Annotated in this window: 102 protein-coding genes, 3 tRNA genes and 1 pseudogene (1 of these 106 running past the window's edge); 40 read left to right on the forward strand and 66 right to left on the reverse strand. The window is 67.9% G+C overall.

The genetic code is table 11. The features are described 5' to 3' along the window. The 14 genes and pseudogenes from AC1DKQ_RS10095 to AC1DKQ_RS10160 form a co-directional block, all read right to left on the reverse strand. A pseudogene (locus AC1DKQ_RS10095) lies at positions 1 to 305 on the reverse strand (bifunctional D-altronate/D-mannonate dehydratase); the annotation flags it as partial. Between the two features lie 32 nt (positions 306 to 337). Further along, on the reverse strand, positions 338 to 1,759 hold the full coding sequence (gene uidB / locus AC1DKQ_RS10100) for a glucuronide transporter (protein ID WP_476918906.1): 1,422 nt from the start codon (positions 1,757 to 1,759) through the stop codon (positions 338 to 340). Positions 1,760 to 1,818: 59 nt separating this feature from the next. Further along, complete coding sequence (uidA, locus tag AC1DKQ_RS10105; protein ID WP_476918907.1) at positions 1,819 to 3,630, reverse strand: beta-glucuronidase; 1,812 nt, start codon at positions 3,628 to 3,630, stop codon at positions 1,819 to 1,821. A gap of 207 nt (positions 3,631 to 3,837) precedes the next feature. Beyond that, the gene (locus AC1DKQ_RS10110) at positions 3,838 to 5,283 is read right to left on the reverse strand and encodes a mannitol dehydrogenase family protein (protein WP_476886243.1); all 1,446 of its coding nucleotides are present in this window, start codon (positions 5,281 to 5,283) and stop codon (positions 3,838 to 3,840) included. Continuing rightward, positions 5,280 to 6,686 carry a glucuronate isomerase gene (gene uxaC, locus AC1DKQ_RS10115; protein ID WP_476918908.1) on the reverse strand — a complete coding sequence of 469 codons (1,407 nt, stop codon included), beginning with the start codon at positions 6,684 to 6,686 and terminating at the stop codon, positions 5,280 to 5,282. Before uxaC ends, AC1DKQ_RS10110 begins: the two co-directional genes overlap by 4 nt. Positions 6,687 to 6,771: 85 nt before the next feature. Beyond that, a complete protein-coding gene (locus AC1DKQ_RS10120) occupies positions 6,772 to 7,863 on the reverse strand; it encodes a LacI family DNA-binding transcriptional regulator (RefSeq protein ID WP_476918909.1) in 1,092 nt (363 codons plus the stop codon). A 108-nt stretch (positions 7,864 to 7,971) separates the two neighbouring features. Continuing rightward, on the reverse strand, positions 7,972 to 9,138 hold the full coding sequence (locus tag AC1DKQ_RS10125) for a Gfo/Idh/MocA family protein (RefSeq protein ID WP_476918910.1): 1,167 nt from the start codon (positions 9,136 to 9,138) through the stop codon (positions 7,972 to 7,974). Between the two features lie 29 nt (positions 9,139 to 9,167). After that, the gene (locus AC1DKQ_RS10130; RefSeq protein ID WP_476918911.1) at positions 9,168 to 10,028 is read right to left on the reverse strand and encodes a sugar phosphate isomerase/epimerase family protein; all 861 of its coding nucleotides are present in this window, start codon (positions 10,026 to 10,028) and stop codon (positions 9,168 to 9,170) included. A gap of 85 nt (positions 10,029 to 10,113) precedes the next feature. After that, a complete protein-coding gene (locus AC1DKQ_RS10135; protein WP_476918912.1) occupies positions 10,114 to 10,989 on the reverse strand; it encodes an ATP-binding cassette domain-containing protein in 876 nt (291 codons plus the stop codon). Beyond that, a complete protein-coding gene (locus AC1DKQ_RS10140) occupies positions 10,986 to 12,860 on the reverse strand; it encodes a dipeptide/oligopeptide/nickel ABC transporter permease/ATP-binding protein (RefSeq protein WP_476918913.1) in 1,875 nt (624 codons plus the stop codon). Before AC1DKQ_RS10140 ends, AC1DKQ_RS10135 begins: the two co-directional genes overlap by 4 nt. Further along, positions 12,857 to 13,798, reverse strand: a complete 942-nt coding sequence (locus AC1DKQ_RS10145) for an ABC transporter permease (protein ID WP_476918914.1) — start codon at positions 13,796 to 13,798, stop codon at positions 12,857 to 12,859. The genes AC1DKQ_RS10140 and AC1DKQ_RS10145 overlap by 4 nt, the downstream gene beginning before the upstream one ends. Positions 13,799 to 13,804: 6 nt before the next feature. Next, complete coding sequence (locus AC1DKQ_RS10150) at positions 13,805 to 15,331, reverse strand: ABC transporter substrate-binding protein (protein WP_476918915.1); 1,527 nt, start codon at positions 15,329 to 15,331, stop codon at positions 13,805 to 13,807. A gap of 250 nt (positions 15,332 to 15,581) precedes the next feature. Then, positions 15,582 to 16,589 (reverse strand): Gfo/Idh/MocA family protein, encoded by a 1,008-nt coding sequence (locus tag AC1DKQ_RS10155; protein WP_476886234.1) that lies wholly within the window; start codon positions 16,587 to 16,589, stop codon positions 15,582 to 15,584. 51 nt (positions 16,590 to 16,640) lie between these two features. After that, on the reverse strand, positions 16,641 to 17,495 hold the full coding sequence (locus tag AC1DKQ_RS10160) for a sugar phosphate isomerase/epimerase family protein (protein ID WP_476919009.1): 855 nt from the start codon (positions 17,493 to 17,495) through the stop codon (positions 16,641 to 16,643). A 227-nt stretch (positions 17,496 to 17,722) separates the two neighbouring features. Between AC1DKQ_RS10160 and AC1DKQ_RS10165 the strand changes: the two genes are divergently transcribed. Together AC1DKQ_RS10165 and nadE are read left to right on the forward strand one after the other, a co-directional pair. Further along, on the forward strand, positions 17,723 to 18,748 hold the full coding sequence (locus AC1DKQ_RS10165; protein ID WP_476886233.1) for a LacI family DNA-binding transcriptional regulator: 1,026 nt from the start codon (positions 17,723 to 17,725) through the stop codon (positions 18,746 to 18,748). Between the two features lie 275 nt (positions 18,749 to 19,023). Then, positions 19,024 to 19,845, forward strand: coding sequence for an ammonia-dependent NAD(+) synthetase (gene nadE / locus AC1DKQ_RS10170; RefSeq protein WP_476918916.1), 822 nt, complete (start codon positions 19,024 to 19,026; stop codon positions 19,843 to 19,845). A gap of 151 nt (positions 19,846 to 19,996) precedes the next feature. On the opposite strand, the gene AC1DKQ_RS10175 is transcribed toward nadE, so the two are convergent. Next, positions 19,997 to 20,767: an IclR family transcriptional regulator gene (locus tag AC1DKQ_RS10175; RefSeq protein WP_476918917.1), complete on the reverse strand. Its 771-nt coding sequence runs from the start codon at positions 20,765 to 20,767 to the stop codon at positions 19,997 to 19,999. A 235-nt stretch (positions 20,768 to 21,002) separates the two neighbouring features. Between AC1DKQ_RS10175 and AC1DKQ_RS10180 the strand changes: the two genes are divergently transcribed. The 8 genes from AC1DKQ_RS10180 to AC1DKQ_RS10215 all read left to right on the forward strand — a co-directional run bounded on the left by AC1DKQ_RS10180 (position 21,003) and on the right by AC1DKQ_RS10215 (position 29,636). After that, positions 21,003 to 21,749 carry a CoA transferase subunit A gene (locus tag AC1DKQ_RS10180; RefSeq protein ID WP_476886230.1) on the forward strand — a complete coding sequence of 249 codons (747 nt, stop codon included), beginning with the start codon at positions 21,003 to 21,005 and terminating at the stop codon, positions 21,747 to 21,749. Positions 21,750 to 21,794: 45 nt separating this feature from the next. Further along, positions 21,795 to 22,502, forward strand: coding sequence for a CoA transferase subunit B (locus tag AC1DKQ_RS10185; RefSeq protein WP_476918918.1), 708 nt, complete (start codon positions 21,795 to 21,797; stop codon positions 22,500 to 22,502). Next, the gene (locus AC1DKQ_RS10190; protein WP_476918919.1) at positions 22,499 to 23,695 is read left to right on the forward strand and encodes an acetyl-CoA acetyltransferase; all 1,197 of its coding nucleotides are present in this window, start codon (positions 22,499 to 22,501) and stop codon (positions 23,693 to 23,695) included. Before AC1DKQ_RS10185 ends, AC1DKQ_RS10190 begins: the two co-directional genes overlap by 4 nt. A 149-nt stretch (positions 23,696 to 23,844) precedes the next feature. Then, positions 23,845 to 24,900 carry a zinc-dependent alcohol dehydrogenase family protein gene (locus AC1DKQ_RS10195; RefSeq protein WP_476918920.1) on the forward strand — a complete coding sequence of 352 codons (1,056 nt, stop codon included), beginning with the start codon at positions 23,845 to 23,847 and terminating at the stop codon, positions 24,898 to 24,900. 81 nt (positions 24,901 to 24,981) lie between these two features. Beyond that, the gene (locus tag AC1DKQ_RS10200; RefSeq protein ID WP_476884095.1) at positions 24,982 to 25,338 is read left to right on the forward strand and encodes a hypothetical protein; all 357 of its coding nucleotides are present in this window, start codon (positions 24,982 to 24,984) and stop codon (positions 25,336 to 25,338) included. 132 nt (positions 25,339 to 25,470) lie between these two features. Beyond that, positions 25,471 to 28,305, forward strand: a complete 2,835-nt coding sequence (locus AC1DKQ_RS10205; protein ID WP_476884096.1) for a PEP/pyruvate-binding domain-containing protein — start codon at positions 25,471 to 25,473, stop codon at positions 28,303 to 28,305. A gap of 26 nt (positions 28,306 to 28,331) precedes the next feature. Beyond that, positions 28,332 to 29,285, forward strand: a complete 954-nt coding sequence (locus tag AC1DKQ_RS10210; protein ID WP_476884097.1) for an alpha/beta fold hydrolase — start codon at positions 28,332 to 28,334, stop codon at positions 29,283 to 29,285. A gap of 147 nt (positions 29,286 to 29,432) precedes the next feature. Beyond that, entirely contained in the window at positions 29,433 to 29,636 is a 204-nt protein-coding gene (locus tag AC1DKQ_RS10215; RefSeq protein ID WP_013599688.1) for a cold-shock protein, read from the forward strand. Positions 29,637 to 29,786: 150 nt separating this feature from the next. Here the strand turns inward: AC1DKQ_RS10215 and AC1DKQ_RS10220 are convergent, their stop codons facing one another. After that, complete coding sequence (locus AC1DKQ_RS10220; RefSeq protein ID WP_476884098.1) at positions 29,787 to 31,763, reverse strand: APC family permease; 1,977 nt, start codon at positions 31,761 to 31,763, stop codon at positions 29,787 to 29,789. A gap of 404 nt (positions 31,764 to 32,167) precedes the next feature. On the opposite strand from AC1DKQ_RS10220, the gene kdpF reads away from it, so the two are divergent. The 7 genes from kdpF to AC1DKQ_RS10255 are packed head-to-tail and all read left to right on the forward strand — an operon-like array spanning position 32,168 to position 41,995. Continuing rightward, positions 32,168 to 32,266, forward strand: a complete 99-nt coding sequence (gene kdpF / locus AC1DKQ_RS10225; RefSeq protein WP_476884099.1) for a K(+)-transporting ATPase subunit F — start codon at positions 32,168 to 32,170, stop codon at positions 32,264 to 32,266. Positions 32,267 to 32,273: 7 nt separating this feature from the next. Beyond that, a complete protein-coding gene (gene kdpA / locus AC1DKQ_RS10230) occupies positions 32,274 to 33,941 on the forward strand; it encodes a potassium-transporting ATPase subunit KdpA (RefSeq protein ID WP_476884100.1) in 1,668 nt (555 codons plus the stop codon). Continuing rightward, positions 33,938 to 36,079, forward strand: a complete 2,142-nt coding sequence (kdpB, locus tag AC1DKQ_RS10235) for a potassium-transporting ATPase subunit KdpB (RefSeq protein ID WP_476884101.1) — start codon at positions 33,938 to 33,940, stop codon at positions 36,077 to 36,079. The genes kdpA and kdpB overlap by 4 nt, the downstream gene beginning before the upstream one ends. Positions 36,080 to 36,088: 9 nt before the next feature. Next, positions 36,089 to 36,709 carry a K(+)-transporting ATPase subunit C gene (gene kdpC / locus AC1DKQ_RS10240; RefSeq protein WP_476884102.1) on the forward strand — a complete coding sequence of 207 codons (621 nt, stop codon included), beginning with the start codon at positions 36,089 to 36,091 and terminating at the stop codon, positions 36,707 to 36,709. Between the two features lie 12 nt (positions 36,710 to 36,721). Continuing rightward, positions 36,722 to 39,454, forward strand: a complete 2,733-nt coding sequence (locus tag AC1DKQ_RS10245; protein WP_476884103.1) for a DUF4118 domain-containing protein — start codon at positions 36,722 to 36,724, stop codon at positions 39,452 to 39,454. Further along, positions 39,451 to 40,125: a response regulator gene (locus AC1DKQ_RS10250; RefSeq protein ID WP_476884104.1), complete on the forward strand. Its 675-nt coding sequence runs from the start codon at positions 39,451 to 39,453 to the stop codon at positions 40,123 to 40,125. The genes AC1DKQ_RS10245 and AC1DKQ_RS10250 overlap by 4 nt, the downstream gene beginning before the upstream one ends. Before the next feature lie 52 nt (positions 40,126 to 40,177). Further along, the gene (locus AC1DKQ_RS10255) at positions 40,178 to 41,995 is read left to right on the forward strand and encodes a sensor domain-containing diguanylate cyclase (protein ID WP_476884105.1); all 1,818 of its coding nucleotides are present in this window, start codon (positions 40,178 to 40,180) and stop codon (positions 41,993 to 41,995) included. Positions 41,996 to 42,009: 14 nt separating this feature from the next. Here AC1DKQ_RS10255 and AC1DKQ_RS10260 read toward each other — a convergent pair whose 3' ends face one another. Beyond that, positions 42,010 to 43,143, reverse strand: coding sequence for an acyl-CoA dehydrogenase family protein (locus AC1DKQ_RS10260; protein WP_476884241.1), 1,134 nt, complete (start codon positions 43,141 to 43,143; stop codon positions 42,010 to 42,012). Between the two features lie 349 nt (positions 43,144 to 43,492). On the opposite strand from AC1DKQ_RS10260, the gene AC1DKQ_RS10265 reads away from it, so the two are divergent. Further along, a complete protein-coding gene (locus tag AC1DKQ_RS10265) occupies positions 43,493 to 45,232 on the forward strand; it encodes an AMP-binding protein (protein ID WP_476884106.1) in 1,740 nt (579 codons plus the stop codon). 2 nt (positions 45,233 to 45,234) lie between these two features. Beyond that, a complete protein-coding gene (locus AC1DKQ_RS10270; RefSeq protein ID WP_377984616.1) occupies positions 45,235 to 45,738 on the forward strand; it encodes a MarR family winged helix-turn-helix transcriptional regulator in 504 nt (167 codons plus the stop codon). Here the strand turns inward: AC1DKQ_RS10270 and AC1DKQ_RS10275 are convergent. After that, entirely contained in the window at positions 45,731 to 46,201 is a 471-nt protein-coding gene (locus tag AC1DKQ_RS10275; protein ID WP_476918921.1) for a hypothetical protein, read from the reverse strand. The genes AC1DKQ_RS10270 and AC1DKQ_RS10275 overlap by 8 nt on opposite strands. Positions 46,202 to 46,715: 514 nt before the next feature. On the opposite strand from AC1DKQ_RS10275, the gene AC1DKQ_RS10280 reads away from it, so the two are divergent. Then, on the forward strand, positions 46,716 to 49,895 hold the full coding sequence (locus AC1DKQ_RS10280; RefSeq protein ID WP_476884107.1) for a bifunctional cytochrome P450/NADPH--P450 reductase: 3,180 nt from the start codon (positions 46,716 to 46,718) through the stop codon (positions 49,893 to 49,895). 65 nt (positions 49,896 to 49,960) lie between these two features. Here the strand turns inward: AC1DKQ_RS10280 and AC1DKQ_RS10285 are convergent, their stop codons facing one another. The 4 genes from AC1DKQ_RS10285 to AC1DKQ_RS10300 all read right to left on the reverse strand — a co-directional run bounded on the left by AC1DKQ_RS10285 (position 49,961) and on the right by AC1DKQ_RS10300 (position 54,380). Then, on the reverse strand, positions 49,961 to 50,740 hold the full coding sequence (locus tag AC1DKQ_RS10285; RefSeq protein WP_476884108.1) for an enoyl-CoA hydratase: 780 nt from the start codon (positions 50,738 to 50,740) through the stop codon (positions 49,961 to 49,963). Between the two features lie 64 nt (positions 50,741 to 50,804). Continuing rightward, complete coding sequence (gene mmsB / locus AC1DKQ_RS10290) at positions 50,805 to 51,764, reverse strand: 3-hydroxyisobutyrate dehydrogenase (RefSeq protein ID WP_476884109.1); 960 nt, start codon at positions 51,762 to 51,764, stop codon at positions 50,805 to 50,807. Continuing rightward, a complete protein-coding gene (locus AC1DKQ_RS10295) occupies positions 51,757 to 52,881 on the reverse strand; it encodes an enoyl-CoA hydratase/isomerase family protein (RefSeq protein WP_476918922.1) in 1,125 nt (374 codons plus the stop codon). Before AC1DKQ_RS10295 ends, mmsB begins: the two co-directional genes overlap by 8 nt. Next, positions 52,881 to 54,380 carry a CoA-acylating methylmalonate-semialdehyde dehydrogenase gene (locus tag AC1DKQ_RS10300; protein ID WP_476918923.1) on the reverse strand — a complete coding sequence of 500 codons (1,500 nt, stop codon included), beginning with the start codon at positions 54,378 to 54,380 and terminating at the stop codon, positions 52,881 to 52,883. The genes AC1DKQ_RS10295 and AC1DKQ_RS10300 overlap by 1 nt, the downstream gene beginning before the upstream one ends. Before the next feature lie 132 nt (positions 54,381 to 54,512). Between AC1DKQ_RS10300 and AC1DKQ_RS10305 the strand changes: the two genes are divergently transcribed. Together AC1DKQ_RS10305 and AC1DKQ_RS10310 are read left to right on the forward strand one after the other, a co-directional pair. Beyond that, positions 54,513 to 55,319 carry an exodeoxyribonuclease III gene (locus AC1DKQ_RS10305; protein WP_476918924.1) on the forward strand — a complete coding sequence of 269 codons (807 nt, stop codon included), beginning with the start codon at positions 54,513 to 54,515 and terminating at the stop codon, positions 55,317 to 55,319. A 30-nt stretch (positions 55,320 to 55,349) separates the two neighbouring features. Beyond that, a complete protein-coding gene (locus AC1DKQ_RS10310) occupies positions 55,350 to 56,261 on the forward strand; it encodes a DUF8083 family protein (protein ID WP_476884113.1) in 912 nt (303 codons plus the stop codon). Between the two features lie 57 nt (positions 56,262 to 56,318). On the opposite strand, the gene AC1DKQ_RS10315 is transcribed toward AC1DKQ_RS10310, so the two are convergent. The 14 genes from AC1DKQ_RS10315 to AC1DKQ_RS10380 all read right to left on the reverse strand — a co-directional run bounded on the left by AC1DKQ_RS10315 (position 56,319) and on the right by AC1DKQ_RS10380 (position 64,854). Beyond that, positions 56,319 to 57,386: a LacI family DNA-binding transcriptional regulator gene (locus AC1DKQ_RS10315; RefSeq protein ID WP_476884114.1), complete on the reverse strand. Its 1,068-nt coding sequence runs from the start codon at positions 57,384 to 57,386 to the stop codon at positions 56,319 to 56,321. Positions 57,387 to 57,488: 102 nt separating this feature from the next. Continuing rightward, positions 57,489 to 57,743: a hypothetical protein gene (locus tag AC1DKQ_RS10320; protein WP_476884115.1), complete on the reverse strand. Its 255-nt coding sequence runs from the start codon at positions 57,741 to 57,743 to the stop codon at positions 57,489 to 57,491. 26 nt (positions 57,744 to 57,769) lie between these two features. Continuing rightward, complete coding sequence (locus AC1DKQ_RS10325) at positions 57,770 to 58,669, reverse strand: carbohydrate ABC transporter permease (protein WP_476884116.1); 900 nt, start codon at positions 58,667 to 58,669, stop codon at positions 57,770 to 57,772. Continuing rightward, positions 58,666 to 59,703, reverse strand: a complete 1,038-nt coding sequence (locus AC1DKQ_RS10330) for a carbohydrate ABC transporter permease (protein WP_476884117.1) — start codon at positions 59,701 to 59,703, stop codon at positions 58,666 to 58,668. The genes AC1DKQ_RS10325 and AC1DKQ_RS10330 overlap by 4 nt, the downstream gene beginning before the upstream one ends. A gap of 7 nt (positions 59,704 to 59,710) precedes the next feature. Next, entirely contained in the window at positions 59,711 to 60,994 is a 1,284-nt protein-coding gene (locus AC1DKQ_RS10335) for an ABC transporter substrate-binding protein (protein WP_476884118.1), read from the reverse strand. Positions 60,995 to 61,141: 147 nt separating this feature from the next. After that, positions 61,142 to 61,753, reverse strand: coding sequence for a hypothetical protein (locus tag AC1DKQ_RS10340; RefSeq protein WP_476918925.1), 612 nt, complete (start codon positions 61,751 to 61,753; stop codon positions 61,142 to 61,144). Next, positions 61,750 to 62,409, reverse strand: a complete 660-nt coding sequence (locus AC1DKQ_RS10345) for a hypothetical protein (RefSeq protein ID WP_476884120.1) — start codon at positions 62,407 to 62,409, stop codon at positions 61,750 to 61,752. Before AC1DKQ_RS10345 ends, AC1DKQ_RS10340 begins: the two co-directional genes overlap by 4 nt. Further along, positions 62,406 to 62,789 carry a hypothetical protein gene (locus AC1DKQ_RS10350; RefSeq protein ID WP_476884121.1) on the reverse strand — a complete coding sequence of 128 codons (384 nt, stop codon included), beginning with the start codon at positions 62,787 to 62,789 and terminating at the stop codon, positions 62,406 to 62,408. The genes AC1DKQ_RS10345 and AC1DKQ_RS10350 overlap by 4 nt, the downstream gene beginning before the upstream one ends. Continuing rightward, positions 62,786 to 62,977 carry a hypothetical protein gene (locus AC1DKQ_RS10355; RefSeq protein WP_056427875.1) on the reverse strand — a complete coding sequence of 64 codons (192 nt, stop codon included), beginning with the start codon at positions 62,975 to 62,977 and terminating at the stop codon, positions 62,786 to 62,788. The genes AC1DKQ_RS10350 and AC1DKQ_RS10355 overlap by 4 nt, the downstream gene beginning before the upstream one ends. After that, positions 62,974 to 63,522 carry an Asp23/Gls24 family envelope stress response protein gene (locus AC1DKQ_RS10360; protein WP_476918926.1) on the reverse strand — a complete coding sequence of 183 codons (549 nt, stop codon included), beginning with the start codon at positions 63,520 to 63,522 and terminating at the stop codon, positions 62,974 to 62,976. The genes AC1DKQ_RS10355 and AC1DKQ_RS10360 overlap by 4 nt, the downstream gene beginning before the upstream one ends. Before the next feature lie 217 nt (positions 63,523 to 63,739). After that, positions 63,740 to 64,198 carry a hypothetical protein gene (locus AC1DKQ_RS10365; protein ID WP_476918927.1) on the reverse strand — a complete coding sequence of 153 codons (459 nt, stop codon included), beginning with the start codon at positions 64,196 to 64,198 and terminating at the stop codon, positions 63,740 to 63,742. 271 nt (positions 64,199 to 64,469) lie between these two features. Next, a tRNA-Phe gene (locus AC1DKQ_RS10370) sits at positions 64,470 to 64,545 on the reverse strand. 48 nt (positions 64,546 to 64,593) lie between these two features. Further along, positions 64,594 to 64,667 (reverse strand) — tRNA-Asp (locus AC1DKQ_RS10375). 114 nt (positions 64,668 to 64,781) lie between these two features. Further along, a tRNA-Glu gene (locus AC1DKQ_RS10380) sits at positions 64,782 to 64,854 on the reverse strand. A 177-nt stretch (positions 64,855 to 65,031) separates the two neighbouring features. Between AC1DKQ_RS10380 and AC1DKQ_RS10385 the strand changes: the two genes are divergently transcribed. Further along, on the forward strand, positions 65,032 to 66,051 hold the full coding sequence (locus tag AC1DKQ_RS10385) for a PHP domain-containing protein (protein ID WP_476918928.1): 1,020 nt from the start codon (positions 65,032 to 65,034) through the stop codon (positions 66,049 to 66,051). Positions 66,052 to 66,073: 22 nt separating this feature from the next. On the opposite strand, the gene AC1DKQ_RS10390 is transcribed toward AC1DKQ_RS10385, so the two are convergent. Continuing rightward, the gene (locus AC1DKQ_RS10390; protein ID WP_476884125.1) at positions 66,074 to 66,625 is read right to left on the reverse strand and encodes a methyltransferase family protein; all 552 of its coding nucleotides are present in this window, start codon (positions 66,623 to 66,625) and stop codon (positions 66,074 to 66,076) included. 121 nt (positions 66,626 to 66,746) lie between these two features. Continuing rightward, complete coding sequence (locus AC1DKQ_RS10395; RefSeq protein WP_476918929.1) at positions 66,747 to 67,349, reverse strand: LysE/ArgO family amino acid transporter; 603 nt, start codon at positions 67,347 to 67,349, stop codon at positions 66,747 to 66,749. A gap of 68 nt (positions 67,350 to 67,417) precedes the next feature. On the opposite strand from AC1DKQ_RS10395, the gene AC1DKQ_RS10400 reads away from it, so the two are divergent. The 5 genes from AC1DKQ_RS10400 to AC1DKQ_RS10420 all read left to right on the forward strand — a co-directional run bounded on the left by AC1DKQ_RS10400 (position 67,418) and on the right by AC1DKQ_RS10420 (position 72,516). Next, positions 67,418 to 68,299, forward strand: coding sequence for an ArgP/LysG family DNA-binding transcriptional regulator (locus AC1DKQ_RS10400; RefSeq protein ID WP_476918930.1), 882 nt, complete (start codon positions 67,418 to 67,420; stop codon positions 68,297 to 68,299). Positions 68,300 to 68,385: 86 nt separating this feature from the next. Further along, positions 68,386 to 69,366: a DMT family transporter gene (locus AC1DKQ_RS10405; protein WP_476918931.1), complete on the forward strand. Its 981-nt coding sequence runs from the start codon at positions 68,386 to 68,388 to the stop codon at positions 69,364 to 69,366. Between the two features lie 9 nt (positions 69,367 to 69,375). Then, positions 69,376 to 69,828, forward strand: coding sequence for a metallopeptidase family protein (locus AC1DKQ_RS10410; RefSeq protein ID WP_476918932.1), 453 nt, complete (start codon positions 69,376 to 69,378; stop codon positions 69,826 to 69,828). A gap of 10 nt (positions 69,829 to 69,838) precedes the next feature. Next, a complete protein-coding gene (locus AC1DKQ_RS10415; RefSeq protein ID WP_476918933.1) occupies positions 69,839 to 70,759 on the forward strand; it encodes a cation diffusion facilitator family transporter in 921 nt (306 codons plus the stop codon). A 269-nt stretch (positions 70,760 to 71,028) separates the two neighbouring features. Further along, positions 71,029 to 72,516: a C40 family peptidase gene (locus AC1DKQ_RS10420; protein ID WP_476918934.1), complete on the forward strand. Its 1,488-nt coding sequence runs from the start codon at positions 71,029 to 71,031 to the stop codon at positions 72,514 to 72,516. Between the two features lie 77 nt (positions 72,517 to 72,593). On the opposite strand, the gene AC1DKQ_RS10425 is transcribed toward AC1DKQ_RS10420, so the two are convergent. The 6 genes from AC1DKQ_RS10425 to AC1DKQ_RS10450 all read right to left on the reverse strand — a co-directional run bounded on the left by AC1DKQ_RS10425 (position 72,594) and on the right by AC1DKQ_RS10450 (position 80,697). Continuing rightward, a complete protein-coding gene (locus AC1DKQ_RS10425; protein ID WP_476884242.1) occupies positions 72,594 to 73,406 on the reverse strand; it encodes an ABC transporter permease in 813 nt (270 codons plus the stop codon). Positions 73,407 to 73,575: 169 nt separating this feature from the next. Beyond that, positions 73,576 to 74,658, reverse strand: coding sequence for an ABC transporter ATP-binding protein (locus AC1DKQ_RS10430; protein WP_476918935.1), 1,083 nt, complete (start codon positions 74,656 to 74,658; stop codon positions 73,576 to 73,578). A gap of 51 nt (positions 74,659 to 74,709) precedes the next feature. Further along, complete coding sequence (locus AC1DKQ_RS10435; RefSeq protein ID WP_476918936.1) at positions 74,710 to 75,807, reverse strand: LolA family protein; 1,098 nt, start codon at positions 75,805 to 75,807, stop codon at positions 74,710 to 74,712. A gap of 123 nt (positions 75,808 to 75,930) precedes the next feature. Beyond that, complete coding sequence (locus AC1DKQ_RS10440; RefSeq protein ID WP_476918937.1) at positions 75,931 to 76,857, reverse strand: hypothetical protein; 927 nt, start codon at positions 76,855 to 76,857, stop codon at positions 75,931 to 75,933. Positions 76,858 to 76,865: 8 nt separating this feature from the next. Continuing rightward, positions 76,866 to 79,616 carry a PEP/pyruvate-binding domain-containing protein gene (locus tag AC1DKQ_RS10445; RefSeq protein WP_476918938.1) on the reverse strand — a complete coding sequence of 917 codons (2,751 nt, stop codon included), beginning with the start codon at positions 79,614 to 79,616 and terminating at the stop codon, positions 76,866 to 76,868. A gap of 43 nt (positions 79,617 to 79,659) precedes the next feature. Next, positions 79,660 to 80,697: a universal stress protein gene (locus AC1DKQ_RS10450; protein WP_377984586.1), complete on the reverse strand. Its 1,038-nt coding sequence runs from the start codon at positions 80,695 to 80,697 to the stop codon at positions 79,660 to 79,662. A gap of 472 nt (positions 80,698 to 81,169) precedes the next feature. Between AC1DKQ_RS10450 and AC1DKQ_RS10455 the strand changes: the two genes are divergently transcribed. Further along, a complete protein-coding gene (locus AC1DKQ_RS10455; RefSeq protein ID WP_476884243.1) occupies positions 81,170 to 81,799 on the forward strand; it encodes an FAD-binding protein in 630 nt (209 codons plus the stop codon). 110 nt (positions 81,800 to 81,909) lie between these two features. On the opposite strand, the gene AC1DKQ_RS10460 is transcribed toward AC1DKQ_RS10455, so the two are convergent. After that, positions 81,910 to 82,503, reverse strand: a complete 594-nt coding sequence (locus AC1DKQ_RS10460) for a copper resistance CopC family protein (protein WP_476884137.1) — start codon at positions 82,501 to 82,503, stop codon at positions 81,910 to 81,912. 121 nt (positions 82,504 to 82,624) lie between these two features. Here AC1DKQ_RS10460 and AC1DKQ_RS10465 point away from each other — a divergent pair, with 121 nt between their 5' ends. Beyond that, positions 82,625 to 84,067: an NCS2 family permease gene (locus AC1DKQ_RS10465; protein ID WP_476919010.1), complete on the forward strand. Its 1,443-nt coding sequence runs from the start codon at positions 82,625 to 82,627 to the stop codon at positions 84,065 to 84,067. Between the two features lie 169 nt (positions 84,068 to 84,236). Continuing rightward, on the forward strand, positions 84,237 to 85,196 hold the full coding sequence (gene hutG / locus AC1DKQ_RS10470; RefSeq protein ID WP_476918939.1) for a formimidoylglutamase: 960 nt from the start codon (positions 84,237 to 84,239) through the stop codon (positions 85,194 to 85,196). 151 nt (positions 85,197 to 85,347) lie between these two features. On the opposite strand, the gene AC1DKQ_RS10475 is transcribed toward hutG, so the two are convergent. From AC1DKQ_RS10475 to AC1DKQ_RS10490, 4 genes are all read right to left on the reverse strand, one after another. Then, complete coding sequence (locus tag AC1DKQ_RS10475) at positions 85,348 to 85,584, reverse strand: hypothetical protein (RefSeq protein ID WP_091562768.1); 237 nt, start codon at positions 85,582 to 85,584, stop codon at positions 85,348 to 85,350. A gap of 151 nt (positions 85,585 to 85,735) precedes the next feature. Continuing rightward, on the reverse strand, positions 85,736 to 87,328 hold the full coding sequence (gene hutH / locus AC1DKQ_RS10480; RefSeq protein WP_476918940.1) for a histidine ammonia-lyase: 1,593 nt from the start codon (positions 87,326 to 87,328) through the stop codon (positions 85,736 to 85,738). Positions 87,329 to 87,337: 9 nt separating this feature from the next. After that, entirely contained in the window at positions 87,338 to 89,053 is a 1,716-nt protein-coding gene (locus tag AC1DKQ_RS10485) for a urocanate hydratase (RefSeq protein WP_476918941.1), read from the reverse strand. A 260-nt stretch (positions 89,054 to 89,313) separates the two neighbouring features. Further along, positions 89,314 to 90,285: an IclR family transcriptional regulator gene (locus tag AC1DKQ_RS10490; protein WP_476884141.1), complete on the reverse strand. Its 972-nt coding sequence runs from the start codon at positions 90,283 to 90,285 to the stop codon at positions 89,314 to 89,316. A 294-nt stretch (positions 90,286 to 90,579) separates the two neighbouring features. Between AC1DKQ_RS10490 and AC1DKQ_RS10495 the strand changes: the two genes are divergently transcribed. Both AC1DKQ_RS10495 and AC1DKQ_RS10500 read left to right on the forward strand, forming a co-directional pair. Then, positions 90,580 to 91,497: an SDR family oxidoreductase gene (locus AC1DKQ_RS10495; protein WP_476918942.1), complete on the forward strand. Its 918-nt coding sequence runs from the start codon at positions 90,580 to 90,582 to the stop codon at positions 91,495 to 91,497. A 49-nt stretch (positions 91,498 to 91,546) separates the two neighbouring features. Then, positions 91,547 to 91,978, forward strand: a complete 432-nt coding sequence (locus AC1DKQ_RS10500) for a protein-tyrosine phosphatase family protein (protein WP_476918943.1) — start codon at positions 91,547 to 91,549, stop codon at positions 91,976 to 91,978. A 58-nt stretch (positions 91,979 to 92,036) separates the two neighbouring features. Here the strand turns inward: AC1DKQ_RS10500 and AC1DKQ_RS10505 are convergent, their stop codons facing one another. Genes AC1DKQ_RS10505 through AC1DKQ_RS10515 form a run of 3 tightly spaced genes read right to left on the reverse strand, consistent with a single transcriptional unit; the run spans position 92,037 to position 93,660 of the window. After that, entirely contained in the window at positions 92,037 to 93,008 is a 972-nt protein-coding gene (locus AC1DKQ_RS10505; protein ID WP_476918944.1) for an NAD(P)-dependent alcohol dehydrogenase, read from the reverse strand. After that, positions 93,005 to 93,238 (reverse strand): helix-turn-helix transcriptional regulator, encoded by a 234-nt coding sequence (locus tag AC1DKQ_RS10510; RefSeq protein WP_476884145.1) that lies wholly within the window; start codon positions 93,236 to 93,238, stop codon positions 93,005 to 93,007. Before AC1DKQ_RS10510 ends, AC1DKQ_RS10505 begins: the two co-directional genes overlap by 4 nt. Next, positions 93,232 to 93,660, reverse strand: a complete 429-nt coding sequence (locus tag AC1DKQ_RS10515) for a hypothetical protein (protein WP_476884146.1) — start codon at positions 93,658 to 93,660, stop codon at positions 93,232 to 93,234. Before AC1DKQ_RS10515 ends, AC1DKQ_RS10510 begins: the two co-directional genes overlap by 7 nt. Before the next feature lie 256 nt (positions 93,661 to 93,916). On the opposite strand from AC1DKQ_RS10515, the gene AC1DKQ_RS10520 reads away from it, so the two are divergent. Both AC1DKQ_RS10520 and AC1DKQ_RS10525 read left to right on the forward strand, forming a co-directional pair. Continuing rightward, positions 93,917 to 95,413 (forward strand): amino acid permease, encoded by a 1,497-nt coding sequence (locus tag AC1DKQ_RS10520; RefSeq protein ID WP_476918945.1) that lies wholly within the window; start codon positions 93,917 to 93,919, stop codon positions 95,411 to 95,413. 57 nt (positions 95,414 to 95,470) lie between these two features. Then, positions 95,471 to 96,106 (forward strand): LysE family translocator, encoded by a 636-nt coding sequence (locus AC1DKQ_RS10525; protein WP_476918946.1) that lies wholly within the window; start codon positions 95,471 to 95,473, stop codon positions 96,104 to 96,106. Between the two features lie 90 nt (positions 96,107 to 96,196). Here AC1DKQ_RS10525 and AC1DKQ_RS10530 read toward each other — a convergent pair whose 3' ends face one another. Further along, positions 96,197 to 96,946, reverse strand: a complete 750-nt coding sequence (locus tag AC1DKQ_RS10530) for a 3-hydroxybutyrate dehydrogenase (protein ID WP_476918947.1) — start codon at positions 96,944 to 96,946, stop codon at positions 96,197 to 96,199. Positions 96,947 to 97,074: 128 nt separating this feature from the next. Continuing rightward, positions 97,075 to 98,457 (reverse strand): MFS transporter, encoded by a 1,383-nt coding sequence (locus AC1DKQ_RS10535; protein ID WP_476918948.1) that lies wholly within the window; start codon positions 98,455 to 98,457, stop codon positions 97,075 to 97,077. A gap of 132 nt (positions 98,458 to 98,589) precedes the next feature. Here AC1DKQ_RS10535 and AC1DKQ_RS10540 point away from each other — a divergent pair, with 132 nt between their 5' ends. Then, positions 98,590 to 99,507 carry a LysR family transcriptional regulator gene (locus AC1DKQ_RS10540; protein ID WP_476918949.1) on the forward strand — a complete coding sequence of 306 codons (918 nt, stop codon included), beginning with the start codon at positions 98,590 to 98,592 and terminating at the stop codon, positions 99,505 to 99,507. A gap of 28 nt (positions 99,508 to 99,535) precedes the next feature. Here AC1DKQ_RS10540 and AC1DKQ_RS10545 read toward each other — a convergent pair whose 3' ends face one another. Next, on the reverse strand, positions 99,536 to 100,489 hold the full coding sequence (locus tag AC1DKQ_RS10545; RefSeq protein ID WP_476918950.1) for a spermidine synthase: 954 nt from the start codon (positions 100,487 to 100,489) through the stop codon (positions 99,536 to 99,538). 229 nt (positions 100,490 to 100,718) lie between these two features. Here AC1DKQ_RS10545 and AC1DKQ_RS10550 point away from each other — a divergent pair, with 229 nt between their 5' ends. Continuing rightward, on the forward strand, positions 100,719 to 101,642 hold the full coding sequence (locus AC1DKQ_RS10550; protein WP_476884153.1) for a universal stress protein: 924 nt from the start codon (positions 100,719 to 100,721) through the stop codon (positions 101,640 to 101,642). Between the two features lie 54 nt (positions 101,643 to 101,696). After that, the gene (locus AC1DKQ_RS10555) at positions 101,697 to 102,698 is read left to right on the forward strand and encodes a zinc-dependent alcohol dehydrogenase family protein (protein ID WP_476918951.1); all 1,002 of its coding nucleotides are present in this window, start codon (positions 101,697 to 101,699) and stop codon (positions 102,696 to 102,698) included. Between the two features lie 194 nt (positions 102,699 to 102,892). Here the strand turns inward: AC1DKQ_RS10555 and AC1DKQ_RS10560 are convergent, their stop codons facing one another. From AC1DKQ_RS10560 to AC1DKQ_RS10585, 6 genes are all read right to left on the reverse strand, one after another. Further along, positions 102,893 to 103,111: a three-helix bundle dimerization domain-containing protein gene (locus AC1DKQ_RS10560; protein WP_476884155.1), complete on the reverse strand. Its 219-nt coding sequence runs from the start codon at positions 103,109 to 103,111 to the stop codon at positions 102,893 to 102,895. Between the two features lie 45 nt (positions 103,112 to 103,156). Next, positions 103,157 to 103,942 (reverse strand): glycosyltransferase family 2 protein, encoded by a 786-nt coding sequence (locus tag AC1DKQ_RS10565; protein WP_476884156.1) that lies wholly within the window; start codon positions 103,940 to 103,942, stop codon positions 103,157 to 103,159. 5 nt (positions 103,943 to 103,947) lie between these two features. After that, positions 103,948 to 105,528 (reverse strand): PIG-L family deacetylase, encoded by a 1,581-nt coding sequence (locus AC1DKQ_RS10570; protein ID WP_476918952.1) that lies wholly within the window; start codon positions 105,526 to 105,528, stop codon positions 103,948 to 103,950. Then, positions 105,522 to 106,628, reverse strand: a complete 1,107-nt coding sequence (locus AC1DKQ_RS10575) for an acyl-CoA dehydrogenase family protein (RefSeq protein WP_476919011.1) — start codon at positions 106,626 to 106,628, stop codon at positions 105,522 to 105,524. Before AC1DKQ_RS10575 ends, AC1DKQ_RS10570 begins: the two co-directional genes overlap by 7 nt. Positions 106,629 to 106,873: 245 nt before the next feature. After that, positions 106,874 to 107,551 carry an O-methyltransferase gene (locus AC1DKQ_RS10580; RefSeq protein ID WP_476918953.1) on the reverse strand — a complete coding sequence of 226 codons (678 nt, stop codon included), beginning with the start codon at positions 107,549 to 107,551 and terminating at the stop codon, positions 106,874 to 106,876. Positions 107,552 to 107,631: 80 nt separating this feature from the next. Then, positions 107,632 to 107,997, reverse strand: coding sequence for a thiamine-binding protein (locus tag AC1DKQ_RS10585; protein ID WP_476884159.1), 366 nt, complete (start codon positions 107,995 to 107,997; stop codon positions 107,632 to 107,634). A gap of 172 nt (positions 107,998 to 108,169) precedes the next feature. On the opposite strand from AC1DKQ_RS10585, the gene AC1DKQ_RS10590 reads away from it, so the two are divergent. Continuing rightward, positions 108,170 to 108,802: a TetR/AcrR family transcriptional regulator gene (locus tag AC1DKQ_RS10590; protein WP_476918954.1), complete on the forward strand. Its 633-nt coding sequence runs from the start codon at positions 108,170 to 108,172 to the stop codon at positions 108,800 to 108,802. Positions 108,803 to 108,855: 53 nt separating this feature from the next. Here the strand turns inward: AC1DKQ_RS10590 and AC1DKQ_RS10595 are convergent, their stop codons facing one another. The 5 genes from AC1DKQ_RS10595 to AC1DKQ_RS10615 form a co-directional block, all read right to left on the reverse strand. Next, on the reverse strand, positions 108,856 to 109,143 hold the full coding sequence (locus AC1DKQ_RS10595) for a hypothetical protein (protein WP_476918955.1): 288 nt from the start codon (positions 109,141 to 109,143) through the stop codon (positions 108,856 to 108,858). A 105-nt stretch (positions 109,144 to 109,248) separates the two neighbouring features. Then, positions 109,249 to 109,560: an AzlD domain-containing protein gene (locus AC1DKQ_RS10600; RefSeq protein ID WP_476884162.1), complete on the reverse strand. Its 312-nt coding sequence runs from the start codon at positions 109,558 to 109,560 to the stop codon at positions 109,249 to 109,251. Beyond that, positions 109,557 to 110,330: an AzlC family ABC transporter permease gene (locus AC1DKQ_RS10605; RefSeq protein ID WP_476918956.1), complete on the reverse strand. Its 774-nt coding sequence runs from the start codon at positions 110,328 to 110,330 to the stop codon at positions 109,557 to 109,559. The genes AC1DKQ_RS10600 and AC1DKQ_RS10605 overlap by 4 nt, the downstream gene beginning before the upstream one ends. Continuing rightward, positions 110,327 to 110,773: a DoxX family protein gene (locus AC1DKQ_RS10610; RefSeq protein ID WP_476918957.1), complete on the reverse strand. Its 447-nt coding sequence runs from the start codon at positions 110,771 to 110,773 to the stop codon at positions 110,327 to 110,329. Before AC1DKQ_RS10610 ends, AC1DKQ_RS10605 begins: the two co-directional genes overlap by 4 nt. Before the next feature lie 107 nt (positions 110,774 to 110,880). After that, entirely contained in the window at positions 110,881 to 111,780 is a 900-nt protein-coding gene (locus AC1DKQ_RS10615; RefSeq protein WP_476918958.1) for a glycerophosphodiester phosphodiesterase, read from the reverse strand. 51 nt (positions 111,781 to 111,831) lie between these two features. Here AC1DKQ_RS10615 and AC1DKQ_RS10620 point away from each other — a divergent pair, with 51 nt between their 5' ends. Continuing rightward, positions 111,832 to 111,950 carry the 5' portion of a DUF445 domain-containing protein gene (locus AC1DKQ_RS10620; RefSeq protein WP_476884166.1) on the forward strand. 1,213 nt of this gene lie beyond the right edge of the window, so the window shows 119 of its 1,332 coding nt (coding positions 1-119); its start codon is at positions 111,832 to 111,834; its stop codon lies beyond the right edge, outside the window.

The following is a 111,950-nucleotide window of genomic DNA, read 5'->3' on the forward strand; positions in this document are numbered from 1 at the left end:
CCGGCCAGCTTGCCCTTGATGTCCCACAGCGCCATGTCCACCGCGGCGATCGCGGCCATCGTCACCGGGCCCCGGCGCCAGTACGAGGACCGGTACAGGAACTGCCAGGTGTCCTCGATCCGGTGCGGGTCCTTCCCGATCAGCAGCTGCGCGACGTGCTCCTTCAAATACGCGGCCACCGCGAGCTCACGCCCGTTCAGCGTCGCGTCCCCGATCCCGGTCACCCCGTCCTCGGTGGTGATCCGCAGGGTCACGAAGTTCCGGGAGGGGCTGGTCACGAAGACTTCAGCGGCAATGATTTTCACAACAGGTCCTTATCTGCTCTTACGGGAGTGTCTTAGTTACGGGGCGCCAGCGGCGCGACCTCGGCGGAAACAGCTGCGCCGGGGGTTCCGGCGCCCTCGCCGTCGGGAGTTCCGGCGCCGTCGCCGTCAGTGCGCCGGGCACGGATTTCGGTGAGGATCCGGGCATGCATGGCATCGGTGAGGGTGTATTTGGCCATCACGAGCACGGCCAGGATGGTCATGACCGCCGGCAGCGCGCCGGCGGCGAGCTGGATGCCGAAGACGGCGTCGGGCGTCTGGATGGCGCCGGACTTGTAGCCGCCCAGGGCCAGGGCGTAGGCCGCGAGCGCACCGCCCACTGCCTGGCCGGTCTTGCGGGTGAAGGAGAACAGGGCGTACGTGATGCCCTCGGTGCGGACGCCGGTTTTCCATTCGCCGTATTCGACGGTGTCGGCTTCCAGTGCCCACACCACGATGTTGACCGCGAGGACGCCCACCAGGCTGATGACCAGGCCGGTGAAACCGAGCCAGACCTGGCCGGCCGGGGTGAAGAAGACGATGGCGCCGCCAATGACCGTGACCAGCGACGAGGAGATGTAGACGCGCTTCTTGCCGAGGTTCCGGACCAGCTTGGGCATGAAGCCGGCCAGCACGAAGGTCAGGACGAGCTGGGTGATGGACAGCACGGGGTACAGGTCCAGCCGTCCCAGGACGTCGCGGAGGTAGTACAGCTGGACCGAGGTGAGGGCCAGGTACCCGGTCAGGAAGAAGAAGGAGCTCAGGCACAGCATCAGCAGCGGCCGGTTCCCCTTGAGCGTGTCCATGCTCTGCTTGAAGGTGACGTTCGGGACGGCCCGGTGGACCCGCTCCTTGGCGGTCAGGAAGGTGAAGAGGTACAGGGCCGCACCGATGACGACGAACGCCAGGGTGATGGTGGTGAAGGTGGCCTGCAGGTTGGCGCCCGGCTTGATCAGCGGGGCCACGAAGATGCCCAGGGCGGAGCCGACCAGCAGCGCGCCGATCATCCGGGCCGAGCCGAGCTTGGCGCGTTCGGCCGGGTCCTGGGTCATGGCGCCGGCGAGGGAGCCGTAGGGGATGTTGACCAGGCTGTAGGCCAGGCCCAGGGCGGCGTACGTGACGTAGGCGTACAGCAAGGTGCCGGATTCGCCGAGTTCAGGAATTGAGAAGGTTGCCACGCTGAGCAGCAGCAGCGGGATGGATCCGAACATGATGAACGGCCGGAACTTGCCGAACCGCTTGCTGTAGGTCCGGTCCACCACTCGGCCGGCGAAGACGTCGGCGAAGGCATCGAAGATCCGCACCACCAGCAGCAGGGTGCCGGCGGCAGCGGCGGAGATCCCGGCCACATCCGTGTAGTACACCAGCAGGAACATGGTGGCAGTGGTGAAGGCGAGATTGTTGGCGGCATCGCCGGCGCCATAGCCGATGATGCTGAGCCTGTCCAGCTTTTTCATGAATGGGCTCCTTTACCCGTTGCCGGACCTGGGCCCGGCGAAAAAATGTGCGCTAAGGCCTACGCCTCGGAAACGATGTTCTTGGTGCCGGCCAGTGCCGCCCACCGTTGGCGCAGGGCGTAGGCGGCGGGTTTGGGCCGCCTGTCGCGGGTGAAAACGCCCTTCTTGTTGCCGTCCACGCGCATGATGCCGTTGGAGGTCTGGAAGTCCGCGAAGTTCCAAACCTGTTCACCCACCATGGCGTCCACGCGGTCGAAGACCCGGTGGTACATGGCCAGGAACGCGGCCTGGTATTCCTCGCTCCAGGGCTGTTCATAGATGGAGTGGAAGCCGGGCATGGTGTCCGGCCCGTACTCGGTCATGATCATGGGCTTGCCGTACTCGGCTTCCCACTCGCGCAGTTCCTTTTCGAGGCTCTGCTCGGCCGTTTCGAGGTCACCGTTATTGAGGTACCAGCCGTAGTAGCGGTTGAGCATGATGACGTCGAACAGGTCCCCGAGCAGTTCCTTGTCCGGGGTGTCGAACATGACGTTGACGTAGCCGACGGGCCGGGTGGGGTCCAGGCGGCGGGCCAGCTCCACGAGGGGTGCGAAGTACTCGCGGGCACCCTCCTCCGAACCGTTGGGCTCGTTGGCGATCGACCAGATCACGACTGAGGGGTGGTTCTTGTCGCGGGCGACGAGCTCGGAAATCGCCTGCCGGTGGTTGGCGGCGGTGTTGGCATCCACCCCGCCGTCGACATAGGTCTTTTTCGCGATGCCGCCGAAGACGGCTCCGAAGCCCAGGTGCAGCCCGACGGCGGCGGTTTCGTCGATCACCACGATTCCGTGGCGGTCCGCGAACTCCATGACTTCCTCGGCGTAGGGGTAGTGCGAGGTGCGGAAGGAGTTCGCGCCCACCCAGTCCAGGAGCTGAAAGTCGTTGACCATCTGGGCGTTGCTGTGGCCTTTGCCGATGGCCACGTGGTCCTCGTGCATGCCGAAGCCGGTGAAGTAGAACGGTTCCCCGTTGATCAGGAATTCCTTGCCGCGGACTTCCACGGTGCGGACGCCCACTGGCAGGGTGTAGCTGTCCAGCAGCCGGCCGGCGTCGCGGATTTCCGCGGTGAGGCTGTACAGGTAGGCGGCGCCGGGCTTCCAGAGGGCGACGTCGGCGACCGTCAGGGTGCCGGAGGCGCCGTCGGCGCGGGCGACCACGACGCCATCGGCGTCGCGGAGGGAAACGGTGACGGTTTCGCTGCCGGTCCCGCCGTCGGTGGCAATTGTGTAGTCGACGCTGCCGGTTGCTCCGTCGAAGCCGGTGACCACGGTGATGTCATCGACAGTGACCGCGGGGGTGCTGAACAGCCAGAGGCTGCGGTGCAGCCCTGCGTAGTTGTAGAAATCGTGGAGGTAGGTCTGCTGCCGGCGGCCGTCCTCGGTGACCGTGATGGTTCCCGGCGGGATGGTGGCCTGTGTGAGCTCGTTGTTGACGGAGACCGTCAGGCGGAAAACCTGCCCGGCCGTCACGTGGTCCGTGATGTCCGCGCTGAAGGGCATGTAGCCGCCGGCGTGCTGGGCCACGAGAGTGTCGTCGACCCACACCATGCCCTCGTGCGTGGCGGAGTCGAGGCGGACGTGGATGCGCTCCCCTGCCCAGCCGCGCGGGACTCGGACGTCGCGCTGGTACCAGACGTAGCCCACGTGGTCCCTGATCGCCTTGTCCGGGAAGACGTCGTTGTAGCTGGCCGGGACGCCCATTTCCAGTCCGGTTTCCAGGGGCGCCTTGAACCATTCCTCCCGGTGGCCGGAGCGGTCAAAGTCCACCTTGAAGCGGTACAGGCCGTCGAGGTTGACCATCTCGCGGGTTTTGCTGGCCTGGGGCTTGAGCATTTTTGGAGGTCCTATCGCGTCTTTGCGGGCAGCGCCGGGGGAGGAATTTGGGGGCCGGCGGTGCGGCCGGTTTGTGCTCTTGTTGTAATCCTAATCACGTGGCAATCAAATGGCAAGCGGTTGCCATAAATTTGTTGAAAGTTCATCGAAACACTGCTGCCCGGCTCCCCGTGACCGGGAGTCGGGCAGCAGTGTTTGCACGGAGCGTTACGCGGAGACAGCCCGCTCCCCGAATGTTCCGCTCAAGCTTTCAATCAGGTCCACGACGGAACCGTCGGCGGCCAGGGCCGGATCCACCAGGGCCAGCAAGGCGCGGATCCGCTCGGCGCCGGTGAGCCTGTTGGCTGCGGACACGTCCTCAGCCAGGGGGTCCTGGAACGCGGCGGAGGCGGCACCGTAGTCCATCCAGGACGCAATCATGAGCGCGGCGGCCGCGCCGGACCTGCCCGCGGCACGCTCGGCCCGCAGCACGGGAACGGCGCGCATCCGCAGCTTGGTGCTGCCGTCCATCGCGATTTGTGCGAGGTGGTGGGCAATCCGTGCGTTGCCGAAGCGCTGCAGCAGGGCGGCGCGGTAGGCCGGGATCTGCAGATCCGCGGTGTCTCCCTCGGGCCCGGACAGGTTCGCTTCCGCCTCGTCCCAGAACTTTTCAACGGCCCGCAGGCACAGCCGGTCCGCCAGGGCCTCTGCCACAGTGGTGTGGCCCCGAAGCTGGCCGGCATAGGCCAACAGGGAGTGTGCGCCGTTCAGCAGCCACAGCTTGCGGTTCTCGTACGGCTCGATCTCGGTCACGAATGCGGCGCCAGCGTCTTCCCAGCGCGGCCGTCCGGCGGGGAAGTCCCCGCTGAGCACCCAGTTGGAGAACGGCTCGGCCACCACGGGCGAAGTGTCGCGGTAGCCGCAGGCGGCTTGGACGGCGGCAATGTCCGCAGCGGTGGTGCGCGGAGTGATGCGGTCAACCGAGGTGCTGACGAAGCTGACGTTGGCGTGGATCCATCCGGCCAGCCCGGCGTCCCACGCCGCGGCCATGCCCACCACGGCGTTGTGCGCCACGGTGCCGTTGTTGGAGAGGTTGTCGCAGCAGACGACGGCGAGCGGCCCCGCCCCTGCAGCCCGGCGGGCGGCGAGGGCCAGCACCAGCCGGCCCAGCGGCGTCGTCGGGCTGGCGCTGCCGGACGCCAGCAGCGCAAGGTCGGCGGCGACGTCGGGCGCATTGCGGTCAAGTTGCCCGTCGGCACGGAGCCGGTAGGCCGCTTCGGTGACGGTCAGCGTGATCACCGCGGTGGCCGGAGCGGCAACCAGCTCCGCCAGCCGCTGCACATCTGCCCCGTCCACGGCTTCGACGATGCTGCTGACCACGGCGAAGGAGTCGCCGTCGTCGGCCCGGTTCACGATTGTGTAAAGCCCATCCTGTTCGGCCAGTGCCAGTGCGGCGTCGGGGCGGCGGCCGGTAAAGGCCGCGATGCCCCAGTCCGCGGCGTCGGATGCCTGGTGGGTGTACCACGCCTGATGCGAGCGGTGGAAGGCGCCCAGGCCCAGGTGGATGATGCGCACGGGCGCCTTGGCGCCGGGGCGCAGACGGCGGTTCAGTTGGGGAAGTTCCACGGCGGGCGCCACCTCGGATTCCGGTGCGGAAGTCAGTTCCGTGCTCACAGTTTGAAGACCCTTCGGGGCGAACCGTCCACGATGTCGACGATCAGTTCATGGGCGCGGTCCTCGCTGACGCGATGCTCCGCCACCAGCCTGGCCAGGAAGGAGGCCTCGATCCGGCGGGAGGCATCGTGACGCGCGGGGATGGAACAGAAGGCCCGGGTGTCGTCGATGAAGCCGGAGGATCGGGAGAATCCGGCGGTTTCGGTCACGGCGGAACGGAAGCGCAGCATGGCGTCCGGTGCGTCCAGGAACCACCACGGGGCACCGAGGTAGACGGAGGGGTAAAAGCCTGCCAGCGGCGCAAGTTCGCGGGAGAATACGGTCTCGTCAAGGGTGAAGAGCACCAGGTGGAAGTCCTTGGCGGTGCCGAAGTCCTGCAGCAGCGGGCGGATTGCCTCGGTGTAGTTCACCGCGAACGGGATGTCGTGGCCCGTGTCGGCGCCGAACGCATTGAAGGTTGGTTCGTGGTGGTTGCGGTAGGCGCCCGGGTGGATGGTCATGACCAGGCCGTCCTCTACGGACATCCTGGCCATCTGGTACATCATGTGGGCTTCAAAGTCGTCGCGGTCCTGCGCCGTGGCCTGGCCGGACCGGGCGCGGTCGAACAGCCTGGCCGCGTCGCCGGCGTCGAGCTTGAGCGTTGCCGGTGTGCGGACGCCGTGGTCGGCCGAGACTGCGCCGTGGTCCACGAAGTAACGACGCCGGTTTTCCAGGGCGGTGATGTAGCCGTCATAGCCGGTGGCGCCGTCGCCCGCTACCGCGATGAGCCGGTCCACGTTCGCGGACCACGTGGGGTGCGCGAAGTTGAGGTAGGCGTCAGGGCGGAAGGTGGGCAGGACGCGGCCGTGGAACGTGGGGTCCTCGGCGATGGCCTTGTGGCTGGCGAGGCTGTCCAGGGGGTCGTCCGTGGTGGCCAGGACCTCAATGTTGAAGTCCTTGAAGAGCTGGCGGGGCCGGAAGCCGGGCTCCAGCAGCCTGGCGGAAATCGCATCGAAGCTGGCATCGGCGCTCTCGGCGCTGATCTCCTGCCGGAGGCCGAAGACGCTTTCGAACTGGGTGCGGAGCCAGTAGCCGGAGGCCGTGCCTTCGAACAGCGGCCAGGCCTTGCAGAACTCGTGCCAGACCGTGCGGGAGTCCGGTGCCGCGGCGGCGGAGCCGCGCAGCCGGTCCAGCGGGACGCCGCTGGCGTGGATCAGCCGGGTGACGTAGTGGTCCGGGCTGACCAGCAGCGCCGCCGGGTCCGGGAAGGGGGTGTTGTGCTCGATGACTGCAGCGTCAACGTGCCCGTGCGGGGAAATGATGGGGAGGTCCTGGACGTGCTGCAGGAGTCCGCGCGCAATGCTGCGCGTTCCGGGATCCGCGGGCAGGAGCCGGTCTGGGTTGGCGGCAATCGACTGTGACATAGATCAATGGTCCGGCTTGCCTCGCGCACTTGTCAATCGGTTGCCAGTAATTGCCATCAAGTTGCGGGTGGCGTGACCGGCCAGGCTAGTCAGCGGGCAGGAGCCGTCCGCTCGAGCCCCGCAGCACCAGCTCCGTCTCGACGCGCAGGGTGGCGGCAGGCGCCCCCGCCCCTTGCAGGAGATCACTGTGCAGAAGATCCCCGTGCAGGAGATCAAGCAGCAGCGTGGCAGCGCCCGAGCCGCACTCCCCCAGCGGCGAGCGCACAGTGGTGAGCGGCGGCGTGGTGAAGTCCGCCCCGAAGATGTCGTCGAAGCCCACGATGCTGATCTGGTCCGGGATGAGAATGCCGGCGGCCTGAAGTTCCTGCATGAGCCCGATGGCCAGGAGGTCGTTGTAAGTCAGCACGGCCGTGGCACCGCTGGCCCGGACATCGCGCGCCACCTGGCGGCCGCCGTCGACGGTGGGCTTGGTGGATTCCAGCCGCACGGCCTCGAGCCGGGACCATTCGCAGGCAGCCTGCACCCCTTCCCAGCGGCGCGCGGACATCCAGGACTGCGGCGGACCGGCAACAAAAGCAATCTTGCGGTGCCCGTTGGCGGCCAGGCTGCGGACTGCCTCGCTGATGCCCTTGTTCACGTCGGGAACCACGCAGGGCACGCCGTCGACCTCGCGGTTGATGACCACCACTGGCTTGTCGCGGGCGATCTGGCGGATGTCGTCGTCGTCCATGCGGGGGCTGGCCAGGATGAGGCCGTCCACCGTGGCCATCATCCGGCGGGCTGCCGTCAGCTCTGTGACACCGGACTCGGCGGATTCGGCCAGAACCAGGGTGTAGTCCCGTTGCGTGGCGGTCGTTTCCGCGCCGCGGATGATGTCGAAAAATGTGGGGTTGGTGATGTCCGCGACGATCAGGCCGAAGGTGTTGGTGCGGCCAGTGGGCAGCGCACGGGCGAACGGGTTGACCTGGTAGTTCAGCTCGGCGGCGGCGTCCTCGATCAGTTTCTGCGTCTTGGCGCTGACGCGGCCCGGCTTGCTGAGCGCCCTTGAGACGGTGGATGGGTTGACGCCGGCAACCTTGGCAATGTCGTAGATGGTGGCGCTGGACTTTCCGGACCGGGGGTGCTTCTTGGCCGGGCCCGTTGTTGCGGCAGCGTCCGGCGTCTTGGGTTCAGTCACCGCCCCATCCTAACGAGCATCCGCCCGACCGGATCACAGCTCCGGCCGTTTTGAGCGCTCAAAACGGCCGCAGCTGCGAGCTCGTTGGGCTGGGGTTGCGGCGCGGGCCTAGGAGCGCTCGGGGAACTTGCCTTCGTCCGCGATGCGCTTGTTCAGCTCGGCGAGGAACTCGTCCTCGTCGAAGTCCAGCCCCACCTCCGTGCCCCTCCAGCTGGAGAGATGGATGGCGTTGGCCAGCCGGACTCCCTTGATGCCGTCCGATCCCGGGGCCAGCAGCGGTGTGCCGTCCAGGATGTTGGCGGCGAAGTTCGCCAGGACGCCGGAGTGCTGCGCGCCCCAGGCGGACTCGAACTCGATCACTTCGGTGGTGTAGTACTCCTCGGGGTTCAGCTCCCCCATGAAGAGTTTGCGGACATCGTCCATATCCATGCCGTCGCTGAGTTCACGCTCGGGCTTCTTCAGGCGGGTCACGGTGGCGGTCTTGGAGTTTTCGACGACGATCTTGCCCTGGTCGCCCAGGATCTCGAAGCGGTCTGTTCCCACGAGGTCGTGCGTGGCGGTGACGAAGACGCCGGTGGCGCCGTTGCCGTAGTCCACGACGGCGGTGACCTCGTCCTCCACGGCGATGTCGCGGCGGAAGCCGTAGGCAACCTTGGAGTAAACGGACTTCGGCACGCCGCAGATCCACTGCCACAGGTCCAGCTGGTGCGGGGCCTGGTTGACCAGCACACCGCCGCCCTCACCGCCCCACGTGGCGCGCCATTCGCTGGAGTTGTAGTAACCCTGCGGGCGCCACCAGTTGGTGATGATCCAGTTGGTGCGGCGGATGGCACCGATCTCGCCGTTATCGACGATTTCCTTGAGCTTCTGGTACAGCGGGTTGTTGCGCTGGTTGAACATGATGGCGAAGGAGAGTTCGGGCTTGGAGGCCGCGAAGTCGTTAAGTTCCTTGACCTGCTTGGTGTACACGCCGGCCGGCTTCTCCACGAGGGCGTGGATGTTGCGTTTGAGAGTCTCGATGCCCATCTCTGGGTGCAGGAAGTGCGGCACGCACGTGACGACGGCGTCGACGTCGCCGCTTTCGAGCATCGCGATGTAGTCCTCGTAGAAGGGCGCCTCCGGGTACTGGGAGGAGGCAAGTTCCTTCTTGGCGGGGTCGGTGTCGCAGATGGCGCCGATCACCATGTTGGGGACTGCGCCCTCAGCGATGAACTTCGCGTACATGCCGCCCTGCTGGCCCAGGCCGATGATGCCGAGGCGTACTTTCTTGCTCATGTAGTGATTCTCCGTAGTCATTGGGTGGTCTAGAAAAGGTTCGAGTGGCCCATGGCCACAAGGTTGTCGTAGGAGGTCTGCAGGGCGTCCCACACGGTGCGCCCGTAGAGTTCGTCCTGCTCTACGAGCAGGTAGCGGGCGCCGGCGGCCTGGGCGGCGGGGATGATGGCGGGGAAGTCCAGGTTGCCTTCGCCCACTTCGGCGAACTGGACCACGTTCTTGAACTCGGCCATGAACCCCATGATGTCCCCGGAATCCAGCAGCCCGAAGGAGGACTCCGGCAAGACGCCGATCCGGTAGTCCTTCAGGTGGACCATGGCCGTGCGGCCGGCATACTTTTCCAGCGTCCGGACCGGGCCCAGGCCCCCGCGCTGGACCCAGTGGACGTCGATTTCCATGCCCATGGCCGGGGAGTTCTCGGCGATGATGTCCAGCATGAATTTGCCGTCGAACTTCGCGAACTCGATGTGGTGGTTGTGGTAGTACAGGCCCAGGCCCTGCTCCTGCAGGCGTTCGGCATATTCGTTGGCCTGCTTGGCGAAGTCAATGACGGCGTCGATCGATTTCATGGCGGGGAACGGCAGCATGCCGATCCTCAGCAGCTTCGCGTCCAGGCGCTTGGCGTCCTCCACGATCTTTTCGAAGTGTTCGGCCAGTGAATCTCCGGGGCGGCCTTTGGGGCTTTCCATGGCTACGGACAAGGCGGCGATATCCATGCCCAGTTCGCTGCGGGAACGGTCCAGCTCAGCGACGTTGTCCGGCGTCATCGGGATCTGGGAGATCTCGACCGCGTTGTAGCCGATTGCGCTGACCTTGCGGAGCGTTTCAAACGCTCCGAGTTCGGTGAAGCTGTCTTTAAGCATCATCGCTTGTACGCCAATTGTGGACACTGTATTCCTCCGTGGTTCCGTGGTCTTCCGGGCCCTCAGGACCGCTATGTCGGTAGATGCCTCCGCCTAGTGCATGCGCACAGCGCTAGGTGAGCGCACTTGCCTGTTCTCTCTGCTGCCGCTGAATTTCCAGCAGCCGGTGGCGATCCGCCCGGCGCTCTTCCTGCCGGTCCGGATCGGGTACTGGGGACGCCAGCAGAAGCCGCTGGGTGTAGGGGTGGTCCGGGTCGGTGGTGACGACGCCGGCCGGTCCTTGTTCGACAATCTCGCCGTGGTACATCACGGCGACGCCGTGGCTGATGTGCCGGACGACGTCGAGGTCGTGCGAGACGAACAGGTAGGACACCCCGGTGTCCTTCTGGATCTGCAGAAACAGGTCCAGCACGCGGGCCTGGGTGGACAGGTCCAGTGCGCTGACCGGCTCATCGCAGACGATCAGCTTGGGCGAGAGTGCCAGGGCGCGGGCGATCGCCACGCGTTGGCGCTGCCCGCCGCTGAATTCGCGCGGCAGCCGGTTAATCGCGTCCGACGGCAGGCCCACCTGGTCCAGCAGTTCCTTCACGCGCTTTTTGGCCGGCGCGGCCTCCATGCCCTGCACGCCCAGCGGTTCGGCGAGGATGTCGCCGATCTCCAGGGCGGGGTTCAGCGAGGTGTACGGGTCCTGGAACACCACCTGCAGATCCCGGCTGAGGACCCTCCGGTCCTTGCGGGTGGCGTGGCTGATGTCCTTGCCGTCGAAGCTGATCTTCCCGCCGGTCACCGGTGCCAGCCCCAGGATGGCGCGGCCCAGGGTGGTCTTGCCGGAACCGGACTCCCCCACCAGGCCCAGGGTTTCGCCCCGGCCGATGGTGATGTTGATGTCCGTCAGGGCGCGGAAGGGCTTGGCCCGGAAGTGCTTGCTGGGGTACTCAACCACCAACTGGTCCACCGCGAGCAGCGGAGCGCTTTCCGTGGTGCTCATGCGACTGGCTCCTTTTGACGGGGGGAAACGAGCATGGACATGGGTTCCTTGCCTTCAAGCATCGATGCCAGAAGCGTTTGTGTGTAGGGTTCCTTCGGATTGCGGAGGATGTCCCGCACGGATCCTTCCTCAACGAGGCGCCCGTTCTGCATGACCGCCACACGGTCGCAGAGATCCGCCACCACGCCGAAGTTGTGAGTTACCAGGATCACGCCGATGTTCAGGCGCTGCTGGAGTTCGCGCAGGAGGTCCAGCACGTCGGCCTGCACGGTGACGTCCAGGGCCGTGGTGGGCTCATCGGCGATCACCAGGTCCGGCTCGCAGCTGATCGCTCCGGCGATCAGCACCCGCTGGGCCATGCCGCCGGAGACCTCGTGCGGGTAGGCGGCGAAGGTCCGTTCCGGGTTGGCGATGCCGACGTCCGTGAGCAGTTTCAGCGCCCGCTTCCTCGCCTCGGCCTTGGAGATCCCGAGGACGCGCACCATGGGCGTCACTAGCTGGTAGCCGATGGTGAAGGCAGGGTCCAGGTTGCTCATAGGCTCCTGCGGAATGTAGGAAATCCGTTTGCCGCGCAGTTTGGACAGGCGCTCCTGGCTGACGCGTTCGTCGCCAGGGACCACGGTGTAGTTGCCGTCGAACTGGATGGAGCCGGCCACAATGCGGGCATTGTCCGGGAGCAGCCCAAGGATGGAGAAGGCCGTCTGGGACTTGCCCGATCCGGACTCGCCCACGATGCCCAGGATCTCGCCGCGGTCCACGTAGAACGAGACGTCGTCCACCACCTTCTTGATGGAACCGTCCGCCTGCGGATAGCCGACGCCGAGATTGGTCACCTTGACCAGGTGGTGTTCGGTTCCGGCTTCGACGGCGGCCACGGACTTCCGCTGCGGGCGCGCGGCGGCGGGCGCCGCCGTCGAACCTTCCAGCGTTGCCCTTTTCTTGCGGCGGTGCTTGATCTTTTCGCCGTCCTCGAGAGCGTCGCGGATGGCGTTGCCCAGCAGCACCAGGGCGCCGATGGTCAGCGCCATGGCCAGCGCCGGCCAGAATAGCAGGGTCGGGGTCAGGTAGACGTTCTTAAAGCCCTCGGAGAGCATGACGCCCCACGTTGCCTTGGTGGGATCGCCCAGGCCGAGGAACTCCAGGCCGGACTGGATGGCGATGGCCACGCCGGCGATGGCCGCGGTCTGGATGATGATGGGGGCACGGACCACCGAGAAGATGTGACGGGCGATGATGCTCAGGTCCGAAAGGCCGGAGACCCGCGCGGCATCAACGTAAAGCTCATTGCGGACCGACTGGACGGCCGTGCGGGTCAGCCGGAAGTAGGACGGGCTGATGAGGATGCCGAAGGCGATCATGGAGATCCACACCGAGGGGCCGAACGCCGCCCGGATGGTCAGCAGCACGATCAGCCCGGGAAGGCTCATGAGGATGCTGACCACCCAGTTCGAGACTGCCTCGAACTTGCCGGCGTAATAGCCGGCGATCAGGCCGGCCGGCAGGCCGATGCCAATGGCCACGCCGGCGCAGAGCAGGGCGGACAGCAGCGTCAGCTGCGCACCGAACAGCAGCCGGCTCCAGACATCGCGCCCGGCGCTGTCCGTTCCCAGGACGTTGGCCGAATCCGGGGCGGCGAGGGTCTTGGCAATGTTGGCGTAGTTCTGGTCGAAGGGTGCCAGGACCGGGGCCAGTATGGCCAGGAGCGCGATCGCCAGCAGGATCGTGATTGCAACGATGCCCAGGGGGTTCTTGAACAACCGGCGGATGACGGTGGAACGGACCACCGTCCCGCTCTGCCCCGTTAGAACGGAGGGCGGAGGAGCGGAAGGTATGGAAGCGGCGGCTGCCGCGGTTTCTGCAGAATCGCTCATGACACACGTACCTTCGGGTTGAGCCAGCCATTGAAAATGTCGACCAACAGGTTCACGACAATGACGACCACCACCGTGTACATCACGACGCCCATCACCACCGGAAGATCCGACTGGCCTGTAGCGGCGACCGCCAGCGGTCCCATGCCGGGAAGGGCAAAGATCTGCTCGATGATCACCACGCCGCCAAGCATGCTGATCAGCTGCAGGCTCAGGACGGTCAGTCCGGCCGGAGCGGCGCTGCGCAGGACGTGCTTGAACAGGATTTCGCGCTCGCCGATTCCGCGGCTGCGCAGGGTGCGGACGTAGTCCCGCTCGAGTTGTTTGATGACGGCGCTGCGGATCTGCTGCGCTCCGCCGGTGACGCCGTTGATCAGCAGTGCGATCACCGGAAGCGACATGGAATAGACCCACGCATCGGCCCCGGCGTCCGGGGAGATGGTGCTCGTGGCCGGGAAGAGCCCCAGCTGGATGGCCAGGATGGTGACCAGGATGACGCCGATGACGAACCCCGGAATGGAGTCGCCGATGATGGCGCCAACCTGGACCACCCTGTCTACCCAGCCGCGCTTGACCGCAGCGGCAACACCGATCAGTGCTGCACACAGGGCGATCAGGATCATTGCGGCGAAGACCATGGTCATGGTCACCGGGATCCGGCTGGCCAGCGAGTTGGCCACCGGTTCCGAGGTGAACCAGGAAGCGCCAAGGTTTCCGCTCAGTGCGTCGAGAACCCATGCGAGGTAGCGGACCAGCAGGGGCTGGTCCAGCCCCAACTCGTGTTCTTTCAGCGCCACCTGTTCGGCGGTGGCCTGGTCGCCCAGGATGTTCCTGGCGATGCTCCCGCTGGAGGTATACAGCAGGAAGAAAGTAAGTGCCGAGACAACAAACAGCACCACCAGCCCGCTGCCCAGCCTTTTCGCAATGAACCTGATCATGGGGTCCTACTTGGCCGGTGAGTAGTTGTAGATGGACGGGACCGCCTGCTGGATCTGCGGCGTTACGTTCACCTTGGCATTGTGGTAGTACATCTGGTTCACCCGGAAGAGCGGTGCGAACCATGCCTGCTCCACCACGTACTTGTTGACTTCCTGGGCCAGCTTGCCCGCGTCGGCACCGCCGGCGCGCACGGCCTCAATCTTGGCATCCAGTTCCGGCGTCGCGTTCTTGAACGGGTTGTAGAGCGCCTTGGTGGAAATGATCTGGTTGACCGCAACCGTCGGCTCGCCCTGGAAGAGGGAGAAGTACATGGTGGTGTACTTCTGCGCGGCAACATCGGAGGTGAAGGTGTTGGTCAGCGCGGCGCCCACCTTCAGGGTGATGCCGACGTCTGCCAGCTGCTGCTGGACCACGGAAATCTGGGTTTCGAAACCGGGAACGCTCGGAATTTCCAGGGTGACGCCGTTTTCGTAGCCGGCCTCCTTGAGCAGCTGCTTGGCCTTGGCCGGGTCGTAGCTGTAATAGTTCTCCAGTTCTTCGGTCCAGGCCCCGCTGGCCTTGCCGAACGGCTGGGACGTCGGAGTGCCTTGGCCCAGCATGACCTGGTCCAGGATGGTCTTGCGGTCAAAGGCGTAGTTGATCGCCTGGCGGACCTTGACGTTCTTCAGCGCCGGGTTCTTGGCACCGTCCCGGTCCAGGAGGAGCAGGCCCTGCCAGTCGACCTCGTTGGCCGCCAGTTGCATCTTGGCGCCCTCGGCCTGCTTGCCGTTCCTGGGGTCCAGGATCGTCGCATCCACCTGGCCGGAGACCAGGGCGTTGGTGCGGGCCGTCAGGTCGGTCAGGATCTTGAACGTGAGCTTCTGGTACTTCTGAAGGTCCTTGTTCCAGTAGTCCTTGCGGGCCGTGAACACCGTCTGGGAATCCTTCACCGACGCTGCTTTGTCCATCACATACGGGCCGGAGCCCACCGGTTCGGTCTTGATGGCGTCGGTTCCGAGCGCCTTGGGGCTGCCCATCAGGCCTGCGGCCTGGCTCAGGAAGTACTCCAGGGCCGGGTCCGGGGCCGTGAGGTTGATGTCGATGGTATCGGCGTCCACAACGGCCACGTCTTTGACCGCGTTGAGCTGGGCCATCTGCGGGCCGTTGGCCTTCTTGAAGTGGTCCATGTTGGCCTTCGCGGCCTCGGCGTCGAACTTGGCGCCGTCGCTGAACGTGACGTCCGTGCGCAGGTCCACCGTCAGCTTGGTGCTGGCTGCGTTGTACTTCCACGCCGTGGCCAGCATCGGGCTGAGCTTTCCGTCCGGCTGGCGCAGGATCAGGGTGTCATAGACGGCCTGGTAAGGCTGGAGGACGTGACCGACGTGCGCCTGGGCGGGGTCCCAGGACCGGACGTCCTGGATGGTGCCGATCGTCAGGGCCGTGGCCGCGGTGCCCGTGGCCGCGGTGCCTGTGGCGCCGCCGCCACAGGCTGTGAGCGCGAGGGACGCGCTGAGGATGAGGGCAGCAGCTGCTGCCCGGGGACCGAACTTCATTGTTGGCTCCTTTGGATCGCTTGACGGGTCCGTTGCTTCGGACCATGGCGGCGGCAATGTGGCTTGGGCCACATTGCCGCTTGTGGGTTCAGCGTACGTTGGGTTGCCATTTCTGGCAACCGGTTGTCATAACCTTTTTGATTTATTGCGGGACGAGTGCTCTGGCTGGGCCGCGCGAGGGGCGCGCCGGCAGCCCGCACGCAGTGATGCAGGCGCCCCGGGGTTGCGAACGCCGCGCAAACGCGTCCGGCTAGGACACTTTTTCCTCAGAGCCGGGGTAGGACTGCCGGTAGAGGTCCTTCACGATCCGCAGCGACTTCGCCCCTTCGGCGGCGTCAATCCAAAACGGGCCCGGCTGCGCCAGACCGGCATAGAAATCTGCGATCAGCAGAGCATGCGAGACACCCCAGTAGGAACGGCCGCCGGAGCCGACGGCGCGTTCCCGCACCACCTCGCTGCGCCCGTCCTCGTAGGCGACGGTCAAGTCTCCGCGCAGGCTCAGTGTTGCCGCCTCGGTACTGATATCCAGGGTGACCGGCGCGTTGACCGTGTTCGCGAGCGTGGCGTAGAAGACGCTGCGGGCGCCGTTGCTGTGGAGCGCGGCGAACTCCGCCGTGTCCTCCACCTCGATAGCTTCTGCCAGCGCATGGGTCGAGGCGCTGCCGGCGAGCTCGACGACGTCGCCTACCAGCCACTGCAGCAGGTCAACAGTGTGGATGGCCTGGTTCATCATCAGGCCGCCGCCGCCCTCGCCCCAGCTTCCGCGCCAGGGCCGGCTCAGGTAGTAGTCGGGCTGCCGGTGCCACATGACCGTGGCAGAGGCCCCGAGCACCTTGCCGAGTTCGCCGGAGTCCAGCAGTCGGCGCATTTCCTGCACCGGGGCGTTGTAGCGGTTCTGGAAGCACAGGCCAATTTTCGCCGTGCTGTCAGCAGCAGCGGCCAGCAGCCTTTCGCCCTCGGCCAGGGTGTGCGCCAGGGGCTTTTCCAGCACCACATGGACACCGCGACGCAGGCATTCCATGGCGATTGCTGCATGCTCGTGATGCGGGGTGGTGACGTGCACAACGTCCGGGGCGGCCGCCTCGAGCATGTCGCGATAGTCCTCGAAGCCGGGAACCCCGCGAGCCTCCTGCGCCGCGGCTCGGCGCCCCGGATCCGTGTCACAGACAGCCACCAATTCGGCGTCGTCCATCCCTGCAAGTGCCTCAAAGTGCACGATCGACACGTCGCCGCAGCCGATGATTGCCGCCTTTGGCATCCGGAGCTCCCTACTTCTTGGTGGTGTTACGGTCCTGCTAAATGAGGTCGGCTAGACGAGTTCGATCTGGTTCATCGCGGCCAGCGCGGCGAAGGCGCGGGCCGCCGTGCCGAAGGCCACCGGGCCCGAGAAGCCGCCGAGTTCGTGGGCGCTGGCCAGGTGTGGTTCCAGCGAGGCGAAGCCGGCGTACCCGTCCGCCTTGAGGGCGGCGATCGTGGCGTCGAGCTCGCCATCGCCCTCGCCGGAGGGGACCACTTCCCCGCTGGTGGCGAGCGCGTCCTTGACCTGGAAGTACTCCAGGTAGGGCCGCAGCATGGCGTAGCCCTCGGTGTAGGGCTTGACGCCCACCTGGACGAAGTTGGCGTTGTCCCACGCGACGCGGAGCGCGGGCGAGTTCACGGACTCCATGATGTCCAGCACGCGCTGCGGCGTATCGCCGTAGATGCCCTTTTCATTCTCATGCAGGAGCACGACGCCGGATTCCTCGGCGAGCGCTGCAAGGGCGCCCATGCGGACCAGGACGTCCCCGCGGATGTCGTCAGCAGTGCGGCCTTCTTCCCGGTAGAAGGAGAAGATCCGGACGTATTTTGTCTCCAGCCCCTTGGCCACCGCAATGATCTGGCGGAGCCTTGCCAGTTCATGCTCCACGGGCAGGCTCACGTCCACTTTGCCGATGGGACTGGCCACGGCCGAGACCTTGAGGCCCTTCTCATTGAGGATTTCCTTGAGCCGGGCGACCCGTTCGGGCTCCAGCTCGGAGACATTGGTGCCCCAGGCGCTGCGCACCTCGATGTGGCTTGCACCCAGTGCCAGCAGCACGGCGGCTTGAACTGCCGGGTCAGGATCTATTTCATCGCCGAAGCCTGAAAGCGACCAGACTGCTGTTGGTATTTTGCTCACGCGGATCTCCTGGGTTTCGCGGCCGCCGCGGGCAGCTTCCGGCTCCAGCGCGGTGACGCAGTTCACAAACGGTGTTCAACCCAGTCTAGCTAGTGCCACAGTCAAATGACAACCGATTGCCAAACTTTGACAATCTGTGGCATTCTTTGCTGACCGGGTCTGTGGCGGCAATCACAGGGCCGCCATCCGACCCGGCCGACACGGCCCGGCCACCACGTTCAGAGAGGAGCGCCGTGGCGACGACGCGACCAGCAGCAGTGGACCGCCCGGCCACCATCCATGACATCGCCGCTCTCTGCGGGGTGGCGGCGTCCACTGTTTCCCGGGCGCTCTCCACGCCGGACCGAGTCAATGTCAGGACGCGGCAGCGGATCGAGGCAGCCGCAGCCCAGCTGCACTACACCCCCAACAGCCAGGCGAAGGCCCTGAGTTCCGGCCGCACGGGCGCAGTGGGAGTCCTGGTCCCGGATATCACCAACCCGTTCTACTTCGACCTCATCAGGGGCACCCAGCTCCAGCTCAAGGCGGCCGGATACACCCAGCTGCTGGTGGACACGGAAGAATCCGACGAGGTGGAGGCCAGCACCGTGGAGCAGTTGCGCAAGAGCGCCGACGGCATCATCGTTGCCGCATCCCGCCTCAGCGACGATGCACTGCTGGACGCGGCGGCGAAGATGCCCATGGTCACCATCAACCGTGACGTGCCCGGTGTTCCCGCGGTCCTGATCGACACGCCGTCCGCCACCAGCCAGGCGCTGGACCACCTGATCTCGCTGGGACACGCCCGCGTCGCCTACGTGGCCGGCCCGCCGACGTCGCAGTCCAGCGAACGGCGGTGGACTGCCTTGTCCGGGGCAGCCGAGGAGCGCGGCGTGGAAGTGCGCCGGCTGGGCCCCTTCGCCCCCAAGACGCAGTCCGGCGCGGCCGCCGCGGACGCCGCCGTACATAGTGGGGTCACCGCGTGCATCGCGTTCAACGACCTCATCGCCATCGGCATGCTCCAGCGCCTTCGCGAACGCGGCATCCGCGTCCCGGACGACATGAGCATTGTGGGCTGCGATGACATCTTCGGCGCCGACTTCTGCAACCCGCCCTTGACCACCATGGCCTCCCCGATCGAACAGGCCGGACGCGTGGCGGTCTCCATGCTGCTGGCCCAGCTGAACCCGCTCGGCTGGGGCGGCACCCGGAGCCGGTCCGTGATGCCCACCCACCTCACGGTCCGCGGCTCCACAGGACCGGCCCGGCACGAGCGCTAAGCCTGGCGTTCATGGGCCGCGCGGGTGTGCCGGGATGGCGCGCGACCGGTTTTCGCGGCGCATCCCGGTTTTCGCGACGGTTCCTGGCGCGCGCTGCGCACCCTGCCCTGCGCGACGGGTATCCGCGTAGCGACGGCCCAAATGCGCAGCGCCGGTCCAAAAGCGCAGCGCCGATCCGCCGTCGTAGCGCCATTCCCACGCCTATGCCTTCGTCGACCGGCAGGCCCGGCCGCAACAGTTGAGCGTTGTTGACAGCGCTGGCTAGGCTGTGAGGCATGCGTGAACTCCAGGCGAAGATCATCGAGGAAATGGGCGTTCAGCCCCGGATCGACCCCGCCGGGGAGGTGCGCAAGCGCGTGATGTTCCTGAAGGAATACCTCAAGGCGACCCATACCAGGGGCTTCGTCCTGGGCATCTCGGGCGGCCTGGACTCCTCCCTGGCCGGGCGGCTGGCCCAGCTGGCGGTCGAGGAGCTCGAGGCCGAGGGCGTCGAGGCGAATTTCGTCGCCGTGCGGCTGCCCTACGGAGTTCAGCACGACGAGGACGACGCCCAGGCGGCCCTGGACTTCATCCGCGCCAAGACCGAGTGGACGTTCAACATCTCGGCCGCCGTGGACGGCTTCGAGGACGAGTTCCAGAAGACGGTGGGCACGGACATCTCCGATTTCCACAAGGGCAACACCAAGGCGCGGACCCGGATGATTGCCCAGTACGCCCTGGCCGGCGAGCACAACTACCTGGTGATCGGCACGGACCACGGTGCTGAATCCGTCACCGGGTTCTTCACCAAGTTCGGCGACGGCGGCGCGGACATCCTGCCGCTGTTCGGCCTCAACAAGCGCCAGAACCGTGCGCTGCTCGCCGAGCTCGGCGCCCCCGCGCGGATCTGGGAAAAGATCCCGACGGCGGACCTCCTGGACGGCAAGCCCGGCCGCACCGACGAGGACGAACTCGGCCTGGGCTACGACACGATCGATGACTACCTCGAGGGCCGCGACGTGCCCGAGGCCGCGGCGGAACGGATCGAGGCGATGTACCTGCGGACCCGCCACAAACGCACAGTCCCGGTGACGATTTTCGATACGTGGTGGAAATAGCCAGCACTCCGCAGGCACTTTGAGCCCCCGAACAACCCGCATAGCCGCCAAGGTCCGGCGTGTCCGCGCCAATGTGCCCCGGACGGCAGCAGCTCGTGACCCACGACGCGTCGGGACGTCCGCTAAGCCCTAACGCCCGGAACCCCTAGCCTTAGCCCTGCAGCAGCAGCGAGATGCGGTGGGCCTCATCCATGAGCAGCCGGCCCAGCTGCGGGCGGCGCTCCTCCCTGAAGCGCGGCTCGATGCCGGTCAGGGACAGTGCCCAGGCGGGGCGGCCCCGCTGGTCGAAGACCGCCGCGCCCATCCCCCAGCTGCCTTCCAGGACCAGCCCCGGGTTGACCGAATAGCCGGCCTGCCGGGTGGCTTCGAGGTTTTCCCGGACACGCGCTTGGGTGTGACCGGCCGCAAAGGCGCCGGCGTGCGCTGCCCAGTTTGCGAGCATCTCTTCCTGCTCCTCTGCCGGCAGGAATGCCATGATGGCGGTGCCGGCGGAGGCCACGCCGAGCGGAAACCGCACGCCCTCATGCAGCACGAAGGAACGGACCGGGAAGCTGCCTTCCTCCCGGAGAAGGCACACCGTTTCGTTGCCGCGGCGGATGGAAAAGAACGCGCTCTCGCCAGTCTCTTCGGCGAGGCGCCGGAGGCTCGGCCTCGCGATGTCCTCCAAGGGGAAACGCGCCGAGGCCACGGACCCCAGCAGCAGGATCTCAGGGCCCAGGACCCAGTTGCCGCTGCCCGGATCCTGGTCCAGCAACCCCTCGGCCGCCAGGGAGCTGAGCAGCCGGTGCACTGTGGGGCGCGTCAGGCCCGACTCGCGCACCAGCTCCACCAGCGGGGAGCCGTCCGGCTTCTGGCCCACAATCCTGAGGAGGGCCGCGACCCGGCTCACCACCTGGGCGCCCTGCACGGGGACGGAATTCATCTTTGTTCCTCGCGATTCCTCGGGTATTTCCACGTAAATTTCCACATTGTGGACACCCACCAGCTTACCGTCCACACTGTAAAATTGCACCCGTCTCAGCGTAAATCCGGCGTTGACAGTGCTCCACGCCACACCATAGGCTCCTTCTTCAGATGAACAGTCCACAAAGTGGATCGCTGCGTCGGGCTTCGAAGCCCGGCCCGCCGGTGACTCTAAGGCTCAATGAGGAGATGCAATGTCAAAGGTGAAATCCGGGGCAGCGGCTGCCCTGCAGGACGTATTGCGGGACGGCATGACGCTCGCCGTGGGCGGTTTTGGCCTCAGCGGGATCCCCGCCGACCTGATCGAGGCGGTGCGGGACTCCGGGGTGAAGGACCTGACGGTCGTCTCCAACAACATGGGCGTGGACGGCAAGGGCCTCGGCATACTGATCGAAGGCGGCCAGGTCCGCAAGGTCATTGCCTCCTACGTCGGGGAGAACAGGCTCTTCGCCGAGCAGTACCTCGCTGGCCAGCTCGAGGTGGAATTCACCCCGCAAGGCACCCTTGCCGAGCGGCTGCGCGCCGGCGGCGCCGGCATCCCGGCCTTCTACACGAAGACCGGTGTGGGCACCCTCGTCGCCGAAGGCAAGCCGCTGGCGGAGTTCGACGGCGAGACGTTCGTTCAGGAACGCGCCATCAAGGCCGACGTCGCGCTGGTCCACGCGCACACTGCCGACACCGACGGGAACCTGATCTACCGGTACACCGCCCAGAACTTCAATCCGGTGGTGGCTACGGCCGGCGCCGTGACGGTCGCCGAAGCCGAAGTGATCGTCGAGCCGGGCCAGCTGGACCCGAACCACATCATCACCCCCGGCGTGTTCGTCCAGCGCCTGGTCCAGGCCAGCGGCCGGGTCAAGGACATCGAACAGCGCACCGTCCGCCCCCGGGCCGAAGCGGAAGCAGATGCGGCGCACGCCGCATCCGCCGTCACCGTCTAATCCGGCCTGAGCGCCGCCCACCCACACGTTTTCAGGAGAATCACCATGGCTTGGACCCGAGATGAAATGGCCGCCATCGCGGCCGAAGAACTGAACGACGGCGACTACGTCAACCTCGGCATCGGCATCCCAACGCTGGTGGCCAACAACCTGCGCGACGGCGTCCGCGTTGTCCTGCAGAGCGAGAACGGCCTGCTTGGCATGGGCCCGTTCCCCTACGAGGGCGAGGAAGACGCCGACCTCATCAACGCCGGCAAGCAGACCGTCACAGTCCTGCCCGGCGGCAGCATCTTCGACTCCGCGGCCTCCTTCGGCATGATCCGCGGCGGCCACGTGAAGGTTGCCATCCTCGGCGCCATGCAGGTCTCCGGCGCCGGCGACCTCGCCAACTGGACCATCCCCGGCAAGATGGTCAAGGGCATGGGCGGCGCCATGGACCTCGTGGCCGGCACCCCGCGCGTCGTGGTCCTGACGGAGCACAACGCCAAGGACGGCACCGCCAAAATCGTCAGGGAATGCACGCTGCCGCTCACCGGGCTCAGCTGCGTGAACCGCATCATCAGCGATCTCGCGGTCTTCGACCTGATCAAGCCTGACCACGGAACAGGCCGGCAGCTGACGCTGACCCGGCTGGCCCCCGGCGTCACCGTGGAGGAGATTCGCGAAAAGACCGAGGCAGAGTTCGACGTCGCCCTGGAACCCAAGGGAACCGCACAGATCGAAGAAACCGTAGCGGAGGTGGCGGGAGCATGAGCCTCAAAGACCAGTTCGGCAAGGACGTCCTGCTCACCGGCTGGGGTCACAGCCGCTTCGGCAAGCTGGAGGACCAGACCCTGGAATCCCTGATTGTCCAGGTCGCCACCGAGGCGATCGGCAACGCCGGGATCGAGGCCGGCCAGATCGATGAAATCTACCTCGGTCAGTTCAACTCCGGGATGATGCCGCTGGCCTTCCCGTCGTCCCTGGCGCTGCAGGTCTCCGACCAGCTGGCCAACGTGCCGTCCACCCGGGTCGAAAACGCGTGCGCCTCCGGATCGGCCGCTTTCCAGCAGGGCACCAAATCCCTGCTGGCCGGCACCGCGAAGACCGTCCTGGTGATCGGCGCCGAGAAGATGACGCACGCCGGGGCCGACGTCGTGGGCGCGGCCCTGCTCGGCGCGGACTACGACATGGCCGGCAAGGCCTCCACCACAGGGTTCACCGGGCTCTTCGCGGAGGTCGCGAAGCACTACGGGAAGCGCTACGGGGACGGCAACGGAAGACTCGGCGACGTCCTGGGCACCATCGCGGCGAAGAACCACCGCAACGGCGTCGACAACCCCTACGCCCAGCTCCGCAAAGACCTCGGCGAGGAGTTCTGCCGCACCGTCTCGGACAAGAACCCGATGGTGGCGGATCCGCTGCGCCGCACGGACTGCTCCCCCGTGTCCGACGGCGCCGCCGCCGTCGTCCTCAGCGTCGCTCCTACGGGTGGGGCCACCGCCCCGGTACGGCTCGCCGGCTTCGGCCAGGCGAATGATTTCTTCCCGGCCGAGCGCCGGGACCCGACCGAATTCGCCGCCACGCGGGCTTCCTGGCAGCGGGCCCTGGGGATGGCCGGCGTCGGGCTGGAGGACCTGGACTTCGCCGAGGTCCACGACTGCTTCACCATCGCCGAACTGCTCATGTACGAGGCGATGGGACTGACCGAACGCGGCCAGGGCGCCCGTGCGCTCGAGGAAGGCTGGGTCTTCAAGGACGGCAAGCTGCCGGTAAACGTTTCCGGCGGGCTCAAGGCCAAGGGCCACCCCGTCGGCGCCACCGGCGTCTCCCAGCACGTCATCGCCGCCATGCAGCTCACCGGCACGGCCGGAGCCATGCAGCTGGCCAACCCGCGCCGGGCCGCGGTGCAGAACATGGGCGGCGTGGGCATCGCGAACTATGTCAGCGTGCTCGAAGCCGTCTAAAAAGCAACGCGGGGTCAGATACGGCCGGTGGCGGGTGCCTCCATGGGCCGTATCTGACCCCGCGTTGCTTCTCACGGCTCGAAACGGCCAATGGCGCCGGGGAGACTAAACTCAATCCAAGCCCACCCATCACCATGCGAGGAGCCCCCATGCGCGCCACCATCATCCACGGCCCCGGCGACATCCGAGTCGAAGACCGCGACTACCCGACAATCCAGCTGCCCACCGACGTCGTCGTGAAGGTCACCGCCTCCTGCGTCTGCGGCTCGGATCTGTGGCCCTACCGCGGGGTCAAGCCCACCCACAAGCCGTCCGCGATCGGCCACGAGTTCATCGGGACGGTGGAAAGCATCGGCGAGGACATCAGGGACCTGGCCGTGGGCGACCTCGTGATCGCCCCCTTCGTGGTCAGCTGCGGCAAGTGCCCCCAGTGCCTCAACGGCGTCACCGTCGCGTGCGACCACCTCGCCGGCTGGGGCGGCAAGGATGACACCGGCCACGGGATCGACGGCGGCCAGGGCCAGGCTGTCCGCGTGCCGCTCGCCGAGTCCACGCTGGTCAAGGTCCCGGGCGTCACCGATCCCGACGACGCCCTCCGCGCCAGCCTGCTCACGCTCTCCGACGTCATGGCCACCGGCCACCACGCGGCCCTCGCCGCCAAGGCCGGCCCCGGCCGGACTGTCGTCGTCGTCGGCGACGGCGCCGTCGGCCTCTGCGGCGTGCTGGCCGCCAAGCGCCTCGGCGCGGAGCGGATCATCGCCATGTCACGGCACGCCGACCGGCAGGCGATCGCCCGCGAATTCGGGGCCACCGATATCGTGGCCGAGCGCGGGGACGACGGCGTCGCCAAGGTCCGCGAACTGCTCGGCGGCGTCCTGGCCGACTCCGTGCTGGAGTGCGTGGGGACCAAGGAATCCATGGAGCAGGCGCTGCACAGCGTCCGCCCGGGCGGCGCCCTCGGCTTTGTGGGCGTCCCCACCGGCGGGGCCGAAGCCCCGCTGCGCTTCCTGTTCGACACCAACATCTCGATCGGCGGCGGCATGGCCCCGGCCCGGACGTACATCCCGGAACTGCTGGCCGACGTGCTGGACGGCACCATCAATCCGGGCCGCGTGTTCGACTCGGTCATGCCCCTTGAGGAGGCGCCCGAGGCCTACCGCGCCATGGACGAAAGGCGCGCCATCAAGGTCCTGCTGACCCCGTAGCCGGACTCCCGACGGCAGCGGCGCCGGATGCCGCGCAACTGCTTGCCGCCGCCCTTGCACGGGCAAGGGCGAAGGTCTAGCGTGAAGCGCATCAGCATCCGCCGCCGTCGAGGAGCCGTCATGGCCAGGTTTGTGCAGATCATCGAATTCCAGACCTCCCGCATCGAGGAGATCGAACAACTCGGCCGCCCGTCAAGGACCGAGGGGTCCACGGCCCCGACCTTCCGCCGCATCATGGCCGCCGCCGACCGCGACCGCCCCGGCACCTACCTCACGATCGTTGAATTCGACTCCTACGAGTCGGGCATGGAGAACTCCAACCGGCCCGAGACCTCCGAATTCGCCGCGAAGATGGCCGCCCTCTGCGACGGTCCTCCGGTCTTCCGCAACCTGGATCTCATGTGGGAGGACACCGGCGAGGCCGACGCCGGCCAGTAGGCCGGCAGCCGCTCTCGTCAGAGGGACTACCGAAGGGACCGCACCGGGCCCAGGACCGGCAACCGGCCATGGCGTGAAGCCATGGCGTGAATACGCGACTTGGATACGCGGACAGGACGTGGGAGCAGGGAAATGGGTTCTGCAGAGGGCAGGGCGCCGGAAAGCTTCGTTGCGGATCAAGGGCTCGTCATAGATCTCAGCGCGCTGGGCTCCGCTCCCCTGCAACTCGTGGGCGGCAAAGCCGTAAACCTCGGCAAGCTCACCGCGGCCGGGTTCCCGGTGCCGCGCGGCTTCTGCCTCACCACCGCCGCCTATCGGAAGGCCGCCCCGGCCGAACTGGACGCACTGGCGGCCAGCCTGGACGCCGCGCAGCCCGCATCCTTGAACGGCGGAGAACCGGGCGGCGGCCCGCCAGGCCACGACGAGCCAGTCCACGGCTTGAACCACCCCGAACCTGACTTGGGCGAACTGGCGAGGCAGGCGCGGGAAATGATCGTAACCGCGCCGATTCCCACCGACGTTGATGCCGCCCTCCGCGCCGCCTATGCCACGCTCGGCAGCGCCGCCGCCGTGGCGGTCAGGTCCTCCGCCACCGCCGAGGACCTGCCCTTCGCCAGCTTCGCCGGACAGCAGGATTCCTTCCTCAACATTTCCGGAGCCGATGCCGTGGTGGAGTCGGCCCGGCGCTGCTGGGCCTCACTCTGGACCGAACGGGCCGTGGCCTACCGCTGCGCCAACGCAATCAGCCACCGCGACGCCGGACTCGCCGTCGTCGTCCAGGACCTTGTCTCCGCCACAACCGCCGGCGTGCTGTTCACCGCCAATCCCGTGACGGGCACCCGGAGCGAAACGGTCATCGATGCGAGCGCCGGGCCCGGCCAGGCGGTGGTCTCCGGCAGCGTGAACCCTGATCATTTCGTGGTTGAAACGGCCACGGGACGCATCCTGCTCCGCTCGCCGGTAGGGACCGCGGCCAGGCGACGGCCGAGCCTGAACGACGCGCGGATCCGCGAACTCACGGCGCTGGGCGATACCGTCCAGCGGCTGTTCGGTGCACCTCAGGATGTGGAATGGGTGATCGACGCCGCGGGCAAAATCTGGGTCACCCAGTCCAGGCCCATCACCACGCTGTATCCCCTGCCGGACCCGGCCGCCGCCGAACCCCTTGGCGCGGAGTCGGGGCCCGCCGCTGAGCCCCGCGTGTACCTGTGCGGCACCTTGCTTCAGGGCCTGACCAGGCCATTGACTCCCATGGGGCTCTCCGTGCTGGGCTCAATGCGGAACCGCAACGGGCCCTGGGCGTACGTCAACCCCGGCCTGCGCATGTACGTGGATGTGACGGCCATGGTGCGCAACAGGTACGGCCGCCGCTACTTGCTGCGGATGCTCCCGCTGGCAGACGGGAGGTCCGGCGCGGTTTTCCCGGCGCTCCTGGCTGATCCGCGGTTCAGCGTGCGCCTACGGCCGCCCCGGCGGAAACGACCCGGCGCAGCCATCCGGCGGGTCCGGCAGAAACCGGAGCCCGGCAGCCCCGCAGCGCACAGCACCGCAGGGCGCAGTCCCAACACTCTGGCCGGCCTGGGCCTGACGGTCCGGCTGGTTCCGTCCCTGCTGCGGGCCGCGGTGCGGCCGGCCGCCGAACTGCGCCGCGCCTTCGATTACGGAAGGCGCCTCGAAGCCGAGCTTGTCCTGTCGGAGCCGGTCACCGCCTTCGGCCGGCTCGATCACGCCCAGCGGATCCTGGACCGCACGGTGGACGGTCTGATCCTGGCGACGCTGCCCGGACCGTCCGTCGGTTACCTCATGCTGGCCTGGGCCCGCAGGCTGTTGCGCGGCATCGCGGAACCGAGGGAACTCGAGGCAGTGTTGCGGGGGCTGCCCAACAACGTCACCACCGAGATGGACCTTGAGCTCTGGCATCTGGCCGTCACGATCCGCGCGAATGACGCGTCCCGTGAAGCGTTCCTGGCCCACGGCCCGAAGGAACTGGCCGCCCTGTACGCGGCCGGATCCCTGCCCGCAGTGGCGCAGACCGGCCTGCGTGTGTTCCTGGACCGGTACGGCCACCGCGCCGTGGCGGAGATAGACCTTGGCATGCCGCGGTGGGCGGAGAAACCGGACCATATCCTCGGCATGATCTCGAACTACCTTCACGTGGAGGACCCCGAGCAGGCCCCCGACCGGCAGTTCGCCCGCGCCGAGGAACACGCAGAGGCGAGGATCCGCAGCCTGGTGGAACGGACCAGGACCCGGAGCCAGCTCCGCGCCCGGCTGGTGGAGTTTTGCCTGCGCCGGACCCGGCAGCTATCGGGACTGCGCGAACTGCCCAAGTTCTATATCGTCCTCGCCCTCGCGGAGATGCGCCGGCAGTTGAACGCGATCAGCACCGAACTGGTCCGGACCGGTGCGATCGCCGCGGCGGCCGATGTGTACTTCCTGGAATTCGATGAGGTCCGCGTGGGTTTGCGCGGTGCCGACCTCAAGGGCATCGTCGCGGCCCGGCGCCGGCTCTACGACGTCGAAATGCGCAGGCGCCGGATTCCCCGGCTGCTGCTCTCCGACGGTACGGACGTGGAGGCTGCCGTGATGGCCAAGTCCCCCGCCTCCGGCGCCCTCGCCGGGACTCCGGCGTCGGCCGGTACCGCCACCGGAACGGTCCGGGTCATCCTGGATCCGGTCGGCGCCCACCTCGAACCCGGGGAAATCCTCGTGGCGCCTTCCACCGACCCCGGCTGGACACCGCTGTTCATGACCGCAGGCGCCCTCGTGATGGAGATGGGCGGCGTGATCTCGCACGGCGCGGTGGTGGCCCGCGAATACGGCATCCCGGCCGTGGTGGGCGTGCCGGATGCCACCACCCGGCTGCGGACGGGCCAGAGGGTGACCGTGGACGGGTCCGCCGGAACGGTCCGGCAGGTGGATGCCCCGCTCTCCCCCGCGAAGGCCGCCGGCAGCCTGGCCAGCTGAGCACACGAAAGGGCTATGTTAGGGCTATGGTGTCTGTTGGCCGCAAGGCACATGGCACCCCGTTTCCCGAGCCCGAGGGCTTCGGTTCGGGGCTGGTGGACGACGCCGCCCGCCGGGACTCCACGCTGCCCGACTTCGACTGGGCCGTTCTTCCCGAAGGCGTGGTGCGCGGTGACTTCGCGGCGCCCAGCGGCACCCTGGCGACCATCTCCACCGGAGATCCCGGGAAGCCTCGAGTCCTGCTCATCCCGGGCGCCACCGGCTCCAAGGAAGACTTCATCCTCATGCTGCCGGAGCTTGCCGCGGCCGGCTATTTCGTCCTCAGCTGCGACATCGCCGGGCAGTATGAATCCGCCCAGGCCGGGCCCGAAAACCTCGTTCCGCCCCGGCGCCGCTACGACTACGAGCTCTTCCGCGACGACCTCCTCGCCATGCTGGACGCCGAAGACGGCGCGGTGCACGTTGTGGGGTACTCCTTCGCGGCGATCGTTGCCCAACTGGCCTTCGCGCAACGGCCAGAGAAGTTCCGCAGCCTGACCTTGATCAGTTGCCCGCCCGAGCCGGGGCAGAGTTTCCGCGGCCTGCGCCTCGCCGGCTGGTTCAGTGGCTGGGTCAACAACAGGGTGGGCACCGCAGTGATGATTTGGGGTATCCGCAGGAATGTTGCCCGTGTGGCGCCCAAACGGCTGCGGTTCGTGAGGAGCCGGTTCGCGTTCACGCGCCGCTCCTCGGTCATTGACATCATCGGCCTCATGAAGCACACACCGGATCTGCGGCGGGTCCTGGCCGCCGCGACGCTGCCAAAGCTTGTCGCCGTCGGCGAAAAAGACCTCTGGCCGCTGGCGCTGCACCGCCATTTCGCGCAGTCGATCAATGCACGGATTGCCGTCTACCGCGGCGGCCACAGCCCGTCCGAGACCTCGCCGTACCAGATAAGCCGGGACCTGATTGCGCTCTTCGACGCCTCCGTCTCGGCGTGACTGAAGCCACCTGCCGAGACGAAGACCCGCACTAGACCCTTGCACCGCGGCCCGTGGCACCGTACGTTGGGGACAGCGGACGAATGTCTCCGCAGCCGTTGGCCCCAGGGCCGCCGGAGATCAGCAGCATTTCAGAAGGATAAAGGCATGGCTACAGGCACAGTTAAATGGTTCAACGCCGAAAAGGGTTTTGGCTTCATTGCCCCGGATGACGGGTCGGCCGACGTTTTCGCCCACTACTCGGCAATCGCCAGCAGCGGCTACCGCTCGCTGGACGAGAACCAGAAGGTCGAATTCGACGTCACGCAGGGCCCGAAGGGCCCGCAGGCTGAGAACATCCGCCCGCTCTAAGTACTCAGGAAAAAGCCCCGGCCGCCCGGCCGGGACACTTTCCCCGAAGACCACAACGCCCCTCCGGAGGATTCCTCCGGAGGGGCGTTTGTGTTTGCCGGGCGGCTCACGGGCACCGCTGCCGGGCGCCCTGCTGCAGAGTCCCCGGCGTCAGCCGACGTGGACCCACGGGCGCCGCGTGACGTCCGGTTCGGCCTCGCGCAGCACTTCCCGCGTCACCGGGGCGATCTCGCCTTCGCCGAAGGCCAGGAACCGCAGGAGGTTGGTGAACGGGTTTCCCTCCGTCCAGCGGAAGTAGATGTGCGGCATCAGCCCGGTGACATCGCGGATGTGCAGCAGCACGGAGGCGATGGTGTTCGGCACGACAGGCCCGTGGACCTCCAGGATCTGGTACCCGTGCCGGGTCACCCCACGGACCTCAAGCGCGGTCTCGAAGTCCGACGAGTCGTCCACCACGACTTCGAGGAACAGGGCCTGGTAGTCCACCGGGAGGTGGCTGACCTCGATGGCGGACGTGAGCTTGTCCTGGTACGCCTCGGCGCTCAGCCGCCGTGGCTCGTGGGCAATGATCGCGATGGGACCGGTTTCGTTGGCGGCCAGGAACTCCAGGGCCGGGGTGTCCATCCGCACGTGCGTCGCGTGGAGCTCGAAGGAGCGCCGCAGGCGCGAGAGCAGCGAGATCAGGATGATCCCGAGGATGAAGAGCGCCGCGATCCGGATGCCTTCGGGCCGCTCGAAGATGTTGGCCACCGTGGTGTAGATGAACACGACGGCGATGACGCCGAACCCGACTGTGCGCTTGCGTTGCCGCCGTCTGCGCGCGGAGAAGGTTACGGCAACCGCCGCCGATGTCATCAGGACCAGGACGCCGGTGGCGTAGGCGCCGCCCTGGGCGTCGACGTCGGCGTCGAAGAGCCAGGTGATCAGGAACCCCACGAGCGTGAACACCAGGACCAGCGGCCGCACGGCGCGGGCCCACGACGGGGCCATGCCGTACCGGGGCAGATAGCGCGGTACGAGGTTCAGCAGCCCGGCCATGGCGGAGGCGCCGGCAAACCACAGAATCGCAATGGTGCTCAAGTCATAGACGGTGCCGAAGCCGTTCCCCAGGTATTCGTGGGCCAAGAACGCCAGGGCGCGGCCGTTGGCCGGGCCGCCGGGCTCGAAATCCTGCGCCGGGATCAGCACCACCGTGGTGAAGCTGGTGGTGATGAGGAAGGCGCTCATGATGACGGCGGCCGTGGTCAGCAGGCGGCGTGCGCCCTTGATCCGGCCCTCGGGGTTGTCCTCGGTGTCTGTGGCGTGACCGCGGATCTGCGGCATGACGGCGACGCCGGTCTCGAAGCCCGAAAGGCCGAGGGCCAGCTTCGGGAAGACCAGCAGCGCGATTCCCACCACCATCAGCGGGCTGCCGTGGGCCGTGGTCAGCGCCAGCCACCAGTTGCTCACGGCAACGGGGTGGGCGAAGACCTCGAAGATCGTTGTGACGACGACGATGACGTTCAGCCCAAGGTAGAGCCCCACGAGGACGACCGCGACGCCGATCGCCTCCTTGAAGCCGCGCAGGAACACGGCGGCGAGCAAGGCCAGCAGGAACAGGGTGACCGCGACGTTCTGGCCCTGCATCCAGGCGGGGGCGAAGGGGTTCTCGATGGCGTGGGCTGTTGCGTCGGCTGCGGAGAGCGTCATGGTGATCATGAAGTCGGTGGCGGCGAAGCCGAGCAGTACCAGAACGAGTAGTTTCCCGCCCCAGCGCGGCAAAAGCCGCTCCAGCATGGCGATGGACCCTTCGCCGCGCGGGCTTTCGCCAGCCACCCGGCGGTACACCGGCAGCGCGCCCAACAGGGTCACGGCGACCAGGACCAGGGTGGCCAGCGGCGAAATCACCCCGGCCGCGAGAGCGGCGATGGCGGGCTGATAGCCCAGCGTGGAGAAGTAGTCCACGCCTGTCAGGCACATGACCTGCCACCACGTGTGTTTTTTCAGGTGGCTGTCGCTCACGGCCCCGGGTCCCTGATGGATTCCCTTGGCATCTTGGAGGCCGAACAGCAGCCAGTTCCTGAAGTGCTCCCCGGCGCCGGGCCGGGGCGCCGAAGGGTCTGCCGGAGGCCGGCTGAGGGTGGTCATGATGTCCTTTCCACGCGGCGCACAGCACCGCTTCCATCCGGGACAGTACCAGCGCCCGCCGCCGCCGCACCCGTCCGGCGGGCAATCCTGATGCTTCCTTAACGCGGCCCTTAGCCGGGCCTAACGCGTTCTTCGGGCCCGCGGGGGTCCCAGGCGGTCGCTCCGCTAAGGCCGCGTCAAGATCCGGGCCACAACCATCAAGGAAGCGTTAAAACCGGCGCTGCGGGCCGGCGTCAGGGTTTGACTGGAGCTGTCCCCGCAACGGGGTACCGAAGAAAGGAACTTGCAATGGCCGACCTGGCTGTAATCGGAATTCTCCTGGTGGCGATGGGGTTTGTGATGTGGATCGGCCACGCCCTGGCCGGGATGGTCGGCGGTCCCGATGACCGGGCGGAGGGCGGGCAATGAGCGCCGATGCGATCATGTGGCTCGTCCTGCTGATTGTTGGGTTGTGCCTCTTCGGCTACCTGCTGGCTGTCCTGATCCACCCGGAAAAGTGGTGAGCGGCACGTGACGTTCAATACTGCATCGTTCTTCACCCAGCTCGCAGCCCTCCTCCTGGTCCTCGCCGCCGTACACAGGCCGCTCGGGGTCTACCTCGCAAACGTTTTCGAGGGCACCACCTCAAGCAGGCCGGAGCGGCTGTTCTACCGGCTCGCCGGTGTCGACGCCGGCACCGAACAGACCTGGTCGGTGTACCTCCGCAGCGTCCTGGCGTTTTCGGCGGTTTCCATCGTTGTGGTGTACGGTCTCCAGCGGCTGCAGGGTCTCCTGCCCGGCCGCGGCGCCCTGACCGGGGTGGACCCGTGGGTGGCCATGAACACGGCCATCTCCTTTGTCACCAACACCAACTGGCAGGCCTATGCCCCCGAAACCACCGTCGGCATTTTCGTGCAGATGTGCCTGCTGGCTGTGCAGAACTTCCTCTCCGCCGCCGTCGGGATCGTCGTCGCCGTCGCCCTCATCCGCGGCATCACCCGCACCCGGACCGACCGGCTCGGCAACTTCTGGGTCGACCTGGCCCGGACCACCTTCCGGGTCCTGCTGCCGCTCGCGTTCGTGGCGGCAGTGGTGATGGTGCTCGGCGGCGTGGTGCAGAACTTCTGGCCCACCGGGGTCACCAACCAGGCCACCGGTGTTTCGCAGCTCATTCCGGGCGGACCCGTGGCCTCCCAGGAAGCCATCAAAATCCTGGGCACCAACGGCGGCGGCTACTTCAACGCCAACTCCGCCCACCCGTTCGAGAACCCCAACGCCATCATCAGCCTGTTCGAGGTATTCCTGATCCTGCTCATCCCCTCCGCCCTGCCCTACGCCTATGGCCGGATGGTGGGCGACCAGAAGCAGGGCTACACGGTCGTGGCCGTCATGGGCACGCTCTGGCTCGCCTCGACGGCACTCACCGGCTGGGCCGTGGCCTCCGCAGAGGGGACCGCGACGGCGGCGGCCGGCGGCCTCGGCGAAGGCTTCGAACAACGCTTCGGAGCCGCCCCGAGCGCGATCTTCGCCGCCTCGACCACCCTGACCTCCACCGGGGCCGTCAACGTCGCCCACGATTCGCTGCCACCGCTGGCCGGCGGAGTGGCCATGGTGAACATGATGCTCGGCGAGGTCGCCCCCGGCGGAACCGGCTCCGGACTGTACGGGCTCCTGATCCTGTCCATCGTCTCCGTCTTCATTGCCGGCCTCATGGTCGGACGCACACCGGAATACCTGGGCAAGAAGGTCGGCCCCACGGAAATGAAACTCACGGCCATGTACATCCTGGTGACCCCGACCCTGGTCCTGGCCCTTGCCGGTATCACCGTCCTGCTCCCGGACATCATGGCCAACGCGCCGGCCACCGGCCCGCACCAATTCAGTGAAGTCCTCTACGCCTTTACCTCAGGCGCCAACAACAACGGCTCCGCATTCGGCGGCATCACCACCTCCGGCCCCTACCTCTCGAGCATGCTCGGTATCGGGATGCTGCTGGGCCGGTTCCTGCCGATCGTCCTGGTCCTCGCCCTGGCCGGGTCCCTCGCCCGGCAGGGCAAGGTTCCCGCCTCCGCCGGGACCGTGCCCACCCACGGCCCGCTCTTCGGCTCACTCCTGCTCGGCGTCACCGTGATCATGACCGCCCTGAGCTACTTTCCGGCCCTCGCCCTGGGCCCCCTCGCAGAAGGACTCCTGAAATGACCCGGCCCAGCACGGCACTAGCCACGGACGCCGCCGTCGCCGCAACCCTCGCCGACGGCAACCCCCTCGGCACCCCCGGCGAACACAAGCACCACACCAAGGCCCCGGCGAAACTGACGCTCGCATCCGTCGCGGCCGCCTTGCCGCTCGCGGTCCGGAAACTCTCCCCGGCCCAGATGATCCACTCCCCGGTCATGTTCACCGTGCTGGTCGGGGCCGGACTGTGCACGGCGATCTCCCTGTACCGGCCTTCGCTGTTCGGCATCGCGGTCACCGCCTGGCTGTGGCTCACCGTCCTGTTCGGAACCCTGTCCGAATCCATCGCCGAGGGCCGCGGCAAAGCCCAGGCCGACAGCCTCCGCGCCAGCCGCAAAGGCGTTCAGGCCAGGCTCCGCCAGCCCGACGGCACCACGAAGGAGGTCCCCGGCACCGAGCTGCGGCTGGGCGACGTTGTCATCTGCGAAGCCGGCGACGTCATCCCCTCGGACGGCGAAATCATCGACGGCCTCGCCAGCGTCGACGAATCGACCATCACCGGCGAGTCAGCCCCGGTCATCCGTGAATCCGGCGGCGACCGCTCCTCCGTCACCGGCGGCACCCGCGTCCTCTCGGACCGCATCGTCATCCGGATCACCGCCGAACCGGGCCAGACGTTCATCGACCGGATGATCAAGCTGGTCGAAGGCGCCGTGCGGCAAAAAACCCCCAACGAAATCGCCCTCCACGTGCTGCTGGTCTCCCTGACCATCGTGTTCCTGGCCGTCACCATGTCCCTGGCCCCGTTCGCCGCCCTCGCCGGCGCCACCCCGTCCCCGATCGTCCTGGTCGCCCTGCTGGTCTGCCTTATCCCCACCACCATCGGGGCGCTGGTCCCCGCGATCGGCATCGCCGGCATGGACCGCCTGGTCCAGCACAACGTGCTCGCCACCTCCGGCCGCGCCGTGGAAACCGCCGGAGACATCACCACCCTCCTGCTCGACAAGACCGGCACCATCACCTACGGCAACCGCCGAGCCGTCAACTTTTTCCCCGCCAGGGATGTGGAACGGACCGACCTGATCGACGCGGCCCGGGTCTGCAGCCTGGCCGACGACACCCCGGAGGGTCGCTCGATCGTGGACCTGGCCGCGGACAAGGGCGTCGCCGGACCCGATCTGGCCGCCCTCGAACGCAGCTCCGCCGATTTCGCCGTCGTCTCCTTCAGCGCCACCACCCGCATGAGCGGGCTGGACGTTGACGGGCTGCAGATCCGCAAAGGCGCCGCCGCCGCGGTATCGGCCTTCGTCGCCGGCTACGGCGGCCACACACCGGCAGAGGTCGAGCACCGGGTGGAAGGAATCTCCGCCCAGGGCGGCACACCCCTGCTGGTCGCCCGGGTGGGTCTCGACGGCCGGGCGGACGTCCTGGGGACCATCCACCTCGCCGACGTCGTCAAACCAGGCATGCACGCCCGCTTCGCCGAACTGCGGAAGATGGGCATCCGGACCGTGATGATCACTGGTGACAACCCCATCACGGCCAAGGCGATCGCCGCCGAAGCCGGGGTGGACGACTTCCTTGCCGAAGCCACACCGGAGGACAAACTCGACGTCATCAAAAAAGAGCAGGCCGCAGGCCGGCTCGTGGCCATGACAGGGGACGGCACCAACGACGCCCCGGCGCTGGCCGCGGCGGACGTCGGCGTCGCGATGAACTCCGGCACCCCGGCCGCCAAGGACGCCGCGAACATGGTGGACCTCGACTCCGATCCCACCAAGCTCATCAACATCGTGGGCATCGGCAAGCAGTTACTCATCACCCGCGGGGCGCTGACCACCTTCTCCGTCGCCAACGACGTCGCCAAGTACTTCGCCATCGTCCCGGCCCTGTTCACGGCCGCCTTCCCGGGACTCGGACTGCTGAACATCATGGGACTGGCCACCCCGTCCTCGGCCATCCTCTCGGCCGTAATCTTCAACGCCCTGATCATCATCGCCCTGGTGCCGCTGGCGCTCCGCGGCGTCAAATACCGCGCGGTCTCCGCCAACCAGGCACTGGGACGGAACCTGCTGATCTACGGACTCGGCGGGCTCATCGCACCCTTCATCGGCATCAAGATCATCGACCTGATCCTGTCCCTCATCCCCGGCATCGGCTAGGAACGCCCCATGAATACACTCACCGGCTATCTCCGGCAGGCCGGGACCGCACTGCGGTTCCTCGTGCTCGCCACCGTGGTCCTCGGACTCGGCTATCCCCTGGCCGTCTTCGGTGCGGGCCAGTTGATCGCCCCTTACCAGGCCAACGGCTCCATCATCAAGGACTCGGCCGGAAACCCCGCCGCGTCGACCCTGATCGTCCAGGCGCCGGCCGACAAAGCCGGCGCCCAGGACCCGCGCTGGTTCCATGCCCGGCCCTCGGCCGTAAAGTGGGACCCGGCGTCGTCGTCGGCAAGCAATCTTGGCCCCAACGACCCCAAACTGGCAGAGGCCATCGCGGCCAACCGTGCAGCCGTCGCGGCGGCAGAATCCGTCCCCGAAGCAGAGGTCCCCGCCGATGCCGTGACCGCCAGCGGCTCCGGACTCGACCCCGATATCTCCCCCGCCTACGCCCGTCTCCAGATCCAGCGCGTGGCCGCCGCGCACGGTCTCAGCACGGAAGCCGTGGCCGCCCTCGTGTCGCGGCAGACCAGTGGCGGCGCCCTGGCGTTCCTGGGGCAGCCTGCCGTGAACGTGACTGCCCTGAACCTTGCAGTCGCCGCCGCGTCGCCCGTGTCCGCCTCCAAGTGACAGAATGACGACATGGCACGTGGAACGCTGCGGATCTTCCTGGGGGCCGCGCCCGGAGTGGGCAAAACCTACGAGATGCTGGAGGAAGCCCACCGCCTCGGTGAGCGGGGCGAGGAAGTTGTCGTCGCCTTCGCGCTGGACCACGGCCGCGCCGACACAAGGGCCCTCATGGCGGGCCTCGAGATCATTCCGCCCCGGCCGCTGAGCTACCGCGGCGCGGAATTCGAGGAAATGGACGTGGACGCAGTCCTGGCCCGCGCCCCCGAAACCGCAGTGGTGGACGAATACGCCCACTCGAACGTCCCGGGCAGCCGCAACCAGAAACGCTGGCAGGACGTAGACGACCTCCTTAACGCCGGGATCAATGTACTGTCCACTGTCAATATCCAGCATCTGGCGTCCCTAGGCGACGTCGTCAGCGCCATCACCGACGTCCGGCAGGCAGAGACGGTGCCTGACGACGTCGTGAGGCGCGCCGACCAGATTGACCTGGTCGATATTCCCCCTGAGCTGTTGCGTCAGCGACTCAGCGACGGAAAAATCTACGCCGCGGACAAGATCGATGCGGCCCTGTCCAACTATTTCCGGCTGGGCAACCTCAGTGCGCTGCGCGAGCTCGCCTTGCTCTGGCTGGCCGACCGGGTGGACGAAGGCCTGGCGAAGTACCGGGCCGAGAACGGGATCCAAGAAAGCTGGCCGGCCCGCGAGCGCATCGTCGTGGGCCTGACCGGCGGCCCTGAGGGCGAGGCACTCATCAGGCGCGGGGCCCGCATCCTGACCCGAGTCAGCGGCGGCGACCTTCTGGCAGTCCACGTGCGCGCCGCCGACGGTGTCGCCTCGGAGTCGCCACAGGCGCTCGAACGGCAACGGCGGCTGATCCAGGAGCTGGGCGGCAGCTACCACATCGTGGCCGGAGAAGACCCTGCCACCGCCCTGCTGGACTTCGCCCGCAGCGTCAACGCCACCCAAATCGTGGTCGGCATCTCGCGGCATAAAAACTTCGTCAGCCTGCTGGGCGGCCTCCTGGGCGGCGGGGTCGGTACCCGTGTGGTGCGGGGCTCCGGGGACATTGATGTCCACATGGTCTCGCATCCGCTCGGCGGCCAAGGCACGGGGGTGCCGCGCCCCCGCGATCTGGGCCGGGCCCGGGTTGCCGTGGGCCTAGTCCTGGCCGTGCTCTTACCTGTTCTCCTGCAACTGCTGCTCGTGGCCGTAAATCCGGACCACAGCGTTGCCACCGCAATGCTCGTCCAGCTCAGCGGCTCCGTGGCGGTTGCCTTGGTGGGCGGGCTGTGGCCCGCGGTCCTGGCGGCCCTGTGGAGCAGCCTGCTGGTGAACTACTTCTCCACACCCCCGATCGGCAACCTGACCATCAGCGATGCGCAGAACTTCCTGGCGCTCTTCGTCTTCCTGACAGTCTCGGCGGCCGTCGCCGTGGTGGTGGACCTGTCCGCCCGCCGCTCGAAGGAGGCCGCCCGGGCCAGGGCCGAGGCCACCACTCTCAGTGACCTCACCCGCGGTGCGGCAGGTTCCGAAGATACCGTCCAGTCGCTGCTCGAGCAGGCCAGGACCGTTTTCCAGGTCCGGGGGACGGCTCTCTTCGGCCAGGGGAACGACGGCGACGCACCCTGGCAATTCCTGGCGTCCGCCGGCGAGGTCCCGGCCGCCGCGCTGCGGACGGCCACGGAGGGGCAGAATACCCAGCGCCAGGACACAGAGCCCCGGGACCCGGCCGCGGGCGAAGGCACGGAAGGCGAGAACATCGAGGAGATCGACCCCACCACCCGGCTGGTCCTCTACGGCCGGATCCTGCCGGCCAGTGACCGGCGGCTCCTCGCGGCATTCGGCGTGCACCTGGCCGCCCAGCTGGAACGCCAGCAGTTGGTGGCCAGCCGACGCGAAATGATGCGCCTGGCCGAGAGCGACACCATGCGCACGTCCATTCTCCGCGCGGTCTCCCACGATCTGCGGACGCCGCTGGCCGGGATCAAGCTCGCCGTCGGGGGCCTCCGCCAGACCGGCGTCCCCTATACCCCGCAGGAAGAGCAGGAGCTGCTGGCCACGATCGAGGAATGCTCGGACCGGCTCGACCTGCTGGTCGGCGACCTGCTGGACATGTCCCGCATCACCTCCGACTCGGTCCGCCCCCAGCTGCGCCCCCTCCGCTGGTATGAGGTCATCCCCGGCGCGTTGCACGGCGTCCCGCAGGGCCGGGTGCGGGTGGAGCTTCCAGCCAACATGCCCGAGATCGATGCCGACCAAGGCATGCTGGAGCGCGTGATCGCCAACATCGTCGAAAACGCCGTAAAGTACGCCCCGGATTCGGACATCGTGGTGGTGGGAACCGCCGGCGGGCTCAGCCCGGCCACGCTCGGGGGGCGTCCCGCCGGCGAGTTGCGCATCATCGATCATGGCCGCGGTGTCCCGGCGGAACGGGTCCTTGACATGTTCCGCCCGTTCCAGCGCCTCGACGACGACGCCCGGGGCGCCGGCGTTGGGCTCGGCCTGGCCGTAGCGAAGGGATTCACCGAGGCGATGGGCGGACGGCTCGCGGCGGAGGCGACTCCGGGCGGCGGCCTGACCTTGGTGATCACCCTGCCGCTCTCCACCGGCGCGCCCTTTGACGCCGCGCCCGGCCAGGCCCCGCTGGAGCCGCAGTCTGCGCTGACGGGCCGCAGCCACCGGCCTCCGCTGGCCGTCACCGGCCAGGAAACCAGCGAAGACGCCGGGCCGGACCCGCTGTGAGCGCGGTCCTGGTGGTCGACGACGACCCCCACCTGTTGCGGGCGCTGCGCATTACGCTGCAGGCCCATGGCTATGAGGTCTCGACAGCTGCGGACGGAAGGACGGCTCTGCTGAAGGCCCGGCAGGAGCCGCCGTCGGTGGTGATCCTGGACCTCGGCCTACCGGATCTGGACGGCACAGCGGTGATCCGGGAGCTGCGCGGCTGGAGCACTGCACCGGTTCTGGTGCTGTCCGCCCGCCACGGCTCAGACGACAAAGTCCAGGCGCTCGACGCCGGCGCGGACGACTACATCACCAAACCCTTCGGCCTGGACGAGCTCCTGGCCCGACTCCGCGCTGTGCTGCGCCGCAGCATCGAACCGGAGCACGACGCCGTGGTCAGCACAGAAAACTTCACCGTGGACTTGGGCAAGCGCAGGGTCATCCGGGATGGCCAGGACGTCCGGCTGACGCCTACGGAGTGGAAAATGCTCGAGGTGCTGGTCCGGAACCCGGAAAAGCTCATCACGCAGCAGCAGTTGCTCTCCGACGTCTGGGGTCCGGCCTATGCCAAGGAGACCAATTACCTCCGGGTCTACATGGCCCAGCTGCGGCGCAAGCTGGAGCGGGACACCGCCAACCCGCGCCACCTGCTCACTGAGGCAGGCATCGGCTACCGGTTCATGCCCTGACAGCTTTCCTGATGGTTTTCCGATGCCGCGGCGCGCCATGGATACTGGGGCAATGACTAATCCCAGCCCGCTTAACAGGGACGACGCCGGCCCGTCGCCACTGCCTGAGATCCCAGCACAGCTGCGGGCCGTCCTCAACGGGATACCAGCACTCGTGGGCTATTGGGACACGGGGCTGCGTAACCGCCTGGCCAACGATGCCTACTGCGAGTGGTTCGGGTTCGGGCCCCGGCAGCTGCACGGCATGCATGTCCGGGACGTGCTGGGCGAGACCGTCTTCGAGGCCAACCGACCGCACATCGAGGGGGCGCTCGCCGGAGAGCAGCAGCAGTTTGACCGGACGCTGGTGGACGCCGCGGGCGAGGCCCGTTTCACCGAGGTGACCTACACCCCCGACAATTGCGACGGCGTGGTCCAGGGCTTCTTCGTCGTGGTCACGGACATCACCGAGCGGGTGCTGGCCGACCGGCGCCGGCAACGGGACATGGACCGGTACCGTACCCTCGCGCGAAGCGTCCCCGGCGTCTTTGTACTCCTCTTCGACGCCGAGCTGCGCTACCTGATCGCCGAAGGCCGGGAGCTGGAGACCTTCGGCTACCGCAGGGAAGAGCTCGAAGGCCAGCGCATCCAGGACGTGCTCAAGGGCGATCTGGCCACTGAGCTGGAGCCGCGCTACCGTGCGGCCCTCGCCGGCCGCGAGGTCTCCTGGAACCGGCAGATCGGGCACCGTACCTACCGGCTGAATGCCCGGCCTGTCTACTCCGACGACGAGGCCGCGGCGGGCATGGTGGTGGCCGTTGACATTACCGAGCGCCTGCAGCAACAGCAGGTTTGGCAGGCCCTGCACGAAATAGCGACCGAAGTCGCGCGCAATGCGGCCCCCGCAGACATTTCAGAACGGGTCGCCGCTATTGTCCGCGATCTGTTCAACGTGGATTCCGCCGCCGTCGTCCGATTCACGGGCGCATCCTCGGCGGAAATCGTCGCCATGGCCCCGACCCTCCCGCCGACCCTGAGCCGGCGCCAGATCTTCGCCCCGACGGACGAGTCCGCCACCGTCCGGGTGGCAGTGACCGGCAAGCCGGCCCTCGTTCTCTACCGGCCGGAGGGCGGACAGGCAGCCAAGGAGATGCGCGCCGGCGGCTTCCAGTCAGCGGCGGCGGCGCCGATTCGGGTCCGCGGCAGCCTGTGGGGTGCGCTCAGCCTGAGCTCAAAATCGCGCACCGGGGTCACGGAAGCGATGATGGAGCGGCTGGCCCAGTTCGCGGAGCTGGTCGAGATCGCCATCGGCAACACGGAGGCATGGACCGAGCTGGAGCAGCAGGCCACCACCGATGCCCTGAGCGGCTTGCCCAACCGGCGGGCCCTGGAACGGCACCTCATCGAACACGTTGCGCAGGCAGGGAGCCGCGGGACGAGGCTGAGTGCCATTGTCCTGGATATCGACCACTTCAAGAGAGTCAACGACACCTATGGTCACTTGATGGGCGACGCCGTCCTGGCGGAGGTCGCGGCCCGGCTCCGGACGGTCGCCCGCGCCAAGGAGGTCGTGGCCCGATTCGGCGGCGAGGAGTTCGTGTGGCTGCTCCCGGAAACCGACGGGGCCGAGGCCCTGCGCGCGGCCGAACGTGCCCGCGAGGCCATCGCGTCCGAACCGTTCGGGAAAGTTGGTTTCCTGACCATCTCCGCCGGAGTCTGCGAGCAGAGCGACGCCGCGGCCGGTTCCCTCCTGGACTGCGCGGACCGGGCCCTGTACGAGGCCAAGAACGGCGGCCGTAACCGCACGTCCCGGTACGGCCACCCCAGCCAGGCGGTTCAGTCTGACCAGGCCGGCCGGGCGCTGGACGGCACTGACACACGGTTAGCCTAGATCACGCGCGGAGCCTAGACGAAGGCTGACTTCCCCGTCACGGCCCGGGCCACGATCAACGAATTGATTTCGTAGCTGCCCTCGTAGGTATAGAGAATTTCTGCGTCGCCGAAGAGCTTGCCCATCTCATAGTCGCTGCTGATGCCGTTGCCGCCCATGAGCGAGCGGCCCATCGCCACCGACGCACGCGCCAGCCGCGTGGTGGTCGCTTTGGCCATGGCGGCCTGGACCATCTCAAGCTTGCCGTCTTCCTGGATTCGCGCCAATTGAGCCATCAGGGCCAGGGAGGCTGTCGCGTTGCCCAGGATCTCGGCGAGTTGCTGCTGGATGAGCTGAAAGCGGGCCAGTTCCTTGCCGAACTGGCGGCGCCGCAGCGAATATGCGCGTGCGACGTCGAAAGCGGCCAACTGGATGCCGGCGCCCTGCCAGCCCACCCAGGCCCGTGAATCGCGCAGCAACTCATTGGCCTTGGAGAAGTCGGTGGCGCCGGGCAGCAGGTTGGCCGCCGGAATGCGGACCTCGTCCAGGACAATGTCGGCGTTCTGCATGATGCGCAGGCCGATCTTGTTGGCGATCTTCGTGGCGGTGTAGCCGGCGCGGTCCGTCTCCACGATGAAGCCCTTGATGTGCTGGTCAGCGACGTCCCGGGCCCAAACGAGGGCGAAGTCCGCGATGGTTCCGGCGCCGATCCATCGCTTGGCACCGTTGAGGACCCACTCGTCGCCGTCCAGCCGCGCGGTGGTTTCCAGGCCACCGGCGATGTCCGAGCCGTGGTCCGGTTCCGTCAGGGCGAAAGCTCCGAGCTGCGTGAACGCGGTGAGGCCGGGGAGCCAGCGCGCCTTCTGTTCCTCCGAGCCCAGCTCATCGATCATGCCGACGATCAGCTCATTGTGGATGCCTACGAGCGCCGAAAGGGAAACGTCGGCGCGGGCCACCTCGACGTACATGAGCCCTTTGAAGAGCTTGGACGTGCCGTCCGTTTGCAACCCGCCCAGCCCGTATTTGCCGAGTTCCGCGAGCAGGCCGAAGGGAAACTCCTCGCGGTTCCAGTAGTCGATCGACGCGGCCCGGATCCGGGACTGCAGGAATTCCCGGACCTCCTGGTAACGGAGCTGTTCGTCCGGCGGCAGCAGGTCCACGATGTACATCAGGTCGGCGTCGGGAAAGGGCGGCAGCGCTGTGTTTGTTTCGACCGCGGCAACGGCTGTTTGGGCTGCGGCTGCTTCGGCTGCGGCTGTGTCCGATTCGGCTGTGTTTGTTACCGCTGGCGCCGGTTGTCCGCTGGCACGTCCTTGTGGCTGCACGGGCACGTTTCCCTTCGTCATGCGCCGCTTGCAGAGCAGCGCCGCTCTTCCAAACCCTTGGATGTCCTAGTATATTGCACAGTGACGGGGATCACTAGCCAGGCACCGTGCCGGGCCGGCGGACCCCAGGCAACGGCGCTGTGCCACGGACCGCCCGGAACGGCAGCGCCAGAGGACTTCGAAAGGTGCACCCATGACCGTGACTGAGGAATTCCGGGCCGCGCGGGACCGGCTGCTGGCCCTGCGGGGGGACTACGACGGCGCCCGCAGCGAATTCCAGTGGCCGCGCTTCGAGGAATTCAACTTCGCCCTGGACTGGTTCGACCAGCTCGCGGCAGACCCGGCAAAGGCGGACAAGCCGGCGCTGGTGATCGTGGAACAGGACGGGTCCGCGACCCGGCGTAGCTTCGCGGACCTCTCCAGGCGCTCGTCCCAGGTGGCCAACTGGCTGCGCGGACAGGGTGTGAGGCGCGGGGACCGGATGATCATCATGCTCGGCAACCAGGTGGAGCTCTGGGAACTCATGCTGGCCGGCATCAAGCTGGGCATCGTCATGATCCCCACCACCACCCTGATGGGTCCCGCCGACCTCCAGGACCGGGTGGAGCGCGGCGGCGCGTCCTGGGCCGCCGTCGGCAGTGCCAACATCGCCAAGTTCGCCGACGTCGCCGGTGACTACATACTGATCGAAATCGGCGGGGGCCCCACCGATCCCGCCGCAGCGCCGGACAACGCCCGGCAGTACGCGGAAGCGGCGGCTGCCAGCGCGGACTTCACCCCGGACGCCCCCACCCTGGCCGACGAGACCCTCCTGCTCTACTTCACCTCCGGCACCACGTCCAAGGCCAAACTCGTCGAACACACGCACACCTCCTACCCGGTGGGGCACCTGTCCACGATGTTCTGGATCGGGATGGAACCGGGCGACGTGCACCTCAACGTGGCGTCGCCGGGCTGGGCCAAGCACGCCTGGTCCAATGTGTTCACACCCTGGATCGCCGAGGCCTGCGTGTTCATCTACAACTATGAGCGCTTCGACGCCAAAGCGCTCATGGAACAGATGGACCGCGAATCCGTGACCAGCTTCTGCGCCCCGCCCACGGTCTGGCGGATGCTGATCCAGGCCGATCTCACGCAGCTGTTGAACCCGCCCACCAAAGTGGTATCCGCCGGCGAACCGCTTAACGCCGAAGTGATCGACCAGGTCCACCGTGCCTGGGGTCAGACCATCCGGGACGGCTTCGGCCAGACCGAATCCACCGTACAGATCGCCAACACCCCGGGCCAGCCGATCAAGATCGGCGCCATGGGCAAGCCACTGCCCGGCTACGACGTCGTGCTCGTGGACCCCGCCACCGGCGAAGAGGCCGACGACGGCGAGCTCTGCCTGCGCCTCGACCCCCGCCCCGTGGGCCTCATGAAGGCGTACCACGGCGACCCGGAGAAGACCGCCGATGCTTTCCGCGACGGTTACTACCACACGGGGGACATGGCGAGCCGGGACGAGCGCGGCATCATCACGTATGTGGGCCGCGGCGACGACGTTTTCAAGTCCTCCGACTACCGGCTGTCCCCGTTCGAACTGGAGAGCGTGCTGATTGAGCACCCGGCGGTGGCGGAGGCCGCCGTCGTCCCCTCCCCCGACCCGCTCAAGCTGTCGGTGCCGAAGGCCTTTGTGGTCCTGGCGGCCGGGCACCAGCCGGGCCCGGAGCTGGCCGAGGACATCCTGCGGTACTGCCGGGAGCACTTGGCCCCGTTCAAGCGGATCCGCCGGCTGGAGTTTGCCGAGCTCCCCAAGACGATCTCCGGCAAGATCCGGCGGGTGGAGCTGCGGCACAGCGAGGAGCTGCGGCACGGCGGCGGGGCCGTGCCCGAGGGCTTCGGCGTCGAGTACTCCGACTCCGATTTCCCAGGGCTCAAGGGTCAGGGCTGAGCATGGGGACACCGCTGCCGCGAGACCCGATCGCCGACGCCCGGCTGAACTGGGAGCGCCACGGCTGGTCCGACGTCGCCGCCCCGATGGCCGCGATCACCGCCATCATGCGGACCCAGCAGATTCTGCTGGGCCGGATTGAGGCCGTCCTCAAGCCGTTCGGACTCACCTTTGCCCGGTACGAGCTGCTGGCGTTGCTCAGCTTCGCCCGCAGCGGGGCGCTGCCGATGAACAAAGCGAGCGCGCTGCTGCAGGTCCATCCCACCTCGGTCACCAACGCCGTGGACCGGCTCCAGAACGCCGGGCTGGTGATCCGCTCACCGCACCCCACGGACGGCCGCACCACCCTGATCGAGCTCACCCCCGACGGGCGCGCCCTGGCCAAACGGGCGACGGCGGTACTGAACTCAGAGGTCTTCGGCCAGTCCGGCTTCGGGGACCAGGACGTGGACCAGCTGATCCGGATCCTGGGCACGTTCCGCCGGAACGCCGGGGATTTCAGCTGAGCGGCGAAGGCGGGCCCGGCGGTATCGTCGGTGGCGGCGTCTCCCGCGCCGCCGGTTCCCTACGTTCCGGCACGGGCTCGGCCGTGTGAAGCACCCGCCACGCGGTTACCCCGGCGAGCACCGCAGCAATGGCGGCGCCCACGATTAGCCAAGGTTTCCCGGGCCGGCGTCCGTGGGTTTTACCAGTTGCCGGAGTTTCCACCTCGGGAAGGATCCGCGCAATGTGCTCGTGAACCCGCGGGGTCACGGCTTCCACTCCCCCGGCCAGTTCGTCGGCAATGGCCCTCAGCGTGGCTTGGAGTCGGGGCGACGCTACGTCGATGCCGGCATCAACTTGTCCCAGAGCACGGCGGAGGGCGGCTTCGACGCCGGGTGTCGCCCATTCCCTGCCCTTTGCCAGACGGGCGATAAGGTTTTCTTCGAGATGGCGGGCTTGAGCCGCCCGGTCAGTTTTTTCGGACACACGCACAGCAGCCTCCACTGGTTGATAGGTGTGAGGCAAAGCCTAGGGTTTGATCCCGGCGAAGAACAGCCTTGATTTTCAACTGCGGGCCCTTGTCTGGATTCCAAGCTTTATGCAAGGAGGTTCAGGCAGGATACGGGTCTGAGGGTATCCCGATTGAACATGGGGTGGTTGTTATGGGTGCAGACCAAAGGCGGAGCCCGTCCGTCCTGTTTTGGGTTGTTACCGCTGTCATTCTCGGCGCCCTCGTGGCCTTGGGCTCGTATGCGGTGAGCGTCTTGGCTCCCCTGTTCTTCCCTGTCTGAGACAAATCGACGTCATTGTCTCGATAACCAGGGACCACGTGGCAGCGCCTCCTCCAGTGCGCCCACCGGCAGTGCCCCGGCCGTTCAAATGAAAACCTGTTTTGCCCGGGAACCGTCCGGAGTATCGTGGTTCGGAGCCGGACAGTGCCGTCCGTCAGGCAGCAATTAGTGCTCACAGAGCGTCGATTCGCAATCGCCTAGGAGGGGCCATGACTCCGCCCACCATCCCCATCCCCCAGCCTCCCACGAAGCCGGTGGTCGGCAACTTGCCGGACATTGACTCCAGCAAGGGAATCCTGGGAATAGTCGAGGTGGCCGAGCGGTACGGCCCCATTGTCCGCATCCAGTTCTTCAACCGCAGCATCATCGCCATCTCCTCCCAGGAGCTCGTCAACGAAGTGTGCGACGAATCCCGTTTCGGCAAGGTGCTGGGCGTCTCCCTTCGGCAGGTGCGGGAATTCATCGGCGATGGATTGTTCACCGCAAGAACGGATGAACTGAACTGGCAGAAGGCGCACCGGATCCTGATGCCGGCATTCGGGCCGGCGGCGCTGACGCGGATGTTCAGCGGCATGGACGACATCGCCGAGCAACTGCTCCTGAAGTGGGAGCGGCTCGGCCCGACGGCCCGGATCGACGTGCCGGACAACACCACCCGGCTGACCCTGGACACCATTGCCCTGTGCTCGTTCAGCTACCGGTTCAACAGCCTCTACCGGGAAGAGATGCATCCCTTCGTCGGGGCCATGGTCCGTGGCCTGGTCGAATCCGGGGATCGGGCGCGCAGGCTCCCGGTCCAGAACAAGATCATGCTGCGCAGACGCCACCAGCTCGAGGAAGACCATGCCCTGATGTTCGAGGTCGCCGACCAGATGATCAGCGACCGTCGGCGCAACCCCAGCCCGGCGGGCAGCGAGGACATCCTGGACACCATGCTCAACGCCGCGGACCCGGTGACCGGCGAGCGGTTGAGCGAGGAAAACGTCCGCTACCAAATGGTCACTTTCCTGGTGGCCGGGCATGAGACCACCAGCGGCCTGCTGTCCTTTGCGCTGTACGAACTGCTGCGCCATCCGGCCGTCCTGGCCAAGGCTCGCGCCCAGGTGGACGAGATCCTCGGCACCGAGAGCGCCCGGTTCGAACACCTGCCCCGTCTCGGGTACCTGGACCAGATCCTCAAGGAGACGCTCCGGCTGTGGCCCACCGCCCCGGCCTTCAACGTCGCCGCGCACGAGGACACGACGCTTGGCGGCCGCTATGAGGTCCCGGCAGGCCAGCCCATCATGGTCCTGATCCCGCGGCTGCACCGGGACAAGGCTGCCTGGGGCGAGGACGCCGAAATCTTCGATCCGGACCGGTTCTCACCTGTTCGGGCCGCAGAAATCCCGGCCAATGCCTGGAAGCCCTTCGGCAACGGACAGCGCTCGTGCATCGGCCGGGGCTTTGCCCTGCAGGAGGCCATGCTCTTCCTGGCCAAGCTCCTGCAGCGCTTCGAGGTCACGGCGGCGGACCCGGGCTATGAACTGCAGATCAAGCACACACTGACGATGAAGCCCGAGGGGCTGTTCATCCACGTGCGCAGGCGGGACGTCGCGATCGCACCCGGTCCGCAGGCCGCCGTCGAACACGCCCGGCAAACCGAAGCGGCAGCGGCGGCCGCCGCGCCCAACGGTGTCCCGATCCGTGTGCTCTACGGTTCTAATGCAGGCACGTCCAAGGACTTCGCCCAGCGCGTCGCCAACGACGCCGGACGGCGCGGCTACAGCCCCACCATCGGTCCGCTCGATGAGGCGGCCGGCGGACTGCCATCGGAGGGGCTCGTCGCAATCGTGACGTCCTCCTACGAGGGGCAGCCGCCGGACAACGCCCGCAAATTCGTAGCCTGGACCGAGGGCCTGCAGCCGGGCAGCCTCGCCGGGGTACGGTATACGGTCTTCGGCAACGGCAACAAGGACTGGGCGCGAACGTACCAGGAGGTGCCCAAGGCCATCGACGCCCGGCTCGAAGCTGCCGGCGCCACGCGGATCTATGCCCGGGGCGAAGCCAACGCCCGCGGCGACTTCTTCGGCGATTTTGAAGAGTGGTACGCCGGACTTTGGCCCGCCGTGGACGGCGCCCTCGGGCAGCGGACCAGCCCGCCCACCGCGCAGCCCCAGCTTGAACTCCAGTTCGTCGGCAATGTCCGGGATCCGCTGCTGCGCCAGAACGGGCTGGCACTCGGCACCGTCGTCGCGAACCGGGAACTGGTCGATCTGACCAAGCCCGGCGCCCGGTCCAAGCGGCATGTGGAGATCGCCCTGCCCGAGGGGATGAGCTACCAGACCGGGGACTATCTGGCCGTGCTGCCGCTGAATCCCAGCGCCCTCGTGCAGCGTGCCCTGGCCCATTTCAACTTTGACTACGACTCGCATATCCAGCTGAGCATGGAGCGGGGGGACACTTTCCTGCCCACGGGTGCTCCCGTGGCCGTGGGCGAACTGCTGAGCAGCTACGTGGAACTCGCGGTCCCGGCCACCCGCCTCCAACTGGAGGACCTGGCTGATGTCGCGGCGGATCCCGCACACCGTGCCGAACTTGAGGCCCTGGGCCAGGACCGCGGGCGGTACGCGGCCGAGATCCTCGAGAAGCGGGTCTCCCTCCTGGACCTGCTGGAGACATATCCGTCATGCCAGCTGTCGTTCACCTCGTTCCTGCAACTCCTGACACAGCTGACCCCCCGGCGGTACTCCATTTCCTCGTCCCCGCTATGGAGTCCCGACCATGCGACCCTGACCTTCACCGTCATCGAGTCCCCGGCGTGGTCGGGCCGCGGCGTCTTCGAAGGCGCCTCGTCCACGTACCTCGCCCAGGCCAGGCCCGGGTCCAGGGTCGCGGTCACTGTCCGTCCCTCGAATACGGCTTTCCACCCGCCCCCGTCACTGGAGGTCCCGCTCATCATGGTCTGCGCAGGGACCGGACTGGCACCCTTCCGCGGCTTCGTCCAGGACCGGGCGCTGCGGGCCGAGGCCGAGGACACGACGCCGGCGCCTGCCCTGCTGTTCTTCGGCTGCCGGGCCCCGGACACCGACTTCCTCTACCGCGCCGAACTCGCGTCGTGGGCGGAGCAGGCCAACCTGGATCTGCGGCCGGTCTTTTCCACCGCTCCCGAAGACGGCCTGAAATATGTCCAGGATCGGCTCTGGGCCGACCGGGCCGACGTCGTCGAGCTGGTCCGGCAGGGCGCCACGGTCTACGTCTGCGGCGACGGCAAGCACATGGCGCCGCAGGTCCGCGGGACGTGCACCCTCATTTACCAGGAAGCGACCGGCGCTTCCAAGGAGGAGGCCGAGGCGTGGATGGATGAAGTGGAACGCACGCACGGCAGGTACGTGGCCGACATCTTCACGTAGGCCGAGCCCACATATTTGGCGCATATTGCCGCCATTTGGCGCCGCCGCGCCGTGTCCGGTTCCGCCTAACGGTGGTTGAACTCCGGCTGCCGCTTCTCGGTGAAGGCGGCCATGCCTTCCTTCTGGTCCTCGGTGGAGAACAGCGAGTGGAACACCCGCCGTTCAAACAGCACGCCCTGGGCAAGCCCGGTCTCAAACGCCGCGTTCACCGCTTCCTTGGCCACCATCGCCACCGGTTTGGACTTGGAGGCGATCACCTCGGCAGCCTTCAGCGCCTCCTCGACGACGTCCGCGGCCGGGACCACACGGGACACCAGGCCCGCGCGTTCGGCCTCCTCGGCGTCCATGAAACGCCCGGTCAGGATCATGTCCATCGCTTTGGATTTGCCCACGGCGCGGGTCAGCCGCTGTGAGCCACCCATGCCGGGGAGCACACCGAGGTTGATTTCGGGCTGGCCGAACTTGGCGTTGTCCCCCGCGATGATGAAATCGCACATCATCGCCAGCTCGCAGCCGCCGCCCAGCGCAAAGCCGGACACGGCTGCCACGACGGGGATTCGCAGCCTGGTGAAGTCCTCCCAGCCGCGGAACCAGTCCGCCGCGTACATGTCCATGTAGCCCTTGGACTGCATCTCCTTGATGTCCGCGCCGGCGGCGAAGGCCTTCGCGGAACCTGTCACCACCACGGCACCGACCTCCGGGTCCGCGTCCATTTCGGTGACGGCCTTCACCAGCTCCTCCATCGTGGCCTTATTCAGGGCATTGAGGGCTTCGGGCCGGTTGAGCGTCACGAGGCCCACGCGGCCGCGGCGCTCCACCAGGATGTTCGCATACTGTTCTGTCATGAGTGGTCCCCTTAGGTGGTGCTCGTCTGGTTCTGCTTGTGGTTTCTGCGTGTGGCTTCCGGGACTAGTGCCCCGACGTGCCGGATTCTGATGTGCCTGCTTCCGACTTGTCACGGATGTCGGTGATGATGCCGGAGAAGTCTCGGCCGGCACCGCCTTCCGCGGCAAAGGTATCGTAAATTTCGGATGCGAGGGGGCCGAGGCGGGCCGCGACGCCGGTGCTCTGGAGCGCGTTGAGGGCCAGCTTGAGGTCCTTGGCCATGAGCGCCCCGGCGAAGCCGGGCTGGTAGTCCCGGTTGGCGGGGCTGGTCGGGACCGGCCCGGGCACGGGGCAGTTGGTGGTCAGTGCCCAGCACTGTCCCGAGGCGGCGGAGGCGACGTCGAACAGTGCCTGATGGGTCAGTCCGAGCTTCTCGCCCAGCACAAAGGCCTCGCTGACGGCGATCATCGAGACGCCCAGGATCATGTTGTTGCAGATCTTGGCCGCCTGGCCCGCACCGTGGGCGCCGGTGTGGACCACCCGTTTGCCCATGACTTCCAGCAGCGGTTTGATGGCCTCGAAGTCCTCCGGGAGGGCGCCGACCATGAAGGTGAGCGTGCCGGCCTCGGCCCCCACCACGCCTCCGGACACGGGGGCGTCGACGGCGCGGTGGCCCGCCGCCACCGCGAGTTCTGCGGCCTCGCGGGCCTCGTCCACGTTGATCGTGGAACAGTCCAGGAACATGGTGCCCGGGGCGGCCAGTTCAAGCAGGCCGGGCTCACCGCCGGGGCCGCGGTAGGCGTCGAGGAGGTGCTTGCCGCTGGGCAGCATGGTCAGCACGACGGCGGCGCCCGCCGCCGCTTCGGCTGCCGTCCCGGCGGTTGGAATGCCGTGCTCCCGGGCGGCGTCAAGGGCGGCCGGCACCACGTCGAAGCCGGTCACCCGGTAGCCGGCCTTGACCAGGTTGACGGCCATCGGGCCGCCCATGTGCCCCAGGCCGAGGAAGGCGATGGTGCCGGTAACGGCGGCTCCTGCTTCAGACATGGTTCTTCTCCTTGTTCTTCTCCGTCGCAGAGAGCTTCAGTTCGCGCCCGCCCAGCGGGGCGAAGTAGGCCGCGACGTCCTCTCGCGTGACCTCCGCGAGGGTGGCGGGCTTCCAGCGGGGATTGCGGTCCTTGTCCACCACCTGGGCGCGGATCCCTTCGCGGAAGTCCGGTCCGGCGAGGAAGCGCAGGCCCACGCGGTACTCCTGCTCGAGCGCCTGCTCCAGGCTCAGTCCGCGGACTCGGCGCAGGGACTCCAGGGCTACCTTCACCGCCGTCGGCGACTTGGCCTCGATGGTGTCCGCGGCGCCCGCGGCCTCCCCGCCCACCGTGCGCAGCCGGCGCAGGACTTCCTCGGCGTCGTCGCTGGAGTAGCAGGCGTCGATCCATTCCTGCTGTGCGGCGAGGACTGACTGCGGAGCCGGTTCCCCGAAACGGGCGACGGCGGCGTCCGCCGCCTCGGTCTCGAGCGCCATTGCGAGTTCAGCCAGGCTGGCGGAGGGCACGAAGTGGTCGGCGAGGCCCAGGAACAGCGCGTCTGCGCCGCTCAGGTGGGCGCCGGTCAGGGCCGCGTGGGTGCCGGTCTCCCCCGGCGAGCCGGAGAGCAGCAGGGTGCCGCCGACGTCGGGCACGAACCCGATGGTTGTTTCGGGCATGCCCGTGCGGGTGCGTTCGGTGACGATCCGCACGGAGCCGTGGGCCGAGATCCCCACGCCACCGCCGAGGACCAGCCCGTCCATGAACGCCACGTACGGCTTGGGGTATTCAGAGATGAGCAGGTTCAGCCGGTACTCGTCCGCCCAGAAGTCCGCGGTGGCGTCCCCGCCGTCGAGCATGTCCCGGTAGATGGCGACGATGTCGCCGCCGGCGCAGAGTCCGCGGTCGCCGGCGCCGCGGACCAGTACCGTGGCGACGGCGTCGTCTTCGGCCCAGAGCGCGAGTTGTTCGAGCATGGCGGCGGCCATCCCGGCCGTCAGGGCGTTGACGGCCGTGGGCCGGTTGAGGGTCACTACGCCGAGGCTGCCGCGCCGTTCAAACAGGACTTCCGCGGCTTCCCCGGGCAGGCGTTCGCCGGCCGCTGCTCCGCTGTCCGCTTCCCGCGCAACTTCCGCCCCCATCAGCTGCCTTCCGGCATGACGAAGCTGCTGCCGGAACGGATGCCGGAGGGCCAGCGGCTCGTGACCGTCTTGGTCTTCGTGTAGAAGCGGAAGGCGTCGGCTCCGTGCTGGTTGAGGTCGCCGAATCCGGAGGCCTTCCAGCCGCCGAAGGTGTAGTAGGCGATCGGCACGGGGATGGGGACGTTGATGCCCACCATGCCCACCTGGACCCGGCTGGCGAAGTCGCGGGCGGCGTCGCCGTCGCGGGTGAAGATGGCCACGCCGTTGCCGAACTCGTGTTCGCTGCAGAGCCGGAGCGCCTCGTCGTAGTCCTCGGCGCGGAGCACGCTCAGGACCGGGCCGAAGATCTCCTCTTTGTAGATCTTCATATCCTTGGTGACGTTGTCGAACAGCGTGGGACCGACCCAGAAGCCGCCGTCGTAGCCTTCCACCGCTAGCCCGCGGCCGTCCGTGACGAGGCTGGCGCCTTCTTCGACGCCGGAGGCGATGTAGCCCTCGATCCGCTCCTTCGCGGAGGCCGCCACCACCGGGCCGAAGTCGGAGTCCTTGGCAAGGCTGTGGCCCACCTTGAGGCCGGCGATCCGCGCCTGCAGCTTCTCCACGAGCACGTCCGCGGTCTTCTGGCCGACCGGAACGGCCACCGAGATCGCCATGCAGCGCTCTCCTGCGGAGCCGAAGCCTGCCCCGATGAGGGCGTCCGCGGCCATGTCGAGGTCCGCGTCCGGCATGATCACCATGTGGTTCTTGGCGCCGCCAAAGCACTGGGCGCGCTTGCCGTTCGCTGCGGCCGTGGCGTAGATGTACTGGGCAATGGGCGTGGAGCCGACGAACCCGATGGCCTGGACCCGGGGATCCTCCAGCAGCGCGTCCACGGCCTCCTTGTCACCGTTGACCACGTTGAAGACGCCGTCGGGGAGGCCCGCCTCGGTGAAGAGCTCGGCCAGGCGCAGCGGCACGGAGGGGTCCCGTTCGGAAGGCTTAAGGATGAAGGCGTTGCCTGCGGCGAGCGCCGGCCCGGACTTCCAGAGCGGGATCATGGCCGGGAAGTTGAACGGCGTGATGCCGGCAACCACGCCGAGGGGCTGCCGCATCGAGTGCACGTCAACGCCGGTGCCGGCGTTGTCCGAGAACTCGCCTTTGAGCAGATGCGGGGCACCCGCGGAAAATTCGACCACTTCGATGCCGCGCTGGATGTCACCTTTGGCGTCGAGGAAGGTCTTGCCGTGCTCGGAGGAGAGCAGGGTGGCGAGCTCGTCCATGTGCTCGTTGACCAGGTCCACGAACTTGAGCAGGATCCGGCCGCGGCGCTGCGGGTTCATCGCAGCCCATTCCACCTGCCCCTTTTCCGCGCTGGCAATCACATTGCGCACTTCCTCTGCGCTGGCCAGCGGCAGCCTGGCCTGGACCTCGCCGGTGCAGGGATCAAACACATCGCTGAACCGGCCGGAGGTGCCGTCCACCCGCTGCCCGTCAATGTAATGGGATAGTTCTCGAACCATGACCGAATGCTCCTTTGCATGTGACCTAGATCATCTCTGCAGCCGAATATACTCGGACTTCCTACTAATTTCCAGAGGGACGGACGCCGCCGGCCGCTTTGTCCGGGGGCCAAGTTCGGTAAGTTAGGGACTGTGAAGATAGCTACCTGGAATGTGAACTCGCTCCGTGCCCGCGCCGACCGTGTGGAGGCCTGGCTCCAGCGCACGGACTGTGACGTCCTGGCCATCCAGGAAACCAAGTGCAAGGACGAGAACTTCCCCTGGGAGCTTTTCGAGAGCATGGGCTACGAGGTGGCGCACTTCGGCCTGAGCCAGTGGAACGGCGTGGCGATCGCCTCCCGGGTGGGAATCGACAACGTCGAACGCACCTTCCTGGACCAGCCGGTATTCGGCAAGAACGGCAAGGACGCCGTCCAGGAGGCCCGCGCCATCGGCGCCACCTGCGGCGGTGTCCGGGTCTGGAGCCTCTACGTCCCCAACGGCCGCTCCCTCGATGACGAGCACATGCCCTACAAGCTCAACTGGCTGGACATCCTGAAAACCCAAGCCGGCACCTGGGTCAAGGAGGACCCCCAGGCGCAGATCGCGCTGATGGGTGACTTCAATATCGCGCCGCAGGACGACGACGTCTGGGACATCGATTTCTTCCGCGCCAACGCCATGACCCACGTCAGCGAGCCTGAGCGGGCCGCCTTCCACGCCTTTGAGGAGGCGGGGTTCCAGGATGTGGTCCGCCCGCACACCCCGGGACCTGGGGTCTACACCTATTGGGACTACACGCAGCTCCGCTTCCCGAAAAAAGAGGGAATGCGGATCGACTTCATTCTTGCCTCCCCGGCCCTGGCGGCACGGGTCACCGGTGCGATGATCGACCGCGAGGAGCGCAAGGGCAAGGGCGCCTCGGACCACGCCCCGGTGCTTGCGGAACTGGCGGACTAATGGCTGCCGCCCAGGAAGCGTCGTGATCCTATGACGGGGAACATTTACCACGGACAGGCCGGGCTGCCGTTCTCTTCCGCGCTCCGGATCTACGAGCCCCTCGAGGCGTTCCCCGAGAAGCAGCAGGAAACCCTGCGGGCCGCCGGCGTCGGCCAGGCGTCCCGTGCTGCCGTGGAGAACGCCGAGCTCCTGGCGTCCCTGGGCCGCATCACCCGGTCCGACGGGGACCCGTTTCCCACCGGCCGGACGGACCTCGTGCGCGTTGTCCCCGCCCCGGCACGGCGGGCGCCCACCGGCTCAGCGCACGACGCCGCCGAGCCCGGCACCGCCGCCGCACCGCAGGCCGAGCGGCTGCTGTACTGCCCCAGCCAGATGGTCCTCCGCGCCGGGTTGGCCGCCAATGCCCTGATGGAAGGCATCCACGGGCCGCTGGCCCAGCTCCTGATCCCGGAAGAACAGCGGGACAAGCACCAGGAACGCATTGATGAGGTGCGGGCCCACGATGGCCTGAGCCGGGTCCACACCCGGGCGTCCACCTGGGGCATCCCGTTCAGCTGGTTCTGCCTCTTCCAGGAATCGGATCCCACCGACGTCGTCGAATCCGAGGGGCACATCGTGACGGTCCGCATCCGTGCGGGCATCGGCAACGCACTGGAGCGCGTGAGCTACGCGGTGGCGCACCTGGCCTTGGCCGCACCCGATCTCGACATGCTCGAGGACCTGACCCAGCTCACGGAATGGCTTGAGCTGTTCCACCCGGATTCGGCAGTGGAACTCGATTACGGCGGCGTGGCAGACAAGGTCTACCCGGACGATTCGCCGCTGGACGTCCGCCTCGGCATCGAATGCCTGGCGGAGGGCGACATGACCGGTGCCGCCGCGGCCTACCGCCGGCTGGCCTCGCGCTGGGTGCCGATCCGCCAACTGGCCCGCGCTTCCTAAGCCAGGCCGGACCGCAACCCTGCAGTCCTTGCGGGACGGCCGCCACGGCCGAACGCGCTAGCGGAGCCGCGCGGACGTCCGTACCGGCGGCGCCGTCGTTGTCCGCACAATCAGCCGGTGCGGCGCCACTGCGGACTGCACGGCCCCGGCAATTCCGTCGAGCTCGTCCAGCAGCATCTTGGTGCCGAGTTCGGCTTGCAGGTCCGGCCGCTGCCCGACCGTGGTGAGGCCCATGGCTTCGGCGAAGTCGTGGTCGTCGATGCCGATGACCGACAAATCCTCCGGGACGCGGACACCGGCCTTGTTGGCCTCGAAGATGACGCCCATGGCCATCTCATCCGAGGCGCAGAAGATTGCTGTGGGCTTGGGCCCGTCGGTGGCCCAGAGACGCCGGAACGCTTCCTGGCCGCTGCGGACGGTGAAGTCCCCCCACACGTCCCATTCGGCCCGGGCGGGCAGCCCGGCCTCGCGCATGATGTCATGGAAAGCTTGGATCCGGACCCGGGGGACGTCGAAGTTGAGGTCGGTTTCGTCGTCACCGTGCAGGAGCGCGATGTCGGTGTGGCCCAGCCCGATCAGGTGGCGGACCGCGGTGGCGGCAGCGGCGTAGTCGTCAATGCCAATGTAGGGGCATTCCTCCACATGGCCGCCCACCACCACGAGCGGGATATCGATCTTCTGGAGATGCTCGATTTCCTCATGGGTGAGCGCCATGCAGAGGACCAGCAAGGCGTCTATCTGCTTATAGACCATGGTCTTGCTGAATAGCCGCTCACGGTTGCTGCCGTGGCCGCCGAGGTTGAAGAGGGACAGGTTGTACTGGCGGGAGTGCAGTTCCCGGTCCGCCCCCTCGATGGCCTTGGAGAAGAACCAGCGGCTGACGAACGGGGCCAGCACTCCGATGGTTTTGGTCCGGCCCGTCGCCAGGCCGGACGCCGAGGACGAGGCGACGTAGCCCAAGGATTCGGCAATACCGAGGATCTTCTCCCGCGTCGCCGGGGAAACGCGGGGCAGTCCGCGGACTGCCCGGGATACGGTGGCCGTGGATACGCCGGCAGCGGCGGCAACATCCTCAATGCTGACGCCGGAGTGGCCGCCGCGCTGCGCCCTTTCTGTCCGTGCCACCTTTGTCCCCTTGTTGACGGTCCGCGGAAGCCTGTCGGCTGCCCGCAGACGTGCTGCGCCTGCCTCCCCCGCGGCAGATGAATAGTCCTGGCCCCTGGCTGCCTAGCGGCGCCGGCTGGCCGTGCGTCCGGGCAGACGCCGGCGCAGCCGGATCATCCCGTAGATGGCCAGCAGCATGGCCAGCAGTCCCAGCGCCCAGAAGAGGGCCGGCTGGGCGGTCACTTCCATCCAGACGGTGACCACCAGCAGCACGGCGGCCCAGAAGCCGAGGAACCCGATGATGATGTCGAAGTCCTCACCGGAGCGCACCTTTCGACGCGTTGCCGGCACGTGGCCCAGATTCTGATCGTCAGTCATGAAAGAACCCTCACTGGACGCCATCCTCACTTGACCGCGCCGGCGGTGAGGCCCGCGACGATCTTGCGCTGGAATACAAGCACCAGGATGACCAAGGGAATGGTCACGATGGTTCCCGCCGCCATGATCGCGGTGTACGGGATCTGGTTGGGCTGCGCACCGGCGAAGCTGGCAATGGCCACGGTGACCGGCTGCGTTGCGTCGGACGAGAGCTGGCTGGCGATCAGGAATTCATTCCACGAGGAAATGAACGCCAGGATGGCCGTGGTGAAGATGGCCGGCGCGGCCAGCGGCATGATGACCTTCCGGAACGCCTGTCCCTGCGTACAGCCGTCCACCCGAGCCGATTCCTCGAGCTCCCACGGCATCTCCCGGAAGAAGGAGGTCATGGTGTAGACCGTCAGCGGCAGCACGAACGAGATGTTCGGGATGATCAGGGCCTGGTAGGTACCCATCCAGCCGATGTTCGTAAAGAGCTGGAACAGCGGAGTGATGAGGGCGACGCCCGGGAACATGGAAGCCCCCAGGATGAAGCCCAGGACGAGGTACTTGAACTTGAAGTTCAGGCGGGCCAGGGCGTAGGCGGCGAAAACGCCGATCACCAGCGAAACAATGGTGACGACGGTACCGATGAACAGGCTGTTGAGCAGTGCCTGGCCAAAGTGGTTGCCGAAGGACGTGTCGAACGCCGTTTTGAAGTTGTCCAGCGTCACGTGGGTCGGCAGGATCGAGGTGTCGTACGTGTAACCGACGTCGCGGAACGCCGTCACCACCATCCAGTAGGCCGGAGCCAGGCACCAGAAGAGGATCACAACCGCACTGATGTACGTGCGGCCCTGGGCCCACTTCTCGCGGTTCTGCGCGACCTTCCGTCCCCGGTCCTGCTCTGCGCGCAGCTCGGTTGCGGCGCTCGTCGCGGCGGTCATTTCTTCCCCTTACCTGCGCCGGTCTGCTGCTCCACCACGTTCGCTCCGAGGAAGCGTACGAAGATGAAAGCCACCAGAAAGATGATGATGAACGTGATGGTGGACAAAGCCGCCGCCGCGTTGAAGCCCTGCCTGATCTGGTTAATTACCAGGATGGAGAGCGTTGTGGTGTTGTTCGCTCCACCCGTCAGGATGTACGGGAGGTCGAACATGCGCAGTGCGTCCAGGGTGCGGAACAAGATGGCCACCATGAGCGCCGGCTTCACCAGCGGGAGGGTGATCATCCGGAACCGCTGCCAGGCCGAGGCACCGTCAACCTTGGCTGCCTCGTACACTTCCGCGGGAATCATCTGCAGGCCGGCAAGAATCAACAGCGCCATGAACGGCGTGGTCTTCCAGACGTCCGCGATGATCACGGCCCATCTCGCCGGCCACTCGCTGCCGGTCCACAGGATGGTGGTGTTGAAGAGCTTGTTGCCGATGCCTTCGAAGGCGAAGATGAACAGCCACAGCTTGGCCGTCACGGCGGTGGGGATGGCCCACGGCACCAGGACAGCTGCGCGGACCAGGCTCCGGCCCGCAAAGGCCCGCGCCATGATGACTGCCATCCAGAAGCCGAGCACCGTCTCCAGTCCCACCGTGACGATGGTGAAGAAGAAGGTGGTGCCAGTGGCAGACCAGAACTGCGCACCGAGGGTACCCGGCGGGCAGTCAACGGTTCCGCCGGACGGAGCCGGGCACTGCTGGAAAATCCAGTTGACGTAGTTCGAGAAGCCGGCCGGGCCACCCTCTACGAAGAGACCCGTGGCGGGGTCCAGACCGGCATCCTTTTGAAATGACATCACAATGGCGGTGATGATCGGGTAAACGATCACGACCGACAATGCGAGAATAGTCGGCGCCAGGAGCCAGGCTGCCCAGCGCCCCTGCGTCGCGATGCGGTTGTCCTCTCCAACACCCTTGGGTGCGTGGTGGATCGGGGCCCCGCCCGACGCCGGTGCCTTGACCGACGTCGGGCCTACTTCAGTTGCCATGATGGACCTACTGTCCCGCGCTAGCGGATTCGATGGACTTCTGCATGTCAGACAGTGCTGCGTCTACGGTCTTCTCGCCCTTGATGGCCGAGTACGCGTTTTCCTGGATGGCCTTGGTGACGGCCGGGTAGAACGGGGTAACCGGGCGCGGCACGGCGTTCTCGATCGAGGTCTTCAGGACCGGGAGGTACGGCAGCTTGGCGACGAGTTCCTTGTCGTCGTAGAGCGTGCCGATCACCGGGGCGAGCGAACCCTGCGTGGCGAAGAACTTCTGGGTCTCTGCCGAGGTGAGGAACTTCAGGAAGTCCAGGGCCGTGGCCTTGTACTTCGAGTACACGCTGACGCCGGCGCTGTGGCCGCCGAGCGACGATGCACCCGGTCCGGTCTTGCCCGGAAGGGCGGCCATGCCCAGGACGCTCTTGACCTTCGAGGATCCTTCGGTGGTGGCCAGGTTGTAGACGTAGGGCCAGTTGCGCAGGAACAGCAGCTTCCCGTCCTGGAACGCCTGGCGGCTTTCCTCTTCCTGGAACGTGATGGCTTCCTTGGGGATCTGGCCGTCGGCGTAGGCCTTGACCAGGTTCGCCATGCCTGCCTTTGCCTCAGTGGTGAGCAGGCTGGGCTTGCCATTTGAATCGAGCACGGCTCCGCCTGCGGAGTTGATTGCCTCCGAGGCGTTGACGGTCAGCCCCTCATATTTCTTGAACTGCCCCGAGTAGCAGCCGATGTTGTTGGTCTTGGCGATGGAGCACATGCCCATCATCTCGTCCCAGGTCTTCGGGGGCGTGGGGACCAGATCCTTGCGGTAGTAAAGGATGCCGCCGTCAGATGATTCCGGCGCCGCGTACAGCGTGCCCTTGTAGGAGGCGGCGTCGACGGTCGGCTTCAGCAAGGCAGAGGTATCCAGCGCCATCTTGTCCTTGAGCGGCTGCAGCCAGCCCTTCGCAGCGAATTCCGCGGTCCAGACGACGTCGACGCTTGCAACATCGTAGCCGGGGTCCTTGGCCTGGAAGTGCTGGACGAGGTCGTCGTGCTGCTGGTCGGCCTGATCGGTCTGCTCCTTGAAGGTGACCTTCTCGTTCGGGTGGGCCGCGTTCCACTTGTCGATCAGCGGGCGGACCACGTTGCTGTTGTCCTTGCCCTGAACGTAAGTGATGGGGCCGCGGCCGTCCAGGCCCTGCGAGGCGGCGTCGCTGCCGCTGGTAGTGCCGCCACCTCCGCCGCCACACGCCGAAAGGGTGATAGCCAAAATGCCTGCCGTGGCGACGGGAAGTAGGAAATTGCGGGTTTTCATACTGGAGTGCTCCTCGCTGAGTACCGGTGAAAAACGGCCGTACTGATGGTGTGCCGACCATCACAGTAATCAACAGACCCTGCTGATGCAAGCGTTTACATCAAACCTTTATGCAAAGGAGATTCCGCGGCCCGGAGGGCAGACGCCTCAGCGGACCCGCTCGGCCCGGCCAAACCGCGACCGCGCCCCGGATCCGATGTGGACCAGGACCGGGGTGCGCTTGCCGATCACCTCGTCGAGCGCTTCGACTAGGGAAGAGATCTCGGCGGCCAGCGCATGCGGGGCGACGCCCTGGCGGGGCTCCACCCGAATCCTGAGGGACGGCTCCCCTTTGATTTCGTAGGCGGCTACCGTGACGCCGGCGAGGTCGGGCCGATCCGCGAGGACCGCACGGAGCGTCTGCTCCGCCACGCCGTGGCCGATTCCGACATTGCCGGGCGCGTCGCCCGGGTCCTCCTCTGCCACGAGCAGGCTGGTCCGGCCCTTGCCCTGCTGGGCAATCCAGGCCACCATCAGGCCAAGCACCACCACCAGGACAAAACAGATGACAAGCCACAGCCAGCTACCCTGGCGGCGCGGGAACTGCGTCCGTTCGAACAAATCGAGCCAGAAGTTCAGGACGCCCCCAGCCCACTCATGCCACCACACGCCGACGGCGGGGACGGTCGCCAGCAGCACCAAGAGGACGCCAATGGCGAGAAGCGTGATGCCAAGGATGCCGATCAGGATGCGGTTCAGGACCCGGGGAGTGTTGTTCATGCGCCCACCACCCCTGCCGTGGACACCTGGATCCGCACTTCCGGCATCGGCCACGGGCCCATGTCCTGCAGCTCACGCCGAACGGCGTCAAGGACGGCGTCCGGGCGCAGCGGCACGCCGGAGGTCGGCCGGACGTTGACCATGACCCGGTTCCGCGACACGACCACCATCACTTGCTCCTGAGCCACGTTTGCGGCCAGCCGGGCCCGGCGCGCCAGGGCCGCGGCAATCACCTCATCGTCCACCACGACGGCGGCCCGGCGGTCCGGAAGCAGGTGGCGCGCCCGCCGCCCGGGCAGCACGGCGTTGAGGAAGAAAAACAATCCGACCATGGCGATCACGGCGCCGGTGACGACGAGCAGCAGCGGCCCTATTCCGGCCGGCAGCGCGACCACGCGCTCGGCCGCGGTCTGCGGATCCACGAGCCACGGCGGCTGCCCGGTCGCCCGGACAGCGGTCTCGAGCAGCGCATAACCGCACACCGCCATCACCAGGGCGGCCGCGATCACGGAGACGACAGCCCGCGATGAGTGCGTCTCCCGTTTCAAAATACGGTCCATGCCCGCGGCACCTGAACCTAGCGGCCCGCTCCCGGGCGCCGCGTCGGCGTCGTGCGCGCCGGAACCGAGACCGGCGTTCTGGGTATCCTGGCTCAACGCACCCGACCTCCCCCGCGCACGGTGGCCCCGCTGATGCGGATGTCCACGCGGCTCAGCTGCGCCCCGGTCAGCTCGGTCACGCGCCGCAAGATCTGGGCTTTGGCGGCGACGGCCCGGTCCCAGATGGAACCGCCAAAGGCAGCGAGGCGGCCGGGATCCCGCAGGACCATCGTGAGGTTCGGGACCGCGACCGGCATGACCAGCGAGAGCGCGAGCAGCCCGTCATCGTCCGACCACTCGGCCCGCACGTCGTGCGCCGGCACGCCGAGGGCCTCACCCGCGGCCGCCCGGGCCACGCTCGTCAGGGCCTGGGTGCTGATGCGGTTGTGCCCGGCCAGCGCGGTGCGGCGGATCGGCGTTTCAGCCGTCATGTTCATGAGGAGGAACGCCGGCCCGTGAGGGCGTCCAACACGCTGCGCAGGTCCAGCTTCCCCTCTGCGGCGCGGCCCAAGAGGGCGCCGATGCCCATGAAGAGCAACGCACCGAGGAAGCCCCAGACGCCGAACTGGAAGGACATGAAAGCCACGAAGGCCCCCATAGCGATTCCCACTACCGTCAGACTCATTGGATTGCCTCCCTGACCGGCCGGGCCTCGACGGACGCGGCGGGTTTGGCCGGGCCGGGCACATAAACGTCATTGATCTCGATATTTACCTCGATCACCTCGAGCCCCACCAGTTCCTCGACGGCGGAGTAGACGGCAGCGCGGATCTGGTCCGCGAGGGGATGCAGGGGGGTGCCGTACACCGCTACGAGGTCGATATCCACGGCGACCTGAGTTTCGCCGACCTCGACGCGGACGCCCGCCGCGTGATCGGCGCTGCCGACGGCGTCGCGGATGGCCCCGAGGGCACGTGACGGCGCTGATCCCAACGAGTAGACACCGGGTACGGATCGGGCGGCGATGCCCGCGACCTTGGCGACGGCGGCTTCCGATATGACCGTGCGGCCGGTGCCGGCCGGCACGGACAGGCCGTCACCGGGCAGCCCGGCCGCATGATTGGCAATGTGCTGGCCGGCGACGGGCAGACCAGCCGTAGGACCAGCCGCAGGACTAGCCGCAGGACCGGCCGCAGGTCCGGCGACGGGCTGAGAATTCTGGTATTCCATAAAGCACTCCCCCTTCTCTTTGACACCACCCTAGTCCCTGCCTCGGGCCGCGCGGGGGAATCTTGCGGCGCCCGTTCCCACCGCCGCCGCAGGTGGGGGCCGCGGGAACGGGCCAGTGCATCAGGGAGCAGGCGTCCGGAGCAGGGACTGGCGTCCGCCCGTCAGCGGCGCGACATCAACCGGGAGCCAGTGCGGGCGTGGACCCGGTCCAACTTCTCTATTTGCAGTTGGTGGCGATCCAGGTTGTTACGGGCGCCATGGCCGCCTGCAGCTTGCCGCTGGAGAAGACAGTCTGGTCGGTGACGCCCGCGACGGCCACCTCCTTGAGGTTGGCGAAGTCGGCCTTGAGACTGTCCGGGACTCGCTCGGCGGTCTCGGCCAGGTCGGCTTTGAACTGTTCCAGCTGCGCGGTCTTGCCTTGGGCGGCCGACAGGGGCAGGAGCGTGGCGCCGGTGGCCTGCTCGGTGATCTTGGTGCAGGCCTCGGCGGCGCTGGAGAAGCTGCCAAAGGGTCCGGACGAAGCGCTGGGGCTCGGCGTGGCGGAGGCGGAAGCAGCTGGCGAGGCCGCGGCAGACGACGGCGCACTGCCAGCCTGGGGTGCCGAGCAACCGGTGAGGGCGAGGGCGGCGAGGAACGCGGCGGCGGTGAGAGGACGGGCAATATTCTTCGAAATCACGTTGCAGAATCACTTTTCGGTTGAGATTGCGCCGCCTGCCCGGACCGGACTGCCGGCGGCCTTGGTGTTCTTTCCCCAGCGTGCGAGTCTAGCCCGGCCACCGGCCCGGCCCCCAACCGGCCGCCGCCGTCGCCCGCCCATCGACGCAGTCCCGGCCTACCCGTCGATTGCTCCGCAAGTGCCCTTTTGACCCCTCAGAAGGGCACCTGCGGAGCAGTCGATGGTGTTAAAGAAGAAAAGCACCAGTTCTCAATGAACTGATGCTTCCCAGTGGTGGCTCCGACCGGCGTCGATCCGGTGACCTTTCGATTTTCAGTCGAACGCTCTACCAACTGAGCTACAGAGCCTAGGTGACATGTCACCTTGAGAGCCGAAATCTCTTCCGGCAATCAGAGCGACCCTGACGGGACTTGAACCCGCGACCTCCGCCGTGACAGGGCGGCGCGCTAACCAACTGCGCTACAGGGCCTTGCTTTTTACTGCTTGTGTTGCGTGTTTCTTGCTGTCTGCGGTATCGCTACCGCAAATTTTCAAGGCCTTTAGCCTACCAGACTTTTCCATCCGGCTTGACCAGTTCCCTGCGTACCCCCAACGGGATTCGAACCCGTGCCGCCGCCGTGAAAGGGCGGTGTCCTAGGCCGCTAGACGATGGGGGCCAGGACGCCATTCGGTTGAACATTTCTGGGCAAAAATTAAGGGCCGAAGCCTGTCGTTTTTGTCCTTTCGGGTTCCTCCGAACTGGACTATAAAACTATAAGGGCAGACCCCCGGATTATCCAAAATCTGGCTCGCACCCATGCAGGATGGGTGCGAGGTGGGTGCAAGATGGACGGATGGATGCCGTTGATGCCCTCAATGAGATTGCGTTCTGGCTGGAACGCGAGCTCGCCCCCACCTTCAAGATCCAGGCGTTCCGCAAGGCGGCCGGGATTATCGGCGCCCTGGACCCGGACGAGGTCGCGGCGCGGGCACGCAACGGCAGGCTGAAAAGCATGAAGGGGATCGGGGACAGAACCTTCGAAGTCATCAGGCAGGCGGTCGACGGCGGCGTCCCCGACTACCTTGAGGGCCTGCGCCAGCGCGGGCAGCAGCCCCTCGCGACCGGCGGCACCGAACTGCGCTCCGCCCTCCGCGGGGACCTGCACAGCCACAGCGACTGGTCCGACGGCGGGTCCCCGATCGGACTCATGGCTGACGCCGCCCGGACGCTGGGCCGGGACTATCTCGCCCTGACGGACCACTCCCCCAACCTCACCATCGCCAACGGCCTGAGCGCCGAGCGCCTTCGGGAACAGCTGGCCGTTGTTGCAGAGATCAACGGCGACGGCGGGGACTTCCGCCTCCTGACCGGGATCGAGGTGGACATCCTGGAGGACGGCAACCTGGACCAGTCCCCGGACATGCTGGAGCAACTGGACATCGTGGTGGCGAGCGTCCACTCGAAGCTCCGTTCCGACCGGCGCACCATGACCGACAGGATGCTGGGCGCAATCAATGATCCGCAGATGAACGTCCTCGGCCACTGCACCGGCCGGCTGCTGCAGGGCTCCAGGGGAACCCGGCCGCAGTCCGAGTTCGACGCCGGGCGGGTGTTCGCGGCGTGCGCCGAGAAGAACGTGGCTGTCGAGATCAATTCCCGTCCCGAACGGCAGGATCCGCCGGACGACTTGATCCGGCTGGCCCTCGACGCCGGCTGCCTGTTCAGCATCGACAGTGACGCCCATGCGCCGGGCCAGCTGGATTTCCTGCAGTACGGCGCCGAGCGCGCGGCCGCGAACGGTGTGCCCGCCGAGCGGATCGTCACCACCTGGCCCTTGGATCGGCTGCTGGAGTGGGCCGGGCGCGGAAAGTAGCGGCCTTCCCCAGGCCCGCGCCTTAGCGTTCGTCCCGGGGCGGTTCCGGTCCCTCGGGCCGCCACGGCGTGAGCCTGGGCAGCCAGCGCGGGACGTTATGGCGGTACTCCTCGTAGGCCGCGCCGAACTTCCGGGTCAGTGCCGGCTCCTCGTACAGCCGGACGAACGCGACTACCGGGACGGCGCCGATGCCCAGGGCCACAAAGAGCTTCGGCTGGCCAAGCAGGAGTCCCTGCCCGGCAACAGCCGCCGCAATGGACACATACATCGGGTTCCGCACGTACCGGTAGAGTCCGCCAACCACCAGCTTCTTGGGCGGGGCGAAGGGCGCGGGAGTCCCGATGCCCTCAACGGCGAAATGCACAAACGAGTTCGCGATCACAGCGGCGCCCGCGCCGATCAGCAGGGCGCCGGTGATCTGCGCAGGCACGCCGCCCGGGACCGGGGAAGCCACTTCCCAGCGGGTCAGCAGCCACGGCACCACACCGGCGGCCGTTGCGGGGGCAACCGCGAAGGCGGCTGTACCGATGGCTGCACGCTTTCTTTCGCGGGCTGACGCTGAGGGTGAGGTCATACCGGCAATCGTCACCCCACCACAGCGCGCGGGCAAGGGCCTACCGGCCCGTGACCTGGGGAGCCCCGGATTAGCTTGGGCTATCCCTAAGCACTGCGTCGGCGGAACAGTAGGCAGCGGCTCAGGTGAGCAGCAGCCCGGCAAGGGTGACCATCACGACGGCGATTCCGGCGTCGAGCACCCGCCAGGCCGCCCGGCGCTGGAACAGGGACGTCAGGAATCGCGCCCCCGCCCCGAGGGCTGTGAACCAGGCGATGCTTCCCAGGCCTGCCCCGGCGGCGAACCACCAGCGGCCAGTTTCGCCCTGGGCGGCGGCGAGGGACCCGAGCAGCAACACCGTGTCCAAATAGACGTGCGGGTTCAGCCAGGTGAAGGCCAGGCAGGTGCCCAGCACGGCAGCCCGGCCGCCGGCCGGCTTGTCGCCGGGATTCTCCAGTTGCTCCCCCCGGACCGCGCGCCAGGCCGCGAGCGCTCCGTAAACGAGGAGGAACGCGGCCCCGACCCACCGGATCACCACGAGGGCAGCGGGCGCCTTGTCCAGGAGGACACCGATGCCCGCGACGCCCAGCAGAATCAGCACAAGGTCTGAAACTGCGCAGACTGCCACCACCATGACGACGTGGGAGCGCTGGATGCCCTGGCGGAGGACAAAAGCGTTCTGCGCGCCAATGGCAACAATGAGGGACAGGCCGGCGGAGAGGCCGGAAAACAGGGGAAGGATCACCAGTCCACGGTAGGGGCCCGCCGAAGATGAAACCAGTTAAAGTTCCTGCTGATACATAAGATGAGCTAATGATGGATATTTCCCCCGAGCAGGCCCGGACGCTGGCCGCAATCCTCACACACGGGAGCTTCGACGCCGCAGCCGCCCACCTGTCCGTGACGCCCTCGGCCGTCAGCCAGCGTGTCCGGGCCCTCGAGGCCGCCGTTGGCCGGCCCGTCCTGACCCGCGCGCGGCCGCCCGGGCTCACGGAGTCCGGCGAGGCCGTGGTGCGGTTCGCCCGGCAGCTGGAATTGCTCTCCGCGGACCTGGCCCAGGAACTGCAGCCGGAGCAATCCCGCGGCGGAACGCGCCTGACCCTGGTGATCAACAGCGATTCACTGCACACTTGGGCGCTGGCCGGGCTCGCCGCGGCCAGCGACAATGTCCAGGTGGAGATCCTGCGCGAGGACCAGGAGCACTCGTTGGACCTGCTGCGCGCCGGCGCCGCTGCTGCCGCCATCACCGAGACAGCCAAGCCCGTGCCCGGCTGCTCGTCCAGCAAGCTGGGCATCATGCGCTATTTTCCGGTGTGCGCTCCGGACTTCACCCGCCGTCGGTTTGGGGCCGGGGTGAGCGCCGCTACGCTGGCCGCGGCTCCCGTCGTGGTCTTTGACCGCAAGGACGATCTGCAGGACCGCTGGCTGCGCCGGTTCAGCCGGGCAGCCCTGCAGCCGCCGCGCCACTATGTGCCAGCCGCCCAGGAGTTTGGCGATGCCATCCGCTGGGGCATGGGCTGGGGCATGATGCCCGAGCTCGAAATCGGCGAAGACCTTGAGAGTGGGAGGCTCGAGGCGCTCTCTCCCGGCGCGCACGTGGACGTCGCCCTCTATTGGCAGCAGTGGCGGCGCGGCTCGGCGGCGCTGACCGACGTCGCAGACGCCGTGCGGGCGGCGGCGCGGGTCCTCCGCTGAGGCCGTCCGGCATATTGGCAGGATCTCGACTAGACGCGACCGATTTCCGCCAGTACTGACCGCACGGGAGCGACTAGATTGGCAACATGGCAACAACCGCCGCATCCGGCCCCACTCCGTCCGCAGGCCCCCACGAAGGGTCTCCGCTCGCTGCCCCCGCACCCGCCCCGCAACCCGCGCCCGTCTCTCCCCGACAGCCGGCCCCGATCAGCCGGCTCGGCATCGCCGCCGTCGTCGTCACCGTGGTCCTGTGGGCCTCGGCATTCGTGGGGATCCGGGCCGTGGGCCCGAGCTTCTCCCCCGGCTCCCTGACGCTGGGCCGCCTGGCGGTCGCCGCCGTCGTGCTGGGCCTGCTGGTGGTGCCGAAACTCAAGGGGCTGCCCCGGGGCCGCGAATGGTGGCCCATCTTGGCGTACGGCGTCATGTGGTTCGGCGGCTACAACTTGGCCCTCAACGCAGCCGAGCACATGCTCGACGCCGGCACCGCAGCCCTGCTGATCAACGTCAACCCCATCCTTGTCGCCGTGATGGCCGGAGTGATCCTGAAAGAGGGCTTCCCGCGTTGGCTGATCATCGGCAGCCTGATCGCCTTCGGCGGAGTGGCCGTCATTGCGCTGGGTTCCGGCCAGCGCTCGACGGCGGACGTGGCCGGTGTGCTGCTCTGCCTGCTCGCGGCCGCGCTGGCCGCCGTGAGCGTGATCGTCCAAAAGCCGGTGCTCCGCAAGTTCCCTGCCGCCCAGGCGACATGGTTCGGCATCATGGTGGGCGCCATCTGCTGCCTGCCCTTCAGCGGCCAGTTGATCACCGAGCTGCAGGCCGCTCCCCTGCCGGCCACGCTGGGCCTGGTCTATCTGGGCATCTTCCCCACGGCGATCGCGTTCACCACGTGGGCCTATGCGCTCTCCCTCATTGACGCGGGGCGCCTCGCCGCCACCACCTACCTGGTCCCGGGCACCACAATCCTGATCTCCTGGCTGGTCCTGGGCGAGATTCCGACCATCTGGGGCCTGGTGGGCGGCGTGATCTGCCTCGTGGGCGTGGGGCTGACCCGGCGCCGGTCCCGCTAGAGTTTCCCTATGCCCTCATCCCTCCCGCCCGGCCTGCCGATCATTCCTGACGGCAGCGACGGCGGGGACGGCAGTGACGGCCCGGCTGACGGGCCCTTCCCGATGTGCGAGGCCGATTTCGAGGCGGCGGTGAGTGACGCCCTGGACCGGATCCCGCCGGAGCTGGCGAAGACCATGAGCAATGTCGCGATCTTCATCGAGGACGACTACACCCCGCAGCCCGGCGAGGACCCGGACACCGTGCTGCTGGGGCTCTACGAGGGTGTTCCCCTGACCGAGCGGGACTCCTGGTGGGACGCCGGCTCGCTGCCGGACCGGATCACGGTCTTTCGCCAGCCCATCCTGGACATCTGCGCCTCCCGGGAGGACGTGATCGAGGAAGTCACCGTCACCGTGGTGCATGAGATAGCCCACCACTTCGGCATCAGCGACGCGCGGCTGCACGAGCTTGGCTGGGGATAGCCTTGTAGGCATGGGACACGACCACAGCCACTCGCACGGCATCACTGGCACTGCCAAGCACCGCAAGCGCCTGGTCGCCGTCCTGGCCATCACGCTCGCCGTGGTGCTCGTGCAGACCATAGGCGCCGTCGTCTCCGGATCCCTGGCCCTGCTCGCCGACGCCGGGCACATGCTCTCCGATGCCGCCGGCGTCTCCATCGCCCTGCTGGCCGCGTGGATCGCCACCCGGCCCGCCAGCGATCTGCGCACCTACGGTTACCAGCGCGCAGAGGTCCTGGCGGCGCTGGCCAACGCCCTGGTCCTGATCGTCATCTCGGTGGTGATCTTCACCGAGGCCATCCGCCGGCTCGGCTCAACGCCGGAGGTCCACACCGACATCATGCTCGCAGCGGCGGTCCTCGGCGCCGTCGCCAACCTGGTATCGCTGCTGATCCTGCGTGGCGCCCAGAAGGAGAGCCTGAATGTCCGCGGCGCCTACCTGGAGGTCCTGGGGGATCTGCTGGGTTCCTTTGCCGTCATTGCGGCTGCGGTGGTCATCATGGTCACCGGGTATCAGGCGGCCGACACCATTGCGTCGATCCTCATCGCCCTGATGATCCTGCCCCGGGCCTGGCACCTGCTGCGCGACGTCGTGGACGTGCTCCTCGAAGCCACTCCCAAGGGCGTGGACGTTCAGATGATCCGCGAGCACATCCTCTCGGTGGACGCAGTGGTATCCGTCCACGACATCCACATCTGGACCATCACCTCCGGCGTCCCCGTCTTCTCCGCCCACGTGGTGGTGGAGGACACGGCGCTCAGTGCCCGGGGCGCTGACCGGGTCCTCGACAAACTCACCAGCTGCCTGGGCTCCCATTTCGACACCGAACACTGCACATTCCAGCTCGAGCCCGTCACGCATTCGGAGCACGAGTCGCACCAGCACGCCTGAGCCGGCGCCAGCGTGCGGGAGCGTCCCGGGGGTGTGCCCGCGTCCGGGATGGGCAGCGTCCGCGGGGCCGCGCGGCCCGCTGCCAGCACGACACACCCCTCGCGTGCGTGGCCAAATGACACCAGTGTTGTTTATGTTATTCATGTGACTCGTGTTGCCAAAGTGAACTTTGGCACGTAGCCTCATGCCTGCTGGGTGATCCGCAGAGGGGCTTGCACGCGCCAAATCCGACCTCGCTCATTCCAGCCTGAGACTTCGCGAGGTTGCCCATGAGTTGGACCGGATCCGGTCGCAAGACGGCTGTGCTCTGCACCGCCGTCGTCCTCCTTGGAACGCTCGCGCTCCCGGCACAGGCCGCACCACTGACTTCCGCATTCGGGCGCGTACAGCTGCCAGCGGCCGGCCAGGTTCCGACGTCGCCGGAGATCCCCTCACCGGAAGAGATCGCGGCCGCCAAGTCCAGTGAAACCGCGACGGCGGCGGAGGTCACCAGGATCGACGGGCTGCTGGCCGACGCCTCAGCGGGCCAGGAAGCCAGCCTCGCCGCGTCCCTGCAAGCAAACAATGCCTACGGCGAGGCCCTCGTGGAACTGGCCACTCGCCGTGACACGGCGGCTGTGGCGGCCGCCAGGGCTGCCGCCGCCGAAGCGGAACAGGCCAAGTCGCGCAAGCAGATCGGCCAGCTGGCCGGGGATCTGTACCGCAACGGCGGATTGAATCCTGCGCTCAGCAGCTTTGTCAGCGGCAGCGGACAGGCCCTCGAAGATGCGGCCACGCTGGAGGCCGTAACGGCCGGGCGAGCTCGGGCGTTTGAGTCCGCGGAAGCTGCGGCCGCCGCTGCAAAGTCACTGACGGATGCCGCGGCGGACGCCAACCGCGCCGCCGACGAGGCTGCCTCGACCGCGGAAGACCGCAAGTCCGACGCCGACCGCGCCACCGCGGCCCAGCGCCAGGCCGTGACGGATGCCAAAGCACAGCGCATCGCGCTGGTAGACCAGTTGGCAAACCTTAGGAACACCACCGCGGCACTGGAATCGGCCCGGGTGGACGCCCTGGACCGTCAGCGCCAGCAGGAGCGGCTGGCGGCACTGACCGCGGCGGCCGCCGCGACGCCGCCGCCGGCCACGGGCTCCCAGCCTGCCCCGGCATCGCCGGGAGGGGACGATTCGGCCGCACAGCAGCCGGCAGCTCCGGCTCCGGCCCAGGCGCCGGTGGCTCCCGTTCCGGCGCCTGCACCAGCACCTGCACCAGCGCCGGCGCCTGTACATGCGTACGTTCCGGTTCCGGCGCCTGCACCCGCTCCGGCGCCTGCTCCGGCGCCGATTCACGTTCCGGTTCCGGTGCCTGTCCCAGTACCGGTTCCCGTGCCGGCGCCGATTTCCGGCGGCTCAAACCAGACCGCGATTTCAGTTGCACTCGGCAAGACTGGATCGCCCTACTTCTACCAGTACGGCGGAACCGGGGCCCGTGGGTTTGACTGCTCGGGCCTGGTGCAGAACGCGTTCGCCGCTGCTGGCAAATACCTGCCCCGCACCGCCTCCCAGCAGTTCGCGCAGGCCCCCGTCCACGTCCCGCTCTCCCAGGCCCAGCCTGGTGATTTGCTCGTCTGGGGCTCGGCCCCGGGCTTCTACCACGTGGCCATTTACCTCGGTGGCGGCCGTGTGGTCCAGGCTCTCAATCCCGACGCGGGCATCACCGTAACCGACGTTGCCGCCATGTCCGGGATGCAGCTCTACGGCTACGTGGCCCGCTACTGAGACCCCGTCCTGGGACGGCGCGCTGAGACGCCGTCCCGAGTCGCGGTCCTGGCCCGGGACTGGCCCGGCCGTCCCGGCTAGGAGAGCACGTCCTTGGTGATGAACCTGCCGTAGGCCAGTGCGCCGAAGACGGCGATGTAACCACCCTGCAGGAGGGCGTTGCTGGCAAAGGCGTCCCAGGAAATCGGCTGGCGGAGCAGGTCCCCAAAGTCCAGCCAGTAATGCGTGAAGAGCCAGGGATGCAGCCACCCCAACTGCGGCAGCGCGTCCAGGACTTGGGCCACGACCGAGAGCACCACGGTGGCCGCCATGGCCCCCACAGGAACGTCGGTCAGGGTCGAGATGAACAGTCCGATCGCCGACAACCCCAGCAGTGAAACCGCCAGGTAGGCGGCGATCAGCAGGAGCCGGACCACTGCCTCGCCGGGCTCGATCGTGTCGCCGGACAGCAGGGTCACGGGCCCCACCGGAAAGAGCGCCGCGCCGATTCCGGCCCCGGTCAGTGCCACTACGAGCGGGGCAACGAGCACGAACAGGGCCGTCCCGGCATATTTGACGATCAATAGACGGATCCGCCCGGCTGGGGCCACGAGCAGGTAGCGCAGGGTTCCCTGCCCTGCCTCCCCGGCGATGGTGTCCCCGGCCACGACTCCGACGGTGAGCGGCAGGAACAGCGGAACGGAAACCACCATGGCCGTGACGCCCACGAACAGGCCGTTCTGGGCGATCCGGTCCAGGAAGGCGGGTCCGCGGCCCGGCGGCACGGCCGAGGAGGCCCGCACCGCCACAGCGATCAGGACCGGGATGGCCGCCAGCGCGCACAACATGGCCCACGTCCGGCGGCGTCGGAACAGCACGCCGAGCTCGGAGGCCAGCAGTCCGCCGGTCAGGGATCCGCGCCGAACCGGCGGCCCTCCTGCCCCGGCGTCGCGAGCTGGGCCTGCGGCCGCTCCACTGCGGCCGCCCGGCGCTGCACGTCGGCCGTCGGCCGGGGCGACTGATGGGCCCGCTGATGGGCCCGCTGGTGGTCCGGCGGGTGGATCGCCCAAAGATGGGCTGTTATTGGACAACGTCGAACCCCTCCCCCGTCAATGCCACGAACCGGTCCTCGAGGCTGGCCTGTTCGGTCGCGAAGCCGCGGACCCGGACCCCGGCCGCCACGAGGGCCGCCACCACAGCTTCCGGCTCCACGGCCAGAGCCGATCCCGCGTCTTCCCGGGCTGCCGCACCTGGCGTAGCCGTGGGCAGTGCCGCGAACAGGGCCACGTCCGTCCCGGAACCAGCGGCACCGGAGCCAGCCACACCGGAGCCCGTGCCTGCAGAAGTGCGGCCGTCGGCGCTCACGGTCAGACCCATGCCGGTCAGCACCTGCGCCGCGGTGCCCGGATCCGGGGTCAGCACCCGGATCCTTGCCTGGCCCGCCCCACGCAGTTCCGCCAGGGTTCCCTGCGCCACAAGCCGGCCCGCGCTCATGATGGCCGCATGCGTGCAGATCTGCTCGACCTCGGCCAGCAGGTGGCTGGAGACGAACACCGTGGCGCCGTCCGCAGCGAGCGATCGCACCAGGCTCCGCACTTCACGGGTGCCCTGGGGATCGAGCCCATTGGTGGGCTCGTCCAGCACCAGGAGCTCCCGCGGAGCGAGCAGGGCGTTGGCGATCCCCAGCCGCTGCTTCATGCCCAGGGAATAGGCCCGGACCAGCTTGTCCGCGGCGTGTGTCAAACCGACCCGTTCCAGGGCTGACTGGACCCGGGCGCGGCGCGTCGCCGCCGAACCGTGGGGGTCCGCGGCGTCCATGCGGCGCAGATTGGCCGCGCCGGAGAGGAACGGGTAGAACGCGGGTCCCTCGACCAGCGCCCCCACCCGGGGAAGCACGCCAGCCAGCTTCCGGGGCATCTCCTCGCCCAGGACGCGCATGGAGCCGTCGCTGGCCGTGGCCAGGCCGAGCAGGAGCCTGATGGTGGTGGTCTTCCCCGAGCCGTTCGGGCCCAGAAAGCCGAAGACCGCGCCTTTCGGCACGGCCAGATCGACGCCGTTGACAGCCAACTGCTGGCCAAACCGTTTGGTCAGGCCCTTGGTCTCAATGCTCAGCCCGCTGCTGGTCTCGATGCTCGGCTCGGCCCCCGGCCCGGCGGCGCTCACGCGGCCGTCACCGGAGGGTCACCCGGCCGTCGCCGGATACCGCGCCGATCATCACTTCTGCGCGGCAGCGGCCTGGAGCCGCCCCAGTGGCACGGAGCCGGCGAGGACCCGGCCGTCGTCGAGCACCAAAACGTTCACCAGCGCCGTGGACAGGAGGCGGCCGCCCTGGACCGGAACAGCGGCCTGTTCAAGCAGGGCCGGGGCCTTGGCCTCCGAGGCCGGGCCTGCCGTTCCCGCGGGGAACTCAACCACCGATTCCCAGCCAGAGCCGGTGACGGCCGGCTTGCGGACGCTGTCCTTGGCTGCCGGCGCCTTAGCGTTCCCGGAGTCCTTCCCCTGCTTGCGCTCCGGTACCGTTGACGGGATTTCCTTGACAGTGGCGCCCGGCGGCGGGCTGAACGTGAAGACCGACGCGTCGGGGGCCCCGAGCGTCAGGCTCGTGTAGGTAACGCGGAAGGCAGGATCCGCCTGTCCGCGCGCCTTGATCTCCACACCCAGTGGCAGCCCGGTCTGGCCGTCAACGGCTACGGCGATAGACCCGACCAGAGTCGCATCGGATTTCGGCGTCAGCACCAGGTTGTAGGCGGCCCGGCCGGCCACCTGGACGTCGGCGCCCACCGTCACGTCGGTGCCCGGTTCGATCTTGGCCAAGAGCATCGTGGCGAGTTGGTCCGGGGCGGCCGTAGCGTCCCTGCCGTCGCCGCGATGGTTGACGCCCGCCCGGTCAGCCGGGAGCCGGAGATGGGAGGCCGTGTTGTCCTTGGAGTTGTAGAACCAAACCTCGTTGCCGTGGCGGACGGCGTTGCGTTCGGCCAGCCGGTCCATCACTTGGATTCGGGCGTTGTCCGGGCCGTCGCGATAGACCCTCGCGGTGTGCGGACCTGCCAGCAATTCGAGCCATGCGGTACTGGACGAATCCGGGCCGGTGCCGGTCTTGGGGAGCTCGGGAAGACCGAGCTCGGAGGACTGTTCCAGGGTTCCGGAGAGGGCAGGCGTGCGGTGCTGGGCGATCAACTGCAAGACCTGTTCCGGCGTTTTGGTCGGCAGGGGATCCCCGGCCCTGGCAGGCAGGGATCCGGCCAGCGCGCCGGCGGCAATGACAGCAGGAACGGCGGCGGCGGGCAGCCAGCGCAGCCACTTGCGCGTCACCGTGACCGCGCCCCGGGAAGAGATGATCCAAATATCCGTGTCTGAGGAATGCGTGTCTGAGAAATGCGCGCTTCAGTGCAGCTCATAGGTCAACAGTACGCCTGGCCCCGGCAGCCCGGCTGCCTACTTCAGCACATTAATGGTCAGTTCCACAGCGCCCAGCAGGAGGGCGAGCACGGAGGTGCCCAGGCCCGCCACGAGCAGCAGACCGGGATGGGCGAGGCCCACCACCACCCGCCTCAGCCGAGGCCTGCCCCGCAGGAACTTCTTGGGCACGGCGCCCGGTTCCGGCGCTTGTTTCCAGCCCCGGAGCCGGCGCAGGAACCAGGCGCAGCGGATGATGAAGACCAGCCACAGCACGGAGACCACCAGCGGGATCGCGGCCAGCAAGAGGTTGAAACCCACGGCGGTGACCTCGCGTTCGGACGCACCGACGAGTGCCTGAAGGGTGGTTGAGATCGAGGCGCTCATGACCACGGACACGCCCCACACGAGGAAAGCGGCAACCAGGGCAAGGAAGCGGACAAAGAAGTGGCCCAGGACCGTGTCCCGGCGGGGCAACAGGTAGCTGCGCGGGGTGGCGTGCAGAAGGGCGACGGTTGCCAGCAGCGTCGGCAGGGCGGCCATGCCGACCAGCACATACCAGGACCAGCCGGCCAGATCCAGGAATTCGTCGGCCACGATCAGCACTGCCCAGAACCCTGCCCACGCCCAGCCGGCCGTGAGCGGACGCTCCACGAGCCATGCCGGCAGCCGCGCGTCCGGGTCCGCCTCCGCGGCCACGTCCGGGTTTTTGGACCCGGGAGCTCCGGCAGCGGGACTTTCGGACGCGGGGTTTTCGGAGCCGGGCGCTCCGGCAACGGGACTTTCGGACCCGGGGTTTTCGGAGCCGGGCTTTTCGGAGCCGGGCGCTCCGGCAAGGGGACTCTCGGACCCGGGGTTTTCGGCCCCGGACTTTTCGGGCGGCCGTGTGTCGGGGCCCGGGGTGCCCGCGGCGGGAACTTCGGTGGCCCCGGCTTCCTGGCCCTCGGACCCGCGAACTTCGCTCATGGCCCGCGTCACACTGCCGGCGTCACCGTGCCGGCGGCGCCGTCGAGCGTAAGTTTGTCGCCGGTGGCGACCCTCGTGGTCGCGTCGGGGACCCCCACCACCGCGGGGATCCCGTATTCCCGTGCCACGACGGCGCCGTGGGAATTGGGCCCGCCCATTTCCATCACCAGGCCGCCGGCGGTCAGGAACAACGGAGTCCATCCGGGATCCGTGGATGGCGCCACGAGGATTTCGCCCGGTTCCAGGTGCGCGCCCTGGGGGTCCAGGATCACGCGGGCCCGGGCCGTGACGGTCCCGGCCGAGGCCGGCGTGCCGGAGAGCTGCCCCGCACCGCCGTCGGCGCCCGCCGGGCCCCGACCGCCGGCGCCAGACCGCACAGCGTTGGTTTGCACTGCGTTGGCTTGCACTGCCTCGGGCTCCGTGCCGTCCGAGAGCAGCACGCGGGGAATGTGCCGGCGGCCAAGTTCAGCCGCGTACGCCTCCCGGCGCTGCGCCACCACACCCTGCAGCGCGTCGCCGCCCAGCCCCCGGTGTGCCTCGGTCAGGTCAAGGAAGAAGATATCGTCCGCCGCATCGATGGCCCCGGCCGCGGCGAGTTCGGCGCCCACGGCCGCGAGCTGCTGGCGGACGGCACTGAGCGCTTCCACGAGATGGTACTTGGGCAGTTCACGCAGTCCCGCGAACATGCGGACCCGGCGCAGCGCTGCCCGCACCAGGGCACCCCGCGGGCGGCTGCGCTGCCTGGCCGAAGCCACAAGCCGCCCTACCTGGGCCTCAGCCTCGCGCGCCGCCTTGCCGAACTGCCGGTCCGGGGCCAGTGCCGGGTCATCCACTCGCAGATAGTTGGCCAGGACCCCGAGGATGTGGGTCGGGTCGTCAGACCAGCGGGGCATTCCAACGTCGATCTCCGCCACGGCGCGGTGGCCGTACCGGCCCAAGAAGTCCGACAGCCCGGACTGCACGGCGCCGGGAAGATCCGCTGCCCGGTAACGCCGGGCTATCTCGGGCAGTGCGGCTTCCTTGAACACGGCCGCCGACGCCGGATCGTTGCGGATGGCGGTAGCCAGCGACCAGAGGTCCAGATCCATCTCGGTAGTCACGTTGTTGGGCAGGCCCCGCAGGACTTCCTGCAGCGCCCCGTTCCCGGGGTTCCCCGCGAGTTTTCCGGCCAGGGCGAGCAAGGCGAACCCCAAGGCGGGCAGCGGCAGGATGGCGGGAACCACGGCAAAGACGCGCTGGCCAAGGATCTGCTCAACCTGGTCCAGGCGCTGCGCGGCCGTGGCGCCGGCGGGCACCGCGAGTGCGGCCCTGAGCTGTTCGCCCACACGGTCGGCCCGGCGCAGCGCCGCCTCGGGCCGGATGAGGCCCCGGATCAGGGTCTCCGGGACTCTGGCCCGCGCCGCCACCGGAACAACGTGGCGCAGGAGCGGCCACGGCGACCTTATGGTGACGGAGAATCTGGGATCGGCGAAAAGGTTTCGCAGCACGGCCGCGGAGCGCGCCTCCATAACGTCGAACACCCGGGGGACGATCGCACGCCCGGCCCGGCTCCGGACCACGGGCGTGAGATCGAAGAAAATGCGCTGACCGGCCTCCGCGTAGGGCGAGGGCCCGTCACGGGGCGCCGGCACCGGGAAATGTGCCGCCCCCGCGACCGAGGACGCAATCAGCCGGATGCCGGCGAGGCCCATCGGCGTCAGCGGCCGGGTCAGCCCCTGGGCCAGGCTGAAGCACAGATAGACGCGCGGCGCTGGCCCGGACGGCGGCCTGTCCGGCATCGGATACAGCGTGGTGATGGGCCTGGACTGGGTCAGCCACACGGCGCCGTCCTGGCCGATGGCCCATTCGAGGTCCTGCGGGGAACCGAAGTGTACTTCCGCGCGGCGGCCAAGGAGCTCCAGCGCGGCCAGTTGGGCATCGTCAAGGCTGGGCGCTAAACCTGCGCCGGGTTGCGCCACCCGCTCGGTTCCGCCGCCGGGCAGGGGGCGGATGAGCATGCCCTTGTCCCCAAGCCGCCGCTCGAGGACCCGTCCTGTGGCGCTGTCGATCACGAAGTGGTCCGGGTTGACGGCCCCGGACACCACCGCCTCGCCCAGCCCCGGGCTGGCGTCGATGACGGCCTCGTGCCGCCGGCCGGTCACAGCGTTGGCCGTGAACAGCACTCCGGCCACGGCCGCGTTCACCATGCGCTGGACGACCACCGCCAGGGACACCGCCGAGGGCTCGATCCCCTGCACCGCCCTGTACGTCACCGCACGGTCTGTCCACAGCGAGGCCCAGCATTGGCGGACGGCCGCCAGCACGGCATCCGCGCCGATCACGTTCAGGAACGTGTCCTGCTGGCCGGCGAAACTGGCGAACGGCAGGTCTTCGGCCGTCGCGGAGGACCGCACCGCCACCGGGGTGTCCGCGCCGAGCGCCGCATACGCGGCGCGCACGGCGGCGTCGATGCCTGCGGGGACATCGGCGTCGAGCACCAGCGTGCGGGCCTTCGCGGCAAGGGATGCCAGCCCTGCCAGGTCATCGGGGGCGGTCGCAGCGAGGGCCCGGTGCACGTCCGCCAGCTCAAGGGATGCTGTGGCGTCCAGGTAGGCCCGGGTGGTCAGGCAAAAGCCGGCCGGAACCGGAAGGCCAGCACGTGCCAGCTCACCCAGGTTGGCCGCCTTGCCGCCGACCTTGGCCAGCATGTCCTGGCCAAGGCGTTCCAAGACCAGGACCGGCCCGTCCTCGGCAGGATCCGACTCCCCGGGGTGCTCCATCCGCAAACCGTCCTTCCGACGCCGGACCTGTGCTCTCGGGACTTTAGGAGTCGCCGAGCATCGGGCCGAAGCTGGCCCTGTCCGCCAGCCGCGGGTCATCGCGGTCCGGCACCACCATGACCGGCCCCTTGGCGTGGTGGAGGACGCCGTCGGACGTGGAGCCCAGCAGCATTCCGGCGAAACCACCGCGCCCGCGCGTGCCGACCACCACGAGTTCGACGTGCCGGCTGGCGTCGACGAGGATGTCAACGGGAGAGCCGTCCACGAGCTGTGTCTCCACCTGGAGGGCGGGGAAGTGGCTCCGCAGCCAGGCCACGCCGGCATCGAGCTGGACTTTGATGTCTGCGAACAGCGCATCGCGGTCCATCGGGGTGGGCACCCAAGCCAGCGAGCCGGTGTACTGCGGCACGGCGCACACCACCCGCAGCCGGGCGGAGAGCCGTTCGGTCTGGGCTGCCGCCTCCAGCACCGCGACGCGGGCCTGCTCCGAACCGTCGACGCCGACCACCACGACGTTTTCAATCGGCTGGCGGCCCATTTTCGCCCGTTCGGCCAGGACATGCTTGTCGTCAGTGGTTTCGCCCAGCCGGTCCGCACAGATCAGCGGCACGGTCACGGTGGGGCACTTCGCGTGGGCGGGCAGTGCACTGCTGACGGAGCCGAGCAGCCGGCCCACAAAGCCGCCGCGGCCGCGGGTCCCGAACACCAGAAGCTCCGCGGTTTCGCTGATTTCCAGCAGCACGCCGGACGCGTCGCCGTTTTCGACCGAGGCGTCGACGTCGATGTTGTAGCCCGCGATCTTGTCGAGGGCGTGCTTGAGGATGGCTTCGGCGCCCTCACGGATCACGGAGTCGTCCACCGTGGCGTAGCCGCCGTCGAGCCCGGACGCGGCGAAGATCGGCACCGAATAGGCGGTCACGATGTGCAGCGGGCGGCGGCGGCGCTCTGCCTCGCGGGCTGCCCACACAAGCGCGCAGTGGCTATGGTCGGAGCCATCCACTCCCACAACGATTCCCCGGGGAGGCGCCGGTTCGCCGCCGGCCTCCCATGCCGGGTCCGGATGCACCTGTTCACGGCCCATTGGGTCCGCCTCCTCGCGATTCTTGCCTGATGTTGCGGCTATTCTGCCAGAAGTACCGCCGCCCGGCGTCCACCGGCGAGGCGACCCGGAATCTGCGTGCAGGAACCCCTGTTTTTCCTCACTATTCTCGGTTAATTGCGAACATACAAGGCGGCGTCCGGGCGGCCCTGGCGGGCCGCGGCCGAAGGATTTACGCAGAGTTAAGACGCCGTTTCGCGGCGCGGATTCCCGGGCTTTTGGGCCGATTCCGCAGGATTCGGGGCACGAAACCGGCCAAAATTCGGCACCACACCCAATGTCCTACCTCCTCTATCCACGGGCGGGAATCTTAGGTATCCTTCGAGGCACTGCTGAACCGAGACTGGTATTTCAGAACGCAACCGCTGGGGTTGCCGAACCAGGCCTTGGTCGGCGTCCGGGGTATTTCTCCGCGACTGGCACCATTTCAAGGAGGTACCCTGCAGTGTCGAGCATGCCTTTGTACGGCGGGATTGAGCGGACCACCGCCGTAGTCATCGGGACGGGGCTCTCCGGCCTGGCTGTGGCCAGCGAGCTCCAACGCCGCGGTGTTGCGTCCATCATTGTGGACGGGCTCGACCTCTTGGGCGCCGGCCATCCGGCCAACACGTCCTCGCTCCAGCGCTGCGACGCGGCCGACGCCGCCAGCCTGAGGGAGCGCAACGAAATCCTGCGGCACCTGCGCAACTATGCCGCAAATCACAAGCTTGATGTACGGAACAACATCCGGGCCCTGCAGCTGGACCTCCTGGAGACCGGCACGGACGGCTCCCCCACCGAGAAGTGGGCCGTCCAGACCCCGGGCGGTCTCCTTTTGGCAGATCATCTTGTCCTGACCCGCTGCGCCCACAGCCAACTGCGCCGCATGCTCTCGGACCTTGGCATGGCAGCCGGAGCGAACCTCATGTCGGCGATGCATGCCCTCGGGATGTACCTCGTGGGCGTAGGCGAGCTGATTACGCCGACGCCCAAGGAAGTCCTGCGCCAGGCCAAAGTGGTGGGGCAAGCGATCTCCGCCAAGGTCTATCCCAACGGCTTACCCACACTGCTGCCTGCCGGCTTTGCCCTGGCTGCTCCCGCTTAGCCGGAACCGTCCTGCCCGCGGGTCACGTGGGCTGCCGAACGCAACGCGGGGTCAGCTACGGCCCATCAGAGGGCTCCGGATGGGCCGTAGCTGACCCCGCGTTGCTTTGGTCAGCTGTCGGTGTCGCTGCCTTCGTCCGGCGTGAGGCGGCGTTTGGCCATCAGGCCCAGGGCCACCAAAATGCCGACCCCCACGGCAACAAAGATCATGACGCTCCAGGGAAACTGCTCCGATCCAGCCGGCGCAGGGGCGGGCGCCGGGGTAGTGCCCGGCTGGGCGGTGCCCATCGTCGGGACTGCGGCAGCCGACGTCGGGCCTGCTGCGGCCGCCGTCGCGGTGAAGGTGAAGCTGCCCTCGATGGGGTGGCCGTCGGAACTAGCCACCCGCCAGTGCACGGTGTACTGACCGGCAGGGGCGCCGGACTTCAGCTTCTGCGCGGCGACGTTGTCCACGATCGCCACGGGGCCGTCCGCCCAGTTGGCGCCCGTGGCGTCGTTGACCAGGATCTGCGATCCCAGGGCGAGCGGATTGTGGTTGAAAGTGACCGAAACCTGCTCCGGCGGGGCCGCGACGGTTGCTCCGGAAGCCGGGCTGGTGGACTCCGCTGTGTCGTGCGCCGACGCCGGGCTCACGGCTCCCAGCAGGACGGCCACGAGGACGAAGGCGCCCAGCAGGGCACTAAGAAGCTGGCGGATACGGCGCATGGGCGGGCTACTCCTAGTGTTGGCTTCCTTACAGACTAGGCGAAAACGCACGGTTGGCCGCTGGACGCCAAATAGGATATATGCAACACCCATTACTCCCGGAGGACTAATGCAAGACCTAATGCTCAAGCAAGGCTCCGCACTCGACCGGTATTTCAAGGTCTCCGAGCGGGGGTCGAACTTCTCGCGCGAGATCCGCGGAGGGTTCGCCACGTTCTTCGCGATGAGCTACATCGTGGTGCTGAACCCGCTGATCCTCTCCGGGCCGGACTCCACGGGCGCGACCCTCGGCTTCCCCGCCGTCGCGGCCGTCACCGCCTTCGTGGCCGGCATCCTCACCATCCTGATGGGCGCCTGGGCCAAGCATCCCTTCGCCCTGGCCACCGGGCTCGGCGTCAACGCGTTCGTCGCCGTCACCGTGGCCACGAACCCCGGGCTGTCCTGGCCGGACATGATGGGCCTGGTGATGCTCTCGGGCATCACCATGCTGATCCTGGTCCTCACCGGTTTCCGGACGGCTGTGTTCAAGGCCGTTCCCGAGGGGCTGAAGACGGCGATCGTGGTGGGCATCGGCCTGTTCATCGCCTTGATCGGGCTCGTCAACGCGGGCTTCGTGCGCCGCATCCCGGATGTCGCCGGCACCACCGTTCCGGTCGGCCTGGGCTTCGACGGTAAGCTCCTGGGCTGGCCCACGCTCGTGTTTGTCTTTGGCCTGGTCCTGACCATCGCGCTCGTGGTCCGCAAGGTCAAGGGCGCCATCCTGATCGGCATCGTCGCCTCCACCATCTTGTCCGTGATCCTGGAATCCACGCTGCACATCGGACCCAGCTTTGACGGCACGAACCACAACCCGCAGGGCTGGTCCCTCGTGGCCCCGACGTTCTCCAAGTGGGCGGCCCCGGACCTGTCCCTGATCGGCCAGGCCAACCCGTTCGGCGCCTTTGAGCACCTGGGCTTCGTCGCGGCGAGCTTGCTGGCGTTTGTGATCCTGCTCAGCATCTTCTTCGATGCCATGGGCACGATGGTGGGCCTGGCCACCGAGGCCGGCACCATCGACAAGGACGGCAACATCCCCAACGTCGACCGCGTGCTGCAGGTGGACGCCCTGGGTGCGATCATCGGCGGCGGCGCCTCGGTTTCGTCGAACCAGATCTACGTCGAATCCGGTGCCGGCATCGGCGAAGGCGCACGCACCGGCCTGGCTTCCGTCGTCACCGGCCTGCTGTTCCTCGTGGCCATGTTCTTCACCCCGCTGATCAACCTCGTGCCGTTCGAGGCCGTGGCCCCCGCGCTCGTGATCGTCGGGTTCATGATGGTCTCCCAGGTGGGCAAGATCGACTGGCAGGACTGGGGCATCGCGATCCCGGCCTTCCTGACGTTCACTCTCATGCCGTTCACCTACTCGATCGCCAACGGCCTGGGCGCGGGTTTCATCAGCTTCGTGCTGATCCGCCTGTTCCAGGGCCGGGCCCGCGAGGTGCACCCGCTCATGTGGGCTGTGGCGGCCGCGTTCCTGCTGTTCTTCGCGATCGGCCCGATCGAGGCCGCCCTCGGGATTCACTAAGTCCCACTCCCCCGTCCCGCCCGCCGAGACGGCACTTCGCGGCAGTGTTTTCTGAAAACATTGCCGCGAAGTGCCGTCTCGGCGGTGTTTAAGAGCAGTTTCCGGGATTCCGGACAGTCCGACCGCGGCGCTGCTGGTATTCCGGTCCGGGCTGCGGTGAGCTAGGGGCATGGTTTCTCCCGCGCTCCCCGTTGATGTCCCGCCGCAGCCCTGGACCGGCCGGTTCGACGGTGACGGCGACGAGCACCGGCGCTGGTGGCAGGCCGTGAGCCCCTACCCTCCCCGCACGGCTCCGGCGGCTGGCCCCGGTCCGCGCCCCGCCGTCATCCTCGGCTTCGGCAGCGACGCCGGGGTGCGGCGCAACAAGGGCCGGACCGGCGCCGCGGCCGCCCCCGCCGCCATCAGGGCCGCGCTCGGCCCGCTAGCCTTCCACCTGTCGCGGGGCGTGCACGACGCCGGTGACGTCACCGTGGCCGGGGACGCGCTGGAGGCGGGGCAGGCACGTGCCGGGCTCGCCATTACCAGGCTGCTCGACGCCGGCAAGCTCCCCGTGGTGTTGGGCGGCGGTCACGAGACCGCCTTTGCCAGTTACCTCGGCGTGGCCGGATCGGCGGCCGTGCGCGAGGGCCTCACGGTAGGCGTGCTGAACCTCGATGCGCACTTCGACCTCCGCGACGAGGCCGTGCCCAGTTCCGGCACCCCGTTCCTGCAGATGGCCCGCGCGGAAGCCGTCGCCGGCCGCGAACTGCGCTACGCCGTCGTCGGGATTTCCGCGCCGAACAACACCCGGGCGCTGTTCCGGACGGCAGAGGAGCTCGGCGTGGACTACCTGCTGGACGAGGACTGCTCGGCGGAGGCCGCGCAAGCGTTTGTGGCGGCGTTCCTGGCCCAGGTGGACGCGCTCTACCTGACCATCGACCTGGACGTGCTGCCGGCCTCGGTGGCCCCCGGGGTGAGCGCTCCGGCCGCCTATGGTGTGCCGCTGCCGGTGATCAGCGCCGTGTGCCGGCAGGTGGCCGCGAGCGGGAAGCTCCTGCATCTGGATATCGCCGAGCTGAACCCGGAGTTTGATATCGATGCCCGCACCGCCAAGGTGGCCGCACGGCTGGTCAATACGCTGCTCGCGTAGGCTGGGGCGCCGTTAGCCCTCCCGCAGGCGGGGGGCCCAGGCGCTTCCAATCCGTGCGATCGCCTGCACAGTGCGATCGCCTGCACATGGGGCCATGGCCCTGAAACGCAGAAAGTCCCCGCCGCGGCGGGGACTTTCTAGTGAAACGGATCTAACTGCGGCGCACCTGCACGCCGTCGGACTGCAGGAAAAGCTGCGTCTCGGACGGCCCGGCGGGGACCAACCAGAGCACATTTCCGCTCAGTGAGACTTCTTCGACCTCACCGGCTGCAATGACCTGTGCGTGCTTGACGATTTCGACGCGTTCGCCGACCCGGAGGCCGCTCCAGTCGGAAACCGTAGCTGCGGATGCAAGGCGTCTGGACAGTACCGTGCCGCGTGCTTTCATAGAACTTTTACCCCTTTGTATGTGTTCTCTGCCACAACTTCATTGGTGTGACTTTCCATTTGTACTACAGTTCCCGGGCCCCCGCCTTCCGTGTCGCCAAAGATTTCGGGGACGCCGGGAATTGTTCAGCTGTAGTGCATTTTGTTTCTTCTCAGGCGAGATTTCCGACGGCGGATTCGGCCGCCGCGCGGACCTTGCCCGACGCCACCAGCTGGTCCGCCGCTTCAAGCTCCGGCGACAGGAACCGGTCGGTGCCCGGGCCGTCGACGACGGCGCGTAGCGCGGCGATCACGGCCGCGCCCGCAGGCCCCGGCGTGAGTTCGCCGCCGGAGAGCTGGGTGCGGATGTCCAGCGCCCGGGCCGAGGTCACCAATTCGATCGCCAGGACGCGGCGCAGGTTCTCGACCGCCCGGCGGAGCTTGCGGGCCGCGTGCCAGCCCATGGAGACGTGGTCCTCCTGCATCGCGGAGCTCGGGATCGAGTCCACCGACGCCGGCACGGCCAGCCGTTTGTTGTCCGAGACCAGCCCGGCCTGCGTGTACTGGGCGATCATGAGGCCCGAGTCGACACCGGGGTCCGCGGCCAGGAAGGCCGGCAGCCCGTGTGAGCGGGCCGGGTCCAGCATCCGGTCGGTCCGGCGTTCGGCGATGGAGCTCAGGTCCGCGACGGCGATCGCGAGGAAGTCCAGCACGTAGGCCACCGGGGCGCCGTGGAAGTTGCCGTTGGAGCTGACCCGGCCGTCGGGCAGGACCACCGGGTTGTCGATCGCTGCGGCCAGCTCGCGGGAGGCGACCATGGCCGCGTGGTCCACGGTGTCGCGGACGGCGCCGGCCACCTGGGGTGCGCAGCGCAGCGAGTAGGCGTCCTGGACCTTGGTGTCGTTGATCCGGTGCGAGGCCACGATCGGCGAGTCGGACAGCACGCGGAGCATGTTGTCGGCGGACGCAGCCTGGCCCGGGTGCGGGCGCAGCGCTGCGTGCAGCTCGGGCAGGAACACCTGGTCGGTGCCAAGCAGCGCCTCGACGCTGAGCGCGGCGGTGATGTCCGCCGTCGTGAGCAGCTGGCGGATGTCCGCGATGGCCATCAGCAGCATGCCGAGCATGCCCTCGGTGCCATTGACCAGGGCCAGGCCCTCCTTTTCGGCGAGGGTGACGGGTTCGATTCCGTGTGCGGCGAGGAGCTCGGCGACGCTGCGGCCGCCCTTGGCGCCATACAGCTCTCCGTCCGGGCCGGTCGCTTCGCCTTCGCCCATGAGGACCAGGGCGCAGTGCGAGAGCGGCGCGAGGTCACCGGAGCAGCCGAGCGAGCCGAATTCGCGGACCACCGGGGTGATGCCGGCGTTGAGCACGTCCACCATGGTCTGCAGAACGACGGGGCGGACGCCGGTCCGGCCGGAGGCCAGGGTCTTGGCGCGCAGGAACATGATGCCGCGGACCACTTCGCGTTCCACGGCCGGGCCCATGCCGGCCGCGTGGCTGCGGATCAGGGATTTCTGCAGCTGGGTGCGCAGCTCGTTGGGGATGTGCCGGTTGGCCAGCGCCCCGAAGCCGGTGGAGATGCCGTAGGCGGGGACCTCGCTGTGGGCGAGGTCGTCGATGTGGGCGCGGACCTTGGCGACGGCGTCGAGGGCGTCCTGGGCGATGGTCACGTGGGCGTCGTGGCGGGCGACGGCGACCACGTCCTCGGGGGTCACGCCGCTGGTGCCGAGGGTGACGGTGAGCGGTGAGTGAGTGGTGATGGTCATAGTGAAGTCCTACTTTTCATCTGCGGAGTCTGTGGACTCCTGCATGGGGATGCGGACGCCGCGTTCCTTGGCGACCTCGACGGCGCGGTCGTAGCCGGCGTCGGCGTGGCGGATGACGCCCATGCCGGGGTCGTTGGTGAGGAGGCGTTCGAGTTTCTGCGCGGCGAGGTCGGTGCCGTCGGCGACGGAGACCTGGCCGGCGTGGATGGAGCGGCCGATCCCGACGCCGCCGCCGTGGTGCAGGGACACCCAGGTGGCGCCGGAGGCGGTGTTGAGCAGGGCGTTGAGCAGCGGCCAGTCGGCGATCGCGTCGGAGCCGTCGGCCATGGCCTCGGTTTCGCGGTACGGGGAGGCGACGGAACCGGAGTCGAGGTGGTCACGGCCAATCACGATGGGCGCCTTGACCTTGCCTTCCTTGACGAGCTGGTTGAACAGCAGGCCGGCCTTGGCGCGTTCGCCGTAGCCGAGCCAGCAGATGCGGGCCGGCAGGCCCTCGAACTCGACGCGCTCCTGTGCTGCGTCGATCCAGCGGTGCAGGTGCTTGTTCTCGGGGAAGAGCTCCTTGATGGCCTTGTCCGTGACGGCGATGTCCTCGGGGTCGCCGGAGAGTGCCACCCAGCGGAACGGGCCCAGGCCCTCGCAGAACAGCGGGCGGATGTAGGCCGGGACGAAGCCGGGGAATTCGAAGGCGCGGTTGTAGCCGCCCTTGCGGGCCTCGTCGCGGATGGAGTTGCCGTAGTCGAAGACCTCGGCGCCGGCGTCCTGGAACTCGACCATGGCCTGGACGTGCTTGGCCATCGAGGCCTGGGCCTTCTTGGTGAAGCCTTCGGGGTCGGCGGCGGCCTCGCGGTGCCATTCCTCGACCGTGATGCCCTCGGGCAGGTAGCTCAGGGGGTCGTGAGCGGAGGTCTGGTCCGTGACGATGTCGACGGTGAGCTCGCCGGCGTTGTGGCGGCGCAGGATCTCGGGGAAGACCTCGGCGGCGTTGCCGACGTAGCCCACGGACCAGCCGCGGCGCTCTTCCTTGGCTGCCAGGACCTTGGCGATCGCGGTGTCGAGGTCCGTTTCGACCTCGTCGAGGTAGCGCTTGCCGGCCCGGCGGCGCAGGTGGCTTTCGTCGACGTCGACAATCAGGCAGGCGCCGTCGTTCAGGGTGACGGCGAGCGGCTGGGCGCCGCCCATGCCGCCGCAGCCGCCGGTGAGGGTCAGGGTGCCGGCGAGGGTGCCGTTCTCATCCCCGGTGAGTTTGCGGGCGATCGCCGCGAAGGTCTCGAAGGTGCCCTGCAGGATGCCCTGGGTGCCGATGTAGATCCAGGACCCGGCGGTCATCTGGCCGTACATCATCAGGCCCTCGGCCTCGAGCCGGCGGAACTCGGGCCAGTTGGCCCAGTCGCCGACGAGGTTGGAGTTGGCCAGCAGCACGCGCGGAGCCCATTCGTTGGTGCGGAAGACGCCGACCGGCTTGCCGGACTGGACCAGCAGGGTCTCGTCCTTTTCCATGGTTTCCAGGGTGCGGGTGATCGCGTCGAACGCGGCCCAGGACCGGACGGCGCGGCCGGTGCCGCCGTAGACCACCAGGTCATCGGGGCGCTCGGCGACCTCGGGGTCGAGGTTGTTCATGAGCATGCGCAGCGGGGCTTCCGTCTGCCAGCTCTTGGCGGTGAGCTCGGTGCCGCGGGCTGCTTTGACCGGGCGGGCACCGGTGGTGAAATCGGCGGGTGCCATGAGGATCTCCTTTGTGGCTGGATGTGTTGCTGGAGGGTGTCTGTGCTGGATGTGTCTGTGTGGGATGAATCGGGAGGAATGAGGTTCTGTATCAACTAAAGCCCCTTCGCGGCCGTGGAAACAGGCCCATCGAGGGGGTGCTGTCCGGGATTCCAGACCCTCCCCCTCCCCCCGTTGCGCTCTCCCTTCCGGTGGCTAAAACGGGCGAATGGCAGCCCAGGGTGATAGAGCAACCGGGTTTGGATGGAGTGGGTGCGGGGTCAGGCGGGGCGGCCGTGGATCCGGACCGAGAGCTCGTCGGCGACCTTCTGGACCCGGGCGGCCAGGACGGGCCACTGGTCCGGGGGCAGCTTGTCCTCGAGGAAGGTCACGGCGACGGCGGCGGTGGGCCACCCCACGTGGTCGGTCACGGCGGCGGCGATCGAGCCGAAGCCGGGGGTCACCTCGCCGTGTTCGGTGGCGTAGCCGCGCTGCCGGACCTGGTCCAGATGGGAGGACAGTGCGGAGTACTTCATGATGGGCGATTCGGTTTCGTGCCGGGCGGTGAACGCGGCAGCGTTCGGGTACAGCGCCCGCACCTGGGACTTCGGCAGCGCGGCGAGGATGGCCCGCCCGCTGGCGGTCAGATGGCTGGGCAGCCGGACGCCGACGTCGGTCACCAGGGACGGCCGGTTCTTGGCCCGCTCCTCCACGATGTAGAGCACGTCGCGGCCGTGCAGCACCGCGAGATGCGCGCTTTCGCCGATCACGTCCACCAGCGAGGCGAGCATCGGCCGGCCCAGCCGGGACAGCGGCTCCTGCCGGGAATAGGCCGAGCTGAGCTCGAAGGCGCTGATGCCCAGGCCGTAGCGCTGCTCCTCATGCAGATGGAGCACGAAGCCGTTCGCTTCCATCACTCCGAGCAGGTGGTAGACGCTGGAGCGCGGAAGTCCCAGCGCGGTGGCAATGTTCGACGCCGCCATCGGTCCGCGCCGGGAGGCCAGCAGCTTGAGGATGCGCAGGGTGTTCTCGGCCGCAGGTACCTTCGACGCCGCCTTGGTGCCCGCGGTCCGGTGGACGGTTTTGGGCGCAGGCGTGCCGGCGGTGGACTGTGCTGCGGGCGCGTCGGGAACTGAGGGCGAGTCAGGCGCCGCAGACGCGTAGGGTGCGTCAGGCGCGTCCGGCTCTGCTGGCGCAGTCGCGGCGGCATGGCTCGCGGCGGCGGGGCTCACGGCGGTGCTGGTGGGTGGCATGGATCCTCTTCAGGGTCGGGTGGTGTCCGGTATCCCGTACTTAAGCATGCGCCCGGCGCCGGACAACTGACAGCCTCACCCAGGAAGCCGTGTCTGGGATACCGGACAAGCGCGGCTGCCAGCGTACGGGCCTTCTGCCCCTAGCGCGGCCCGGCGGCCGGTGTTCCGATGATCCGGGGGCGCTGGCTGCCACGCGGTACCCCAACCGAACACTTGACCAGTCCATCGCCGGGTGGGTCCGGAGGGTAGTCCCGGACTCTCCCGGAGGGACGGCAAAGGAGGGAAGGCAAGGACATGGACTCAGCGCTGTCGGGCAGGGTCGCCCTCGTCGCCGGGGCCACACGTGGCGCGGGCCGCGGCACCGCCGTCGCCCTCGGCGAGGCTGGAGCGGTGGTGTACTGCACCGGGCGCAGCACCTCCCGCCGCCGCTCCGACTACAACCGGCCGGAGACGATCGAGGAGACCTCCGATCTGGTCAGCGCCGCCGGCGGCACAGGGATCGCCGTCGCCGTCGATCACCGCCAGGCTTCCGAAGTGGAAGCCCTCGTGCAGCGAATCGATGCCGAGCAGGGCCGGCTGGACATCCTCGTGAACGACATCTGGGGCGGAGAAGACCTCATTGAGTGGAACACTTCGCTTTGGGCCCACGATCTCGATGCCGGGCTCCAGATGCTCCACCTTGGAGTCGAGACCCACCTCATTACGAGCCATTTCGCGCTCCCGCTGCTCACCCGCCGCCCCGGCGGCCTGGTGGTGGAGATGACCGATGGAACCCGCGAGTACAACGCGCAGCGCTACCGGGTGTCCGTGTTTTACGACCTTGTCAAGACCGCGGTGCTCCGCCTGGCGTTCAGCCAGGCCGAGGAGCTGAAGCCCTCCGGGTGCACGGCCCTGGCACTGACGCCCGGCTGGATGCGCTCCGAGATGATGCTCGAACATTTCGGCGTTACTGAGGCAAACTGGCGGGAGGCAGCCGGCACCCAACCGCACTTTGCCGCGATCTCGGAAAGCCCACTGTTCGTCGGGCGTGCGGTCGCGGCCCTGGCGGCAGACCCCAACGTGATCAGCCGCACGGGCGGATCCTATTCCTCCGGCGCGCTGGCGCGCGCGTACGGTTTCACCGACACCGACGGCTCGCAGCCGGACTGCTGGAGATACCTGGTGGAGGTCCAGGAGGCCGGGCTCGACGCCGATGCCGATGGCTACCGCTGAGTGCGGCGGCGCAAGGTCCGGCCCGGGCGCAAGGACTACGATCTGGAGCATGAAGCAGACGTGGGAGCCATCCCAGAAAGGCGTCCTGGTTCTTCCGTCCGGCCGGAGCGTCCGCGGCCGCGGGCTGCACTATGCGCTGCCGGAGGGCCCGCTTCCGGAATTCGGTCTCTACCTGCTGGGCAAACGGCCGCCCCGGGTGGAATGGGAGTCCAGGTGGCTGCTCTGGCCCGACCTGCGGCTGCCTGCCGACGAGAAGGACGCCCTCGACGCCTTCCGGGAGGCCTGGCGCCGGGCCGAGACGGAACGGGTTGAAGTGGCCTGCTGGCGCGGCATCGGCAGGACCGGAACCGCGCTGGCCTGCATCGCCGTCCTGGATGGAGTCCCGCCCGCCCAAGCGGTGTCCTACGTCCGCCGCAAGTACCGGTGGCGGACGGTGGAGACCCCGGGGCAGCGGCGGTATGTCGCCCGCTTCCACGCGTAAACGCCGCAGGCAAGGCTCCAACGGAGACGATCAAACGGCCACGCTCATACGGCACGGCTCAAACGGTGACGACGGCCTTGCCGAGGAGGTGGCCGTCGCGCAGGTCCCGGATTGCCGCCGGCGCATCCGCCAGGGCATAGCATTTGCCGATCACCGGGGTCACCGCGCCGGCCTCGATGAGCCCGGTCAGGAACCGGAGGTCCTCCGCGCGTTCCGCGGACATGACGCCCGTGAGCCGCTGGCCGACAAACACGGAGAGCAATGCCGCGCCGAGTGAGCGTCCAATGCCGCCGGCCAGCCGCCCTCCGCCTTCCCCGCCGACGATCGCGAGGGTTCCCTTCGGCTTGAGCGCCCGACGGAGAACGGAGACCGGGCGGTTGCCGGCGGTGTCGATAATGAGGTCGAACTGCCTGGCCCCGTCCGCGAAATCGTCATGCTTGTAGTCAATGACGTGGTCCGCGCCGATCGAACGGACAAGATCGGTTTTCGCGGTACTGCACACCCCCGTCACCTGCGCCCCGAACGCCTTGGCGAGCTGCACCGCGAACGCGCCGACACCGCCGGCCGCACCGACGACAAGCACCTCCTGCCCGGCCTGGACCCTTCCGGCATCCCGAAGCGCCTGGAGGGCCGTGACCGCGGAGATCGGGACGGCAGCGGCCTGCTCGAAACTGAGGTTCTTCGGCTTCAGCGCGAGCCGGCCTTCCTTGGCGCACGCGTATTCGGCGAAGGATCCCTCGCAGGTGCCGTACACCTCATCGCCAGTCCGAAAGCCGACGACGTTCCGGCCAACAGCCTCTACCCGGCCCGCCACGGCCCGGCCCCGGATGCGGGTCTTGGGTTTCCTGAGCCCGTAGCCGACTGCGCGGGTCAGGTACGGAAGGCCCGTCATGAGGTGCCAGACGCCCTGATCCACGCCGGCGGCCCGGACCCGGATCAACACGTCGTCATCGCCGGGGACCGGGGCTTCGACGTCGCGCAGTTCCAGCACTTCAACGGAACCATAAACGTCCTGAACGATCGCTTTCATGGTGCTTCTCCTTCAAGGTCGGGGTACTGGAAGACGTCATCGAGCGGAACTCTAAGAACGTGGGCAATCTGGAACGCCAGCTCAAGCGAGGGCGAGTAGCGGCCTTGTTCGATGGCGATAACAGTCTGGCGGGTCACGCCGATACGTTCGGCGAGCTCCGCCTGGGTCAGCTCACCGTTTTCGAAGCGCAGGCGCCGGATGGAGTTCGTGACCCGTGTCGGCTTCACCACGGCTGGAAGCCCTTGCGGTAGGCCACCACCTTGGCCACGGATCCCAGGATCGCCGAAAGGACGAAGGCCAGATAGATGACGTTGGCGATCCAGAAGTGGTCGAGCTTGGCCATGGCCAGGAGGAGCGCCGCCACGGCCCCCGCGACAAGGAAGGACTGGCCGATGTACTCGCCGAAGCGGTAGATCTCCTTGTCCCGCTGGTCCTTCATGCCGGCGTCCCTGGCGGACAAGGCCCTGATCACTATGTGGAGCACGATCGAAAGGCCGATCGAGGCGCCGACCGTCCACAGCAGCGGCGCCACATACGGCACTTCCGCGAGCGGCATGGTGCCGGCCAGGCCAAAAACGACGACGAGGTACACGGCGTAGGTTGCGGCCGCAAGCACCCCCATGATCCAGGCACTCTTCTCTTCAAATGACATCTGCCACTCCCGGACATCCAACACTATGTAAAACAAACCCGACATCATCAAAGTAAAGAAAACCTGACATGGTGTCAAGAGTTTTCGACTTTCTTGAGGTTCGGGTTCGACGGCGACCGCGGCCGCCGCCACCCGGGCAGCGGCGGCCGCACAGTCTGAAATCAAAGACACGAAGTTCCCGTGAGACTCATCACAGCACGGCCGGACATGGTCTGCTGGATAGCGATCCCCCTCCCAATGACGAGAAGGTATTCGCATGCAACAAGCCCACACCGCCACGAAGCCGGCACCTGACGAAGCAGGCACCGGCCGCACCGTCACCGCCGTCGGCGCAGCCGTCGACTCAGTTCTCAGCCGGGGGCTCAACGTCCGCCACATCCGCTTCATGGCCCTGGGATCGGCGATCGGAACGGGGCTGTTCTATGGCTCGGCCTCCGCCATCCAGAAGGCCGGGCCCGCCGTCCTGCTCGCCTACATGATCGGCGGCGCAGCAGTCTTCATGGTGATGCGCGCCCTGGGTGAAATGGCCGTGCGGCATCCGGTGTCCGGGTCCTTCGGCCAGTACGCGAGCCGCTACCTGGGCCCGCTGGCCGGCTTCGTGACCGGCTGGACCTATGTCTTCGAGATGGCGATCGTTGCCATTGCGGATGTCACGGCCTTCAGTATCTATATGGGATTCTGGTTCCCCGGCGTGGAGCGCTGGGTGTGGATCCTGGCCATCATCTTCTTCCTGGCGGCCCTGAACCTGCTCAGCGTCAAGGTGTTCGGTGAGCTGGAATTCTGGTTCTCCCTGATCAAGGTGGCGGCCATCATCGCCATGATTGCGGGCGGTGCGGCGATCATCGTCTTCGGCTTCCAGGCCGGCGGCGCCACCGTGGCGCCCGGGCTCGGCAACCTCGTGGACCACGGGGGCCTGTTCCCCAACGGGTTCGAAGGGCTCCTGGCCTCCTTCGCCGTCGTGATGTTCGCGTTTGGCGGCATTGAGACCCTCGGCATCACCGCCGGCGAGGCCGCCGATCCGAAAAAGGTCATCCCCAAGGCCGTCAACACCGTTCCCGTCCGGGTCCTGCTGTTCTATGTGCTGACCCTCGGCGTGCTGATGAGCCTGTTCCCGTGGGACGAAATCGGCAGCAACGGCAGCCCCTTCGTGCAGATCTTCAGCGGCCTGGGCATCCCGGCCGCACCCCACATCCTCAACGCCGTGGTGATCACGGCGGCGCTCTCGGCCGTCAACAGCGACATCTTCGGCGCCGGCCGGATCCTCTTCGGCCTGGCCCGGCAGGGCCACGCCCCGGCCAGCTTCGGCAAAGTTTCCCGCCACGGTGTGCCGTGGATGACCGTGGTGATGATGACCGGCATCCTGCTGGTGGGAGTGGTCCTGAACGCCGTGATCCCGGAGGACGTCTTCCTGCTGATCGCCTCGATCGCCACCTTCGCCACCGTGTGGGTCTGGGCCATGATCCTGGCCTCCCATGTCGCCATGAAACGCGAGATCGCCCGCAAGTCCCTGCCGGCGTCGGAGTTCCCCTCACCGTGGTGGCCCGCCGCTTCCGTGCTGACCATCGCATTCATGGCCCTCGTGATCGTGATTCTTGGCGTCTTCGAGGACACCCGCGTGGCGCTGTATGTGGGCGCCGTTTGGCTCGGCGTCCTGGTACTCGCCTACCGGCTCTGGGTCCGCGGTCACGGCCGGGCACGGGCGGAACTGGTGGACGAGACGGCCCAGCTCCCGCAGGTTCCCGCCGGGCGGTAACGGTGCCACCCCCTCCCGCAGCGCCGCGGGGGCGCCCCCGCGGGGTTAAGATCAGGCATGGTCCCCACTACCAACCTCTTGGCCTTTGCCCTCGCCTCCCTCGTGCTGATCGCCGTCCCGGGGCCCAGCGTGCTGTTCGTGATCGGACGGACCCTGGCCCTGGGACGAAGGGGCGGGCTGTTGAGCGTCCTGGGGAACGCGGCCGGTGAGGTGGTTCAGATCGCCGCCGTTGCCCTGGGCGTCGGAGTGGTGCTGGCGCAGTCGGTGCTGCTGTTCAGCGTGGTGAAATTCGCGGGGGCCGCCTACCTTGTCTACCTCGGGATCCAGGCGATCAGGCACCGCGGCGCCGGGCCGGCGACGGCGTCCTCCTCGGCCCCGTCCTCGACCGCCCGCGTAGTCCGTGAGGGCTTCATCGTGGGCGCGACAAACCCTAAGTCGATTGTGTTCTTCGTGGCCGTGCTTCCGCAGTTCGTGGACTATTCCGGGGGCGCGATTCCGGTGCAGCTCGGAATCCTGGGGGCCATCTTCTTGCTGATTGCCCTGATCTCAGACAGTACGTGGTCCCTCGCGGCGGGAACGGCCCGGCACTGGTTTGCCCGCTCCCCCCGGCGGATCGCCGCGCTCAGCACCACCGGCGGTGTGATGATGATCGGGCTGGGCGGCACCCTGGCCCTCGTGGGCAACAAGAACTAGTTCCAGCAGCACAACGCGGGGTCACTTAGCGCCCATTAATGGCCTCCGAATGGGCCGTATCTGACCCCGCGTTGGTTGAGCGGCGGTGGACTAGCGGGCGGACCAGCCGCCGTCCATCGTGTAGCTGGCGCCGGTGACCATGCCGGCGTCCTCGGATGCCAGCCACGCCACCAGGGACGCTACTTCCTCGGGCTCCACCAGCCGCTTGACCGCCGATTCCGTCAGCATGATCTTGGCGAGCACCTCGGACTCCGGGATGCCATGCACCTTGGCCTGGTCCGCGATCTGCGCCTCCACCAGGGGTGTCCGGACGTAGCCGGGGTTGATGCAGTTGGACGTGACTCCGTGCGCCCCGCCTTCGAGTGCGGTCACCTTGCTCAGGCCTTCCAGCCCATGCTTGGCCGAGACGTACGCACTCTTGAACGGCGAGGCCCGCAGTCCGTGCACGGAGGACAGGTTGATGATCCGGCCAAAGTTGTTGGCGTACATGTGTGGCAACGCGGCCCGGATCAGCAGGAAAGGCGCCTCGAGCATGAGGGTGATGATCCGGCGGAAGTCGGCCGGGTCGAACTCCTCAATGGGACTGATGCGTTGAATTCCGGCGTTGTTGACCAGGATGTCGCAGTCCAGGCTGAGCGTCTGGAGGGATTCAACGTCAAGGAGGTTGACGGCCCACGCAGTGCCGCTGACCTCGTCGGCGAGCGCTGCTGCGGCGGACTCGTCCACGTCCGCGATCACCACTTTGGCCCCTCGTGCCGCCAGGGCGCGGACGCTGGCTGCGCCGATCCCGCCGGCGCCGCCGGTGACCAGGGCCTTGCGTCCGTTCAGCGTGTGTTCCATAACTCAGCCTTCCATATCAATAAATTCGATGAGGCGGCCGGCTCCAGCGTGGCTGGAGCCGGCGCAAACTCAAGCAGCCCAGTAACTAAGGCTGCCAGTTTCTCAGGCAGCTCAGTGACGCAAGCAGATCAGCGCATGGCTGCTACGGGCAGGCCTTCGCGTTCGGCGTCGGCCCGGTCCACGTCCTCCAGTGCGATGCCCTTGGTTTCCTTCAGGCTCAGCACTGCCACAGTGGTGATGGCGCAGGCGACCACCAGGTAGATCGCGGTGGGCAGCCAGGAGCCGGTGTCCTTGAGCCACTGGGTGGCCAGGAGCGGCGCCAGCGAACCGGCGAAGATCGAGGTGACCTGCGAGCCAAGGGAGACCCCGGCGTAGCGCATCCGGGTCGGGAACAGCTCCGACATGAGGGCCGGCTGGCCTGCATACATGAAGGCGTGCAGGCACAGGCCGATCGTGACGGCCAGGACGATGATCACCGGATTACGGGTATCAAACATCGGGAAGGCGAAGAACGGCCAGGTGGCACCGGTAATGGCACCGACAAGGTAGACCGGCTTCCGGCCCCAGCTGTCCACGAGGCGCCCGACCTGCGGGATGACCAGGAAGTGGATGACGTGGGCGATCAGCAGGGCCAGCAGTAGTGAGGAGGTGTCGTACTTGTGGACGGACTTCAGGTAGACGATCGCGAAGCTGACCACGAGGTAGTACATGATGTTCTCCGCGAACCGGAGGCCCATGGCCTGCAGGATGCCCTTGGGGTACTTGCGGATGACTTCGCGGACGCCGTAGTTGGCAGACTGTTCCTCTTCCAGCTGCGCCTTGGCCTCGAGGAAGATGGGCGATTCGGAGACATGGGTGCGGATGTAGTAACCGACGAACACGATCACGGCGGAGAGCCAGAACGCCACTCGCCAGCCCCAGCTGAGGAAGTCGGCGGAGCTGAGCACGTTGGACATGATGAACAGGACCAGGGTGGCCAGCAGGTTGCCCACGGGAACGGCGGCCTGGGGCCAGCTGGACCAGAAGCCGCGGGACTTATTGGGGCTGTGCTCGGCGACGAGCAGAACTGCGCCGCCCCATTCGCCGCCGAGGGCGAAGCCCTGGATGAAGCGCAGGAAGACCAGCAGCGCAGGCGCCAGGTAGCCGAGGGTGGCGAAGCCCGGGAGGCAGCCCATCAGGAAGGTGGAGACCCCGATGATGACGATGGTGAGCTGCAGGGTGGGCTTGCGGCCGAGCTTGTCGCCGATCTGGCCGAAGACAATGCCACCGAGCGGGCGGGCCACGAAGCCGACGGCATAGGTCAGGAACGCCTGGATGATGCCGTCCAGTTCGTTGCCGGTGGGCGGAAAGAAGTACTTGCCGAACACCAGGGTCGCGGCGGTGGCATAGAGGAAGAATTCGTACCACTCGACGACGGTTCCCACCATCGATGCTGCGACGATTTTCTTGAGCCCGGAACCCTTGGATGCGGGTGCTGAGGGCGTTGTTGCAGAGCGTTCGTTTACGCTCATTCGGTTCTCCTTTAGTGTCCACGGTGACACGTGCTGTGATGCACAGCACTGAAATGGCTCCATTGAGTATTGCCGCACACTCCCGGCGATTCAATGGCCAAAGCGGCACCCAGTATGTGCAGAATTGCAGATATGAACGCCAATCCCGATGACCTGCTGGTCCTGCTCGCGGTGTCCCGTTCGGGGAAATTTACGACGGCGGCCCAGACTCTCGGACTGAACCACACCACCGTCTCCCGCCGGATCGCCGCGCTGGAGAAGGCCCTCGGCGGCCGTGTGCTCTCGCGCGCCTCCGGCGGGTGGGAGCTCACCGAGCTAGGCGCCGAGGCCGTGCGGGTGGCCGAGCAGGTCGAGAGTGCCGTACGCACCCTGGAGCAGCCGGGGCACACCCCGGACCCCATCACCGGCGTCGTCCGGATGACCGCCACGGACGGCTTCAGCGCCTACATCGCCGCCCCGGCCGTGGCCCGGCTCCGCCGCGACCATCCCGGCCTGAGCGTGGAGATCATCACCGTGACGCGCCGGGCTCTCCAGCAGCGTTCCGGCCTGGACATCGAGGTCGTGGTCGGTGAGCCGCAGGTGCACCGGGCGGAGGCCGCGCAGCTCGGGGAGTACATGCTGGGAATGTATGCCTCCCGCGGCTACCTGGCCGAGTACGGTAGCCCGGCCACCGTGGAGGAGCTGACCGCGCACTCGCTGGTCTATTTCGTCGATTCGATGCTGCAGGTGGACGATCTGGACGCCCCGCGGCGGCTGGTGCCCACCATGCGGGACGGGCTGAGCTCCACCAACGTCTTTGTCCATGTGGAGGCCACCCGCGCCGGCGCCGGGATCGGGTTCCTGCCCTGCTTCGCGGCCGACCTGCATCCGGACCTTGTCCGGCTGCTTCCCGAGGACTTCGCGGAGCTGCTCCCCTATTGGATGGTGCTCCGGCCCGATTCGATGCGCCGGCCGGCGGTGGCGGCCCTCGTGCAGGCTTTGAGGGAGCAGACCGCAGCCCACCGCGATGCCCTGCTGGGGCGGGCAGGAACCACATCGGTTGCTCCGTAGCCGCCGTTATGGGGCCGCAAAAGGGCCGCTACGGAGCAGTCGGCGATGCAGCCGGCGTCTCAGCCGGGGCGTCAGTCGGCGATGCAGCCGGGGCGGAACCTGCCGGGTCGTGGCGGACGGCGGCGCCAGCCGCGAACGCCCGCACCTTCGCGTCGTTCCAGATGTGGGCCGGTACCGCACCGCCGAGCAGGCGACGCGCGAGGCCGGGATCGTCATCGAACGGGAGGTCGCTGCCGGCCATGATCATGTTGCCGAAGCGCCGGCCCTTGAGCATGGCCGGATCCGCAATGATCACGGTGTGGGCAAAGGCGTCTGCGATGGTGGCGGCGTCTTCGCGGGCGTTCCGGAGGTCCGGGGCGTCGCCGGAGTTCACCACATAGATCCCGCCGGGTGCCAGGACGCGCTTGGTGTGCTCGGCAAATTCCCGGGTGGTAAGCGGCCGCGGGGTCAGCGAGCCGGCGAAGACGTCGCGGATAATCAGGTCCCGGGTCTGCGGGGTCAGGCTCTCGGTGACTTCCCTGGCCTCCCCCACGCGCAGCCGCAGCAGCGGCGCCTTGGGCAGATCGAACCAGCCCCGGACATAGTCGGCGAGCTTGCCGTCCAGCTCCACCACCACTTGGCGGGCGTCCGGATAGGCGGCGTGGAAATAGCGGGCCAGTGAGCAGGCTCCCCCGCCAAGGTGCAGGGCGCGCAGCTTGGGCTTTGAATCGCGCGGCCAGCGCGACTCCACAAGGGCAGCGATCCAGCGCATGTACTCGAAGTCCAGGAACAACGGGTCCGCGAGGTCAATGTGCGAGCTCATGACTCCGTTGATGCGCAGGAGCCAGCCGGTGGAATTGTCCTGGTCCGGGATCAGCTCGCAGTCCCCGGTGTCGATGTAATACACCCCGGCCACAGGACCGGCCTGCCGGGTACCCTTGGGCACTTCCACCACCCCGGCCTCGGCGGTTCCGGCGCCCCGGCCCCTGCCCCGCTTGGCCATCAGCTATCCCCTGCATTGTGCATCTTTCAACCCTAGTTCACCGGCAGAGGTGCCCCCGGCTCCGGTTCGCCGGATCGAATGCCCCGCACCGCCGGCGACAGGCCGTCCGTAAGCCGTCCGCGGCCCGTCCGCGGGACCAAAGCCCCTACCCATTCCGGGACCGCAGGGTTGTACTGGGGCTGCACATACTGCCGGGCGAAGGGGTGCGTCCGCCGAGCCGGGAGGAAAAATGTCGGCACCCGCAGGGCAGCAGGGCGGCATCGTGGCGGTCGGTTACGGCGGGTCCGAGGCCGCCCAAATCGCCGTTCGCTGGGCCGCCGGCTACGCGGCCGCCGCAGGGCTGAGCCTCCGGGTGGTCCACGCCTGGGTGTGGCCCGTCTTCACCAAGAACCTGGGCCCCGTCAAAGGCGTGGCCGGCAGCGGGCTACGGCACTCCGCTGAAGCCATCCTCGCCGAAGGCCTCGAACTGGCCCGCGCCGCCCTCGAAGCGGCCGGGGCGGCGCCGTCCGGCGTCCAGCGTGCCGTTGCCGATGCTGCCGATCCCGAAAATGCGCCGGAACACGCGGGGCCCGCCGTCGACGGCGTCATGGAGGCCGGCCTCCCGGCACCGGTCCTGCGCGAAGCGGCCCGGGACGCACGGCTGCTGGTGGTCGGCAGCCGTGGCCTTGGCGCCGTCCTGGACCAGGTGGCCGGCTCGGTCTGCATTGCGCTGGCTGGCTCGGCACCCTGTCCGGTGATGGTGATCCGGCGCCCGCGCCGCCCGCACCACCCCATCGTGGTGGGAGTTGATGCCTCGCCCCGCAGCCCAGCCACCGTGGCCGAGGCCATCGGGCTGGCCGAAGTCTTCGGAGCCCCGCTGCAGCTCGTCCACGTGGATCCGCTCCGGGCCGGGGCACGGGAGGAGCACGGCCGCCACGCAAGGCTCCACGGCCAGGAAGTCCTGGACCAGGCCGTCGCCGAGGCCCGCGGGCTGGCATCCGGTCTGGACGTTTCCGGGGCCCTGCGCGAGGGCCATGCCGCCCGGGGACTGCTTGACGCCGCGGACGACGCCGACGTCCTGGTGCTCGGGACCCACAACCCCTCGGCTGGGCCCGGCAACACGGTCTCCGCAGTCCTGCACAAGGCGCGCTGCAACGTGCTGGTTACCCGCTAGCCGCCGCGAACGTAACCGATTCGGACCTGCGGGAGCTGCAGAAAGGAGGCCGCGGTGCGAGCCTGGAACGTTGGACGTCCGGGGCCCATGTCCGGCGGGCCCCTCGTGGCCGCCGACTTCCCGGATCCTGTGCCGGGACGCGGAGAGGTCCTGCTGAAGGTGCGGGTCTGCGGTGTGTGTCGCACGGACTTGCACCTGGCCGAGGGCGACCTCGCGCCGAAGAACCCCGGGATCATCCCGGGCCACGAGGTGGTGGGTGAGGTAATCGGGAAAGGCCCGGGGGCGGCCAGGTTCGGCCTGGGCGAACGGGTAGGGGTTCCCTGGCTGGGCGGCACCTGCGGCGCCTGCCGGTTCTGTGTGCGCGGCCAGGAAAACCTATGCCTTACCCCAACTTTTACAGGCTGGGACCGCGACGGCGGGTACGCCGAGCTCATCACGGTGGCGGAGAATTTCGCCTACCGGATCCCGGACGCGTTCAGCGACGAGGAGGCCGCGCCGCTGCTGTGCGCAGGCATCATCGGCTACCGTGCCCTGAGCCGGGCGGAGCTGCCGATCGGCGGCCGGCTGGGCATCTATGGCTTCGGCGGTTCCGCGCATCTGGCCGCCCAGATCGCCATGTACCGGGGTGCCTGCGTGTACGTCATGACCCGGTCCACGGAGGCGCGCAAACTGGCCCTGGATCTGGGCGCGACGTTCGCCGGCGGGGCCGAGGAGCAGCCGCCGGATCCCCTTGATTCCGCGATCCTCTTTGCCCCCGCAGGCGGGCTGGTGCCGGTTGCGCTCCGTGCCCTGGACCGTGGCGGGACGCTCGCCATCGCGGGCATCCACCTGAGCGACATTCCGCCTTTGAACTACACCGACGAGCTCTTCCAAGAGCGCCAGCTACGCAGCGTCACGGCCAACACCAGGGCCGACGGGGAGGAGTTTTTCCGGATCGCCGCCGAGATCCCGCTCCGTCCCACCACGGTGGCGTATCCGTTCTCGGCCGCGGACCAGGCTCTCAGGGACCTGGCCGAGGACCGGATCACCGGGGCGGCCGTCCTGCACATGGAGTAGGCCTTGGGCCCAGGCGGTCTGCACCGCCGCCGCCCGCCGCCGCCGCCCGGCCCCGCCGCCGCCGTCGAAATCGCCGGAAGCGTGCGGGCTCGCCGGAACGTTCCGGCGATGTGGCAGGTTCCCGGCGAACTCGCGGCGGCTGGGGGCGGCGGGGCCACTGCGGCGCGTCGGATGGGGCGGCCGAGCGGCACTAACTAGTCGCCGGCAGCGTTGATCCCGAACTCGCTCTTCAGCCGCACGCGGGCGCCGCGTTCCACCAGTGTGGGTATGTATGTCCTGATCCGGCCGGCGTTCAGGGCGTCGAATTCCTCGCTGACGATCCCCGCGATGTGAATCCTCGGAACGTGCGGAAACCTGGCAGCCAAGCGGTCGACAACCTGATCAATGCTGGAGGATTCTTTCGCATCGTCCATCACTCTTTCAGTGTGGAGCGGGCCGGTTCCGGCGTCAATGAATCCTCAGCCGGCAGGCGGCAGCATGTGGCCAAGGCTCCGCAGGTACGTGCCAAAGCCGTGCGGTGCCCGGGCGTGGGTCCGGCCGGAAGTCATGACCCGGGTGCTGTCCGTCGCCGTGACCGTGAAGGCTCGGCTGCGGAGGCTGTGCACCAGCGTCCGGTCCTCTTCGGACGTGATCCGCGCGAACCCGCCGGCCGCCAGATAGGCCGAAGCCCGGACTCCGAAGTTCGCGCCGTAGATGTGGGGATGGTCCTCGGTGAAGGGGTGTCGTTCGCGCCAGCGCCGGAGCAGTTCAGGGTCCATCCCGGCGGGATCCGGTTCCACGGATCCCAGCACAGCGTCAGCCCCGGCTTCGGCGAACTCAAGCTGGCGCACCAGCCAGTTCTCCGGCACCCTGGAATCGGCGTCGGTGTTGGCCAGCCAGGTTTGGCGGGCCCAGGGCGGCGGCGTCCAACGCTGGCCGGGCGGCCGCTGCCGGGGCACGCCGATGCCCGAGGCCCGGACACCCGCGGCTCGGCTGGCGCCGGCGCTGCGGTAGCTGACCTCCAGGGCGCTGATACGCGGGTCCGTGGCGGCGTAGCCAGCCGTGATGGCGGCGGAGCCGTCCGTGCAGCTATCCAGCACCACCGTCACGCGGGTGTCGACGTCGGGCCGGACCCGGTGCAGGGCGTCCGCGGACCGCTGAACGGCCAGCAGCGCCTGCCCAAGGTGGTCTTCTTCGTCATGCGCGGGCATGACGACGGCGACCCGTTCGATCCGGTGCCCACGCGGGAGCGGCAACGCCGCCATCCGGGTCACCTCGTCCGTCCGGGAGTGCCGCGGTCCGGCGCGGTGGGAGGTGCGGTGTCCGGCGCGGTGAGGGTTGCGGTTTGAGATGGGGCGTCCGGCGCAAGGAACACCTCGAGGATGAAGTCGCGCTCCTGGTAGATCCCGCTGCCGGTCCAGCCCGGGCGCCGCCGGGCTGCGGCGTGGACCGCGTCGCCGTCGAGCTCCCAGCCGGAAACGGGGTGCCGCCAGTGGCACAGCGCGAGCGTGCCGCCCGGCATGAGCGCGCCCTCAATCCTGTCGAACAGTCCGGTGAGCTCTGCCGGCGAGAGGTAGTAACCCACCTCTGAGACCACGACCAGGTCGAATGATCCGTCCGGCCACTCGTTCGGGACTGTCAGGTGGCGCGTCGTTGCCGCGGGCAGGTGGGCGAGCCGCCGGGCGGCGCGGTCCAGGGCCGTGCCGCTGGCGTCGACGGCGAGGAAGGTTCCGCACCGGGGCGCGAGCTCCGCGCTCAGGGTCCCGATCGAGCAGCCGATCTCCAGTCCAGCCGTGTAGCTGCTGCCGGGCAGCGCGGCGAGCGTCAGCGAACGCTTGCGCTGCTCGTACCAGCTCGAGGTGTAACTCCAGGGATCCTCGTCCCGGGCGTGGACCGCATCGAAGAGGCGCTCCGCGTCGCCCGCGGCGTAGGGACGTGGGGACCCGGCGTCGGCCGGGGCATTTTTCGCCTGGACATTTTTCGCCGGGGCGTCGGATCCAACGCCGGATCCGACGTCTGCCGGGCCCTCCGCCGGGTGCCAGGCAAAGGTCTCCCAGGTCCGCTCAAAATGAGCCAGGAAAGCCGAAGGCAGGAGCACCTCGTCCCCCGGCAGCCCGGAGAGTGGCTGCACCTGGGACGTATGAGCTGCCATGGCGGCAGCCTTGGCAGCCAGCTCTGCCGGGCGCAGCGGCAGCCGGAACCAGCCGCGCCATGCCGCGCCGGCCGGGTCATCCGGCCCAGCGGGATCATCCGGTTCCTCTGGCGCCGCCCACAACCAGTACCAGATGGGGTATTCGAGCAGCGCGTGGCCCGCCGCGGTGCTGAGCTCGGCGGCAACGGACCCGAGGACGTCGTGGTCGGTGTGTCCGTCCGACCTGTAGGGCGCCACGAGAACGATCTTGTCGGCGGCGTGCCCGCACGCCGCCACCGCCTCGCGGGCCGCGGCACGGATCAGCTCCCTGTGCCCGGCGAGTTGTCCGTCGGGGAGGCCAAGGCACCGCCACTCCAGGTCACCGGCCCCGCCCGCGCCCCCGCAAAGGAGTTCCAGGGCGTGGCCGAACTCCTGCAAGCGGACCGCGGCGAGCTGTTCCGGCGTCGTGGTTGGCGAGCCGGGGTGCGATCCTTCCCCCGCCGTGCACAGCAGAACGCGGACCGTGGCGCCGACGGCGTGCAGCCGGGCCAGCAGTCCGCCGGCCCCGAGTGATTCGTCGTCCGGGTGCGCGGCCAGGACAATGAAGGCCCGGCCGGCGAGCGCCGCGTCATCCAGCGGCAGTTCCGGCAGCGCGGCAGCACGGCTGCCGGCCCACGCGGCCTCGGACGTCCCGGCGTCGTTGTGGGTGAAGGTCACCATGGGTTGCTTCCTGTCAGCGTCAGGGTGCCCAGTTGCGCGTCGTCGCGCATGGCGTGGTGCTGGCGGATGTACAGGGCGAGATCGGCCATCCGTTTTCCGTAGCGCTCGTCGAAGGCGAGCGGGGCCGGCCCCAGATTTTGGCTCACGAGGGTCTGGACGCGTTCGACGGCGGCGGCAACGCTTCCCCGCACCCGCAGGGCTTCCTGCCACGCACGGCGGTCCGAGAGCTCCCCTGCGTCGATCCTCGCGGCCGTTCCGGCCAGGTAGGCGGTCAGGGCGGCCAGCGTTCGGTCAATCTCGCCGAGATGGGCCAGTGCTATCTGATCCGGCTCGCGTCCGCCGTCGGCGGCTTGCCGCAGGGAGGCGGTGAAGCTGCGCGCCACGGCGACAGCGCCGCCCAGCCAGCAGGCGGCCACGCCCATGCCACCCCAGGCGAAGCCCGGGCGCTGGTAGTACCAGTCAGCGCCGCCGAGGGGCACGGCGGGGACGGCCTCGAAGTGGACGGTACCGCTGGGAATCTCGCGCAGCCCCCGGCTGGTCCACTCCGGATTCGCGAAGCTCACACCGTGCGCGTGGAGGTCGACGCCGAACGCCGCCCGGCCACCGGTCTCCAGGTGGGCCGTCAGCACGGCATGGTCCAGCTGCGCGGCGAGCGAGCACCAGGGCTTGGACCCCTGGAGGATCCAGCCGCCGGCGGATTCTTTGGCCTCAAGCCGCAGGCCGGGCGCCTCGGCGGCAAACACCCCCCAGGTCCCTTCGAACTCGGCGCCGTCGGGATCCGGGAAGTCCTCGCCGTCCCGGGCCGCCTTGGCTCCGGCCTGGGCGAGGATCGCCACGGCGTCCAGGTGCGGTTCCAGCACGCGTCCGGCAGCGACGTCGACGGCGGTCACGGAGGCAAGGATCTCCCACAGGAACGCGGTCCGGCCGTCCCCGGGGTTGGGCGCCGTCGCCGCTGCCGTCTTGGCCAGGTCCAGCAGCGCCGTGACATCGCCGACGGCGGCGTTCGCATCAGACAGCAGGGGGCTGATCGCGTCCAGGTCTGCGGCCGTGGAGCTGATCCTGACAGGTAGGGGGTGGAGGGAGGTGGGGATCCCGTTCATTTCGACTGCCTGTGTTCCTTCGGGCTGGGCGGATTCTGGCTGAGCGGATCGGGCGTGTGGGCGGGCCATGTGGCTGGAGTCCTGCGCGTCCGCGGCCGCGCCGCCATCGCTGGCGCCGTCGACAAGCAATCTAAGCATACTTAGCACTTGATGCTGGCCGGCCGCACCCGATCAGGCAGCGGGCCCCGGCGCTCGCGCGCCCGAGCGGACAAACTCGTGCGCCCGAGCGGAACAATCTCGTGCGCCTAGCTGACGATCGCGAGGGCGAAGCCGTCCCAGCCTTTCGAACCCACTGTCTGTATGACGGTGCCGTCCAGCCGCGGGTCATCTCCCAGCATCTGGAGAGCGCTGATGATTCCGGGGGCGTTTATCGGGTCCATCGATGCGTCCAGCACGGCGCCTTCCCACACGACGTTGTCCACCACGATGGTGGTGCCGGGCCGGCCAAGCCGGATGGCCCAGTCCAGGTAGCGGGGGTTGTTTTCCTTGTCGGCATCGATGAACACGAAGTCGAAGGGCGGCCCCGCCTCGCCTTCCAGCTCCTGCAGCGTGTCCAGCGCCGCGCCGACCCGGATGTCTACCTTGTGGCCCACGCCGGCGTCGTCAACGTTCGCGCGCGCAACGCGGGCGTGCAGCGGGAGGTACTCGCAGGTGACCAACTGGCCGTCGTCGGGCAGCCCTTGGGCCATCCAGATGGTGCTGAAGCCCGCCAGCGTGCCGATCTCCAGGACGCGGCGGGCACCGGAGATCTGGACCAGCAATTTCAGGAGTTTGCCGGCGTTGGGGGCCACCTCGATGGGCGGCATGCCTGCCTCGAGAGCGCTGGTTACGGCGCGTTTGAGTGAACTGTCCGGGCGGACCACTGCGTCGGAGAGGAAGTCCTCGACCGCGACCCAGCCGGGGGTGGACTGATGCTCGATCATGTCCCCAGTGTTCCAGCCGCCCGCGCCCGGCGGTAGCCTCCGGTTGCGGTTTCCGTCCGGGTTTCGGCCTGCGCCCCGCCTTAGGTACCCGGCCGGATTGGAATCTGCGGTCCGGTAGCGCCGTCGCCCTGCCCGTCGATGGCGCTTTCAAGCCGCTCCACCTTGCCGGTCAGCTCGTTGCTGTAGCCGGGCCGGATGTCCGCCTTGAGCACCAGCGAAACGCGGGAACCGTAGGCGCCCACGGCATCCGTGGCTCGTTTGACGACGTCCATGACCTCGTCCCACTCCCCCTCGATCTCGGTGAACATGGAACTCGTCCGGTTGGGCAGGCCGGACTCCCGGACGATCCGCACCGCGGCGGCGACGGCGTCGTGGACCGACGCGTCGCCGGGCGCCTGGCCGTTGGCGGGGTCACCGGAGGGTGCTACGGAGAATGCGACCAGCATGTGGTGGTTCCCTTCACTCAGTCCGGACAGCGGGCAAGATACAGGCCGTCCGGCACTAGTCTTTCACGCGATTTTGCCCTTGCAGCGTCCGGGCGTGCCTTAGAAACCGTCACATTAATCACTACCCGCCGGTAACAGGTTCGTGCACCCCTCGCGTTGCTAACCTAGGCAAATGAACCGGGCAGTAGACCGCAGGCCGCTCCGCGCAGATGCTGCGCGTAACGTGGACAAAATCATCGCCGCTGCCCGGCAGTGCTTCCGCGAGCACGGCCCCGAGGTGCCGCTGCAGACCATTGCCGTTACCGCCGGGGTGGGCCCTGCCACCCTCTTCCGGAATTTCTCCGACAAAGAAGAGCTGGTGCTCGCTGCCCTGAACCGGCAGCTCCGGCTGGAGGTGGATCCGGCCATCGATCAGGCGCTAGCGGATCCGGACGCCGCTGCCGGACTCTTCCGGGTCATCGATGCCACGATGCATGTTGCCAGCGAAGAGGCCAACCTTCTAAGTGCTGTCGCGGGCCGGCGCGGGCTGCTGGCCGGCATTACGGGCGGCCTGATTGAATCCATCGCCGTGCTGCTGGGCCGGGGCCAGGGCCAGGGCAGCCTGCGCAGCGATATTTCCATGACGGACATGATCCGCCTGCTGGCCATGCTGATCGGCGTCGTGGACACGATGGAACCGGGCTCCGACGCGTGGCGGCGGCCCGTGGCGCTGGTGGAGGACGCCATCCGGACGGAACGGCCGAACCGGGCGTTGCCGCCTCAGGCCCCGCTGGCAGGCACCGCCTTCGACGCCCTTCTCGGCTAGAAAGCGTTCCCGGCTAGCCAGCGTTCCGGCTAGCCGGTGCAAGCCAGGCCGCGCTAGTCCTCCGCCGGCTTGTCTTTAGCTTCGAGCAGGTGCTGCTGCAACTTCTCTTCGGCGTCCCGACGGCGACGGGACACTTCACGCATTTCCCTGCTGGACTCAGTCCCGCCGGAATCAAACGGCTCCTGCTGCTGCTTGGAGCGCTGCACCTTGCGTGGCTCGGCGGTTTCCTGCTCGGCGGTTTCCCGCTCCGCGACTTCTGGCTCCGCGGCCTCCTGCTCGGCGACTTCTGGCTCCGCGGCCTCCTGCCCCGCGGCAGGCTGGTGGCCGTCCTGTTCGCTCATGTTCGAATGCTCCCACGCGATCCGCACGTCAAGTAGAGACTAAAGACCATTCCAGCCACGCCCACAGTCGGCGCTCGGAGCAGCCCTGGAGGGGTCCGCAGGGGGTCAATCCCAGCCCAGTAGCCGGAGCCCGGCGGCGGCAGCCGCGCCGGCGATCACCACCACCAAAAACGGCGCCCGGAACCACAAGGCGATGCCCGCGGCCGCCAATGCGCCCAGCCGCGCGTCCAGGACGAGCGACTGGCCGGAGGCGACGGCATTGACCGCCGTCAGGGACGCCAGCAGCCCGATCGTCATGGTCCCGGCAATCCTGGACATTCGGGGGTTGCGGAGCAGGCTGGCCGGCACCAGGTAGCCGAGCAGCTTCCACGCGTAGGCGAGCAGGCAGGAGAGCAGCAGCCAGATCCAGAGGTTCATGCGTCGTCTCCGTTGCGGTCGCCCCGGTGGTCGCCGGCAGGGCGGTGGTGGTGTTGCGCGTGCTGCTCGGCGTAGGGATCGACGTCCGGTTCCAGGCCCTCGTCGCTGCGGCCGTGGCTGAACCAGCCGATTCCGGCGGCGACCAGGGCGGCGACGAGAATGGGCACTCCCGGGGGCACGAACGGCACGGCCAGCACGGTGGCCAGCGCGCAGACAACCGCTATCGCCACAGGTTCCCTGCCTTTCAGCCGCGGCCAGAGTAGGCCCAGGAAGGCCGCCACTGCGGCGCCGTCGAGCCCCCACTGTTTGGGATCCCCGAGTGCCCCGCCGGCCATCGCGCCGAGGGCTGTGAACAGGTTCCACAGCACGAAGACACCGATTCCGGCGGTCCAGAAGCCGCGCTTCTGCTCGTCCGGGTCCGTCTGCCCCGTGCTGGTAGCGGTGGACTCGTCGATGGTCAGCTGGGCAGCGGCAAACCTGCGCCACCCCCGCGGCTGCAACACGGCGTTGATTTGCATGCCGTAGATTCCGTTGCGCATGCCCAGAAGGGTCGCGGCGCCCATCGCGGCGACGCCGGACCCGCCGCCGGCCACGACGCCGATGAAGGCGAACTGCGAGCCACCGCTGAAGAGCAGCAGGCTCAGCGCCATGGTCTGCCAGAAATCCAGGCCCGAGGTGACGGAAAGCGCGCCGAAGGAGACGCCGTAAAGACCGGTGGCGATGCTGATCGACAACCCGATCCGCACTGCCGGCGACTGCAGGATTTTCACGGACGCCGGTTCTGCCGCGTCAGAGTCCAGGCCCACGCGATGAGGGGCGCCTGGAGTGGGACCCGCAAGGTATGCACGCGTCGCCGCCGCGGCGTGCCCTCCGGTCCGTAGGCCTTCCGAAGGGCGTCGACATGGCCGGAAAGAAACGCGGCGAACAGCGCCGTGACGCATCCGGCGGCGGCCCTGCGGGTGGCCGGGATCAGGAGCCCGACGGCGGCGGCGGCTTCCAGCAGCCCGCTGGCTGCCACCCATTCCTCACGGGACAGGACGGCCATGGGTCCGTTCGGCTGCCGGCCGGAGTCGTCCCGGCAGAGGATGTCGGGAACCACCCGGTGGAAAAATTCGGGCTCGCGGAAGTGCTTGGCGGCGCTGGCGAGCAGCAGCGCGCTCATCGCTGCCGCGGACAGCGTCTGGAGGTCCCGGCCGGACCAGCGAATTGGCATGCAACCACTCAACCACAGGGGGCACGCCGGCCGTAATCCGCCGGGGAGCCTTGCCGTCCCAACGAATTCCGATCGGATCCGCCCAGTTCCGCCGCGCGGCCGGGCAGTTAGCGGAGGGGCTGGCGGTCCGTCATTAGCTGGGTCAGGACCTGGGCGGGCCAGTTCGTGGTGATCTCGTGGACCCCGAGCTCCCTGCACCGCTCGACGTCGTCCTCGGCATCGACCGTCCACACCCGGACGCGTCGGCCCGAGCCGATCCAGCGCTCAACCGTCCCGGGGAACGCGCGGACGTACCCGATGCCAGGGCCGGCCATGCCAGCTTCGCCGGCGGCCAGGATCCGCTCGCCCTCCGCCTGGGCGGCCTTCATCACATTGGCCAGCGCCCCACCGGTCAGGGCACCGAGGCGCAGCTCCTCTCTGATTTCCGCCACATTGACGTCGTCCACGAGTTGGCAGACGGCCGCCGCCGGCACGGACTCAAGAAGGTGCTTAACGGCGTCGGGGCTAAAGCTCATGAAGGAAACCATGATGCTATCCAGCATCGACGTGACCGGATTCCACCCCGTGTCCCTGAGGACGTCGAGGACCCGGTCCTCCAGTCCAAGATGGAACGAGCTGGGGTGTTTGAACTCAATCGCCAGGCCTATGGGGCGGCCCGCCGCCCGCAGGATCTCGAGCAGTTCCGGCAAGGTCAGGAACTGCTCAGACTTGGCGCCGTAGGCTTCCGGGATCCGGGCTCCTTTCCAGGAGGAGAAGTCCAGCCGCCGGAGCTCTTCCAACTTCCGGTCCGCGACCTGCCCGGTGCCGTCCGAGGTGCGGTCCAGGGTGGAATCGTGCAGGAGCACCACTTGCCGGTCCCGGGTCAGGTGGACATCGCATTCCACCCCGTCGGCGCCGTCCGCAATGGCCTGCAGGTACGCGGCCCGCGTGTGCTCGGCGAAGGCACCGCTAGCGCCCCGGTGGGCATAGACCAGAGGACGGGCGGCGGCGGACTCGTCTGTCGTCATGGTGCCACGTTAGCGGACGGCCCGTTTCCTTGGCGGGACTAGGCTGGGCACATGCAGGTCAATACTGAGCCAACTTCCCTGACAGGTGCCTCTCCGGGCGGCGTCCGGCCGGACGGTCCTCCCGGGCAGCGTTCCGCAGCGTCCAGCGACGCCGAGAAGGCTGCGGCGCT

The organism is Arthrobacter sp. 05L421, assembly GCF_056397785.1.

Excerpts from the sequence above, each read along its gene's own strand:
- uidB (WP_476918906.1), bottom strand. The coding sequence starts at position 1,759 with ATGAAAAAGCTGGACAGGCTCAGCATCATCGGCTATGGCGCCGGCGAT.
- uidA (WP_476918907.1), bottom strand. The coding sequence starts at position 3,630 with ATGCTCAAGCCCCAGGCCAGCAAAACCCGCGAGATGGTCAACCTCGAC.
- uxaC (WP_476918908.1), bottom strand. The coding sequence starts at position 6,686 with ATGTCACAGTCGATTGCCGCCAACCCAGACCGGCTCCTGCCCGCGGAT.
- AC1DKQ_RS10125 (WP_476918910.1), bottom strand. The coding sequence starts at position 9,138 with ATGAGCAAGAAAGTACGCCTCGGCATCATCGGCCTGGGCCAGCAGGGC.
- AC1DKQ_RS10135 (WP_476918912.1), bottom strand. The coding sequence starts at position 10,989 with ATGAGCACCACGGAAAGCGCTCCGCTGCTCGCGGTGGACCAGTTGGTG.
- AC1DKQ_RS10140 (WP_476918913.1), bottom strand. The coding sequence starts at position 12,860 with ATGAGCGATTCTGCAGAAACCGCGGCAGCCGCCGCTTCCATACCTTCC.
- AC1DKQ_RS10145 (WP_476918914.1), bottom strand. The coding sequence starts at position 13,798 with ATGATCAGGTTCATTGCGAAAAGGCTGGGCAGCGGGCTGGTGGTGCTG.
- AC1DKQ_RS10150 (WP_476918915.1), bottom strand. The coding sequence starts at position 15,331 with ATGAAGTTCGGTCCCCGGGCAGCAGCTGCTGCCCTCATCCTCAGCGCG.
- AC1DKQ_RS10155 (WP_476886234.1), bottom strand. The coding sequence starts at position 16,589 with ATGCCAAAGGCGGCAATCATCGGCTGCGGCGACGTGTCGATCGTGCAC.
- nadE (WP_476918916.1), top strand. The coding sequence starts at position 19,024 with ATGCGTGAACTCCAGGCGAAGATCATCGAGGAAATGGGCGTTCAGCCC.
- AC1DKQ_RS10175 (WP_476918917.1), bottom strand. The coding sequence starts at position 20,767 with ATGAATTCCGTCCCCGTGCAGGGCGCCCAGGTGGTGAGCCGGGTCGCG.
- AC1DKQ_RS10180 (WP_476886230.1), top strand. The coding sequence starts at position 21,003 with ATGTCAAAGGTGAAATCCGGGGCAGCGGCTGCCCTGCAGGACGTATTG.
- AC1DKQ_RS10185 (WP_476918918.1), top strand. The coding sequence starts at position 21,795 with ATGGCTTGGACCCGAGATGAAATGGCCGCCATCGCGGCCGAAGAACTG.
- AC1DKQ_RS10190 (WP_476918919.1), top strand. The coding sequence starts at position 22,499 with ATGAGCCTCAAAGACCAGTTCGGCAAGGACGTCCTGCTCACCGGCTGG.
- AC1DKQ_RS10195 (WP_476918920.1), top strand. The coding sequence starts at position 23,845 with ATGCGCGCCACCATCATCCACGGCCCCGGCGACATCCGAGTCGAAGAC.
- AC1DKQ_RS10205 (WP_476884096.1), top strand. The coding sequence starts at position 25,471 with ATGGGTTCTGCAGAGGGCAGGGCGCCGGAAAGCTTCGTTGCGGATCAA.
- AC1DKQ_RS10210 (WP_476884097.1), top strand. The coding sequence starts at position 28,332 with ATGGTGTCTGTTGGCCGCAAGGCACATGGCACCCCGTTTCCCGAGCCC.
- AC1DKQ_RS10215 (WP_013599688.1), top strand. The coding sequence starts at position 29,433 with ATGGCTACAGGCACAGTTAAATGGTTCAACGCCGAAAAGGGTTTTGGC.
- AC1DKQ_RS10220 (WP_476884098.1), bottom strand. The coding sequence starts at position 31,763 with ATGACCACCCTCAGCCGGCCTCCGGCAGACCCTTCGGCGCCCCGGCCC.
- kdpF (WP_476884099.1), top strand. The coding sequence starts at position 32,168 with ATGAGCGCCGATGCGATCATGTGGCTCGTCCTGCTGATTGTTGGGTTG.
- kdpB (WP_476884101.1), top strand. The coding sequence starts at position 33,938 with ATGACCCGGCCCAGCACGGCACTAGCCACGGACGCCGCCGTCGCCGCA.
- kdpC (WP_476884102.1), top strand. The coding sequence starts at position 36,089 with ATGAATACACTCACCGGCTATCTCCGGCAGGCCGGGACCGCACTGCGG.
- AC1DKQ_RS10245 (WP_476884103.1), top strand. The coding sequence starts at position 36,722 with ATGGCACGTGGAACGCTGCGGATCTTCCTGGGGGCCGCGCCCGGAGTG.
- AC1DKQ_RS10255 (WP_476884105.1), top strand. The coding sequence starts at position 40,178 with ATGACTAATCCCAGCCCGCTTAACAGGGACGACGCCGGCCCGTCGCCA.
- AC1DKQ_RS10260 (WP_476884241.1), bottom strand. The coding sequence starts at position 43,143 with ATGTACATCGTGGACCTGCTGCCGCCGGACGAACAGCTCCGTTACCAG.
- AC1DKQ_RS10265 (WP_476884106.1), top strand. The coding sequence starts at position 43,493 with ATGACCGTGACTGAGGAATTCCGGGCCGCGCGGGACCGGCTGCTGGCC.
- AC1DKQ_RS10270 (WP_377984616.1), top strand. The coding sequence starts at position 45,235 with ATGGGGACACCGCTGCCGCGAGACCCGATCGCCGACGCCCGGCTGAAC.
- AC1DKQ_RS10280 (WP_476884107.1), top strand. The coding sequence starts at position 46,716 with ATGACTCCGCCCACCATCCCCATCCCCCAGCCTCCCACGAAGCCGGTG.
- AC1DKQ_RS10285 (WP_476884108.1), bottom strand. The coding sequence starts at position 50,740 with ATGACAGAACAGTATGCGAACATCCTGGTGGAGCGCCGCGGCCGCGTG.
- mmsB (WP_476884109.1), bottom strand. The coding sequence starts at position 51,764 with ATGTCTGAAGCAGGAGCCGCCGTTACCGGCACCATCGCCTTCCTCGGC.
- AC1DKQ_RS10295 (WP_476918922.1), bottom strand. The coding sequence starts at position 52,881 with ATGGGGGCGGAAGTTGCGCGGGAAGCGGACAGCGGAGCAGCGGCCGGC.
- AC1DKQ_RS10300 (WP_476918923.1), bottom strand. The coding sequence starts at position 54,380 with ATGGTTCGAGAACTATCCCATTACATTGACGGGCAGCGGGTGGACGGC.
- AC1DKQ_RS10310 (WP_476884113.1), top strand. The coding sequence starts at position 55,350 with ATGACGGGGAACATTTACCACGGACAGGCCGGGCTGCCGTTCTCTTCC.
- AC1DKQ_RS10320 (WP_476884115.1), bottom strand. The coding sequence starts at position 57,743 with ATGACTGACGATCAGAATCTGGGCCACGTGCCGGCAACGCGTCGAAAG.
- AC1DKQ_RS10325 (WP_476884116.1), bottom strand. The coding sequence starts at position 58,669 with ATGACCGCCGCGACGAGCGCCGCAACCGAGCTGCGCGCAGAGCAGGAC.
- AC1DKQ_RS10330 (WP_476884117.1), bottom strand. The coding sequence starts at position 59,703 with ATGGCAACTGAAGTAGGCCCGACGTCGGTCAAGGCACCGGCGTCGGGC.
- AC1DKQ_RS10335 (WP_476884118.1), bottom strand. The coding sequence starts at position 60,994 with ATGAAAACCCGCAATTTCCTACTTCCCGTCGCCACGGCAGGCATTTTG.
- AC1DKQ_RS10340 (WP_476918925.1), bottom strand. The coding sequence starts at position 61,753 with ATGAACAACACTCCCCGGGTCCTGAACCGCATCCTGATCGGCATCCTT.
- AC1DKQ_RS10350 (WP_476884121.1), bottom strand. The coding sequence starts at position 62,789 with ATGAACATGACGGCTGAAACGCCGATCCGCCGCACCGCGCTGGCCGGG.
- AC1DKQ_RS10355 (WP_056427875.1), bottom strand. The coding sequence starts at position 62,977 with ATGAGTCTGACGGTAGTGGGAATCGCTATGGGGGCCTTCGTGGCTTTC.
- AC1DKQ_RS10360 (WP_476918926.1), bottom strand. The coding sequence starts at position 63,522 with ATGGAATACCAGAATTCTCAGCCCGTCGCCGGACCTGCGGCCGGTCCT.
- AC1DKQ_RS10385 (WP_476918928.1), top strand. The coding sequence starts at position 65,032 with ATGGATGCCGTTGATGCCCTCAATGAGATTGCGTTCTGGCTGGAACGC.
- AC1DKQ_RS10390 (WP_476884125.1), bottom strand. The coding sequence starts at position 66,625 with ATGACCTCACCCTCAGCGTCAGCCCGCGAAAGAAAGCGTGCAGCCATC.
- AC1DKQ_RS10400 (WP_476918930.1), top strand. The coding sequence starts at position 67,418 with ATGATGGATATTTCCCCCGAGCAGGCCCGGACGCTGGCCGCAATCCTC.
- AC1DKQ_RS10405 (WP_476918931.1), top strand. The coding sequence starts at position 68,386 with ATGGCAACAACCGCCGCATCCGGCCCCACTCCGTCCGCAGGCCCCCAC.
- AC1DKQ_RS10410 (WP_476918932.1), top strand. The coding sequence starts at position 69,376 with ATGCCCTCATCCCTCCCGCCCGGCCTGCCGATCATTCCTGACGGCAGC.
- AC1DKQ_RS10415 (WP_476918933.1), top strand. The coding sequence starts at position 69,839 with ATGGGACACGACCACAGCCACTCGCACGGCATCACTGGCACTGCCAAG.
- AC1DKQ_RS10420 (WP_476918934.1), top strand. The coding sequence starts at position 71,029 with ATGAGTTGGACCGGATCCGGTCGCAAGACGGCTGTGCTCTGCACCGCC.
- AC1DKQ_RS10440 (WP_476918937.1), bottom strand. The coding sequence starts at position 76,857 with ATGAGCGAAGTTCGCGGGTCCGAGGGCCAGGAAGCCGGGGCCACCGAA.
- AC1DKQ_RS10445 (WP_476918938.1), bottom strand. The coding sequence starts at position 79,616 with ATGGAGCACCCCGGGGAGTCGGATCCTGCCGAGGACGGGCCGGTCCTG.
- AC1DKQ_RS10450 (WP_377984586.1), bottom strand. The coding sequence starts at position 80,697 with ATGGGCCGTGAACAGGTGCATCCGGACCCGGCATGGGAGGCCGGCGGC.
- AC1DKQ_RS10455 (WP_476884243.1), top strand. The coding sequence starts at position 81,170 with ATGCCTTTGTACGGCGGGATTGAGCGGACCACCGCCGTAGTCATCGGG.
- AC1DKQ_RS10460 (WP_476884137.1), bottom strand. The coding sequence starts at position 82,503 with ATGCGCCGTATCCGCCAGCTTCTTAGTGCCCTGCTGGGCGCCTTCGTC.
- AC1DKQ_RS10465 (WP_476919010.1), top strand. The coding sequence starts at position 82,625 with ATGCTCAAGCAAGGCTCCGCACTCGACCGGTATTTCAAGGTCTCCGAG.
- hutG (WP_476918939.1), top strand. The coding sequence starts at position 84,237 with ATGGTTTCTCCCGCGCTCCCCGTTGATGTCCCGCCGCAGCCCTGGACC.
- AC1DKQ_RS10475 (WP_091562768.1), bottom strand. The coding sequence starts at position 85,584 with ATGAAAGCACGCGGCACGGTACTGTCCAGACGCCTTGCATCCGCAGCT.
- hutH (WP_476918940.1), bottom strand. The coding sequence starts at position 87,328 with ATGACCATCACCACTCACTCACCGCTCACCGTCACCCTCGGCACCAGC.
- AC1DKQ_RS10485 (WP_476918941.1), bottom strand. The coding sequence starts at position 89,053 with ATGGCACCCGCCGATTTCACCACCGGTGCCCGCCCGGTCAAAGCAGCC.
- AC1DKQ_RS10490 (WP_476884141.1), bottom strand. The coding sequence starts at position 90,285 with ATGCCACCCACCAGCACCGCCGTGAGCCCCGCCGCCGCGAGCCATGCC.
- AC1DKQ_RS10495 (WP_476918942.1), top strand. The coding sequence starts at position 90,580 with ATGGACTCAGCGCTGTCGGGCAGGGTCGCCCTCGTCGCCGGGGCCACA.
- AC1DKQ_RS10500 (WP_476918943.1), top strand. The coding sequence starts at position 91,547 with ATGAAGCAGACGTGGGAGCCATCCCAGAAAGGCGTCCTGGTTCTTCCG.
- AC1DKQ_RS10505 (WP_476918944.1), bottom strand. The coding sequence starts at position 93,008 with ATGAAAGCGATCGTTCAGGACGTTTATGGTTCCGTTGAAGTGCTGGAA.
- AC1DKQ_RS10515 (WP_476884146.1), bottom strand. The coding sequence starts at position 93,660 with ATGTCATTTGAAGAGAAGAGTGCCTGGATCATGGGGGTGCTTGCGGCC.
- AC1DKQ_RS10520 (WP_476918945.1), top strand. The coding sequence starts at position 93,917 with ATGCAACAAGCCCACACCGCCACGAAGCCGGCACCTGACGAAGCAGGC.
- AC1DKQ_RS10525 (WP_476918946.1), top strand. The coding sequence starts at position 95,471 with ATGGTCCCCACTACCAACCTCTTGGCCTTTGCCCTCGCCTCCCTCGTG.
- AC1DKQ_RS10530 (WP_476918947.1), bottom strand. The coding sequence starts at position 96,946 with ATGGAACACACGCTGAACGGACGCAAGGCCCTGGTCACCGGCGGCGCC.
- AC1DKQ_RS10535 (WP_476918948.1), bottom strand. The coding sequence starts at position 98,457 with ATGAGCGTAAACGAACGCTCTGCAACAACGCCCTCAGCACCCGCATCC.
- AC1DKQ_RS10540 (WP_476918949.1), top strand. The coding sequence starts at position 98,590 with ATGAACGCCAATCCCGATGACCTGCTGGTCCTGCTCGCGGTGTCCCGT.
- AC1DKQ_RS10545 (WP_476918950.1), bottom strand. The coding sequence starts at position 100,489 with ATGGCCAAGCGGGGCAGGGGCCGGGGCGCCGGAACCGCCGAGGCCGGG.
- AC1DKQ_RS10550 (WP_476884153.1), top strand. The coding sequence starts at position 100,719 with ATGTCGGCACCCGCAGGGCAGCAGGGCGGCATCGTGGCGGTCGGTTAC.
- AC1DKQ_RS10560 (WP_476884155.1), bottom strand. The coding sequence starts at position 103,111 with ATGGACGATGCGAAAGAATCCTCCAGCATTGATCAGGTTGTCGACCGC.
- AC1DKQ_RS10565 (WP_476884156.1), bottom strand. The coding sequence starts at position 103,942 with ATGGCGGCGTTGCCGCTCCCGCGTGGGCACCGGATCGAACGGGTCGCC.
- AC1DKQ_RS10570 (WP_476918952.1), bottom strand. The coding sequence starts at position 105,528 with ATGGTGACCTTCACCCACAACGACGCCGGGACGTCCGAGGCCGCGTGG.
- AC1DKQ_RS10575 (WP_476919011.1), bottom strand. The coding sequence starts at position 106,628 with ATGAACGGGATCCCCACCTCCCTCCACCCCCTACCTGTCAGGATCAGC.
- AC1DKQ_RS10580 (WP_476918953.1), bottom strand. The coding sequence starts at position 107,551 with ATGATCGAGCATCAGTCCACCCCCGGCTGGGTCGCGGTCGAGGACTTC.
- AC1DKQ_RS10585 (WP_476884159.1), bottom strand. The coding sequence starts at position 107,997 with ATGCTGGTCGCATTCTCCGTAGCACCCTCCGGTGACCCCGCCAACGGC.
- AC1DKQ_RS10590 (WP_476918954.1), top strand. The coding sequence starts at position 108,170 with ATGAACCGGGCAGTAGACCGCAGGCCGCTCCGCGCAGATGCTGCGCGT.
- AC1DKQ_RS10595 (WP_476918955.1), bottom strand. The coding sequence starts at position 109,143 with ATGAGCGAACAGGACGGCCACCAGCCTGCCGCGGGGCAGGAGGCCGCG.
- AC1DKQ_RS10600 (WP_476884162.1), bottom strand. The coding sequence starts at position 109,560 with ATGAACCTCTGGATCTGGCTGCTGCTCTCCTGCCTGCTCGCCTACGCG.
- AC1DKQ_RS10610 (WP_476918957.1), bottom strand. The coding sequence starts at position 110,773 with ATGCCAATTCGCTGGTCCGGCCGGGACCTCCAGACGCTGTCCGCGGCA.
- AC1DKQ_RS10615 (WP_476918958.1), bottom strand. The coding sequence starts at position 111,780 with ATGACGACAGACGAGTCCGCCGCCGCCCGTCCTCTGGTCTATGCCCAC.